This window comes from Delftia lacustris, from assembly GCF_040267515.1.
GTDB classification, from domain to species: Bacteria; Pseudomonadota; Gammaproteobacteria; order Burkholderiales; family Burkholderiaceae_C; genus Comamonas; species Comamonas tsuruhatensis.
Genome location: NZ_CP141274.1, coordinates 293,420 through 404,456 on the forward strand (window position 1 = coordinate 293,420; position 111,037 = coordinate 404,456).

Consider the following 111,037-nt stretch of genomic DNA (forward strand, 5'->3'; position numbering starts at 1 on the left):
GGTCCTGCGGACCCAGGCCGCGGGATGTGGCCGAGACGCGCGCGAACAGCGTCAGCGCGTCATGTCCCACCATCACGCCCTTGGGCGTGCCCGTGGTGCCCGAGGTGAAGATCAGCGCCGCCACCTCGTCCTGCAGCGCGCCGGATTCGGCCACCGCCTCAGCGCGCACGGGGCTGTGCTGCATGCCGGCCAGGGCCGAGTCGCCTGCGCCAAAGCGCCGCGCGTGGCCGCTGGCGCTGTCCGATGCGGCCGAGGTGAAATACACCACGCGCGCATCGGCCTTGGCCGCAAAGGCATCGATCTCGCCGGGCGCCATGCGTGCGTTCACGCCGCAGGACCAGGCGCCCACGCGGCTGCAGGCCAGGATCAGCGCCGCATGCTCGGGGCAGTTCTCGGCCACGACCAGCACGCGGTCGCCGGGCCGCACCTGCAGCGCGCGCAGCTCGGTCTCGGCCGTGTCCGCCAGCGCGCCCAGATCGGCAAAGCTCAGACTGCTGCCGTCGGGCAGGTGGATGAAGGGACGCTGCGGCGCTTCGGCCAGCCAGCGGTCCAGCAGATGGTGTATTCGTTGATTCATGCTCCGCGTATCCCTCAGTCCACCACAATGCCTTGCGTGACGGTGGCCCACATCGCGCGTTCTTTTGCACCGCGCTCGGCCAGTTTCTGGGGTGCGCCGGTCCACTCTTCGTAGCCCAGTTCCTTGAGGCGCTTGCGCAGCTCCGGCTGGGCCAGGGCGGCGTTGATGGACTTGTTCAGGCGGGCCACGAGTTCGGGCGACATGCCCTTGGGCCCATAGACGCCATACCAGCCGCCCACGTCAAAGCTCTTGAGGCCTTCGATGCCGGACTCGGCAAAGGTGGGCACATCGGGCAGGGACGCATTGCGCTGCGGCGAGGTGACGGCGATGGCCCGCACCTTGCCGCCCTGGATGTAGCTGCTGGCGGTGCTGATGATGTCCAGCATCATGCTCAGCTGGCCGCCGATCACGTCGGTCATGGCCGGTGCGTTGCCCTTGTAGGGGATGTGGTTCATCTCGATGCCGCTGCGCCGCGCGAACAGCAGCGCGCCCAGGTGGTTGGAGCCGCCCACGCCGGCCGAGCCGTAGTTGAGCTTTTGCGGATGGGCCTTGGCATAGGCCACAAGCTCGGCCGTGGTCCTGTAGGGCTCGTTGTTGTTGACCACCAGCACGTTGTAGTAACTGAGCACGGGCGCCACGGGCGTGAGGTCACGGGCCGGATCGAAGGACATCTTGCTCATCACGTTGGGGCTGATGGTGATGGTGGGGCTGGCCGCGAACCACAGCGTCAGCCCATCGGGCCTGGCGCGCACCACCTCGCTGCCGGCCATGGTGGCGTTGGCGCCGGGCTTGTTCTCCACCACCACCGAGGCGCCCAGCTCCTTGGTCAGCGCCACGCTGAGCAGGCGGGCGCCCTGGTCCACGGGGCCACCGGCCGAGTAGCCCACGATGAGGCGCACGGGCTGCGCGTCCTGCGCGGCGGCGGGGAGGGCGGTCAGGGTGGCTAGGGCGGTCACCAGGGACGCCAGAAGCGGGGCATGGGCCAGGGTGGCCAGGGCCTTGCGGCGGTGTTGGGCGGGCATGTGCATGTCTCCTGCAAAAGATGAATGAAGCGCTGCCGTGGCCTGCACGGCGGCGCGCCCGGTCTGCGCCGGACATGCAGGCAATGGTGCGCAGGCGGGCGCTTCTTGGGAATCTGCTTTTGCCAAAGCCAGGGTTTGCCGGCTGTTAGGGCAATCCTGGCGTCGGGGGCGCGGGCGGATTGAGGCGGGAAGCTCACACCCGCTCGAACACCGCCGCAATCCCCTGGCCGCCGCCTATGCACATGGTCTCCAGCCCATAGCGGCCCTTGCGGCGCTCCAGCTCGTGCAGCAGGGTGGCCAGGATGCGCACGCCGGTGGCGCCTATGGGGTGGCCCAGGGAGATGCCGGAGCCGTTGACGTTGAGCTTGTGGTCTATGGCGCCCTGGTCGTTCCACTCCCAGCCCTTGAGCACGGACAGCACCTGGCAGGCAAAGGCTTCGTTGAGTTCGACCAGGTCCATCTGGTCCAGCGTGAGGTTCAGGCGCGCCAGCAGTTTCTTGACGGCGGGCACGGGGCCTATGCCCATGTGCGAGGGCTCGCAGCCTGCGGCGGCCCAGCCCACCAGGGTGGCCATGGGGGTGAGGCCCAGTTCGGCCAGCCGGTCCTCGGCCACGATCAGGCAGGCGGCGCTGGCGTCGTTTTGCTGGCTGGCGTTGCCGGCCGTGACCGTTCCATTGGGCATGAGCACGCGCAGCTTGCCCATGCTGTCGGTGGTGGCGTCGGCGCGAAAGCCTTCGTCGCGCGTGAACAGCACGGGGTCGCCCTTGCGCTGGGGCACCTTGACGGGGACGATCTCGTCGGCGAAGCGGCCCGCCTCCCAGGCGGCGGCGGCGCGCTGGTGGCTGCGCACGGCATAGGCGTCGGCTGCCTCGCGGCTGATGCCGTAGTCGCGCGCCAGGTTCTCGGCGGTCTCGATCATTCCCGAGATCTTGCCGAAGCGCTCCACGGGCTGGGAGCGCTCGCGGCCGCGGTCCAGCCGGTCGTAGAAGCGCACATTGCCCGAGCGCGCGCCCCAGCGCATGTCGGTGCTGTAGTACTCGATGTTGCTCATGCTCTCCACACCGCCCGCGATCACCACGTCGGCGGCGCCGCTTTGCACCATCATGGCCGCCGTGGCCACGGCCTGCAGGCCGCCGCCGCAGCGCCGGTCCAGCTGCATGCCCGGCACCGTCACCGGCAGGCCGGCCTGCAGCGCGGCCCAGCGGCCCACGCAGGGCGTCTCGCTGCTGGCGTAGGACTGGGCGAAGACCACGTCGTCGATGCGTGCGGGGTCGATGCCGCTTTTCTCGACCACGGCGCGCACCGTGGTGGCGGCCAGCTCCTCGACCGATACCGGCCGCAGGCTGCCGCCGAAGGTGCCCACGGGCGTGCGAAGGGGGGTGACGATGGCGGCTCTGCGCATGGTGTTGTCTCCTTGGGAATCAGTGGATCAGGGGATCAGTGGATCAGGAAAAGGCTGCGCCGCATTGGCGCAGCAGGGTATGTGCCTGTTGTTCCAGGTCGGCGCGGTGCTCCGGTGCCGCGATGTCGATCAGCCGTTTCACGCGGCGCGACAGCGTCTGGCCGCGCAGGTCGGCCACGCCGTGTTCGGTGACGATGAGGCCGGCGTCGCTGCGCGGCGTGCTGACGGGGCCGGACAGCCGCGCGACGATGCGCGTGGCCCCCCTGGCCGTGGCGGGCAGGGCGATGATGGGCAGGCCGCCGCGGCTGCGTGCCGCGCCGCGCAGAAAGTCCACGGCGCCACCCACGGCGCCCACGTAGACGCCGCCCGCCACCTCGGAGTTGATCTGGCCCGTGAGGTCCACCTCCACCGCCGAATTGATGGCGGCCAGCCTGTGGCTGGCGGCCAGCACCTCGGGGTCGTGCGTGTAGCGCGTCTCGCGCAGTTGCAGGGCGGGGTTGCGGTGGGCCCAGCGCCTGAGCGATTCGCCTCCCATGAGGATGCCGCCGATGCCCACGCCGCGGTCCTGGCTCTTGCGCGCGTGGGTCAGCACGCCGGCTTCGGCCAGGGCTGCAATGCCGTCGCCCACGGCGCCGCTGTGCAGGCCCAGGTCGCGGTGGCCGTGCAGGGCGGCGAGCACGGCCTCGGGCAGGTTGCCCACGCCCACCTGCAGCGTGGCGCCGTCTTCGATGAGGGCGGCCACATGGCCTGCAATGGCTTGCTCGGCAGGGCCGGGTGCGCTGCGCGCCTGGTCCGGCGGAGGGTGTTCGGCATCGACCAGCAGGGCGAAGTCGCCGGCCTGCAGGTGCAGGCTGCCGTGCGTCCACGGAATGGCGGGGTTGACCTCGCCGATCAGCACGCGCGCCTTGCGTATGGCGGCCGGCAGGTACTCATGGACCAGGCCCAGGCTGTAGCGGCCTTGTGCATCGGGTGGCGAGACCTGGAGCAGCACCACGTCGGCAGGCAGCAGGCCCTCGTCGATCAGGCCGGGCAGGTGGGAGTAGTGGCTGGGCAGGATGTCCAGCACTCCGGCCTGCGCCAGCGCGCGGTGGGGGCCGCCGGCCGCGTAGCCGAAGAAGTCGATGGCGTCGGCATGCGCCGGCTGCAGCGTGTCCGATGCGCCCATGCCCACGAAGACGCGCAGCCGGCCCTGGCCACCGTGCCGGGCCAGTGCATGGCGCTGCGCGACCACGGCACGCGTGAGCGTCAGCGGCTCGGCCGTGGCCTGGCCCCACCACAGGGTGTCGCCGGGGTGGATCAGGGCCTGCAGCCTTTCTTGCAGGGCGTCCGGCGACAGCACGCTCATGGCGCGCGGTCCCAGTCGAAGCGCGTGGGCTGCTTGTCCTTGAAGCGCTGCACCGCCTCCTGGTGGTAGTCCGAGCCACGGCACATCGTCTGGGCATAGGCTTCCAGCTCGGCCATGGCGCGTGCGTCCAGCTCGAAGGCCTGGTTCATGGCCGTCTTGGCCATGCCGATGGCGGCCGTGGATGCCTCGCCGAAGCGCCGCGCCAGTGCCACGGCGGCGGCCTGCAGGGCCTCGCCGTCTTCCACGATCTCGTAGACCATGCCCAGCGACCTGGCTTCCTCGGCCTGCACGGTGCGCGCGGTGAAGACCAGCTCCTTGGCCTTTTGCAGGCCCACGATGCGCGGCAGCATGTGCATGGCGCCCAGGTCGGGCACCAGGCCGATGCGGCCGAACACGGCGCAGAACTTCGCGCGCCGCGTGCACAGCACGAAGTCGGCGGCCAGCGCCAGGCTCAGGCCCGCGCCGAAGGCCGGGCCGTCCACGGCGGCGATCACGGGTTTTTCGAGGTTGACCAGCTCGGGAAACCACTGGTGCAGGCTGCGCATGCGCTGGCGCCAGGGCAGGCCGGCCTGGCTGGCATCCATCATCTGGCTGATGTCGCCGCCCGAGCAGAATGCGCCGCCCGCGCCCGTGAGGATGACGGTGTGCACCTGCGCGTCATCGCGCATCTGCGCCACGGCGGCGGCCAGGGCCGGGCGCATGGCCTGGTTGAGCGCGTTGCGGGCCTCGGGCCGGTTCAGCGTGATCGTGCCTATGCCGTCCTGGACGGAGGTCAATACGGGGGAGGTGTTCATGGGAACTCCAGGGCAGGGGGAAGGAGCGGCCTCTTGCGAGGCCGCCGTGCATCAGGCGAGTTCGGCGTAGCCGTGGCTCAGCACGACTTTGTCGCGTTCGAGCACGCGGGCGCGCAACTGCAGCTGGCAGGGCTGGTCGGGCGTGCGCCAGATCTCGGTGACCAGGGTCTCCCCGGGATAGACGGGCGCGGTGAAGCGCACATCCAGCGCCTTCAGGCGCGCGGGATTGCGGTCGCCGCATTGGCGCAGCACGGCATGGGCCACCAGGCCATAGCTGGCCAGGCCATGCAGGATGGGCCGCTCGAAGCCGGCCTTGCGCGCCACGGCCGGGTCGGCATGCAGCGGGTTGTAGTCGCCCATCAGGCGGTACAGCAGCGCGGCCTCGGGGCGTATGGCCTGGGTGTCGGTGAAGTCGGGCGCGCGGTCCTCCGGCGTGGGGCGCAGCGGCGCCAGGGGCGCGTCGCTGGGCTGGCCGCCGTCCAGCAGGCTGTAGCCGCCATCGCCGCGCAGAAAGCTGACCTGCTGCACGGTGGCCAGCAGCTCGCCCCCGGCGGTCTCCAGGCGCCGCTCGGTGACCATGATGGCGCCCTTGCCCTCACCCTTGTCCGTCAGGTGCGTGATGCGGTTGTGGCCCACCACGTCGGCGCTGGCCGGCAGCGGGCGGTGCAGCCGCATGCGCTGCTCGCCATGCAGCAGCTTCACCCAGTCGATGCCCGTATCGGCCTCGCGCGCCCAGAAGCCCGGATAGCCCAGCACCACGGCCTGCGAGGGCAGGGCGCGCAGCCCCCCGGGCGCCCCTTCGTAGAAAAAGGGCAGGGCGTCGGCGCACAGCGGATCGCTGCCCAGGCCCAGGCTCAATGCATAGAGCATGGTGTCGCGCTCGCCATAGTGCTGGCGCACGGGCTCGAAGGGGCGCTGTTTCAGGTGCTGATAGCTGATGGCCATCACGGTTCCTCTCAGTGTTTGATTGCGCTGGCGCGCTTCAACCCTCGCAACTGGCGCGGCCCGACTCAGGGACACCGAGGAAGGGCCGCCCCGCACCGAGGGTGTCGTCCCCCTCCCTCGCGAAGCGAGTAGAGAGGGGGAAGGCGCGTAGCGCCTCAGGGGGTGTCGTTCAAACAGGATCCCAGCTGAAAACGTCGGCGGACCGGTCCAGCGGCACGAACGATGCCTTGAGCGCAGGCATGCCGTGCTCGGCAATGAACTGGGGCGACCAGCCTTCGCTGCGGTGCACCGAGCGCAGCGGGCGCGGCTGGCTCATGACGAAGATCTCGTTGTTGCGCACGGCGAAGACCTGGGCGTTCACGTCGCGGGCCGCGTCGGACAACAGGTAGACGGCCAGCGGGGCGATCTTGTTGGGCGTCATCTGCTGGATCTTGGCCACGCGCGCCTGCTGCTCGGGCGTGTCGGTGGGGATGGAGCCGATCATGCGGCTCCAGGCGAACGGCGCGATGCAGTTGGAACGCACGTTGAACTTCTGCATGTCCAGCGCGATGGACTTGGACAGGGCCGTCAGCCCCAGCTTGGCCGCGCTGTAGTTGGCCTGGCCCAGGTTGCCGATCAGGCCCGAGGTCGAGGTCATGTGCACGAAGGCGCCGCTTTCCTGCTCCTTGAAATGGTTGGCGGCCGCGCGGCTCATGTAGTAGCTGCCGTACAGGTGGACCTTGATGACGGCGTCCCACTCGTCCAGGCTCATCTTGTGGAAGAACCGGTCGCGCAGGATGCCGGCGTTGTTGACCACGCCGTCGATGCGGCCGAAGCTGTCCACGGCGCACTGCACGATGCGGCCCGCGCTGGCGGCCTCGGCCACGCTGTCGGTGTTGGCCACGGCCTGGCCGCCTGCGGCCTTGATCTCATCGACCACCTTCTGCGCCGGGCCGGCGTCCGTGCCCTCGCCCGTGGTGGAGGTGCCTATGTCGTTGACCACCACCTTGGCGCCCTCGGCCGCCATGGCCAGCGCCATGTCGCGCCCGATGCCGCCGCCGGCACCCGTCACCACCACTACCTTGTCCTGCATCATTTTCTGCGCCATGGCCTGTCGTCCCCGTTCAGTGTTCGTTGGAAAGAAGTCGGGACCAAGGATGCCGGCAAACGCCGGGCCGCGCCATTCGCCAATCACAAGGGCGGACTTCGCGGGAATGAAAGCAGCGGCGGACAGGCCGCGCCGGCCCAGCCTTCAGCGCGGCCAAAGGCTTGCTTAAGAAAACGCGGATTGCGGGCCGCCGCGCTTGCACCGACCATGGCGGCCATGACAGACAAGCAAGCTACCGACACCCTCGACGCCGCCGCGCTGGCGCATCTTCAGTCCTGGCAGGGCCGCAGCGAAACCCTGGCAGACAGCATCACGGCCGCGCCCGTGGCCGCGCTGTCGGCCACGCTGGACCGGGAAGACCCTGAGCCCGCCGACGGCACGGCGCTGCCGCCGCTGTGGCACTGGATGTACTTCCTGCCCCATGCACGCCAAAGCGAGCTGGGCCCCGACGGCCACCCGCGCCGTGGCGGCTTTCTGCCGCCCGTGCCGCTGCCGCGCCGCATGTGGGCCGGCGGGCGCCTGCGCTGGGAGGCCGGCAACGCGCTGCAGGTGGGCCAGAAGGTGCAGCGCCGCTCCACCATCGGCTCGGTCAGCCACAAGAGCGGCCGCTCGGGCGAGCTGCTGTTCGTGCTGGTCGAGCATGCCTACAGCAATGACCAGGGCCTGGCGCTGACCGAGGAGCACGACATCGTCTACCGCGCCGCTGCCCAGCCCGGCGATCCCGCGCCCACGCCGCAGAAGCCGCCGCTGGACGGCCAGCAAACCTGGTCGCGCACCATCGTTCCCGACGACGTGCTGCTGTTCCGCTACTCGGCCCTGACCTTCAACGGCCACCGCATCCACTACGACCGCCGCTACGTCACGGGCGTGGAGGGCTATCCGGGCCTGATCGTGCACGGCCCGCTGATCGCCACCCTGCTGCTGGACCTGCTGCGCCGCGAGCTGCCCCAGGCGCGCGTGCTGTCCTTCGAGTTCAAGGCCGTGCGTCCCACCTTCGACCTGCATGCCTTCAGCGTGCACGGCAAGCCTTCTGCAGACGGCAAGACCATTGAACTCTGGGCCCAGGACCACGAAGGCTGGCTGACCATGACCGGAAAAGCCACCCTGGCCTGAGACCCCTGAACACCGAGCCTTGAGACCACCATGATCGAACAAACGCTTTCCAACAATTTCCCCGAAATCCGCGACGCCATCCGTGCGCTGTGCGCCGAGTTCCCTGACGAGTATTTCCGCAAGATCGACGAGCAGCGCGCCTATCCCGAGACCTTCGTGGACGCGCTGACCAAGGCCGGCTGGCTGGCCGCGCTGATCCCGCAGGAGTACGGCGGCTCGGGCCTGGGCCTGACCGAGGCCAGCGTGATCATGGAAGAGATCAACCGCTGCGGCGGCAACTCCGGCGCCTGCCATGGCCAGATGTACAACATGGGCACGCTGCTGCGCCACGGCTCGCAGGCGCAAAAGGAGAAATACCTGCCGCGCATCGCCTCGGGCGAATGGCGCCTGCAGTCCATGGGCGTGACCGAGCCCACCACGGGCACGGACACCACCAAGATCAAGACCAGCGCCGTCAAGAAGGATGGCCGCTACGTGGTCAACGGCCAGAAGGTCTGGATCAGCCGCGTGCAGCACAGCGACTGGATGATCCTGCTGGCGCGTACCACGCCGCTGGCCGAGGTGAAGAAAAAGAGCGAGGGCATGTCCATCTTCATGGTGGACCTGGCCGAGGCGCAAAAGAGCGGCCTGACCGTGCGCCCCATCCCCAACATGGTCAACCACGAGACCAACGAGCTGTTCTTCGAGAACCTGGAAATCCCCGAGGAGAACCTGATCGGCGAGGAAGGCAAGGGCTTCAAGTACATCCTCGACGGCCTCAATGCCGAGCGCACGCTGATTGCGGCCGAATGCATTGGCGACGGCTACTGGTTCCTGGACCGCGTGACCAACTATGTGCGCGACCGCAACGTGTTCGGCCGCCCCATCGGCCAGAACCAGGGCGTGCAGTTCCCCATTGCAGATGCCTTCATCGAGGTCGAGGCCGCCAACCTCATGCGCTGGAAGGCCTGCGAGATGTTCGACGCCAACCAGGCCATGGGCGCCCAGGCCAACATGGCCAAGTACCTGGCGGCCAAGGCCAGCTGGGAGGCGGCCAATGCCTGCATCCAGTTCCACGGCGGCTTCGGCTTTGCCTGCGAATACGACGTGGAGCGCAAGTTCCGCGAGACGCGCCTGTACCAGGTGGCGCCGATCTCGACCAATCTCATTTACTCCTACGTGGCCGAGCACATCCTCGGTCTCCCGCGTTCTTTCTGAAGGCACTGCGCATGACACAGCAACGCCTGAGGCCCCTGGACGGCACCACCGTCGTCTCGCTGGAACATGCGGTGGCCGCACCGTTTTGCACGCGCCAGCTGGCCGACCTGGGCGCGCGCGTGATCAAGGTCGAGCGGCCGGGCAGCGGCGACTTTGCACGCGGCTATGACCAGCGCGTGCAGGGCCAGTCCTCGCACTTCACCTGGATCAACCGCAGCAAGCAGAGCCTGGCGCTGGACCTCAAGCAGGACGAGGCCATGCAGGCGCTGCTGCAGCTGCTGGAGGGTGCCGACGTGCTGGTGCAGAACCTGGCGCCCGGCGCTGCCGCGCGCATGGGCCTGTCCTATGCGGCGCTGCGAGAGCGCTTTCCGCGCCTCATCGTCTGCGACATCAGCGGCTACGGCGCTGACGGCCCCTACCGCGACAAGAAGGCCTACGACCTGCTGATCCAGAGCGAGGCGGGCTTTCTCTCGGTCACGGGCACGCCCGAGGTGCCGTCCAAGGCCGGCATCTCGGTGGCCGACATCGCGGCCGGAATGTACGCCTACACCAACATCCTGTCGGCCCTGCTGCTGCGCGGGCGCACGGGCGAGGGCAGCCACATCGACGTGTCCATGCTGGAGGCGCTGGGCGAGTGGATGGGTTACCCCATGTACTACGCCTTCGACGGCGCGCCGCCGCCGCCGCGCACCGGCGCCTCGCACGCCAGCATCTATCCCTACGGGCCGTTCGAGGCCGGTGACGGCGGGACGGTGATGCTGGGCCTGCAAAACGAACGCGAGTGGAAGCTCTTTTGCGAACAGGTGCTGCTGCAGCCCGCGCTGGCCACGGATGCGCGCTTTGACAGCAATGCGCGCCGCAACGCCAACCGCGAGGAGCTGCGCGCGCTGATCCTGGGCGTGTTCAACGCGCTGGATGCCGCCCAGGTCGTGCAGCGTCTGGATGCTGCCGGCATTGCCAATGCGCGCGTCAACGACATGGCCGGCCTGTGGGCCCATCCGCAGCTGGCCGCACGCCAGCGCTGGTGCAGTGTGGACACGCCGGCCGGTCCGGTGCAAGCGCTGCTGCCGCCCGGCGCCAACAGCGCCTTCGACTACCGCATGGAGGCCGTGCCCGCCGTGGGCGAGCACAGCGCCGCCATCCTGGCCGAGCTGGGCTGGAGCGCCGAACGCATCAGTGCCCTGTGCCCGCCCCCGGGAAAAACCGCCCCCTGAAACCAGGGCGCATGCCCAAGAATGCGCCGGAGACCCAACCCATGAAAAACGACACCCAAGTGAGCATCCATCCGCTGGCCCAGTTCGCCGCCACGCTGCGCTGGGACGACGTTCCCGCCGCCGTGCAGCAGCGCGCCGAAGACCTCTGGGTGGACTGGTTCGGCTCCGTGCTCGCAGGCCAGGGCGCGCGCCCCGTGCAGAGCATCACGCGCTTTGCGCTGTCCCAGGGACTGGCCGGCGGCCCCAGCGAGGTGCTGGGCCAGGACGCCGCCACTTCGCCCATGATGGCCGCCCTGGCCAATGCCGCGGCCTCGCATGTGGCCGAGCAGGACGATGTGCACAACGGCTCGGTCTTCCACCCCGCCGCCGTGGTCTTCCCGCCCGCGCTGGCGGTGGCGCAGAGCATCGGCGCCAGCGGCGCCGAACTCATGGCCGCCTGCGTGGCCGGCTACGAGGTCGGCATCCGCGTGGGCGAGTTCCTGGGCCGCAGCCACTACCGCATCTTCCACACCACGGCCACGGCCGGCACCCTGGCTGCAGCCGCTGCCGTGGGCCGGCTGCTGGGCCTCACGCCCGCGCAGATGCAGCATGCCTTCGGCTCGGCCGGCACGCAGTCGGCAGGGCTGTGGGAGTTCCTGCGCACGGGCGCCGACAGCAAGCAGCTGCACACGGCGCATGCGGCCGCTGCGGGCCTGATGTCGGCCTATCTGGCCCGGGACGGATTCACCGGTGCGCAGGACATCTTCACCGGGCCGCAGGGCCTGGCGGCAGGCATGTCCACGGACGCCGATCCCACGCGCCTCACGGATGGCATCGGCACGCGCTGGGCCACGGCCGAGACCTCGTTCAAATGGCATGCCTCCTGCCGCCACACGCACCCGGCCGCCGACGCGCTGCTGCAGGTCATGCAGGACCACGGCCTGGCCCCCGCCGACCTGGCGCAGGTCACCTGCCACGTGCACCAGGGCGCCATCGACGTGCTGGGCCCCGTGGTCGATCCCGGCACGGTGCACCAGAGCAAGTTCTCCATGGGCACGGTGCTGGCGCTGGCCGCGCGCCACGGCCATGCGGGCCTGGACGAGTTCGACAACGAATACCTGGCCGCCACCACGGTGGCCCTGCGCGAGAAGGTGGGCATGGTGCTGGACCCCGAGGTCGATGCCGCCTACCCGCAGCGCTGGATCGGCAAGGTCACCGTGCTCACCACCGATGGCCGCACGCTGCACGGCCGCGTGGAAGAACCCAAGGGCGATCCGGGCAACACGCTGTCGCGCGAGGAGATCACGGCCAAGGCGCTGCGACTGATCGCCTATGGCGGTGCCCTGCAGGACGACCCCGCCCAGGCCGCCGTAGCGCGGCTGTGGCGGATCGCGCACTGGCCGCGCGTGCAGCGCCTGCTTGACTGAGTTCTTGACTGAGTTTTCGCGCCGGCCCCGGCCGGCGAATCCATGGGAAAGGCGCCGCCACAGAGCGCCTCCCGCTTCCACCAAAGTGCACAGGAGACAAACCATGCAACGCACCACTTCTTTCCGCCGCCGCCTCGTTTACGCAGCGGCCGCCGCCTGCGCCCTTGCCGCCGGCGGGACGACCACCGGCGCCCTGGCAGCGGCCTGGCCCGAGAAGCCCGTCGTCCTCGTCGTGCCCTACAGCGCTGGCGGCCCCACCGACGTGGTGGCGCGCCTGCTGGCCGTGCCCATGGGCCAGGTGCTGGGCCAGAGCGTGCTGGTCGAGAACACCGTGGGAGCGGGCGGCACCATTGCGCCCAACCGCGTGGCCAAGGCCAAGGCAGACGGCTACACCATCCTCATCCACCACATGGGCATGGCCACGGCGCCTGCGCTGTACAAGAAGCTGCCCTATGACCCGCTCAAGGACTTCGAGTACATCGGCCAGGTGCTGGACGTGCCCATGACCCTGCTGTCGCGCAAGGACTTCCCGGCCAACAACTTCGCCGAGCTGCTGGACTACGTGAAGAAGAACCAGGACAAGGTCTCGCTGGCCAATGCCGGCATCGGCGCCGTCTCCCAGCTGTGCGGCATGCTGTTCATGCACCAGGCGGGCGTCAAGCTCACCACCGTGCCCTACAAGGGCGCAGGCCCGGCCATGAACGACCTCATGGGCGGCCAGGTGGACCTGCTGTGCGACCAGACCACGCAGACCGTGCCCGTGATCAAGGACGGCCAGCGCGCCAAGGTCTTCGGTGTGACCACGCCCAAGCGCCTGTCCTCGCTGCCCGACATCCCCACGCTGGACGAGCAGGGCCTCAAGGGCTTCGACGTCAAGGTCTGGCACGGCATGTACGCGCCCAAGGGCACGCCCAAGGAGGTGGTCATGGCCATCAACAAGGCGCTGAACGTGGCCATCAAGGACGAGAACGTCAAGAAACGCATCGCCGAACTCAGCTCCGACCTGGTCACGCCCGACAAGGCCACGCCGGAAGGCCTGCGCACCCACCTGCAGGCCGAGGTGGCGCGCTGGGACAAGGTCATCAAGGCCGCAGGCGTCTCGGCCGAATAAACCGCTCTCCCAAGGACATCCGCATGCACGATCTGGCGCGACAGGCCACTTCCTTTCTCTTCGTCCCCGCCACGCGGCCCGAGCGCCTGGGCAAGGCCCTGGACAGCGGCGCCGACATGGTCATCGCCGACTGGGAGGATGCCGTGGCCCCGGCCGACAAGGACGGCGCCCGCCAGGCGCTGGCCCAGGCCGTGGGTGCGCTGGAAGGCCCGGCCCGTGCCCGCCTGCTGGTGCGCATCAACGCCGAAGGCACGCCCTGGCATACGGATGACCTGCGCGCGCTGGCGCAGCTGGTGGATCAGGGCGTGGCCGGCGCCATGGTCTCCAAGGCCGAGCGCGCCCAGACCCTGCATGCGGTGGCCCAGGCCACGGGCGCACGGGCAGCCGTGCTGCCCCTCATCGAAAGCGTGGCCGGCCTGGACGCGGCCGACGCCCTGGCTGCCGCGCCCCAGGTGGTGCGCCTGGCCTTCGGCCACCTGGACTTCCAGGTCGATGCGGGCATGGCCTGCGAGCAGGGCGAGGAAGAGCTGCTGCCCATGCGCATGGCCCTGGTCCTGGCCTCGCGCCGCGCCGGCATCGGCGCGGCCGTGGACGGCGTGACGGTGGACACGCGCAACCCCGAGCGGCTGGCCCAGGACGCGGCACGCGCGCGGCGCATGGGCTTTGGCGGCAAGCTGTGCATCCACCCGGCCCAGGTGCAGCCCCTGCACGCCGTCTTCGACCCTGATGCAGCGGCCGTGGCCCACGCGCAGCGCCTGCGTCAGGCCCTGGCCGAGGCCGGAGGCGGCGTCTGCGTGCTGGACGGCCGCATGGTCGATGCGCCCGTGCTCAAGCAGGCCGAACAGGTGCTGCTGCGCCATGCCTGGGCGCAACAGAGATCTGCAGCACGATCTTGATAAAAATGAGACGAAAAGTCCGTTTTGCACTCGGAGTTTTCTGATTCTGATGCAAGCAGTCCAATGATTTCCCTGATGGTGAATCCATCTTCCTCGAATACGCTTGGCCAAATCGATTGATTTCGAGACGGCGGTTTCTTGATCCGGTGTCTCCACCCATGGGGGCACCCAGGCAAAGGAGCGTGTGATGGCAGTGATCTCGGGGACGGCATCGAACAGCGGATTCAACGGCCAATTGAATGACCGACTTGAAGACCGAATGGATGACCGACTGGATAACCGATTGAATCGGCGCCAGGCGCTGGCCCTGGCGGCCGGCGCCGTGGCGGCGGGGCCCGCCAGCGTGCTGGCGCAGGCCGGCTTTGCCACACGGCCCGTGCGCATCGTCGTGCCCTTTGCGGCGGGCGGCGCCACCGACGTGATTGCGCGCATCCTGGGCGAGCGCATGGCCCAGCAGCTGGGCCAGACCGTGGTGGTGGACAACAAGCCCGGTGCGGCCGGACTGATCGGCGGCGAAATGGTGGTCCGCTCCGCGCCCGACGGGCTCACCCTGCTGCTGGGCACCACCTCCACCATGCTCACCAACAAATACCTCTACAAGAAGACCGCCTACGACCCGCTGACCGACCTCACGCCCCTGTCGCGCGTGTGCATGGCGCCCATCGCCCTGGTGGTCACGGCCGACGTGCCCGCCACCAACCTGCGCGAATTCATGGCCTGGGCCCAGGCCAACGCGGGCAAGCTCTCTTATGGCTCCTACGGCATAGGCTCGCACGGCCACCTGGCCTGCGCCGTGCTCAGCGACATGGCCGGTGCCGGCATGACGCATGCAGCCTACCGGGGCGAGGCGCTGATGGTGCAGGACATGCTGGGCGGGCGCATCCCCATCGGCATGGGCAGCCTGCTCACGCTCAAGCCCCATATCGATGCAGGCAAGCTGCGCGCCCTGGCCGTTACCGGCACGCGCCGCGTGCCCCTGCTGCCCGAGGTACCCACCTTTGCCGAGGCCGGCTACCGCCACGAGGCCATGGAACTGTCCGGCTGGCTGGCCATCGCCGGCCCCAGGGGCCTGCCGGCCGACCTCACGCGGCAATGGGGCGAGATCTCCAACCGCGCCGTGGCCAGCCGCGAAGGCACGGCCCGCATCATCGCCGCCGGCTTCGTGCCCGTGGATGACGACACGCCCCAGCGCTTCGGCAAGGCCTGGGCGCAAGAGGCTCCGGTCTGGGGGCGGCTGCTGCAGTCGGCGGGGGTGCAACCCGGTTGATGGCGCACAGCGGCCCTGGTTGCCCAAGGCTGCACTCATGCCCTGTGCTGTAATCGCCCCTCCTCAGGCGGCCCCGGTGGTGCAATGCCATGACGGGACAGCCCGTGGTTTCTCAAACATTCAAGAGAGGGTATTACCGTGAGTGCATTGGTCATCAAGGCCTGGAAAGCCAGCGAGCAACCCATAGACGACAAGGGCAACCACATTGCCATCACAGGCCGCGAAGGCGGCCTGGTCGCCTGGATCCTGTCCAAGGTCAACATCGATCCCACCACCACCATCCGCGTGGGCAGCGAGCGCCTGGAGTTCAGCAGCGCCTCGCTGTCGGGCACCCAGTCGCGCCTGATCCCGCTGCAGGGCATCTGCTCCACCTACTACGGCTATCACAAGCCCTGGAAGACGGCGCTGGGCATCGGTGCCCTGTCCCTGTTCATGGGCGGGTCGATGATGGCCCAGAGCTTCTTTGCAGGCCTGGTGGTCATGCTGATCGGCTGGGGCATCGCCGCCGTCATCTACTTCCTGAACCGCACCCTGACGCTGGGCTTCATCGAGAACAGCGGCGCAGTCAACGGCATCCAGTTCAAGCGCTCGGTGATCGAGAACATCGACATCACCCAGGAGCAGGCCAGGCAGGTCTGCGAACTGATGCAAAAGCTGATCGAGGCCAAGGAAAAGCGGCTCTGACCGCTTGAGTGAAAAGGAAAGCGCGGCATGCGCTTTCCTTGTGCGCGCCGCGATCTGGGGGCAAGGCACGGCGGGCTATCGGGCAGCCCCTGCGCCAGTGCTGCGCCTGTCAGGCCGATGGTCAGCACCAAGCGCCGGATTTTCGGCCTCATGCGGGAGGGTTTCATTGAGGCCCAGCTTGGCAGGGAAACTGTTTGGCGAGAATGTCGGTGATGACGTGGGCAGCCCGAGTTGCGCGCTGTCTGGCATCCATGCTTCGCAAACTGCTGTGCAGCACCTCTGCCAGAGTAATGGTCTTGAGGTGCCGGTAGTCACACCAGGCCCGGCCTTCCGTGGCGTCGAGAACGCCGAGCAGGTACATCTCTGCATACCTTCTTTCCGGCACTTCCTTGCTCATGTAAGCCGAAAAGAATGCCTGCGCCGTCAGGTTGTTGTTCTCGATGATCAACCGCTGAGAGTCTGCCGTCGGGCGTGTCAACCGGGTGTCGGCGTGCGCACAGACCGATGTGCCGAGACCCCATGCCAAACAAAGCACGGAAATTGGCCGCAAGACCATGGCACGGATGCAGGTCATGGCCAAAACGCTCTGGTCAGGGACTGACACCTTGCGCCTCAGGCCTGAGCCCCGCCACGCGCCATCAGCTTGAAGGTGCCGGTGGCCAGGGCCACCAGGGTGCCGTCCTCGGAACGCACTTCGCCGCGCGCGAAGCTGATGGAGCGGCCGCGCCGCTCGCAGTGGGCGGTGGCGATGAGATCGCCCCTGCCGGCCGAGACGTAGTGCAGCGTGAGATCGATGGTGGCCACGCCGAAGGCCGTGGGGTCGTGCGAGCGGCAGGCCGAGGCCAGGGCGCAGTCCAGCAGCGAGGCGATGGCGCCGCCGTGCACGTCGCCGCGGCTGTTGGCCTGGTCCGGTTGAAAGCCCATGCGGATCTGGGCGCGGTCATCGCCGATGCGTTCACCGCTGAGCTTCATGGCGCGGGCCATGGGCATGGGCAGGCCGAAGAGGATGCCGGGCGCCTCGCCTTCGAAGGGGTTGGCCGGGTGGTCTTTGATGGGTGTATTCATGGACATGATCATCGCATTGGGCGCGGCGCTCGAGACTGGCGTGTACCGACTCCGGGGCACCGAGGAAGGGCCTACGCCGGCCGCGCCGCCCCGCACCGAGGGTGCCGCCGGTTGCCCGGATGCCCCCCTCCCGCGAAGCGAGAGAGGGCGCCGTGCACACGGGGGAAGCGGCGCAGCCGCTCAGGGGGTGACTTTCAATCCACCCGTGCACCTGTCGATTTGACGACAGTGGCCCAGCGCGTGATTTCCTTGTCGATATGCGCCTGCAGCGCCTCGGGCGTGGAGCCCACGGGCTCGTAGCCGCCGGCGGCCAGCTGGGCCTGCAGCGCGGGCTGGCGCAGGGCGGAGGCGATCTCGCGGCTCAGGCGCTGGGTGGCTTCGGCGGGCGTGCCGGCCGGCGCGATGACGGCGTACCAGCCGGTCACGTCGAAGCCTGCGATGCCCTGCTCCTGGATGGTGGCCACCTCGGGCGCCAGCGCCGAGCGCTGCGGGCTGGTGACGGCCAGCGCGTGCATGCGCCCGCTGCGGATGTGGGGCATGGAGGTGGAGATGCTGTCGAAGGTCAGGTCGATGTCGCCGGCCAGCATGGCGTTGACCACGCCCGCACTGCCCTTGTAGGGCACATGGGTCATGCGCACGCCTGCCATGGAGCCGAAGTACTCGGCCGCAAGATGCCCCGTGTTGCCGTTGCCCGCCGAGCCGAAGGTGAGCTTGCCGGGGTTGGCCTTGGCGGCCTGGATGAGTTCCTGGATGTTCTTTGCCGGCAGCTTGCTGCTGGCCGCAACCACCATGGGCAGGTTGGCCACCAAAGACACGGGCGCGAAGTCGCGGCGGGTGTCGTAGGGCAGCTTGGGATAGAGGCTGTCGTTGATGGCATGGGCGGCCAGCACCATGAGCACGGTGTAGCCATCGGGCCTGGCGCGCGCCACGTATTGCGAGGCCAGCGTGCCGCCCGCGCCGGGCTTGTATTCGAGCACCACGGGCTGGCCCAGCTGCTGCTGCAGCTGCACGGCCAGCGGGCGGCCCAGCAGGTCGGCACTGCCGCCGGGTGGATAGGGAATGACCAGCTGGATGGGCTTGGCAGGCCAGGCCTCGGCAGCATGGGCGAGATGGGTGGCCGGGGCCAGCAGGGCGCAGGTCGCCAGGGCCAGGCAGGACAGCAGGCGGCGGCGCGGGAGTGGGTGCATGGGCATGGGCATGGGGGGACTCCGTTTCATGAAGTGGACAGGGCGCCGGCCTGGTACTGCTCGCGCAGCGCGCGCTTGAGCACTTTGCCGATCTCGCTGCGCGGCAGGCTGGCGGCCAGCCGCAGCTCGGCCACGCGCTGGGTCTTGCCCACGCGGGCGTTGAGCCATTCGCGCAGCTCGGTGGCCGAGGGTGTGGCATCGGGGCGCGCCACGGCGTAGGCCACGGGGGTCTCGCCCCAAGCATCGGAGGGCACGCCGATCACCGCGCATTCGGCCACCTGCGGGTGCTGCAGCAGCACGGACTCGATGTCGCTCGGGTAGACGTTGAAGCCGCCCGTGATGATCATGTCCTTCTTGCGGTCGCCCAGCACGATGAAGCCGTCCTCGTCCAGACGGCCCACGTCGCCGCTGCGGATGAAGCGCAGGCCCTGGGCATCGAACCATTCGGCCTCCTGCGTCTTGTCGGGCAGGCGGTGGTAGCCGCTCATCATCCCGGCCGAGCGGCCCACGATCTCGCCCTGCTCGCCGGGCGGAAGTTCGCGGCCCTGCTCATCGATGAAGCGGATGTCGGCGCCCGGTCCCGGCCTGCCCACGGTGTGAAGCTTGTCTGGGAAGTCATGGCAGTGCAGCTCGCAGCGCACGCCGCCTTCGGTCATGCCGTAGTACTCGATGAGCCGTCCGGGCCAGCGGCGCAGCACCTCGGCCTTGAGCGCGGGATGGAACGGTGCGCTGGTGCAGAACTTGTGCTGCAGGCGGCTCAGGGCGGCGCCGTCGAACCCCGGGCACTGCATCAGCCGCTGGTACTGCACGGGCACGAGCATGGTGTGGGTGGCACGGTGGCGCTCGGCCAGTTCCAGGTAGTGCGCCGCGTCGAACTTGCGCATCAGCACCAGGGTGCCGCCCAGGCCCAGCGTGGGCAGGGCCGCGACCAGGGTGGTGTTGGAGTACAGCGGCGTGGCGCACAGCGAGACGGCATCGGGCCCGTAGCCGTTGTGGATGGCGCGCTGCACGTGGGCCCAGCGCATGGCCCAGGACTGGACGATGCCCTTGGGCACGCCCGTGGTGCCCGAGGAGTAGATGACGTTGAAGGGCCAGTCGGGCTGGGGGTGGATGGGCGTGGGTGCCGTGCCATGGTCCGCTTCGTCCGCAGCCAGCCATTGCGACCACGGCATGCCGGCCTCGGCAGCGCCGTCCAGGGCCACGCATTGCAGATCCTGTCCGGCCTGCAGCGGCCATTGCGCGGCGGTGTCCGCGTCGCGCAGTACCAGCCGGGCGCCGCAGTTGTCCAGCATGGCGCTCAGGTGGCCGGCGGTGGCCGACGGGGCCAGCGGCGCCACGGCCACGCCCGCGCGCAGCGCGCCCAGGAAGGCCAGCACGTACTCGGGCGAGCTGCCCGCGCAGATGGCCACCACGTCGCCGGGGCCCAGGCCCTGGCGTTGCAGGCGCAGGGCCACGCGGTCCATGCCCAGGCGCAGCGCGGCGTAGTCGAGGCTGCGGCCGTCCATGGCCAGGGCGGTGTGGCGGGGGCGCTGGCTGGCCTGCAGCGCGACGAGTTCGGGCAGCGAGCCAAAGGGCTGGCGCAGCAGGGAGGCGATGTCTTCTTGCATGGGAGGGACGGGAGGGACCACTATTCCAGCGACAGGCCTGCGGCCTTGACGATCTGGGCCCAGCTCTTGCGTTCCTGGGCGATGAAGGCGTCGTACTCGGCCGGTGTCTCGCCACCGGGCACGCCGCCCAGGTCGGCAAAGCGCTGGCGCACCTCGGCCGTCTGCATGGCGCGCCGGGCCGACTGCTGGATGCGCTCGACCACGGCATCGGGCGTGCCGGCAGGGGCCAGCAGGCCGAACCAGGCCGTGACCTGCATGGGTACGCCGGCCTCGGTCATGGTGGGCACCTCGGGCAACTGGGCCGAGCGCGTGGCGCTGGTGATGGCCAGCGCGCGGAACTTGCCGCTCCTGATGTGCGGCATGGAGCTGGGCAGGTTGTCGATCATGTAGTCCACCTGCTGGCCCAGCAGCGCCGTGACCGCAGGCGCGGCCCCGGGAAAGGGCACGAGCGTGACCTCGATGCCGGCCTTCTGGCGGAACATCTCAGAGGACATGTGCGGCGACTGGCCCACGCCCGACGTGGACACGTTCAGGCGCCGGGTCCTGGCCAGCTCCACCAGCTCGCGCACGCTGCGCACGGGCGAATCGGCATGGACCACGAGGATGTTGGGCACGGAGATCACATTGGTGATGCCGCGCAGATCGCTTTCCTTGTAGCTGAGCTGCTTGTACAGGCTGAAATTGATGGCCACCGGGCCGATGTTGCCCATGAGCAGCGTGTAGCCATCGGGCCTGGCGCGCGCCACCTGGGCCGTGCCGATGCTGCCGCCGCCCCCGCCCTTGTTCTCCACCACCACCGACGTGCCCAGGTCCTTGCCCATCTTCTCGGCCAGCACGCGCGCGGCAATGTCCGTGGTGCCGCCAGCGGCGGCCGGCACCACGATGGTGATGGGGCGTTCAGGCCAGGCCGCCGCCAGCGCGGCGGCAGGAGCCAGGGAGAAAAAAGGCAAAGCGGCCAGCAGGGCCAGCAGGCTGCGGCGGACGGTCATGGGCAGTCTCCAGTTCACTGCCCGCAACGATAGAAAACCCTGGGCCACAGGGCACCAGGGTTTGACTGGAGATCCGCTTCGCCATTCGGAAACCCGCGCTTAGGCCCACTGGAACGCGTGCTAACCCCTTGCCGAAAAGGCGGCCACAAGAAAAAAGGCGCCGAAGCGCCTTTCATTGACCGTGTGGTGCACAGCGCCAAAAACTGGCGCGTCCCAAGTCAGGGACACCGAGCAAGGGCCGCCCCGCCGCGAGGGTGTCGTCCCCCTCCCTTGCGAAGCAAGCAGAGAGGGGGAAGGCGCGTCAGCGCCTCAGGGGGTGATCAGGGATACAGTCCCCGCATTTCGCGGGCATGCAGGATGCGCTGGCAGGCCACGATGAAGGTGGCGGTGCGCAGCGTCACGCCGTGCTGCTGGGCCACCTGCCAGATGGCCGCGAAGGCGTCCTGCATGATGCGCACCAGGCGGGCGTTGATCTCGTCCTCGCTCCAGAAGAAGCTGGAGAAGTCCTGCACCCATTCGAAGTAGCTCACCGTCACGCCGCCGGCATTGGCCAGCACGTCGGGCAGCACCAGCACGCCCTTTTCGGTCAGGATGTCGTCGGCCTCGGTGGTGGTGGGGCCGTTGGCGCCCTCGATCACCATCTTGGCCTTGATCTTGCCGGCGTTGTCCTTGGTGATCTGGCCTTCCAGTGCGGCGGGGATCAGGATGTCGCAGTCCACGCCCCAGAAATCGGCAGCGTCCATGGCTTCGGCGCCGTCAAAGCCGCCCACGCCGCCCTTGGCGGCCACGTGGGCCAGCAGGGCCGTCACATCCAGGCCGTTGGCGTTGCGGATGGTGCCGGTGTGGTCCTGCACGGCCACGACCTTGGCGCCCGCGTCGGCGAACAGCTTGCCCGCCGTGCCGCCCACGTTGCCGAAGCCCTGCACAGCAATGCGCGCGCCCTGGACCGACAGGCCGGTCAGCTTGGCCGCTTCCACGCCCACGGTGAACACGCCGCGGCCGGTGGCCTCGACGCGGCCCAGCGAGCCGCCCAGGTCCACGGGCTTGCCCGTGACCACGCCGGTGGCGGTGGCGCCGGTGTTCATGGAGTAGGTGTCCATCATCCAGGACATGATCTGGCCGTTCGTGTTGACGTCAGGCGCTGGAATGTCCTTGGAGGGGCCGATCAGCAGGCCGATCTCGCTGGTGTAGCGGCGCGTCAGGCGCTCCAGCTCACCGCGCGACAGCGTCTTGGGATCGACACGGATGCCGCCCTTGGCGCCGCCGTAGGGCACGTTGACGGCCGCGTTCTTGACCGACATCCAGGCCGACAGGGCCATGACTTCGGACAGGGTCACGTCCTGGTGGAAACGCACGCCGCCCTTGCCGGGGCCGCGGCTCAGGTTGTGCTGCACGCGGTAGCCTTCGTAGTGGGCGATGGTGCCGTTGTCCAGCTCGATCGGCACATCGACGATCAGGATGCGCTTGGGGCGCTTGAGGGTTTCGACCCAGCGGGCGAGATGGCCCAGGTAGGGGGTGACGCGATCGACCTGCTGCAGGTAATTGCCCCAGGGGCCGAGGTGATCGGCCTGCAGGTAGGAAGGGATGGCGTGGTTGGTAACGCCGGCCGAAGCGGGTTGCTGCATGGTGGTTCCACACAAGAGTTGTCTGAGGGTTTTGAGCTTATTCCCGGGGCTATGCGCTGTCCAACGCCTTATGCGCGAGAGCCTTATGCATTTAATGCATAACCATGGGATCGCCTTGTCCAGCGGACAATCGGGGCCGCTTGCGACCCTCCGATGCACTCCAAGAAAGCCGCTCCATGACGAACAACCCCCGCACTCCCACAGACTTGGCCCATGCGCTGCTCCAGGCGCGCCACAGCGGCGAATTGCTGGATGCCGACGACTGGGCCGACGTGGTGCGCGCGCCCGCAGATGCGCAGGCCGTGCAGGCCGCCATGGCGCCCGCCCTGGGCTGGCGCGTGGCCGGCAGCCAGCAGGGACCGGGCCGCGTTCCGGGCTACTGGAAGTCTGGCGCGCCGCGCCGCGATGCCCCGCTGACCCATGCGCCGCTGCCCGAAGAAGGCGTCTGGGCCAGTCCTTCGGTGGCCGGTGGCGCGCCGCTGCACCTGCGCGGCATCGAAGCCGAGATCGCCCTGCGCCTGGGCCGCGAGGTGACGGCCGAGATGGCTTCCGCGCTGCAGCCCGGCGATGGGCTGGAGCTGATCGACGGCATCACCGCCGCCATCGAGGTGGTGGATACGCGCTGGCGCCAGCACCTGAAGGCGCCGCCGCTGCTGCTGGCCGCCGACGGCCTGTGCCATGGCGCCCTGGTGCTGGGGCCGTGGCAGGACGCTTCGCGGCTGCTGCCGCGCGAGTCGCCGCGGGACTGGTCTGCCCAGGTCTGCCGGCTGCGCGTGGGTGCGGCGCCGCTGCAGGCGTTCACCGGAACGCATCCGCTGGGCGATCCGCTGTGGCTGCTGGCCGGCTGGTTGCAGGAGTTGGTGCGCCGCTATGGCAGCGTGCCCGCAGGCACGGTGGTGACCACGGGCACATGGAATGGCCTGGCCTTTGCCCAGGCTGGCGACCTGGTGGTGGCCGAGCTGGACGGCATCGCTGAGGCCCGCCTGCAGCTGTGAGGCTTCAGGCAGGCCATCGAGTGATCAGGTGATCTTGTAGTCCTTGAGGGCCGGATCGCCGGGCGGAAAGCGCAGTTCCAGGTTGCGCAGCACCTCGCGCAGCAAGGTGGCGATCATGAGGTTGCGGTGCGTCTTGGAGTCGGCCGGCACGATGGTCCAGGGCGCCCAGGGCGTATGCGTGGCGCCCAGCAGCTGGCCGTAGGCCTGCTGGTAGTCCTTCCACTGCGTGCGCACCTTCATGTCGTTCTCGTCGAACTTCCAGTGCTTAGCCGGGTCGTCCAGGCGCTCCTGCAGGCGCATGCGCTGTTCGTCGGCGCTGATGTGCAGCAGGAACTTGACGACCACGGTGCCCGTCTCGCTGAGCATGCGCTCGAAGTCGTTGATGTGGGCAAAGCGCTGGCGCTGCTGCTCGGGTGTGATCCAGCCGTTGACCACGGGCACCAGCACGTCCTCGTAATGGCTGCGGTTGAAGACCGTGATTTCGCCAGCGGCAGGCACCTGCTGGTGGATGCGCCACAGGTAGTCATGGGCGCGCTCGGCCTCGGTGGGAGCTTTCCAGCCCACGGCGTGCACGCCCAGCGCACTCATGCGGCCGAAGACGCCACGGATGGTGCCGTCCTTGCCCGCCGTGTCCGTGCCCTGCAGCACGACCAGCAGCTTGTAGCGGCGGTCGGCGTACAGCAGGTTCTGCAGCGCATCCAGCTCCTCGGCCAGGGCCTCGACGGCGACCTTGTCCTCGGCCTTGCCGTTGCCATTGGAAAAGGGCTTGGCGCCCGGGTCGAAGTCGGCCAGGGCAATGGGTTTGTCCTTGTCCTTGTCGGACCTGGCGGAGCGCGGCTGCCATTGTTCCCAGAGCTTTTGCACGGCCGCATCGCGGCTGGAGAAAGGGTTGGAGGCGTCCATGGATAGAGCGGTGGATGAGGTGGAATGTCAGGGCCGGGCGCGAATGGATTGCACCTGCAGTTGCGGCTGCGCCATCGAAGGCGCGGCGCCAGCGGCGGGCCTGGGGCCGGGCTGGCCCCGGACTTCCACGTTCTGCCGCTGCCACTGCGTGATCTGCTCGGCGCTCAGGCCCTGGAGCTGCCAGGTCTCGCCGGAGGTGGTCTGCAGCACGGGCTGCTCATGGGGCGCATTGCCGCGCAGCACCAGGCGGCCTTGCAGGGTCAGGGGCTGGCTTGGTTCAGCCGCCGCACCCGAGGCCGGCGCAGCCGCGCTGGCGGCAGGCGAAGCCGGGGCCGAGCAGGCGCTCAGCAGGGCCAGGCCGCTGGCCAGCAGCAGCGGCAGACTGCGGCGCAGGCCGCGGGTGGAAGCAGTCGGGTGTGCGTGGTTCATGGCGTTCAGCGTACGACGGCTGTCAGCGTGCTGCCTGCCGGAACACGCAGCTGTTCCTGGTAGGTGCCTTGCGCATCAGGCTGACGCAGGAAGGGGAAATGGCCGCGCGCATTGAGGTTCACCGGTACCGTGGTGGGCAGGACCCGGGAAGACGCCAGGCTGCTGCCGTTGATCGCGGCCAGGGTGAAGCCCTGCTCCGTGCGCGCGGGCCAGCCATAGCCGCTGGGCACATCGCCGGGCAGCAGTGCGATGTTGGCGCCCCAGCGCTGGATGGCGACCGGCAGCGTGGGGCCGCCCGCTTGCTGTATGGCATTGCCCAGGACCTGCAGCGAATCGGTGGACGTGGTGTTGCTCAGCAGCTGCTTGTAGAAGCCCACGCCGTACTGGCGCACCAGATAGGCGCCCAGGCTGCCGTTGACGTCGTAGCCGAAGCAGGGCGCGGCGGTGTCGGCGCTCCAGGCGGCGGGGTCGCAGTTGAAGCCCGAGTGGGACAGCCAGGAAGGGACGCGTCCATTGGCGATGGAGTTGAAGCCGGGCGTGACGCGCTGGGCCACGATGTCTTCGCCCATCATGGCGCTCATTTCCTCCAGGAAGGTGTCGAACGCGTAGTCGGTTCCCGGCTTGGACAGCTGGACGCTGCGGCGGTAGAAGTTCGTCATGTGGACGAACTCATGGGACAGCGTGCTGATCTGGTTGGTCATGCCTTCGGCAGGATCCAGGTACAGCGTTTCCGTATCCATGTAGAACGACAGCGATTGATTGCTGTACTTGAGGTCGGGGTTCGCCGGGTCCTGCTTGAAGTTGTTCAGAGACCAGAAATAGCCCAGCAGCCCGTACGGAGTGCGGTCCGGAACGAAATTCACGAACACGATGTCCAGGGGCTGTTCGGGGTCGATGAGGTCGCTGTAGGAGTGAGCGCCCCAGGGCTCGCCCGACAGCCCCGTGATCAGGGGATAGACCGCGTCGGAGCCGCTGGTGAATCGCTGGAGCAGCGTGTCGAGCATCGCATCGCTGACCTTGGCAGCGTCGTACTCGCTGTCTTCCAGCCAGACGTTGATGGTGCGGGTGCCGGTGGGCGTGGGCACGCTGGCCTGGCGTCTGAGCGTGGCCTGGCGGGCTTCGATGCGGGAGTCGCCGGGTTGGACGAACCAGCTGCGCTGGCTGCCCACGGGCAGGATCGCCGCTGCCTGCGGCTTGATGGATTGCCGCGCCTGCATGTCCGCTGCCGTCAGGCGGGGCTTGAAGTTGCGGATGCGCTCGGGAATCCGGTTGACCGTTGCGGGTGCGGCGCTGAGGCTTTTCTGGGCCGTGGCGGTGGTCGCCGCAGGCGGAGTCAGCGTCAGGGCGGGCATGGGCACGCTGGCGTCGCCGTTGTTGGTGTAGATCAGCGTGACCTGCTTGCTGCCCAGGTTGGTCAGACCCACAGGGATCTGCTGCTCGGCCTGCGTGGTGTTGGTGTAGCTCCAGACGCCCACGCCCTGGCCCGAATAGGTGGTGGCATTGGCCGCGCCGCAGGCCGTGCCCGAGCAGGCGGCGGTCAACTGCGAAGACGGGCCGGACGGGCCGCCGCCTCCACCTCCGCCGCAACCGGCCAGAACGGCGCCCAGGGCCAGTGCGATGGCGGTCTTGCTGTGATGATGATCAAAGAACATGTTTTCCCTTCCTCTTGTGTGACCTGCTGCTGGAGATGTGGATTTTTGGTCCGATATGGCGAGAGATGCTACCCGATGCGATCCGCATCGCTGTCCGGCAACGGCCGCACCGGCACCTGCAACTGCTCCACGAACCGCCGCGCCGCCAGCCCCAGCGGGCGCTCCTTGGACCACACCCAGTCGACGAACAGCTGGGTGCCGTTGCTGATGTTGCACAGCGGAATGCGCAGCAGCGCGCCCGTCTGCAGCAGGGGCTCGGCGACGCTGAAGGGCAGCCACCCCCAGCCCAGGCCGGCCGAGACCAGGGACAGGGCCGCCAGGTGGCTGTCCGTGCGCCACAGCTGGTGCGAGAACACGAAGCGCGGATCGGTGTGGGCCAGGTCGCGGCTGGCCAGCAGGATCTGGCGCGCGCCGGCCAGCTGGCCCACGTCCAGGCGTTGCTGCCCGTCCACGCCCAGTTGCCGGGCCAGCGGGTGCCTGGCCGCCATCACGGCGACCATGGTTTCCTGGCCCATCTCCTGGAAATCCTCGCGGCCGTCGATGGCCGGGCGCTCGAAGACCAGGGCCAGATGCGCGCGGCCCGAATGCAGTTCCTTGAGCGCATCGACCTGGGCGGCCACCAGCACTTCCACCTCCAGACCCGGGAATTCCTCGACCAGCGGCTGCAGCGGCGCGGCCCAGGCCGTGGACAGCAGTTCGGGCGCGATCACCAGGGTCAGCCGCTCCTCCAGTCCCTGGTGCAGGGCCAGCGCCTGGTGGTTGAGCTGCTGCAGCTGGGCGGCCAGCAGCCGGGCCTGGGGTTCGAGTGCGCGTGCCGCCGCTGTGGGCCGGGGCTCGCGGCCGCTGCGGTCGAACAGCTGCAGGTCCAGTTCGGCCTCCAGCTGGGCGATGGCCATGCTCACGGCCGAGGGCACGCGGCCCAGCTGGCGCGCGGCGGCGGAAAACGAGCCGTGGTCCAGCACGGCAATGAACAGCGGCACCTGGTCGGCTGGAAAGGACATGGTGGGGACCTGTCAGATTTATTGAAAGAATCTGACTTTAACGTTCAATTGCCGGCATATAGACTGCGCTCCCTATGACCTTGCAGACACACAAAAAGGGCCTCCAGGGGCCCAAGCGCAAAGTGGTCTTCGTGACCCTGTATGAATTGATCGCCATCCTCGCCTCCAGCCTGCTGTTCATGGCCATCGGCCAGAGCGCCGGGCATTCGGGCGGCATGGCGATTGCCGCCTCCACGCTGGCCATCGTCTGGAACCTGACCTTCAACCACCTGTTCGAGCAGTGGGAGTCGCGCCAGAGCGTCAAGGGCCGCTCGGTGCTGCGCCGCGTGGTGCACGCCCTGGGCTTCGAGGGCGGGCTGGCCATGGTGCTGATCCCGCTGATGGCCTGGTGGTTCGGCGTCACGCTGTGGGAGGCCACGGTGATGGAGGCCGGCCTGCTGGTCTTCTTCCTGGTCTACACCTATGTCTTCAACTGGTGCTTCGACCATGTGTTCGGCCTGCCGGCCTCGGCCTCGGCATCCGCTGCGGTGGCACCCCGCGCTCAGGGCGAGCCGGCCTGCAGCAGCTGACCGGCCACGGCGGCGGCGGCCGTGCGGGTCTCCACGCCGAGTTTCTCGAAGATGTGCTCCAGGTGCTTGTTGACCGTGCGCGGGCTCATGCCCAGGATGTCGGCGATGTCGCGGTTGGTCTTGCCCTTGCTCAGCCATGACAGCACCTCGGTCTCGCGCGGGGTGAGCGCCACCTGCTGCAGCCGGCGCGCGGCGGGCGCCTGCGGCGCCTCGTGGCTGAGCAGCACCATCGACTCCCCCAGGCCGCTGGCGCCCATGTGGCGCGCCAGCAACTGGCGGCCATCGGCCAGGGCCAGCGCCAGATCCTGGTGACCGGCCTGGTCCGGCTGGCGGGCGCCGGCCAGCCAGTCCCCGGCCGCCTCCATGGGGAAGGGCTGGTCCGCAAAGGCCTCCTCCAGCCAGCGCGCTGCCTGGGGAGAGCGCCAGGCCACGCGGCCCTGGCCATCGAGCACCACCACGCCCAGCCCCGCCACGTCCACGGCTTCCTGCGCCTGGCGCGTGGCGCGGGCATTGCGCACATGGGTGGCCAGGCGCACCAGCACCTCGGGGATGCGCAGCGGCTTGACCACGTAGTCCACGCCGCCGCTGGCAAAGCCGCGGATGATCTGGTCCGTGTCCGACAGGCCGGTCATGAAGACCACGGGCACGTGGGCCCAGGCCGGCGTGTCCTTGAGCCGGCGGCACAGCGTGAAGCCGTCCATGCCGGGCATGACGGCGTCCAGCAGCACGCCATCGGGCACGGTCAGGGCAAAGCGCTGCAGCGCCTCGTCGGCATCGCGCGCGGCGAGCACCACGTAGCCTTCGGCGGCCAGGGCATCGCACAGCATGCGAAGGCTGTCCAGCGCGTCGTCCACCACGAGGATCACATGGGCGCCGTTGCCATGGCTGCTGCGGCTGGTGGCGGTGGTGGTGGCGGTCATTTCCTGCCCTCCTGGATGTTCATTCATCTGTCTCCTCCTGTTCCTGTTCGTCTTCTTCCCGGGGCTGCGGCAGCAGGCGCGCCAGCGCATCGAAGTCGAAGCGGTTCGCGCAGGCCTGCAGCGCATCGAGCAGCGCAGCATGCGCGGGCGCCTGCTGGCGCGCCTGGCGCAGGCGCTCGCGCAGGGCCGTGGCCTGGCCCGAGCGCGCCAGCCGGGCCAGGTCTTCGCGCAGGTCGGGCGGGAAGGGGGCGGCTGCCGGCGCCTGCGCTGCCTTTGCCTCTGCCTGCTCCGCGCGCGGCGCCGGCAGCAGCAACGGGCGGTTGTCATGCACCCATTCGATCCGCAGCACGCGCTCGAGCACCTGCAGCAGCTCGGACTCGATCACCGGCTTGGCGACAAAGCCCTGGCAATGCGCATCGGCCAGGCGCGGCGGGTCGTTGTCGAACAGGTTGGCCGAGACGAAGACCACGGGAAGCTGCTGCGCATCCCGGCGCGCGCGCAGCAGGGCGGCGGTCTGCCAGCCGTCCAGGTCGTCCATGCTGATGTCCAGCAGCACCAGGTCAGGCAGGCTTTGCTCCACGATCTCCAGGCACTCGCGGCCGCTGGCGGCCTCGCGGATCTCGAAGCCCAGCGGCAGCAGCAGGCCGGCCAGCAGCTGGCGCTGCAGCGGCTGGTCGTCCACCACCAGCAGGGTGCGCCGGGGCGGCAGATAGCCGATGACGGTGTGCAGCGTGGCGGCTGCGCCGGGGGGCACCCAGGACGCGTCGGGCGCCATCTCGGGCAGATACAGGCGCACGGTGAAGCAGCTGCCCTCGCCGGGCGTGCTGCTGAGCGTGAGCTGCCCGCCCATCAGCTCGGTCAGCAGGTGGGTGATGGTCAGCCCCAGGCCCGTGCCCGCCTCGCTGACGCGCCGGCCCGCGCTGCCGCGCTCGAAGGGCACGAAGATGCGCTCCATGTCCTGCGGTTCGATCCCGATGCCGGTATCGATGACCTCGATGCGCGAGACATGGGGCCGGAAATCCATGCGCAGCCGCACCTCGCCGCGCTGGGTGAAGCGCACGGCGTTGGACAGCAGGTTGATCAGGATCTGGCGCAGCCGCTTGGCGTCGGCCCGCACCCAGCGCGGCATGGTGCCCAGCGTCTCGACCGAGAACTGCAGCCCCCTGGCCTGGGCCTGGGGCCGCATCATGGCCTCGATGCCGTCGATCAGCGCGGGCAGGGGCAGGGGGGCGAGGTCCAGGCGCAGGCGGCCGGCCTCGATGCTGGCCAGCTCCAGCGATTCGTCGATCAGCGCGCGCAGGTGCTGGCCGCTGTGCTGCATGGTGGACAGGGTCTCGCGCACCCAGCCATCGACCTGCGGGCTCTTGAGCAGGATCTGCGTATAGCCCAGCAGGCTGTTGAGCGGCGAGCGCAGCTCGTGCGTCATGCCCGCCACATAGCGGGTCTTGGCCTGGCTGGCCTGCTCGGCATGGTCCTTGGCGGCCTGCAGCTCGGCATCGGTGCGCTTGTGGGCGGCGATCTCCTGCAGCAGCAGCTGGTTCTGGCGCTCGGACTCGTCCTGGGCCATGCGCCGGCTGTCCGTGCTCAGCACCACCCACCAGGCGGCCACGGCGCACAGCAGGGCCAGCAGCGCGAAGACCTTGAGGAAGGGGATGCGCAGCGCGCCGCCATCGACGCTGCCTGCCTGCAGGCTTTCCTGCATGTAGACCACGCCCACCATGAAGGCCGTCACCGCGCACAGAGACAGCATCACCACCAGGTACTGGCCCGCGCGGAAGTTCACCTTGGTGGCCCACCGCGGCGGCAGCATGGCCGAGGCCAGCGCGCGCAGCTGCTCGCCCGCGCGCGAGCCGGTCTTGCAGCGGTCATGGCAGCGCGACTCCAGCGAGCAGCACAGCGAGCAGATGGGCGCGCCGTAGGCCGGGCAGCGCGCCATGTCCTCGGACTCGAACTGGTTCTGGCAGACGGCGCAGCGCACCGTCTCGCCGGGCTTCCACAGATTGCCTGCGGGCCGTGCCAGGTAGTAGCGCCCGCCCGTCAGCCAGGCCAGCAGCGGCGACAGCAGCATGGACAGCGCCAGCGCGATGAAGGGCGAGAACGCGGCCGCCGTCTCGCCCAGCAGGCCCGCATAGGCGCAGCAGGCCACGGCGGCGGCCAGCAGCATGGCGACGGGTCCCACGGGATTGAAGTCGTACAGATGGGCGCGGCGGAATTCGATGCCCGGCGGGCTCAGCCCCAGCGGCTTGTTGATGACCAGGTCGGCCACCAGCGCGCCCACCCAGGCGATGGCCACGTTGCTGTAGATGGTCAGCACCTTCTCCAGCGCGCCGAACACGCCCAGCGTCATCAGCAAGGTGGCGATGACCACGTTGAACACCATCCAGACCACGCGCCCCGGATGGCTGCGCGTGATGCGCGCGAAGAAGTTGGACCAGGCAAGCGACCCCGCATAGGCATTGGTCACGTTGATCTTGACCTGCGAGATGACCACGAAGACCACGGTCACCGCCACGGCCAGCCCCGGCAGGCCCAGGGCCTGCAGCACCTGCTGGAAGCCTGCCAGGAACATCTGCGTGGGCTCGGCCGCGCGCGTGGCGTCCACCCCCTGCAGCTGCATGGCCGCGAACGCGAGAAAGGCGCCGCCCGCCATCTTGAGCATGCCCATCACGGCCCAGCCCGGGCCGGCCACCAGCACCGCGCCCCACCAGCGCAGCCGGTTGGCCTGGGTGCGCGGCGGCAGAAAGCGCAGGAAGTCCACCTGCTCGCCGATCTGCACCACCAGCGCGAAGATCACGGCTGCCGCCGCGCCGAACATCAGCGGATCGAACTGGCTGCTGCCCGAGCGCAGGCCGGTGAGGCTGGCGAAGTCGCGGTACAGCTGCGGCTGGGCCAGCGCCATCCACACGAAGGGCAGCACCAGCAGGAACAGCCACAGCGGCTGCGTCCAGGCCTGCAGGCGCGAGATCAGCGTGATGCCGCGCATGGCCAGCGGCAGCACCACCAGGGCCGACAGCGCATAGCACCACTGCAGCGGCCAGTCCACCACCAGCTGCAGGGCCAGCGCCATGATGGCCGCCTCCAGCGCGAAGAAGATGAAGGTGAAGACGGCGTAGATCAGCGAGGTGATGGTCGAGCCCAGGTAGCCGAAGCCCGCGCCGCGCGTCAGCAGGTCCATGTCAAGCCCGTAGCGTGCGGCGCAGACGGCGATGGGCAGCCCCGTCAGGAAGATCACCAGCCCCACGGTGACGATGGCCCACATGGCGTTGGCGAAGCCGTAGTTCAGCGCAATGGCGCCGCCGATGGCCTCCAGCGCCAGGAAGGACAGCGAGCCGAAGGCCGTGTTGGCCACACGGAACTCGCTCCAGCGCCGGAAGCTGCGCGGCGTGTAGCGCAGCGCGTAGTCCTCCATGGTCTCGTCGGCCACCCAGGCGTTGTACTCGCGCCGGAACCGGAAGATGGTCTGCGGCGCGGCTGCGGTGCCGGTGGGGCTGTCGGGCGGGGGGGCGGAGTGCATTCCCAGGTCTAGCAAGAAACGTGCGGGGCCAATGCTGGCGCGGCTTGCAAGAGGGGTAGCCGGGGTGCGTACGCAGGTGGCTACGTCAATTGACGTATGGGCGGCGGCAAGGGTTCTTCCTAATCTTGGACCCAGCGCGGAAACAAGCCGTAACCGCAACGCCAGTTTTCAGCCACTTGCAGATCACCCAACCGATCCTTACAGGAGAGTCACCATGAGCCACCCCTCCGACCCCCGCACACCTGGTTCCCCCGGCACGGAAATGGGCCGCCGCCGCGTCCTGCAGGCGCTTGGCGCCGCCTCGGTGGCCGGGCTGCCGGCCTGGTCCTTCGCCCAGGCCACGGCCCAGGTCAACACCACCAAGCTGGCCGTGACCGATACCGAAGTCGTCGTGGGCCAGCTGCACTCGGCCACGGGCACCATGGCGATCTCCGAGACCGGCTCCATCCAGGCCGAGCAACTGGCCATCGACCAGATCAACGCCATGGGCGGCATCCTGGGCCGCAAGATCCGCGTGATCAAGGAAGACGGTGCCTCCGACTGGCCCACCTTCGCCGAGAAGTCCAAGAAGCTGCTCATCAACGACCGCTGCGCCGCCGTCTTCGGCTGCTGGACCAGCGCCTCGCGCAAGGCCGTGCTGCCCGTGTTCGAGAAGGAAAACGGCCTGCTGTACTACCCCACCTTCTACGAAGGCCTGGAGCAGTCCAAGAACGTGATCTACACGGGCCAGGAAGCCACGCAGCAGATCCTGTACAGCCTGGACTGGGCCAAGGCCGAGAAAAAGGCCAAGACCTTCTTCCTGATCGGCTCGGACTACATCTGGCCGCGCACCTCCATGAAGATCGCGCGCAAGCACATCGAGAACTTCCAGAAGGGCAAGGTCGTCGGCGAGGAGTACTACCCGCTGGGCAGCACCAACTTCGGCTCGCTGGTCAACAAGATCAAGCTGCAAAAGCCGGACTGCATCTTCGTGGCCGTGGTGGGCGGCTCCAACGTGGCCTTCTACAAGGCGCTCAAGGCCGCGGGCATCACGGGTGACAAGCAACTGCTGGTCACGCTGTCGGTGACCGAGGACGAGATGACCGGCGTGGGCGGCGAGAACTTCACGGGCTTCTACTCCTCGATGAAGTACTTCCAGACGCTGGACAACGAGAACAACAAGAAGTTCGTGGCCGCCTTCAAGGCCAAGTACGGCCCCAACGCCGTCATCGGCGACGTCACCCAGGCCGGCTACCTGGGCCCCTGGCTGTGGAAGGCCGCCGTGGAAAAGGCCAAGAGCTTCGACGTGGACAAGGTGGTGGCCGCATCGCCGGGGCTGGAACTCAAGACCGCGCCCGAAGGCTACGTGAAGGTGGACGCCAACCACCACCTGTGGAGCAAGTCGCGCATTGCCGTGGGGCAGCCGGACGGCACGTTCAAGGTGGTCTCGGAATCTCCGGAATTGATCAAACCCGATCCCTTCCCCAAGGGTTACCAGTAAGCCCTGATCCGTTCAGGCAGGTGATGCGTGGCGGCCTGCGGCCTGGTGGGCGGGCCGCCGCGTGAACCGTTTCCCCCACTCCCGATTGGCTTGCGCGCAGGAGCAGCACCATGAGTTTTTCCGACATGATGAACATCGGCCTGATGCAGGGCTTCGCGGGGCTGAGCCTGTTCGCCGTGCTGCTGCTGATGGGCCTGGGCCTGGCCATCATCTTTGGCCAGATGGGCGTGATCAACATGGCGCATGGCGAGTTCATGACCATTGGCGCCTACACCATCTACCTGGGCTCCACGCTCACGGCGCAGCACGCGCCCGAGTTCATGCCCTACTACTTCCCGCTGGCCATCGTGGCCGCCTTCCTGTTCGCCTTCGCGGCCGGCTGGCTGGTGGAGTGGGGGCTGATCCGCCACCTCTACAAGCGGCCGCTGGACACGCTGCTGGCCACCTGGGGCGTGAGCCTGGCGCTGCAGCAGTGCTTTCGCACCTTCATCGGCCCCAAGGAAGTCAGCCCCACCCTGCCTGACTGGCTGATGGGCTCGTGGGCGCCGGCCGAGGGGCTGGACATTCCCATCAACGGCCTGTTCGTGCTGGCGCTGACCATGGCCGTCACGGCCGGCGTGCTGATCGCGCTGCACAAGAGCCGCTGGGGCCTGCGCGTGCGCGCCACGGTCAGCAACCGCGTGATGGCCAACGCCATCGGCATCGACACCAAGAAGACCGACCGCCTGACCTTTGCCATCGGCTGCGGCATCGCGGGCGTGGCGGGCGCGGCCTTCACCACCATCGGCTCCACCGGCCCCACCTCGGGCTCGCTGTACATCGTGGACGCCTTCCTGGTGGTCACCTTCGGCGGCGCGGCCAGCCTGCTGGGCACCGTGGTCTCGGCCTTCGGCATTGCGCAGACGCAGTCCATCACCGAGTTCTTCCTCGCGGGCTCCATGGCCAAGGTGATCACGCTGTCGCTGATCGTCTTCATCCTGATGCTGCGTCCCCAGGGCCTGTTCGCGTCCAAGGTGCGGCGCTGATCCCGGCGCCGGCCCTGTCCACGAATTCCCCCGCGTTCCCCCGATTTCCCCTGAGTTCACCGGAGTCATTCCATGCAAGCCCTCAAAGCCTGGATACAGCGCTACCAGCTCGCCAGCCTGGTGCTGCTCACCGTCCTGCTGGCGGTGGTGCTGCCCCTGGCGCTGGACATCTTCCGCCTCAACCTGGTCGGCAAGTACCTGACCTATGCCTTCGTCGCCATCGGCCTGGTCATGGTCTGGGGCTATGGCGGCGTGCTCAGCCTGGGCCAGGGCGTGTTCTTCGGCCTGGGCGGCTACGCCATGGCCATGTTCCTGAAGCTGGAGGCGTCCGACCCCATCAGCACCAAGATCCAGTCCACGCCCGGCATCCCCGACTTCATGGACTGGAACCAGCTGACCGAGCTGCCCTCGTTCTGGCTGCCCTTCAAGAGCCTGCCGTTCTCGCTGGCCGCCGTCATCGCCGTGCCCACGCTGCTGGCCTGGCTCATCAGCTTCGCCATGTTCAAGCGCCGCGTGGGCGGGGTGTACTTCGCCATCATCACGCAGGCCGTGGCGCTGATCGTCACCGTGCTCATCATCGGCCAGCAGGGCTACACGGGCGGCGTCAACGGCATGACCGACCTCAAGACCCTGTGGGGCTGGGACACGCGCACGGACAGCGCCAAGTACATCCTCTACTACGTCTGCGTGGCCCTGCTGATCGGCGCCATCGTGCTGTGCCGCTGGATTCAGACGGGCAAGGTGGGCACCCTGCTGCTGGCCATGCGCGACAAGGAAGACCGCGTGCGCTTTTCCGGCTACGACGTGGCCAACTTCAAGGTCTTCGTGTTCTGCCTGGCCGCTGCGCTGTCGGGCGTGGGCGGCGCGCTGTTCACGCTGCAGGTGGGCTTCATGTCGCCCAGCTTCGTGGGCATCGTTCCCTCCATCGAGATGGTCATCTACGCCGCCGTGGGCGGGCGCATGAGCCTGGTGGGCGCCGTGTACGGCACGCTGCTGGTCAACGCGGGCAAGACCTATTTCTCGGAGAGCTTCCCGGACCTGTGGCTGTTCCTCATGGCGGGCCTGTTCATCGGCGTGACCATGGCCTTCCCGATGGGGCTGGCCGGGCTGTGGGAAAGCCGCATCGTTCCCTGGTGGAACAGCCGCCGCAAGGGCGCGGCACCGGCCGCAGCGCCTGCCGCAGCGCAGGGAGCCCAGGCAGCACCTGCCCCGGCCGCCACCAAGCCCACGTCCGCCCTGTCCGAAGGCATGGGCCGCCAGGGCGCCTGAACCACAGCGGGAGCACACCATGAGCAATACCGACTTCACGCTGGCCGTGGAAGACCTGACGGTCTCCTTCGACGGCTTCAAGGCCATCGACGCGCTGAACCTGTACATCGACAGGAACGAGCTGCGCGTCATCATCGGCCCCAACGGCGCGGGCAAGACCACGCTGCTGGACCTGATCTGCGGCAAGACCCGCGCCACGGGCGGCAGCATCAAGTTCAAGAACGAGGAACTCACGCGCATGGCAGAGCACAAGCGCGTGCGCCTGGGGATCGGGCGCAAGTTCCAGACGCCGTCCATCTACGAGAACCTGTCGGTCTTCCAGAACCTGGAGGTCTCCTACCCCGAAGGCCGCTCGGTCTTCGGCGCGCTGGCCTTCAAGTGCACGGAGGCGGTGCGCGATCGCGTGCAGGCCGTGGCCGCCGACATCGGCCTGGACGAGCGCCTGGACACCGAGGCCGGCCTGCTCAGCCACGGCCAGAAGCAGTGGCTGGAGATCGGCATGCTGCTCATGCAGGAGCCCGAGCTGCTGATGCTGGACGAGCCCATCGCCGGCATGAGCGCCCGCGAGCGCGAACTGACGGCCGAGCTGCTGCAGCGCATCTGCAAGAACCGCTCCGTCATCGTCATCGAGCACGACATGGAGTTCGTGGCGCGCATCGCGCACAAGGTCACCGTCATGCACCAGGGAAAGATCCTCGCCGAGGGTCCCATGGACAAGGTGCAGGCCGATCCCAAGGTCATCGACGTCTACCTCGGCCACTGAGGCACGCACAAGGAATTCACATGCTGCAAGTCAAGGATCTGTACGTGGCCTATGGCCAGAGCGAGGCGCTGCACGGCATCAGCTTCGAGGGCCGCGAGAACGAAACCGTGGCCATCATGGGCCGCAACGGCATGGGCAAGACCACGCTGTTCAAAAGCCTGATGGGCGTCATGCCCGCCAAGAGCGGCCAGATCACCGTGGCCGGCCAGGACGTCACGAAGGACGAGAGCTTCCGGCGCGTGGCCAAGGGCATTGCCTACGTGCCCCAGGGCCGCATGATCTTCCCCACGCTGACCGTGGAAGAGAACATACAGACGGGCCTGGAGAACGCGAAGTCGCGCCAGGTGCCCGACGACATCTACGCCCTGTTCCCCGTGCTCTGGGACATGCGCCGGCGCAAGGGCGGCAACCTCTCGGGCGGGCAGCAGCAGCAGCTGGCCATTGCGCGCGCCCTGGTCACCGACCCCAAGGTGCTGCTGCTGGACGAGCCGACCGAGGGCATACAGCCTTCCATCATCAAGGACATCGCCAAGGCGCTCAACGAGATCCGCAAGCTGCGCCGCATCACCATCGTGGTCAGCGAGCAGGTGCTTTCCTTCGCCATGGATGTGGCCGACCGGCTGTTCGTCATCGAGGGCGGGAGATTGGTACATGAAACCGCGCGTGCCGATACCGACGAGCAGCGCATCAAGTCCTACCTCTCCGTCTGATCCGTTTTTTCCCCACTGCCATCGCAAGGAGCACACCATGGCCGAAACCCTGATCAAGGTCGATCTCAACCAGTCCCCCTACGACAACCCGCAGGTGCACAACCGCTGGCATCCCGACATCCCCATGGCGGTCTGGGTGGAGCCGGGCGCGGAGTTCAAGCTGGAGACCTATGACTGGACCGGCGGCGCCATCAAGAACGACGACAGCGCCGAAGACGTGCGCGACGTGGACCTGTCCACCGTCCACTTCCTGTCCGGCCCCGTGGGCGTCAAGGGCGCCGAGCCCGGCGACCTGCTGGTGGTGGACCTGCTGGACATCGGCGCGCGCGACGACAGCCTCTGGGGCTTCAACGGCTTTTTCTCCAAGCAAAACGGCGGCGGCTTCCTGGACGAGCATTTCCCGCTGGCCCAGAAGTCCATCTGGGACTTCCACGGCATGTTCACCAAGAGCCGCCACATCCCCGGCGTCAACTTCGCAGGCCTCATCCACCCGGGACTGATCGGCTGCCTGCCCGACCCCAAGATGCTGGCCAGCTGGAACGAGCGCGAGACCGGCCTCATCGCCACCGACCCCGACCGCATCCCCGGCCTGGCCAACCCGCCCAACGCCACCACCGCCCACATGGGCCAGATGCAGGGCGAGGCGCGCGACAAGGCCGCCGCCGAAGGCGCGCGCACCGTGCCGCCGCGCGAGCATGGCGGCAACTGCGACATCAAGGACCTCTCGCGCGGCTCGCGCGTGTTCTTCCCCGTCTACGTGGACGGCGCGGGCCTGAGCGTGGGCGACCTGCACTTCAGCCAGGGCGATGGCGAAATCACCTTCTGCGGCGCCATCGAGATGGCCGGATGGGTGCACATGAAGGTTTCGCTGATCAAGGGCGGCATGGCCAAGTACGGCATCAAGAACCCCATCTTCAAGCCCAGCCCCATGACGCCCAACTACAAGGACTACCTGATCTTCGAAGGCATCTCGGTGGACGAAAAGGGCAAGCAGCACTACCTGGACGTGACCGTGGCCTACCGCCAGGCCTGCCTGAACGCCATCGAGTACCTGAAGAAATTCGGCTACAGCGGTGCCCAGGCCTACTCGCTGCTGGGCACGGCGCCCGTGCAGGGCCACATCAGCGGCGTGGTGGACGTGCCCAATGCCTGCGCCACGCTGTGGCTGCCCACGGAGATCTTCGACTTCGACATCAATCCCACGGCCGAGGGACCACAGAAGATCATCACGGGCGGGGTGGACCTGCCCATCGCCCAGGACAAGTAAGCCCGGCATACGACACCCGCCATCCACCATCCGCCAGAGGCCGCCCATGCCCACCTATGACTACCACTGCGCCGCATGCGGCGGCTTCGACGCGCTGCGCAGCCTCTCGCAGCGCAACGAGCCCGCGCCCTGCCCCATCTGCGAGGCGGCATCGCCCCGCGTCTTCGTCAGCGCGCCGCGCCTGGCCTGCACCAGCCCCGAGCAGCGCCGCGCCCACGACACCAACGAGCGAGCCCGGCACGAGCCCAGGCGCTCACGCGATGTGGCCGAGGGCAGCTACGCGCGCATGCGCCACCCCTCGGGCTGCGGCTGCTGCAGCGGCGCCAGCAAGCGCGGCTCCACGGTCACGGCGCCCAACGGCGCCAAGACCTTCCCGACCAAGCGGCCCTGGATGATCAGCCACTGACCGCGGCCCCTGCGCCGCACCGATGCAAAAAAGGCCCGCGACGCGGGCCTTTGTCCTGCCTGGCCGTACCGCTCAGTGCACGGCGCCGATGAAGCCCGCCAGCTCCGGCGTCTGCGGGCTGGCGAACAGCTGCTTGGCCGGGCCGCTTTCGTGGATCAGGCCCTGGTGCATGAACACCAGCTGGTCGCCCACGTCGCGGGCAAAGCGCATCTCGTGCGTGACCATGATCAGCGTCATGCCCTCGGCGGCGAGCTGCTTGACCACGGCCAGCACCTCGTTGACCAGCTCCGGGTCCAGGGCCGAGGTGATCTCGTCGCACAGCAGCACCTTGGGCTGCATGGCCAGCGCGCGCGCAATGGCCACGCGCTGCTGCTGGCCGCCGCTGAGCTGGTCGGGGTAGCTGTCGTACTTGTCGCCCAGGCCGACCTTGGCCAGCATCTGGCGCGCCAGCGCCGCCGCCTCGGGCTTTTTCACGCCCTTGACCACGGTGGGCGACAGGGCCACGTTCTCGCCCGCCGTCAGGTGGGGGAACAGGTTGAACTGCTGGAAGACCATGCCCACGTTCAGGCGCAGCGCGCGCAGCTGGGCGGGCGAGGGCGCGCTGCCCTCCGAGCCCTTGAGCACGGCGTCGTCCACCACGATCTGGCCGGACTGGATGGCCTCCAGCCCGTTGATGGAGCGCAGCAGCGTGCTCTTGCCCGAGCCGCTGCGGCCGATGATGGCGACCACCTGGCCGCTGTCCACGCTCAGGTCCACGCCCTTGAGCACATGGTTGTTGCCGTAATGCTTGTGAACGGCGCGCACATCAACGAGCGGCATAGAGTTTCTTCTCCAGATGGGATGCGTAGAGGGACAGGGGCCAGCACAGCAGGAAGTAGCCTGCGGCGACCAGGCCGTAGATGAGGAAGGGCTGGAAGGTGGCGTTGGCCAGCATGGAGCCGAGCTTGGTCAGCTCGCTGAAGCCGATGATCGAGGCCACCGCCGTGCCCTTGATGATCTGCACCGAGAAGCCGACCGTGGGCGCTATCGACAGGCGCAGCGCCTGCGGCAGCACCACATGGCGCATCTGCTGCAGGTAGCCCATGGCCAGGCTGGACGAGGCTTCCCACTGGCCGCGGGGAATGGACTCCACGCAGCCGCGCCAGACCTCGGCCAGGTAGGCGCTGGTGTACAGCGTCAGGCCGATGGCGGCCGCCGTCCAGGGCGAGATGTCCAGGCCGGCCATGGACGAGCCGAAGAACACGATGAACATCTGCATCAGCAGCGGCGTGTTCTGGAAGGCCTGGATATAGGCCTTGGCCAGGCGGCGCAGGTTCAGGCTGCGGCCCACGCGGGCGAACAGCACCAGCAATCCGGTGGCGCCGCCCAGCACGAAGGCCAGCAGCGACAGCGCCAGCGTGGCCAGCAGGCCCTCGGCCAGCTTGGCCAGGATGGGCAGCAGGGGAATGTCGGCAATCATGCGGCGTCTCCGGCAGTGGTTGCAGGTGCAGCGGGTGCAGCGGGCCTGGCTGCACGCGGCGTGCGGCGGCCCACCACGAAGCGCTGGCCTATCCAGGCCAGCAACTGGCGCAGTGCCAGGGCCAGCACGAAGTACGCCGCCGTCACCACCAGGTAGGTCTCGAACGCGCGGAAGTTGCGCGACTGGATGAAGTTGGCCGCAAACGTCAGGTCCTGGGCCGCGATCTGCGAGACCACCGAGGTGCCCAGCATCACGATCACGATCTGGCTGCTCAGCGAGGGCCAGACCCGCTGCAGCGCAGGGCGCAGCACCACATGGCGGAAGATCGCCCAGCGGCCCATGCCCAGCGCGCCAGCGGCTTCCAGCTGGCCGCGCGGCGTCTCCTGGATGCCGGCGCGCACGATCTCGGTGATGTAGGCGCCCAGGTTGATCACCGTGGTCAGCAGGCAGGCCTGCCATTCGTTGATCTGCACGCCCAGCGAAGGCAGGCCGAAGAACACGAACATCAGCTGCACCAGGAAGGGCGTGTTGCGTATGCCCTCCACGTACACCTTGAACAGCCAGTGCAGCGGCGCAATGCGCCAGGCGCGGCTGACGCCGCCGGCCACGCCGATGGCGCCGCCCAGCACGGCGCCCGCCGCCGTCAGCGCCAGCGTGAAGCCCGCGCCCTGTGCCAGCAGGCCGCTGTAGTCGAACACGGCGCCGAAGTCGAATTGATAGGCCATGGAAGGATTTCCGGGAACAGGGGCGCAGCGGTTACAGGGTGGCGGGCAGCGGCATCTTCATCCAGCGCTGGGACAGGCTGGTCAGGCGGCCGTCGGCCTTGAGCTTGGTGATGATGGCGTCCACCTTCTGCAGCAGCGCCGGCTCGCCCTTGGCCACGCCGATGTAGCAGGGCGTGTCCTCGACCGCGAACTTCACGTCCAGCTGGCGCAGCCTGGTGCGCTCGTTGACGGCGTTGGCCACGATGTTGCCCAGCGTCACCAGCTGCACCTGGCCCGTCAGGTAGCTTTGCGCGGTGGCGTTGTTGTCCTCGTAGCGCTTGATGGTGGCCGAGGCCGGCGCCACCTGCGTGAGGGCCAGGTCCTCGGTGGAGCCGCGCGTCACGCCCACGGTCTTGCCGGCCAGGTCGGCAGGGGCCTTGATGCTCATGTCCTTGGGGCCGTAGACGCTCTTGGGGAAGGGGGCATAGGCCTGGGTGAAGTCGATCACCTTGGCGCGCTCGGCGTTCTTGCCCAGGCTGGAGATGACGATGTCGGCCTTGCCCGTGGTCAGGAAGGGGATGCGGTTGGTGCTGGTCACGGGCACCAGCTCCACCTTCACGCCCAGCTCCTGGGCCACCAGGGCCGCCATGTCGATGTCATAGCCCTGCAGCTTCAGGTCGGTGCCCAGCGAGCCGAAGGGCGGGAAGTCCTGCGGAATCGCCACGCGAAGCACGCCGGCCTTCTGGATGTTGGCCAGCATGTCGGCATGGGCGGCGCCGCCCAGGCCGGCAGTGGCCAGGGTGGCGGCCGCCAGGGCGGTGCGGATGAATGCGCGGCGGGGTGTCAGGGGGGAAGTCATGCGAAAGCTCCTTCAGAAGGTGGGATGAGGCGAAAGGAAAGCGGGTCAGGGTCGGGCGCAGATGTATCGGGCGCCGTTGCGTCGGGCGCTGTTGCGTCGAGTGCCGTCGCGTCGGGCGCCGCCGCGTCGTCCGGTGTGTCGAGATCGATGCCGCTGCGCCTGGCGGCCGACAGCAGGTGGGCGCGCATGGCGCCCGCGGCACCCGGCGCATCGCCTGCGCAGACGGCCTGCACGATGGCGTCGTGCTCGCGCACCGGCTGGTCGTCGGCGCCGCTCCAGGCAAAGGGCAGGCGCAGGCTGTGGCTGATGGCCAGCTCCAGCTGGCGCGCCATGGCCACCAGGCCCGGGTTGCCCGACAGCTGGGCCAGCAGCAGGTGGAACTGCAGATCGGCGTCGGCGGCGGCCAGCAGGTCGCTGCGGTCCAGGGCGTGGGCCAGCTGGGACTGGGTCCATTGCAGCTGGCGCAGGCCGCTGTCGTCGGCGCGCACGGCCGCCAGCGCGGCCCAGCCCGGCTCCAGCACCAGGCGCAGCTCGATCAGCTGGCGCGGCGACAGCGTGCCCAGCGCCGGGGTGGCATAGGCGCGGTGCATGCGTGCACGGCCGCTGTGCGGGCCGTTGATGCGCACGCCCTTGCCCGGCTGGATCTCGACCAGGCCCAGGGCCTCCAGCATGGACAGCGCCTCGCGCAGCGAAGCGCGGCTGATGCCCAGCTGCCGGGCCAGCTCGCGCTGCGGCGGCAGCTGGCTCCCGCCGGGATAGTGGCCGCTCAGGATGTGCTGCTGCAGCGTCTGGGCCATCGAGATCGGAATGCTTTGCATGGGCTGGCGCGGGTGGAGGGTTTTGGCCTGACTGGTCAGACCGCGTACCCAGCAGATAGCGAATTGCGTGCCAGATGCAAAAAAAGGAGCGTTTTCCTCAGGCATTGCAAAGAATCCGGGGCGATGGGACATCGACAATCCGCCCCGAAGGCGCCGCCGGCGGCCCGCGCTGCCGCGCTTTGGTGCAGTGCCGCATGGCTTTGTGCAGGCCTGCCCCGAATGCGGGCGTAAAACCCGCACTGCAGGCCGCCGCCAGCCGCCGTAGAATCCCGGGCTTTGGCCCGAGGAGCGTTGCAGCGCGGCACCCGCCCATCCGTACACCGGATCGCGTGCCGCGTCAGGCTTGGGCCAGGTGCAGGTTCCCGGCCGGACCGCGCCCACGGTGCCAACGACGCTCACCTGTTGCCATGCCGTTTTTGCAGGTGAGCTTGATGTCGTCCTCTTTCACTCCCCCTCCCATGAAGCTGTCCGGCCTGGAGCCGGTGACCATCGGCGAGGGCACGCTGTTCGTCAACGTGGGCGAGCGCACCAACGTCACGGGTTCCAAGGCCTTTGCGCGCATGATCCTCAACGAGCAGTACGAGGAAGCGCTGTCCGTGGCGCGCCAGCAGGTGGAAAACGGCGCCCAGGTCATCGACGTGAACATGGACGAGGCCATGCTCGACAGCAAGGCCGCCATGGTGCGCTTCCTGAACCTCATCGCCTCCGAGCCCGACATCGCCAAGGTGCCGGTCATGGTGGACAGCTCCAAGTGGGAGGTCATCGAGGCCGGCCTGCGCTGCCTGCAGGGCAAGGGCATCGTCAACTCCATCTCCATGAAGGAAGGCCTGGATGAATTCAAGCGCCAGGCCCGGCTGATCAAGCGCTACGGCGCGGCCGCCGTGGTCATGGCCTTCGACGAGAAGGGCCAGGCCGACACCTACCAGCGCAAGATCGAGATCTGCGAGCGCGCCTACCGCATCCTGGTGGACGAGGTGGGCTTCCCGCCCGAGGACATCGTCTTCGACCCCAACATCTTCGCCGTGGCCACCGGCATCGAGGAACACGACAACTACGCCGTGGACTTCATCGAGGCCGTGCGCTGGATCAAGCAGAACCTGCCCGGCGCCAAGGTCTCGGGCGGCGTCTCCAACGTGAGCTTCAGCTTCCGCGGCAACGACCCCGTGCGCGAGGCCATCCACACCGTGTTCCTCTACCACGCCATCTCGGCGGGCATGGACATGGGCATCGTCAACGCCGGCATGGTCGGCGTCTATGACGACCTGGAGCCCGAACTGCGCGAGCGCGTGGAAGACGTGGTGCTCAACCGCCGCCCTGACGCTGCGGAACGCCTGCTGGAGATTGCCGACGCCGCCAAGGGCGCCGCCAAGGACGACAGCAAGAAGCTCGAATGGCGCGGCACGCCCGAGAACCCGAAGACCGTGGGCGAGCGCCTGTCGCACGCCCTGGTGCACGGCATCACCGACTTCATCGTCGTCGACACCGAAGAGGCCTACCAGCAGATCGTGGTGCAGGGCGGCGGCCGCCCGCTGCACGTGATCGAAGGCCCGCTCATGGACGGCATGAACATCGTGGGCGACCTGTTCGGCGCCGGCAAGATGTTCCTGCCCCAGGTGGTCAAGTCGGCGCGCGTGATGAAGCAGGCCGTGGCCCACCTCGTGCCCTACATCGAAGAGGAAAAGCGCCAGCAGGAAGCGGCGGGCCTGGACGTGTCCAGCAAGGGCAAGATCGTCATCGCCACCGTCAAGGGCGACGTGCACGACATCGGCAAGAACATCGTCACCGTGGTCCTGCAGTGCAACAACTTCGAGGTCATCAACATGGGCGTGATGGTGCCCTGCCACGAGATCCTGGCCAAGGCCAAGGCCGAGGGCGCAGACATCATCGGCCTGTCGGGCCTGATCACGCCCAGCCTCGAAGAGATGCAGTACGTCGCCGGCGAGATGCACAAGGACGACTACTTCCGCATCAAGAAGATTCCGCTGCTGATCGGCGGCGCCACCTGCTCGCGCGTGCACACCGCCGTCAAGATCGCGCCCAAGTACGAAGGCCCCGTGGTCTACGTGCCCGATGCCTCGCGCAGCGTCAGCGTGGCCCAGAGCCTGCTGGGCGAGAACAAGGGCAACTACCTGGCCGAGATCCAGGCCGACTACGACAAGGTCCGCACCCAGCACGCCAACAAGAAGAAGACGCCGCTGTGGCCGCTGGACAAGGCCCGCGCCAACGCCACGCCCGTGGACTTTTCCCAGGCCCCCGTGGCGCCGCGCGCCCTGGGCCGGCGCGTGTTCCGCAACTTCGACCTGGCCGAGATCGCCGAATACATTGACTGGGGCCCGTTCTTCCAGACCTGGGACCTGGCCGGCCCCTATCCGGCCATCCTCGACGACGAGATCGTGGGCGTGCAGGCCCGCCAGGTGCTGGCCGACGGCCAGGCCATGCTCAGGAAGATCATCGAAGGCCGCTGGCTGCAGGCCAACGGCGCCATCGGCCTGTTCCCTGCCAACCGCGTGGGCGATGACATCGAGTTCTACGCCGACGAGTCCCGCAGCCAGGTGCTGATGACCTGGTACGGCATGCGCCAGCAGACCGAAAAGCAGATGGTGGAAGGCCCGGATGGCCAGCCCGTGATGCGCCCCAGCCGCTGCCTGTCCGACTTCGTGGCCACCAAGGAATCGGGCATCCAGGACTACGCGGGCCTGTTCGCCGTCACGGCCGGCATCGGCGCCGAGAAGAAGGACAAGGAGTTCCAGGACGCGCTGGACGACTACTCCGGCATCATGTTCAAGGCCCTGGCCGACCGCCTGGCCGAGGCCTTCGCCGAATGCCTGCACCAGCGCGTGCGCAAGGACCTGTGGGGCTATGCGCCCGACGAGGACCTCAGCAACGAAGCGCTGATCAAGGAACAGTACAAGGGCGTGCGCCCCGCGCCCGGCTACCCGGCCTGCCCCGACCACAGCGCCAAGACCGACCTGTTCGCCGTGCTCAAGGCCGACGAGATCGGCATGAGCCTGACCGAAAGCCTGGCCATGAACCCGGCCTCCAGCGTCAGCGGCTTCTACATCGGCCACCCCGACTCCGTCTACTTCAACGTCGGCGAGATCGGCGAGGACCAGCTCGCCGACATGGCCGCGCGCCGGGGCATGGACATCGAGGAACTGCGCAGGCTGCTGGCGCCGAATCTCGCCTGATATTGGGTTGACCGCTGGCTTGGCTACGCCGGTCAGGCGTGCGATTTTTCGCTATTTTGGACAAAGGCATTCATCTTTGACTGGAATAGCGGACAGGGCGCGCCAGCGGCGCAGGCAGTCGATCAGAAGTCGCGTTGACCAACCGTGCTTGCGCACATCCGCCGCCGCCCGCAGCACACGCCGTTGCCAGGCCAGTCCGAGGATGTGATCCGGCTGAGCGTTCACGCGCGCGCCGATGCTGCCGGGGCCAGGATGCCCTATAAGGGCCCGGTGCACGCCAGCCGAACCCGCACCTCCTTGTTGGCGACCAGGGCCGGATCGGTCGCAAGGACGAGTTTTCTCTCTCCCCCGCTGCCCAGGTCGATCAGGCCTTCCTGCAGTACCTGCCGGACGCCCCCTCGGTTCACGCTGCTCGTGTAGGTCGCCAGAGCCGAAAGGCATCCGCACTCGCCAATCGATTTGCGCAGTTGAACACGGGTGTTCGCCCACACCACGTTGGACTCTGTGGAAGTCTTCGTCGCCGTGATCGACACGCAGGCTGAAAGATCGTTCTGAAACGTTATCTGGTCGGCATGGGCAGCAAAGGCGGATCCGCCAAACAAGGCAGACCATATTAAAAATCGAGCCATGCTATGCACGTGTGCCTCCGTTTGTCACTCTTGCCGGGACGTAATTGACTTTCAGAATGAAATAGCTACGTGAACTGGACTTCGCCTTCGACCGAAGAATCGGGAAGAATCTATGCTCAACCTCAATACATCCGTGGCTGAAGCCTTTGGTTGAATCATGCAGATAAAAGCCGCTGCGAACGGGGTTGCAAGCGATGCGCGTTTGAGTGTCGGCGGGCTCCATCCGCGCCCGGTTCTGCCCCCAGTTTGCCCAATAGGCTTCGCAGCTTCCGGCGGCAGCTCCGCGTGGAATCGTCTGGACTCCCCATCCGGGAGACAGGTTGCATCTTCCCGCACCGTCATCCTTCGCCGCCCCACGATCGGTGACGAGCACCTTGTACACCCCCTCCGGAATTGGTCCGCTGTCTTTGATGCACTGATTTTCTGGCATCTGAAAACCTGGAAGTCCTGTCGTTGCCTTGAAGCTACCGGAGCCATTCCATGTCAGCTTCTGCCCATCAAACTCCATATCTGGTATCACAAACTGTCCCTCCAATTTTCTAAAGTCGCATCAATCGAGTTTCTCGGTAGCCACGGTTTGATGCCATCCAGATTCATAAGCTTCATCTGGATCAGAGATCGGGGCAGCTTAATGCGCTTATTGCCTCGAAGGCAAGTTGGAGGGAACGTGTTTTTGCGACATGCTGTAACGATCTTGTATACCAATTCGCTGCAATCGCATTCAGGTATACCTGATTGCCATGGATGAGATCGCCTGAATATGCCCACTGCCAGAGTCCAAAAAAACAAGGCGCACGAGGCGCCTTGTCATGGGTCAGCGGGATGGGAGTTTCAGAGCCCGATTTCCTTGTTGTACGCCTTGCGCGCCGCAACGGCCGTGTCCGTGAAGTCGGTGAACACGCCGTCGATGCCCAGGCGGTAGTAGGCCAGGTATTCCTGCACGGGGTCGCCCTTGTACAGGCCTGCCAGGCGGCCCGGCTCGTTGCGGAAGGTGAAGCTGTGCACGATCAGGCCGGCCTTGTGGGCGTCGCGGATCAGGCCCGTGTCCTTGACGGTGTTCACGTCCTTGAGGCCGGCGCCCTCCTTGTAGGGCACGACGGAGTGGGCCAGGACCTGGGGCTTCCAGGGGCCGATGCCGTCGGCATAGGTCTTGATCTCGGCCAGGCCTGCGGGCGTGAGCATGGTGGCGAAGGTGCGCGCGTCGCCGGCCAGGGTCCAGCTGTAGGGGCGGCCGCTGATGAAGGTCCACTCATCGTTGGTGATGTAGACCATGGAGCCGTCGCGCAGATTGAAGTCGTTGCCGTCGATCAGCTGCACGCCCTTGGCCTTCATGCCGGCCTGGCGCAGGTACTTGAGGCTGGCCGGGTCGAAGCTCTGGATGTAGATGGGCGAATCCTTGGCGTTGAGCTTGTTCTGGTCCAGCAGCTTGATCACCGCGTCTTCAAACGGGCGCGAGCCGGGCGCGCCGCAGCCGTTGGCGATCGCCTGCTGGTTGTTCCAGTACGGGTTCTTGGTCTCGGCGTAGACGGGGATGGTGCGGCCCAGGGCCTTGCCCTTGGCAGCGGCGATGTCCAGCACGTCCTGGGCGCTGATCAGGGGCAGCTTGCCGTTCCACTCGGTGGGGCGCTCGCTGCGGTTGTCCAGGATCGTGCCGCCCAGCCAGGTGCGCAGCTCCTGCATCGTGAAGTCGCTGATGGACCAGTCGTTGCGGTGGTCCTCGCCATCGACCACCAGGGCCTTGAGCACGGACTTGGGATCGTTGGCATCGAGCTGGTCGCTCAGGTATTGCGAGGGGCCGTTGGCAGGCACGGCGGGGTACTTCACGTTGACCAGCACGCCGGCCGCAGTGCGCTGGCGGCGCGCCACTTCGGCATTGGTCTTGGCCACGTCGGCCACGTTGGTGCTGTCGCTGAGCCAGGCGTTGTGGCGGGCGACCAGCTGGCAGTCCTTCGTCATGTGCATGTCGAGTTCGAGCATGTCCGCGCCCGCATCGGCGGCGGCCTCGTAGGCCATGCGCGTCTGCTCCGGGAACTTGCCCGAGAAGCCGCGGTGGGCGATCACCTGGGGCTGCTTTCCGTCGAGCGTGAGGTAGAACGAGCCGCCGTCGCCGCCGCAGGCCGTGAGGACTGCAGCCGCGCACAGGGACGCGAGCAGGGGAGTGCGGGAAAAGGACATAGGACGTTGGGTCATATCCGAAGCAGTGGTGGGTTGATGAACGGCGCGCAATGCGCCAGCTCAGCAGCGTATGCAGTCAGCCGTGTCGGCACCATGACAGTGCGCCCCGTAGGACCCGGATTGGCGTTTTAGCGACGGTCGGTGGAAATTTGCCGACCCACCGACACAGGGTTATCCCCCGAACAGGGGCGCCAGCGTGGCACGCAGGCGGTCGCCGGCGTCGGGCGCCTCGCTCGGGCGGATCTCCAGCGAACGCTCCACCGTGCCGATGTGCTCCAGCAGCAGGGCCTTGGCGCCCTCGGTGTCGCCGCGCTCCAGCGCCTCGACGATGCGCTCGTGCTCGGCGCAGGACTGGCTGGCGCTGTGGGTGGACTGGAACAATGTGGCCGCCAGCGTGGTGCGCGCCGTGAGGTCGCGCAGGGTGAGCGCCAGCAGCCGGTGGCCCATCTGCTCGGCCAGGCAGACGTGGAAGTCGGCCAGCAGGAAGGCGCGCGTGGCGGCGTCGGCGCCCGCAATGGCCTCCTGCTCCTGGGCGATGTGGCGGCGCAGCTGGCCGATCACGCTTTGCAGGGGGCGCCCGGCCTCGCCCAGGATGCCGGTCTCGATGATGCGGCGCGCCGCGAAGGCGTCCTGCGCCTCCTCGGCCGAGGGCTGGACCACGTACCAGCCGCGCCGGGGCTGCACCTGCACGAAGCCGCGCGCCTGCAGCTGCATCAGCGCCTCGCGCACCATGGTGCGGCTGACCTCGAAGTTGTCGGCCAGCTCCTGCTCCCCCAGCCGTTCACCGGGCGCCAGTTTCTGGGCCAGGATGGCTTCGACGACGCGCTCGGCGATGTGCTGGGGGCTTACAGGTGTCATTGCGTTGCAGGGTGGGCAGGAGTCACGGTTGCGGGGACGGCGGCGGCGCCGGAGGGCTCGGCGTCGGGCCCCTGATTGTCGGCCAGGCCGTTGAGCACGGCATGGGCGCGCTCGCGGTCGATGTCACCTTCCCAGGCCGCGATGGCCACCGTGGCCACGCAGTTGCCGATCAGGTTGCCCAGCGCGCGTGCAATGCCCATGAACCAGTCCACCGACAGCACCAGCACCAGGCCGATGGCGGGGATGGCCGGAATCGCATGCAGCGTGGCCGCCAGCACCACGATAGCCGAGCCCGGCACGCCGTGGGCGCCCTTGGAGGTCACCAGCGCAATCGCCAGGATGGTCAGCAGGTCGGCCATGCCGATGGGCGTGTTCGTGGCCTGGGCGATGAACACGGCCGCCAGCGTGATGTAGATGGAGAAGGCGTCCAGGTTGAACGAGTAGCCCGTGGGAATCACCAGACCCACGGTGGAGTCGCGCACGCCCAGGTTGCGCAGCTTGGCCATGATCTGGGGCAGCACGCTGTCCGAGGAGGTGGTGGCGAAGACCACCATCAGCTCCTCGCGCAGGTAGCGCAGCAGCTTGATCAGGCTGAAGCCCGAAAAGCGCATCACCAGGCCCAGCACCACGAAGACGAAGAAGATCACGGCCACGTAGAACAGCAGCACCAGCATGCCCAGCTGCTTGAGCGAGCCTATGCCGTACTGGCCCACGGTGAAGGCGATGGCGCCCAGCACGCCCAGCGGCGCCAGCTTGATGAGGATGCCCATGATCTTGAACAGCACGTTCGACAGCGTGTCGATCAGCGCATGCACGGGCGCGCCGCGCTCGCCCAGCATGGTCAGTGCGCAGCCGAACAGCACGGCGAACAGCAGCACCTGCAGCACGTCGCCCGTGGCAAAGGCCTGCACCACGGTGGTGGGGATGAGCTTCATCAGGAAGTCCACCGTGCCGCCGCTGGTCAGCTTGTCGGCGTTGCTGGCATAGGCGCTCATGGCCGAGGCGTCGAGCTTGCTCGGGTCCACGTTCATGCCCGCGCCGGGCTGGAACACGAAGGCCAGCACCAGGCCCAGCACCAGGGCGATGGTGGTCAGCACCTCGAAGTAGATCAGCGACTTGACGCCGACCCGGCCCACGCGCTTGAGGTCGCCCGCGCCCGCGATGCCGTGCACCACCACGCAGAACACCAGCACGGGAATGATCATCTTGATGAGCTTGATGAAGCCATCGCCCAGGGGCTTGAGTTTCACGGCCCATTCAGGGGCCAATATTCCGGCGAGCACACCCAGGATGAGTGCGATCACCACCTGTCCGAACAGTGATCTGGCAAAGCGGCGCATAGTCGTCTTTCGCAAGTTGTGGAATCTTGTATGCAAGTGGCTCTGCAACTTGCATGCAAGAATGTAGACAAGCGAAACGCGTGCCAGCAGAGGGTATTCCCTGCGGATTTGCGGCACTCCAGAGAAGTTCAGCCCTGACTTTTTCTGCATGAAATCGGCAGATGCGGGCGGGCCTCCCCGCCGTGGTGCAGGGCGGGGGCCGGCATGCCCGCGCATGGTGCGCGCGGCGTGCGGCAAGGCTGTGCAGGCCCCGTGCCGGGGCATGCGCGAGGGCGGCGCAGGGCGCGCCGCCCGGGGGGATCAGCGCAGGTTGCGCTCCATCGCGCGGTCCTTGATGAAGAAGGCCGCCAGCAGGCCCAGCGTCACGCCGAACATCACATAGAAGGCCGGCGCCATGGGCGAGCCCGTGGAGCGGATCAGCCAGGTCACGATGAACTGCGCGAAGCCGCCGAAGATCATCACGGCCACGTTGTAGGCCATGGACATGCCGGCCGAACGCACCTGGGGCGGGAACAGCTCGGCCATCACCGTGCTGAACACGCCGAAGAACACGGCCACGAACACGCAGACCACCAGCTGGGTGATCAGCAGCTTCTGCACCGTGGGGCCGTCGGTCAGCCAGGCATACAGCGGGTAGAGCACCACCAGGTAGCCGATCAGCGAGCCGATGGTCAGCATGCGGCGGCCCACGCGGTCCGACAGGGCGCCGAAGAACGGCATGATCACCACCATCAGCGCGGCACCGGCCATCTGCACCATGAAGGCATCGCGCATGGGCAGCTTCAGCGTCACCGTGGCATAGGTCACCAGATAGGTGAAGGTGATGTAGATGGACACCGTGGCCGTGACCACCAGGCCCATGCCCACCAGCGTCTCGCGCGCATGCGTGCGCAGCATCTCCATGATGCCGATCTGGCGCGCCTTGCCGCTGGCCTGCGCGGCCTGCATTTCCTTGAAGACCTCGGGCTCCTCCACATGGCGGCGGATGTACAGCGCCACGGGAACGATCAGCAGGCCCACGGCGAAGGGCACGCGCCAGGCCCAGGCCATCAGTTCCTCCTCGGTGAAGATCTCGGTGATCAGCGTGCCCGTGGCCGCGCCGATCAGCAGGGCCAGCATCTGGCCGGCCATCTGCCAGGAGCCATAGAAGCCGCGCTTGCCGGGCGGTGCCAGCTCGATCAGCAGTGCCGTGGACGTGCCGAACTCGCCGCCGGCCGCAAAGCCCTGCAGCAGCCGTGCCAGCACGATGAACAGCGGCGCCAGGATGCCCACGGCCGCATACGTGGGCGCCAGCGTGATCAGCGCGATGGCCACGGCCATCAGGCCGGTCACCATCACCATGGCCGCCTTGCGGCCCTTGCGGTCCCCGTACAGGCCCAGCAGGATGCCGCCCACGGGCCGCATGAAGAAGCCCACGCCGAACACGGCCGTGGTCATCAGGATGCGGTTGATGTTGTCGTCCGGATTGTCGGGATTGCTGGGGAAGAACAGCTTGGCGACGATGGGTGTCATGAAGGCGAACACCAGGAAGTCATACCACTCCAGCGCGTTGCCGATGACGGCAGCCACGATGTTGCGGGTCGAGACGGTTTGCTTGGTCAAAGCAGGGTCCATTTCCGAAAAGGGATTGAAAAGACGGCAGTCACGCCCGGGGCATGGGTCGGCGTGCCTGCCCGGGCCGCAACCCGGGCGTACACTGCTTCGCCATATGCAATGCCTATGCCATGGCCTGCGTCGTCCACGAAGGGCGGCGCAGGCCATGGCGCAGATGGAACCACATGACTACCTGGAAAAACACCCGCGACTGGCTGGAAACACTGGTCGCATTCGACACCACCAGCCGCAACTCCAACCTGGCGCTGATCGAGTGTGTACGCGATGAGTTGGCCACGCTGGGCGTGAGTGCCCGATTGTTCCACTCTCCGGACGGCGCCAAGGCCAATCTCTTCGCCACTTTGCCGGCCAGCAATGGCGAAACGCAGGGTGGCATCGTGCTGTCCGGCCATACCGACGTGGTGCCGGTCGATGGCCAGCAGTGGAGCACCAACCCCTTTGCGCTCACCGAAAAGGGCGGGCGCCTCTATGGTCGCGGCAGCTGCGACATGAAGGGCTTCATCGCCGCCTCGCTGGCGCTGGTGCCCGAATTCCTGGCCACGCAGCGCGCCAGGCCCGTGCACCTGGCCTTCTCGTACGACGAGGAAATCGGCTGCGCGGGCGCGCCCGTGATGATCAACCAGCTCAAGGCCGAGGGCGCGCGCTTCGACGGCTGCGTGGTCGGCGAGCCCACCAGCATGCAGGTCGTGGTGGCGCACAAGGGCATCAACCTCTACCGCTGCCGCGTGCACGGCAAGGCCGCGCATTCGTCGCTCACGCCGCGCGGCAGCAATGCCATCGAATACGCGGCGCGGCTGATCTGTCGCATCCGGGACATCGCCGACCACTTCAAGGCGCACGGCCCCTACGACGAATTCTTCGACGTGCCCTTCACCACCATGACCACCAACCAGATCCAGGGTGGCATCGCGGTCAACACCATCCCCGAGCTGTGCGAATTCGCCTATGAATTCCGCAACCTGCCCGGCATGTCGGTGGATGGCATCCAGGCCCAGGTCGAGTCCTATGTGCGCGACGAACTGCTGCCGCGCATGCGCGCCGAGTTCGCCGACGCGCGCATCGAGATCGAGACCGGCGCCAGCGCGCCTGCGCTGGAAGCCTCGGAAGAAGCCGCCATCACCCAGCTGGTGCGCGCGCTGACCGCCGACCAGGAAAAGCGCAAGGTGGCCTACGGCACCGAGGCCGGCCTGTTCCACAACGCCGGCATTCCCACCGTGGTCTGCGGCCCCGGCTCCATCGAGCAGGCGCACAAGCCCGACGAGTTCGTCGAGCTGGCCCAGCTCGACGCCTGCGAGCGCTTCCTCAGCAAAATGGGCACGAGTCTGTGATCACCCCCTGAGTCGCTTCGCGCCTTCCCCCTCTCTTCGGAGGGGGACGACACCCTTGCTGCGGGGCGGCCCTTGCTCGGTGTCCCTCGCCTTGGGGGCGCGGGAGTTTCGAGGTCAAGCTCAAGAAATCTCGTCTTGCCCCGCTCAGCGCACCGGGATGGCGATGGGCCGCAGCGGCGCGGCGTCGCCGCCGCGGATCTTGAGCGGGCCGCCGATGAAGGCGAACTCGTAGACCTTGTCGCGCGACAGGTCGTCCAGCGCCACCAGCTCCATGATGGGCACGCCCTTTTGCGCCAGCAGGTAGCTGTGCAGCGGTACGTAGTCATCGTCCACCTCGGACGGGAACGTCTCCAGGCTCAGGTTGTCGGCGCCCACGATCATGGCGCCGCCTTCCTCCACCAGGAAGCGCGCGGCATCCAGGCCCAGACCCGGCGGCTTGGCCATGTAGGCCTGGGGCTGGCCGTACAGCTTCATGCGGCCCGTGCGCACCAGCACGATGTCGCCCTCCTGCAGCGTCACCTTCTGGCGTGCCAGCGCATCCTTGAGGTCCTGGCGCGTGATGCGGTACTGGTCGGGCAGCATCTCCAGGCCCTTGGCGGCCGCCACGTCGATCAGCACGCCGCGCGCCACCAGCGGCGGGAATTTCTCTATGCCCGTGCGCTGCCAGCCCCGGTCGCCCAGGTGCTGGTCTGCGCTGAAGCCGTTCCAGATCCTGCCGCGGATGCCGAAGTGGTTGAGCGCATCGATGTGCGTGCCCGTGTGGCTGTACATGGAAAACGCCGTGCCCGTGTAGCTGCGCGTGGCGTTCATGTCCTTGCCCACGTTCATCGGGTCGTCCACCACGGTGCCGCGCGGCGTGTGCGTCATCCAGAACTGGTAGTGCGGATCGCCCGCGTCCTGCCAGCTGGGCATGCCCACGTAGTACTCGGTGGCCAGGTCATAGACCTGCCCGCCCGTGATGCGCTGCAGGATGGCCGCGCGCGAGGCCGGCGTGATCAGGTTCAGGCGGCCGATCTCGTCGGCCGGCCCCCAGGGGCTGGTGCCCACGTCCTGGCGTGCGCCGGCCGGGGGCTCGTGGCCGCCATGGGCCTGGGCCGCGGTGCCCGCGAAGGCGGCGGCCAGGGCGATCACGAGAGAGGGCAGCGCCATGCGGCGAGCGAAGCGTTGGAGAGTCATGCAAGAGTCCTTGGTCTGCTGAAAGAGGGCGCGCATGCCGCGCGCAAGGGAAGGCGGAAAACGCCGATGAAAAAAAGCAAAGACGGGGGCGCTCAGGCCGCCAGGAAGTGCAGCCGTTCGCGCAGCGCAGCCAGCGACTGGGTCTGCAGCGGCGGCAGGCCCGGCGCGATCAGCGTGGGAATGGAGCGCAGGCCCATGCGCTGCGCCAGAGCGCGGTCCTGGCGCACCTGCTCCAGCGCCTGGGCGCCTTCCATGCAGCCTGCGAAGGCGTTGCGCTCGAAGCCCGTGCGCGTGGCGATGTCCAGCAGCACTTCGGCGTCGCCGATGTTGCGGTGCTCGCTCATGTGGGCGTGCTGGATGGCGTCGAACAGATCCCAGTGCGCGTCATCGCCGCCCAGGATCTGGGCCGCCTGGCAGGCCAGTGCGCCGGCCATGCCGCTGGGGTACTCGAAGGCCTCGCGGCGCATGCCCTCGATGTCGATGCGGTCCTCGTCGTCATGCTGCGCGCAGGCCTGCCAGTGCTCCAGGATGACCTGCTTGGCGCGCTCCATGGAGCCGAAGGCCGCCACCATCTCGGCGCGCGAGGCCTGCAGCACGAAGCTGCGATGGCGCACGCGCAGGCCCAGCTCGCGCGCCACCTGGCGCAGGCGTGGCGACATCACGTAGCACCAGCCGCAGACCACGTCATGGAAGAAGTCGATGGCGGGGGCGACCGCGGGCGCCGCAGCAGGCGCCGCCTGCAGGGCCTGCTGCGGCGAGGCGGCCGCCGCATCCTGCGCGGGCAGGGCGCAGGAAAAATCATTGCATTGCGTCATGCTTGTGTCCTTCATGGCTGTGATGGACGGCAAGCGTAGGCCGCAGGCCCGGCGCGAAAAAGGGGCGTGCGCTTGAGGAACTCTTAACGCGGCGTCAACAATCCTCGCCCATGGCGGCGGGCAGCTCCTCGGCCAGGAAGTCCACGAAGGCGCGCACCTTGGGCAGCAGGTGGCGCTGCGTGGGATAGACCGCGTAGACATGGCGGGCCTGCGCGGCCTGGTCCGCAAGGTCCAGTGCGACCAGCTGGCCTGCCGCAATCGCCGGCCGCGCCAGGAACGAGGGCAGGGCGCCAATGCCCAGGCCCGCCACCAGCAGGTCGCGCAGCATCAGGCTGTTGTTGACGTTGGCGCGCGCCTCGGACGGCGCCTGGGGGCTCTCGCCCGCTTCGCGGGGCGCATGCGCCAGGCTGTAGTTCAGCAGCGCATGGCCGCGCAGCGCGGCGGCACTGGCCGGGCGGCCATGCGCCTGCAGATAGGACGGGGCCGCGCACAGCATCTGCGACAGCGAGGCCAGGCGCCGCGCGATCAGCGAGGAGTCCGCCAGCTCCGCGCTCAGGCGGATGGACACATCGAAGCCCTGGCCCACCGCGTCCACCAGCCGGTCTTCCATGGACAGGTCGATCTGCAGCTGCGGATGGCGCTGCATGAAGCGCGCCAGCAGCGGCGACAGAGTGCTCAGCGCAAACGACAGCGGCGCATTCACGCGCAGCCGGCCGGCCACCTGCTGCGACTGCGCGCGCACCGACTGCTCCAGCGCATCGAATTCATCGAGCAGGCGGCAGCACTCGGCGTAGTAGGCCTGGCCCGTGTCGGTCAGGCTCATGCGGCGCGTGGTGCGCTGCAGCAGCACGGCGCCCAGATGGGCTTCGAGCGCGCGCAGCTGCTTGCTCAGCGCGGCCGAGGACAGGTCCAGCGCGTCGGCCGCCTTGGCGATGGAGCCCAGTTCTACGATGCGCCGGAAGGCGCGCAAGGGGGTCAGCGTATCCATGGGGGAAAAGCAAAGAGTGGCGCGCAGCGTAGCAGGCCGCTCGGGTTTGCCGGGGCATGCCTGCGGGGGCAGGGGCGACAATCGCCAGGTACGGCGCGCCCGCCGCGCCCCTTTGTCTTTACCGAATCTGTTCAATCCCATGCCCCAGACCACTCCCGCCTGCCCCCAGTGCGGCCTTGAAAACACCTATCCCGACGCCGCCAGCTACATCTGCCCCGACTGCGCCTTCGAATGGCCCATGCAGGCCGAAGAAGAGGCCGGCGAAGCCGCCGCTGGCGACGGCATCGTGCGCGACGCCAACGGCAATGCGCTGGCCGACGGCGATGCCGTGATCCTGGTCAAGGACCTCAAGGTCAAGGGCTCGTCCACCGTGCTCAAGAAGGGCAGCAAGATCAAGGGCATCCGCCTGGTCGATGGCGCCGACGGCCACAACGTGGACTGCAAGACCGAACTGGGCTCCATGCTGCTCAAGTCGGAGTTCCTCAAGAAGGCCTGAGCATGCTGGCGCTGTCGCTTGCGGTATCGGCGGTCCTCGGGCTGCTGGCGCTGTGGGTGTTTGCGCCCTTGTTCATTGCGCTGACCGCTGGCGCGGTGGTGGCCCTGCTGCTGGCACTGGCCGGCCGTACGGGTCTCACGGGTCTCACGGGTCTCACGGGTCTCACTGGCCGCACCGCGCGCACCCTGCCCGTGGCGGGCTGGTGGGCCATCGCGCTGTGCGCCGGCGCGGCCTGCGTGGCCATGCTGGTGCTGCTGCCCGACCGGCTCGATGGCGCGCCCTTCCTCGCCTTCGGCATGGGCTTGCTGGCAGCCATCTGCGCCGGGGCGCTGGTCTGGTTGACGGGCTGGCTGATCGCCGGGCGGCAGCCTGTGCAGGTGTCCTGGTGGACCGGATCGGCCCTGGCCGGCCTGGGCGCCTTCCTCGCCCTGCTGCTGGGCGGCCCCGACACGGCGGGCTGGATGGCCTGGCGCGACCAGCTGCGCGGCTACGAGGCCGTGCCGCTGCGCATCACGCTGGCCGAAGCGCCTACGGCGCAGCGCGAGCAGGCCCTGGCCGAACTGCTGCTGCCCTTGCTGGAGCAGGGCAGTCGTGCCGTCCGCCATCGCCAGTCCACGCGCTTCGGCAACTCGGTAGAGCACGCCGTGGTGCCCGCCCGCTGGCGCATCGAGGGCGCTCTGCTGGAGGTCATGCTGGCCGAGAAACCACCCGCGCCCCTGCTCAGCGCCCATGTCGCTTTGCTGGAGCAGTTCGCCGCCAGCGGCCCCGCCCAGGCGGGCCAGGCACCGTCCTGGCTGATGCTGGCCAGCGCCCAATGCCTGCCGCCACCGCGCCTGCGCGAACTGTCGCGCCTGCTGGGCCAGGGCAGCGAGCTGCTGGCCCGCGCGCGGCGCTGCACGCAGCAGCGCTCGGCGCAATTGCAGCGCCTGTGGCCGCTGCTGGCCGGCAGCGTCGAGCGCGTGGAGGTGGGCGAGGCGCGGCGCTTTCATCCGTGGCTCGGCCTGCAGCGCTGGCAGGCTGTGGCACCTACCGACAATCCGGAACCCTAGGCGGGCTCCACGTCCTTCCACTGGCCGGGCTCCAGGCCGTCCAGCGTGTAGGGCCCGATGGCCGCGCGCACCAGCCGCAGCGTGGGGTGGCCAATGGCCGCCGTCATGCGGCGCACCTGGCGGTTGCGGCCTTCGCGGATGACCAGCTCGATCCAGCAGTCGGGAATGTTCTGGCGCACGCGGATGGGCGGGTCGCGCTGCCACAGCACGGGCGGCGGCTCCAGCCGGCGCGCCTGCGCGGGCAGCGTCATGCCGTCGTTGAGCTGCACGCCCTGGCGCAGGGCCTGCAGCGCGGCCGCGTCGGGCAGGCCCTCGACCTGTACCCAGTAGGTCTTCTCCATCTTGAAGCGCGGATCGGCGATGCGCGCCTGCAGCGGGCCGTCGTTGGTCAGCAGCAGCAGTCCTTCGCTGTCGGCGTCGAGCCGGCCTGCCGCATGCACGCCCGGCACGTCGATGTATTCCTTGAGGCCACGCCAGCGGCCCTCGGGGGTGAACTGGCTGAGTACGCCGTAGGGCTTGTTGAAGCACAGCAGGCGTGAGGGGCCGGTGTCGGGCCGGTCGGCGAAGGCGGTCTGCAGGCGCCGGGATGGGCCCGCAAAGGAGCGCGAGGGAGGGCGTTTTCTGGGTTGCATGGACTCAGCGATTGTCGTCGGGATAGACCGCACGCACGCACTCCAGCCAGGCCCTCGCCGCGCGTGACAGATAGCCGCTGCGCCACAGCTGCACCACGTCCCAGTGCAGTTCAGGCCCCACCAGCGGGCGGCTGGACACGCGCCGGGGGTCGAACCGCGCGATCACGTGCTCGAACATCACGGCCACGCCCACGCCTTCTGACACCAGGTCGCCGATGAAGTCCCAGTAGCGCGTCTGCAGCCGCACCTGTGGGTTGAAGCCTGCCGCCGCGCAATGTTCCAGCACGGCCTGGTGCAGGGCGAAGTCCGAGGTGTAGAACACAAAGGGCCGCCGGGCCAGCTCGCTCCAGTGCACGGGTGCGTCCGGGTCGGGCACCTCGTGCGCGGCAAAGGCTACGCGTGTCTTCTGGTGGGCGATGGTGCAGTACTCCAGGCCCTCTCCGGCCAGGTCACCACTCGCCTCGCCCGCGCCGTGCAGGCCCAGCGCCATGTCCAGCTTGCCGTCCAGCAGCAGCTGGCGCTGTGCGCGTGCGCCCTGCTCCTGCACATGCAGTTCCACGCCCGGATGCAGTTGCTGAAAGCGCGCGATCACGGGCGCCATGTAGTGCCCGGCCGTGGGCATGATGCCCACGCTCAGGCTGCCGCGCGCAATGCCGTCCACCTCGGCCACCTCCTGCAGCAGCTGGCGTGACTGCTCCAGCACCTGCAGGCCGCGCGCATGGACCACCTGGCCTGCGTCGGTCAGTTGCACACCGCGCCCCTCGCGCAGCAGCAGCGGGCCGCCCAGCTCCTCCTCCAGCGCCCGCACCATCTTGCTGATGGTGGGCTGGGTCACATGCAGCGCCTCGGCCGCACGCGTGAAGCTGTTGCAGCGCACCACCTCGACAAAGTAGCGCAGCGCGCGCAGGTCCATGAGGATTCCTTTTGTGCATGGGAAAAATGGAGATTATTCATTTTACGAATCTGAGTGCAAACCCTAGGATTGCCCCATGTCAAAGATTTCCGCCACGCCCGTCCTGCGGCCGCAGGTGTTTCAGGGCCTGCTGCACCGCTGCTGGCCGCTGCTGCGCGGCGTGCTGCAGGTGGGGCTGCTCAGTGCGCTGTGGGTGGCCATGGAGGCCGTGCGCGCCCATTTCGGCTGGGGCATGCCGGCCGGGCTGATCGGCTTCGCCCTGCTGGCCACGGGCCTGTTCAGCGGGCTGGTCAAGGCGCGCTGGCTGCAGGGTGGCACCAACTGGCTGCTGGCCGAGATGCTGCTGTTCTTCGTGCCCGCCATGCTGGTCGTCACCGAATACACCGACCTGATTCAGCACCAGGGCCTGCGCATCCTGGGCGTCATCGTGGCCAGCACGGCCTGCGTGATGGCCGCCACGGCGCTGGCCGTGGACCGCGTCTACCGGCTGGAGCTGTGGCTGGCCCGGCGCCGCTCCACGCGCGCCGGGCTGCACAGGGAGCAGGAATGAACGCCATGTCCGACCAGACGATAGGCCTGCTGTCGCTGCTGGCCACGCTGGCCTGCTATGCGGCCAACAAGCGCGTGTACCGCCGCCATCCGCATCCGCTGCTCATGCCCATCGTCGCCACGCCCATGGTGCTGATCGCGCTGGCGCTGCTGACCCATGTGCGCTACCCGCAGTACATCGCCCAGACTCACTGGCTGGTTTGGCTGCTGGGCCCCACCACGGTGGCCTTTGCGCTGCCCCTGCACGAAAACCGCCACTTGCTGCGCAAGCACTGGATGTCGATCGCCACCGGCGTGCTCGTGGCCAGTGGCGTGTCCATTGCCACCACCATCTGGTTCGCACAGGCCTTCGGACTGCCCGTGGACCTGCAAAAGGGCCTGGCCGTGCGCTCGGTGACCACCCCCTTCGCCATCGAGGCCGAGCGCGTGCTGGGCGGGCCCACCGACCTGGCCGCGCTGTTCGTGCTGCTCACGGGCGTCAGCGGCATGCTCATGGGCGAGACCATCCTGCGGCTGCTGCCGCACGTGCGCAGCAAGCTGGCTGCGGGCGCCATTCTGGGTGGTGCCGCGCATGGCAGCGGGGTGGCGAAGGCGCGGCAGTTTGGGGATGTGCAGGCGGTGGTTGCTTCGTTGGTGATGATGATTGCGGGGGCGTTGAATGTGGTGGTGGCGCCTTGGGTGAGGGTGCTGTTTTTCTGAAGTGATTTGCTGAAGTGATGCGGGAGCTACTATCCGTGACCGGGGTTTGATGGCTGGGGTTTTGGGGACCCGGCTGTCTTTGGGTTTGGGGCGGGATGGGGCTACCCGTAAGGGCGTCCGCATGCCTTGCACATGTTCTTAACTCCCGCCCACCTTGTTTGTGCCTCGATTGCTTTTGGCTTAGGTGCAATCTTTTGCCCCTGCCGGGTGGTTGTTTTTCGAGGCCGGGTCTCGGCCCGGCAGCCGACTGCCCTTTCTTGATTCGCCAAGAAAGGTCAGATCAAAGAAGGCGACCCGGATGTCCGCGACCCCTTCGCTGCGCTGCGGGGCCACCTGCGCCGTGGCGGTTGCGGGGTTCGCCGTGAAACTCACTTCGCTCTGCGAGCTACGTTCAAACAATCACGGCGAGTCAGATGACGAAGCAGTCCTGTCCTTCGGCAGGACTGCAACCCCGCAACCGCCACGGCGCAGGCGCGGACATACGGGGAGTGGGTGCGGGCCTTCGCTGCGCTCGGCCTGGAGTGCTGGGGCGCTTGCCATCTTGAAAGCCTCTATCATCGCGGCAGCCCCCTGTTCCGGGGCCGGTGCGTAAGAACACCCAAAACGAAGCGGTGCGGCCTCGCCGTCAAGGAGGCCTTGTCACGTCTGATTTCCGGAGCGTGGGCGCAAGCCTGCGTTCCTGCGGTTACGGACGGGATGGGGCTACCCGCAAGGGCGTCCGCACGGCTTCGTTCGTGTTCTTAACATCCCGTCCACCTGTCTGTGCGTAAGAACACGGGCCGGTGGTTTTTGTTCTCACGAAGGAGTACGAAACCATGCACGGCATTTCTTATTTTGCATTCCCCTCTGCCACCCAAGCGCCTCACTCTCGCGCATCTGCCGTGGCAAGGGTGGCGCCATGAGTACCGCTTCCCCAACCCTGACCCAGCCCACGCCGCAGCAGTTGAGCCATGCCGTGACCGAAATCGGCCGGCTGACGCTGCAAGGCAGCAGCGAGGTGTACTCGCTGGGCCAGCTGGCGCTGGCCTGGCTGGAGCGGCCCGAGGGCCATCGCAATCTGGAGGTGGTGGCCAATGCGCTGCAGGCCATTTGCGGGGCCGCGCAGCGGATGGAGGAGCTGGTGGAGGACGAGGTCAACCACGTGCATTGCCTGCAGGAAGACCCGGCGTATCTGCGGCGGATAGCGGCTGCTGCGGCGGCGTTTCAGCGCTGATTCGCTGGTCCGCTTGCCAGGGCGCCCCGGGCTGCTGACTCCCGGAATCCGCCCAATGAAAAAGCACCTCGAAAGGTGCTTTTTTCTCGTCAGCCGGATGCTGTTCAGGCCAGCGTGTAGGCGGTCTTCACCGTCGTATAGAACTCCTGCGCATAGCGGCCCTGTTCGCGCGGGCCGTAGCTGCTGCCCTTGCGGCCGCCGAAGGGCACGTGGTAGTCCACGCCGGCCGTGGGCAGGTTGACCATGACCATGCCGGCCTGGCTGTGGCGCTTGAAGTGGGTGGCGTGCTTGAGGCTGGTGGTGGCAATGCCTGCGGCCAGGCCGAAGGGCGTGTCGTTGGCCACGGCCAGGGCTTCCTCGTAGTCCTTCACGCGGATGACGCTGGCCACGGGGCCGAAGACTTCCTCGCGGTTGATGCGCATGGCGGCCTGGGTGTCCACGAACAGGGTGGGCGCCATGTAGTAGCCCTGGTTGCCGCTGCCGGTGTGGCAGGCGGCGGCTGCGCCGCCCGCAGCCAGCACGGCGCCTTCGGCCTTGGCGATTTCCACGTAGCTCAGGTCCTGCTCCAGCTGGGCCTGGCTGACCACGGGGCCCATGTCGGTGCCTGCGGCGCGGGCGTCGCCCACCTTGATCCTGGCCATGCGGGCCTGCAGGGCCTCGATGAAGGCGGGGTAGATCCTGTCGGTGACGATGAGGCGGCTCGATGCCGTGCAGCGCTGGCCGGTGGAGTAGAAGCCGCTTTGCGCGGACAGCTCCACGGCCTGGGTGAGGTCGGCGTCGTCCAGCACGATCTGCGGGTTCTTGCCGCCCATCTCCAGCTGCACCTTCTTGCCGCTTTCCACGCAGGCGCGGGCAATGCCGCGGCCCACGCCGACGGAGCCGGTGAAGCTGATGGCGGCCACGTCGCTGTGGCGCACCAGGGCATCACCGATGACGCGGCCCGGGCCCATGACGAGGTTGAAGACACCGGCCGGAATGCCCGAGCGGTGAATGATGTCGGCCAGCGCCCAGGCGCTGCCGGGCACGAGGTCGGCAGGCTTCAGGACCACGCAGTTGCCGAAGGCCAGGGCCGGGGCGATCTTCCAGGCGGGAATGGCGATGGGGAAGTTCCACGGCGTGATCAGGCCCACCACGCCGACGGGCTCGCGCGTGATTTCCACGCCGATGCCGGGGCGCACGGAGGGCAGGGTTTCGCCGGCCAGGCGCAGGCATTCACCCGCGAAGAACTTGAAGATCTGGCCTGCGCGGCCGACTTCGCCAATGGCTTCGGGGCGGGTCTTGCCTTCCTCGCGCGCCAGCAGGTCGCCCAGCTCTTCCTTGCGGGCCAGGATTTCGTTGCCGATCCTGTCCAGGGCGTCGTGGCGGGCCTGGATGCCCGAGGTGCTCCAGGCGGGAAAGGCCGCGGCCGCCGCGGCGATGGCGGCTTCCACATCGGCGGCATTGCCCTGGGCGTACTCGCCGATCACATCGGACAGGTCGCTGGGGTTGGTGTTGGCGCTGTAGCCGTCGGCGGCCTTCCATTGGCCGTTGATGAGGTTGTCGTAGCGGGACATGAGGTGCTCCGGGAAAGGGGTAACGGAAGGAAGGGGTCAGCGGACCATGCAGGGGCGCTTGTTGTCGAAGGTCCAGCCCGGGATCAGGTACTGCATGGCCATGGCGTCATTGCGGGCGCCCAGGCCGTGCTCCAGGTACAGGGCGTTGGCGCGCTGCAGCGCGGCGCGGTCCACGGTGACGCCCAGGCCCGGGGTCTTGGGCACTTCGACGAAGCCGCCCTTGATCTGCAGCGGGTTCTGGGTGAGGTACTGGCCGTCCTGCCAGATCCAGTGCGTGTCGATGGCCGTGACCTTGCCGGGCACGGCGGCGGCCACGTGGGTGAACATGGCCAGCGAGATGTCGAAGTGGTTGTTGGAGTGCGAGCCCCAGGTCAGGCCCCAGTCGCGGCAGGTCTGGCCCACGCGCACGGAGCCCGCCATGGTCCAGAAATGCGGGTCGGCCAGCGGGATGTCCACGGACTGCAGCGACAGCGCATGCACCATCTGGCGCCAGTCGGTGGCGATCATGTTGGTGGCCGTGGGCAGGCCGGTGGCGCGGCGGAATTCGGCCATGACTTCGCGGCCCGAGAAGCCGTTCTCGGCGCCGCAGGGGTCTTCGGCATAGGCGAGCACGCCGTGCATGTCGCGCATGAGGCGGATGGCGTCCTTGAGCAGCCAGCCGCCGTTGGGGTCCAGCGTGACGCGCGCCTGCGGAAAGCGCCTGGCCAGCGCGGTGACGGCCTCCACCTCCTGCTCGCCGGCCAGCACGCCGCCCTTGAGCTTGAAGTCGTTGAAGCCGTAGCGCGCATGCGCCGCCTCGGCCTGGCGCACGATGGCGGCCGGGTCCATGGCGGTCATGTGGCGCACCTGCGTCCAGTCGTCGCTGCCGCTTTGGTCTTCGCCGGGCTGGACGTAGGGCAGGTCGGTCCTGTCGGTGGGGCCGGTGAAGAACAGGTAGCCCAGCATCTCCACGCGGTCGCGCTGCTGGCCTTCGCCCAGCAGGGCCGCCACGGGCACGCCCAGGTGCTGGCCCAGCAGGTCCAGCAGGGCCGACTCCACGGCGGTGACGGCATGCACGGCAATGCGCAGATCGAAGGTCTGCAGGCCGCGCCCGCCCGTGTCGCGGCCGGCCAGGGCCTGCTGCACGTTTTGCAGCAGCTTGAGGTGGTTGCCCACGGACTGGCCGATGAGCAGCGCCTTGCTGTCCTCCAGCGCCTTGCGTATGCCTTCGCCGCCAGGCACTTCGCCCACACCGGTGTGGCCCGCGCTGTCGTGGATGAGCACGATGTTGCGCGTGAAGTAGGGCGCATGCGCGCCGCTGAGGTTCATGAGCATGCCGTCGCGGCCGGCGACGGGAATGACTTCGATCTCGGTGATGGTCGGGGTGGAGGACATGGCGTGCTCTTGGATCGTTGGATCGGTCTCTGGGAAAAAAAGGGCTATGCGGTGGTGGCGGTGGCCGGCTGCTGCGCGGCCGACCAGGGCACTTCGGCCTCGGGCCGGCCCGTGGCGATGAATTGCGCCAGGTTGCGCAGCACGAGGTCGGCCATGGCGCGGCGGGTTTCATGCGTGCCGCTGGCGATGTGGGGCGCAAGCACCACGTTGTCCTGCGACAGCAGCTCGGCATGGGGGCGGGGCTCGTCCTCGAACACATCCAGGCCCGCGCCCGCGATGCGGCCCTGCTGCAGGGCCTGGACCAGTGCGGCCTCGTCGACCACGCTGCCGCGCGCCACGTTGATCAGAAAGCCCTGCGGGCCCAGCGCGTCCAGCACCTCGGCGTTGACCAGGTGCTGCGTGCCGTCGCCGCCTGCGGCGGTGATGACGAGGAAGTCGGCCCAGCGCGCCAGCTCCAGCAGCGAGGGCTGGTAGAGGTGGGGCGATCCCTCGACCAGGCGGCGGTTGTGATAGGCCACCTCCATGTCGAAGCCGGCCGCGCGGCGCGCCACGGTGGAGCCGATGCGGCCCATGCCGAAGATGCCCAGGCGCTTGCCGCTGGCGCGCGTGCGGATGCCGAAGCGGCCCTGCCTCCAGTCGCCCCGGCGCACGAAGCGGTCGGACTCGCTCAGGCCACGCGCGGCGTCCAGCAGCAGGGCAAAGGCCATGTCGGCCACGCAGTCGTCCAGCACGCCGGGCGTGTAGCCCACGCGGACGCCCTGGCGCAGCAGGGACTCGCGGTCCAGCGCGTCAAAGCCCACGCCGAAGCTGCTCACGAAGCGCAGCTTGGGCAGGGCCTGCACCACGCTCGCGGGCACGCCCATGGCGGCCGAGGTGACCAGGTATTCGAACTGCGCGCCGTGCTCGGCGAGAAAGCGCTCGCGGTCGGGCTGCTCGGACAGCAGCGTCACCTCATAGGCCTGGGCCAGCTCGGCATCGAGCTGGGGCAGCGGCATCTTGCCGAACTGGAGAACGCGTGGACGGGAGGTCGCCATGCCTTGGAATCCTTGGAACTTGCAGGGGCTGGAAGCCCCAGTGAAAAGGGCCTGCGGTGCGCAGGCCAGCGGTGCGCAGGCCAGCGGGCAAAGGCCAGCGGGCAAAGGCCGGCGGGCAAAGGCCCCGGGGCCGGCCCGTTGTTTCCAGCTCAATCAGCGGTGATCTTTCTTGTCTGGATGAGCTGCTTCCAGCGCTCCGACTCCTGGGCCTGGTAGCGCGTGAATTCCTCGGGCGTGTTGCCCACGATCTCCAGGCCCTGCTCCACGAAGCGCTTGCGGATGTCGGGCTGCTGCACGGAGGCGATGGCGGCCTTGGCCAGCTTGGCCTTCACATCGGCGGGCAGGCCCTTGGGTGCGGCCAGGCCTTGCCAGGAGTAGACCTCGGCGCCCTTGACGCCGGCCTCGGCCAGCGTGGGCACATCGGGCAGCACGGGCGAGCGCTGGCTGCCGGTCACGGCAATCGCATGCAGCTTGCCGCTGCGCAGATGGGGCAGCACGGCGTTGACGTTCTGGAACGAGAAGTCCACCTGGCCGCCGATCAGGTCGGTGATGGCCGGGGCGCCGCCCTTGTAGGGAACGTGCATGCCTTCGGTGCCGCTTTGCTGCCAGAACAGCTCGGCCGACAGATGGTCCGAGGAGCCGTTGCCCGAGCTCGCGAAACTGATCTTGCCGGGGTTGGCCTTGAGCGCGGCGATGACCTCGGCCACGGTGCGGGCCTTCTGCGCGGGGCTGGCCACGAGCACGTTGGGCGCCTGCACGGGGATGGTGATGTAGTCGAAGTCCTTGCCTGCGTCATAGGGCACGTTCTTGACCAGGTGCGGCGTGACCACGAAGGGGCCCAGCGAGGCCACCAGCAGGGTGTAGCCATCGGCCGGTGCGCGCTTGACGGCGCCTGCGCCGATGGTGCCCGTGGCGCCGGGGCGGTTTTCCACCACGAAGGGCTTGCCCAGCTGCTCGGCCATGCTCAGGGCCATGGCGCGCGCCACGGTGTCGGTGGAGCCTCCGGCCGGGAAGGGCACGATGATGTTGACGGCCTTGTCCGGAAAGCTGCCGGCCGCCTGCGCCGTGAGGGCCAGTGCGGCACCCAGCGCGATCAGAATCTTCTTCATGTTCTTGTCTCCTGGGGGGCGCAAGGGCCGGACTGGCCCCTGCGCCCGGTCTTGTGGCTTATTGGGGGCCGAGCTTGTCGATCAGGGCCTTGAGCTCTTCCAGCTCGGAGGGCTTGAGGTCCGTCAGCGGGGCGCGCACGGGGCCGGCGTCGTGGCCCACCAGCTTGGCGCCGGCCTTGATGATGCTCACGCCGTAGCCTTCGACGCGGTTGCGGATCTTCAGGTAGGGCATGAAGAATTCCTTGAGCAGCTTGTGCTGCGTGGCCATGTCGTCGGTGCGCACGGCTTCGTAGAACGCCATCGCCGTCCTGGGGATGAAGTTGAAGACGGCCGAGGAGTACACCGGCGTGCCCAGGGCCTTGTAGGCGGCCGCATAGACCTCGGCCGTGGGCAGGCCGCCCAGGTAGGCGAAGCGGTCGCCCATCGTCATGAAGATGGAGGACATGGTCTCGATGTTGCCCATGCCGTCCTTGAAGCCCACCAGGTTGGGGCAGCGCTCGGCCAGGATGGCCAGCGATTCGGGCGTGAAGCGGGTGCGGTCGCGGTTGTAGACGATGACGCCGAACTTCACGCTCTTGCAGACCTGCTCCACATGGGCGATCAGGCCTTCCTGGCCGGCTTCGGTCAGGTAGTGGGGCAGCAGCAGGACGCCGTGGGCGCCCAGGCGCTCGGCCTCCTGGGCGTGTGCGATGGCCGTGCGCGTGGGGCCGCCGGCGCCCGCGATGATGGGCACCTTGCCGCGGCAGGTGCCCACGGCGGTCTTGATGATCTGGCCGTATTCCTCGCCGTACAGCGAGAAGTACTCGCCCGTGCCGCCGGCCGCGAACAGCGCGCTGGCGCCGTAGGGGGCCAGCCATTCGAGGCGGGCCGCATAGCCCTTGGCATTGAAGTTGCCGTTGCTGTCGAAGTCCGTCACGGGGAAGGACAGCAGGCCGGAACTCATCACGTCTTTGAGGTCTTGGGGGGTCATGGTGCTCTCGGGAACAAGGATGGGGAAGAAAGAAAAAGGGGTGGAATCAGTCGAGCTTCAAACCGGCTGTCTGAACCACTTTTTGCCAGCGCTGGCGTTCGGTGGCCAGGAAGCGCGCGGTCTCGGCGGGGTTCATGGTCACGACCTCGGCGCCCTGGCCCGTGAGGCGGGCGCGCACCTCGGGCGAGCGGATGGCGGTGATCAGGGCCTCATGCAGGCGCTGGACCACGGCCTCGGGCGTCTTGGCCGGAACGACCACGCCTTGCCAGGTGCCGGTCTCGAAGCCGGGTACGCCCTGCTCGGCGATGGTGGGCACGTTGGCGGCCAGCGGCATGCGCGTGCCCTTGGACAGTCCCAGCAGCTTGAGCTTGCCGCTTTGCACATGGGGATAGGTGGCCAGCATGCCGTTCATCAGCACCTGGGTCTGGCCTGCCACCGTGTCCTGGATGGACTGCACGCCGCCCTTGTAGGGCACGTATTCCCAGCGGGCGCCCGTGGCGCGCGCCAGTTCCACGCCGGCCAGGTGCGGGGCGCTGCCCGTGGCGGTGACGGCAAAGCTCAGGTCTTCCTTCTTGGACAGGGCCACCAGCTCCTGCAGGTTGTTGGCCGGCACCGAAGGATGGACCACCAGCAGGTGGGGCGAGTAGGCCAGCATGGCCGCGCCGCGCAGGTCCCGGGACAGGTCGAAGGACAGCTTGGTGTAGAGCGAGGGCGAGATGGCCAGCGCACCCAGGTCGCACAGCATCAGCGTGTGGCCGTCGGGCTGGGCCTTGGCCACCATGTCGGCGCCCAGGTTGCCGTTGGCGCCAGGCTTGTTCTCGATGACCACGGGCTGCTTGAGTTCCGCCGACAGCAGCGGGCCGATGGCGCGCGCAATGATGTCCGAGCTGCCGCCCGGCGGGTAGGGCACCACCAGGCGCAGCGGCCGCGTGGGCCAGTTGCTCTGGGCCAGCGCACCGGCGCCGGTGGCCACGAGGGCGGTGGCGCCAGCGGCGCGCAGGAATTGCTTTCGGCTCAGGGTCATGCTCTTGTCTCCGGGTTTTGTGTTGTCAGTTGTCGTACAACTAGAGCGAATTTTCAACCGAGACATGCATGCCGTGATAAAGGGTTTTCCCTTGGTTGTCTGAATTCCTGTGCCGGCGCCAACGGTCCCGCAGGGCGCAGGGCGGTCCAGGATGCCCAGAAGGCGTCAGAAGGCGTCAGGCGGCGCTGGTCTTTTGCGCCAGGCGCAGGCGTTCGCGGCTGTTGGTCAGGTGGATGCGCATGGCCGCGCGGGCCGAGTCGGCGTCCTGGCGCTCGATGGCGGCGAGGATTTCCTCATGCTCGCGGTTGACGCGGCGCAGGTAGTCGGGGTCGCGCTGGGGCTGGTGGATGGAGGCGATGCGCGTGCGCGGAATCAGCTGGGCGCCGAAGTGGCGCAGGATGTCGCCGAAGTAGCGGTTGCCCGTGGCCTCGGCGATCTGGGTGTGGAAGGCCAGGTCATGGGCCACCGTGTCCTCGCCGCGCGCAAAGGCGATCTCGAAGGCCTGCAGCGCCGTGCGTATGCCCTGCAGCTGCTCGGGGCTGCGGCGCAGCGCGGCCAGGCCGGCGCTTTCGGTCTCCAGGCTGATGCGCAGCTCCAGCACGGCCATCACGTCCACGGCGGCCGTCAGCTCGTCGGCATTGAGCATCAGCGTGGACGCGGGCTGGGCGGCGCGCACGAAGGTGCCTATGCCATGGCGCGTCTCCACCAGGCCCGAGGCCTGCAGGCGCGACAGCGCCTCGCGCACCACGGTGCGGCTGACTTCGTAGGTCTGCACCAGCGACGATTCCGTGGGCAGCTTCTCGCCTTCGGCCAGCAGGCCGTTGCGGATCTTGCTCGCGAACTCGTCGAACAGCAGGGCGGCCAGATTGCGGCCGCTGCGACCGGACTTTCCTCGCAGGGGAAGCTCGATCGTTGGGGGTGATGCGGGAAATCCCTTTGCCGAACTTTCCATGGTGCTGATCATAATCGCTCCAAGTTGTACGACAACGTATCACAAGACGTCAACGCTTTCGCAGATTTTTCCGATTTTCCGACCCCGTCCGCAGTCCAGATGAGCACCTCCCAAGCGACCCACGCGATCCGCCACGTCCGCATCACGCCCATTGCCTTCCGTGATCCGCCGCTGCTCAATGCGGCCGGCATCCACGAGCCCTGGGCGCTGCGCTCCATCATCGAGATCGAGACGGCCTCGGGCCTGGTCGGCATCAACGAAAGCTACGGCGACCAGCCCATGCTCGATGCGCTGGCCAAGGCCGCGCCCGCGCTGGTGGGGCTGTCGCCCTGGGCGCTCAACGAGATGGAGGCCCGCGTCGCGGCCCTGGTGGCGCCGCCTGCGCTGACGGCGTCGGAGTTCCTGGGCCAGCAGGTGTCGCTGGCGCCGGGCACGCATGTGTCCAAGACCGTGGCCAAGGTGGTCAGCGCCTTCGAGGTCGCCATGCTGGACCTGCAGGGCCAGATGGCCGGGGCGCCCATCGTGGACCTGCTGGGCGGGGCGGCGCGCGACAGCGTGCCGTTCTCGGCTTACCTGTTCTACAAGTACGCCGAGCACATCGACAGGCCCTATGGGCCAGATTCTTCGCCCGACGCCTGGGGCGAGGCCCTGGCGCCGCAGCAGCTGGTGGAGCAGGCGCGGCGCATGATTGCGCAGTACGGCTTCCAGAGCATCAAGCTCAAGGCCGGCGCGCTGCCGCCCGGGCAGGAGGCGGCCGGCATCCTGGCGCTGGCCGATGCCTTTCCGGGCACGCCGCTGCGCATCGATCCCAATGGCAACTGGACGGTGGAGACCAGCCTGAAGATCGTGCAGCAGCTGCAGGGCGTGCTCGAGTACTACGAGGACCCGGCGCCCGGCCTGGACGGCATGGCGGCCGTGGCACGCGAGTGCGATGTGCCGCTGGCCACCAACATGGTGGTCACGGACTTTGCCGAGTTCCGCCGCAATGCCGAGATGGGCTGCCCCGTGAAGATCGTGCTCAGCGACCACCATTACTGGGGCGGGCTGCGCGCCACGCAGCGCCTGTCCACGCTGTGCCGCACCTTCGACCTGGGCCTGTCCATGCACAGCAATTCCCACCTGGGCATCAGCCTGGTGGCCATGACGCACCTGTGCGCCAGCGTGCCCCTGCTGACCTATGCCTGCGACACGCACTACCCCTGGCAGGACGAGGAAGTGGTCGAGGGCGGCCGGCTGCAGTTCGAGCAGGGCAGCCTGCGCGTGCCCACGGCGCCGGGCCTGGGTGTGCGGCTGGACCGCGAGGCCCTGGCCCGCCTGCACGACAACTACCTGCACTGCGGCATCCGCAACCGCGACGACCTGGGGCAGATGCGCAAGTACGACCCCGCGTTCACCGGCCACCAGCCGCGCTTCTGAACCCGCTTTCACACGATTCCAACGACGCATACCCGGAGACAAGCACCATGCAACGCCGCACACTCATCCAACATTCCCTCGCCAGCGCCCTGCTGCTGGGCACGGTCCTGGCCGCCATGCCCGCCGCCGCGCAGGGCAACTGGCCCACGGGCAAGCCCATCACCTACCTGGTGCCGTTCCCGCCTGGCGGCAATACCGATACGCTGGCACGCGTGATCGCCCAGCCGCTGAGCAAGGCCCTGGGCACGCCCGTGGTGATCGAGAACAAGGGCGGCGCGGGCGGCAGCGTGGGCTCGGCCATTGCGGCGCGCGCACCGGCCGATGGCTACACCATCCTGGGCGGCACCATCAGCTCGCACGCCATCAATGTGAGCCTGTACGCCAAGCTGGACTACGACCCGGTCAAGTCCTTCACGCCGGTGGCCATGCTGGGCTCGGGCCCGCTGGTGCTGGTGGTGCCGGCCTCCAGCCCCTACAGGACGCTGGCCGACGTGCTGGCCGCCAGCAAGGCCAAGGCAGCGGCGGGCGGCCTGACCTCGGCCTCGCCGGGCAGCGGCACCTCCAACCACATGGCGCTGGAGCTGCTGGGCTACCAGACGGGCGTGAAGTTCACCCACGTGCCCTACAAGGGCAGCGGCCCGGCCGTGCAGGACGTGATCGGCGGGCAGGTGGACATGATGTTCGACACCGCCCTGGTCGTCGGCCCCCATGTGCAGGCCGGCAAGCTGCGCCCCATCGCCGTGACCAGCTCCAAGCGCCTGGAATCCCTGCCCGATGTGCCCACCATTGCCGAGGCCGGCGAGAAGGGCTTCGACATGGGCTCCTGGCAGGCCGTGTTCGCGCCCGCAGGCACGCCGGGCCCCATCGTGGAGCGGCTGCATGCGGAGATCATGAAGATCGTCGCCACGCCCGAGGTGCAGGCGCGCCTGAAGAACTTCGGCATGCTGCCTTCGCAGATGACACCGGCCGAGCTGGGCGAGTTCCAGAAGGCCGAGGTGGTCAAGTGGGGGAAGGTGATCAAGGCTGCTGGAATTAAAGCAGAGTGACCCCCTGAGGCGCTTCGCGCCTTCCCCCTTCTCGCTTCGCGGAGGGGGACAACGCCTTCGGCTGGGCGCCCCCGCCGCGAGGCGGCTCTTGCTCGGCGTTCCTGAGTTGGGACGTGACGGTTGCGAGGGCCGCACTCCGATTGCGACAGGCCCCTAGAAAATTGAGACATTGCCATGAGTACCCCACTTCCTCTTTCCATCCGCATGCATCCGGCCGACAACGTGGCCATCGTGGCCAATGACGGGGGTTTGCCTGCGGGCACGGTGATGCCCGGGGGGCTGGTGCTGGTCGACAAGGTGCCGCAGGCGCACAAGGTGGCGCTGGTGGACATTGCCGAGGGCGGCGAGGTGCGCCGCTACAACGTGGTGATCGGCTATGCGCTGCAGGCCATTGCCGCGGGCAGCTGGGTGCATGAGCGGCTGCTGCGCATGCCGGGGGCGCTGTCTCTCGAGGGGTTGCCGATCGCCACGGTGCAGCCGCCCGAGCTGCCGCCGCTGACGGGCTACACCTTCGAGGGCTACCGCAATGCCGATGGCACGGTGGGCACGCGCAACATCCTGGCCATCACCACCACGGTGCAGTGCGTGGCCGGGGTGCTGGATTTCGCGGTGGGCCGCATCAAGGCCGAGCTGCTGCCGCGCTATCCGAATGTGGACGATGTGGTGGGCCTGGAGCACAGCTATGGCTGCGGCGTGGCCATCGATGCCGTGGGCGCCGAGATTCCGCAGCGCACGCTGCGCAACATCAGCCACAACCCGAATTTCGGCGGCGAGGTGATGGTGGTGAGCCTGGGCTGCGAGAAGCTGCAGCCCGAGCGGCTGCTGCCGCCGGGGTCCTTCCCCATCGTCGATGAGCGAGAGCCCGCGCTGGACGTGGTCTGCCTGCAGGACGAGGCGCATGTGGGCTTCATGTCCATGGTGGACTCCATCATGGGCAGCGCCAGGGTGCATCTGGAGCGGCTGAACGCGCGCCGGCGCGAGACCGTGCCGGCCAGCGCCCTGGTGGTGGGCGTGCAGTGCGGCGGCAGCGATGCGTTCAGCGGCGTCACGGCCAATCCGGCCGTGGGCTTTTGCACCGATTTGCTGGTGCGCGCAGGCGCCACCGTGATGTTCAGCGAGGTGACCGAGGTGCGCGACGGCATCGACCAGCTCACCTCGCGCGCCTCCAGCCCCGAGGTGGCCCAGGCCATGATCGAGGAGATGGCCTGGTACGACGCCTACCTGGACAAGGGCCGCGTGGACCGCAGCGCCAACACCACGCCGGGCAACAAGAAGGGCGGCCTGTCCAACATCGTCGAGAAGGCCATGGGCTCCATCATCAAGAGCGGCACGGCGCCCATCACCGGCGTGCTGTCGCCGGGCCAGCGTCTGGCCGACCGGGGCATCCAAAGCGGCCTGGTCTACGCGGCCACGCCGGCCAGCGACTTCATCTGCGGCACGCTGCAGCTGGCCGCCGGCATGAACCTGCATGTGTTCACCACGGGCCGGGGCACGCCCTACGGCCTGGCCCAGGTGCCCGTGATCAAGGTGGCCACGCGCAGTGACCTGGCGCGGCGCTGGCATGACCTGATGGATGTGAACGCGGGCCGCATCGCCGAGGGCCAGGCCAGCATCGAGGACGTGGGCTGGGAGATGTTCCGCCTGATGCTGGACGTGGCCAGCGGCCGCAGGAAGACCTGGGCCGAGCAGTGGAAGCTGCACAACGCCCTGGTGCTGTTCAATCCAGCGCCCGTGACCTGAGCCGCGCGCACAGGCCCCTGTCGGCACAGGCTGACAGGGCGCCGGTGCGCCGCTGCGCACAATGGGGGCCATGCCCTCAGATACCCCGGAAACTCCCCCCGCCTCGTCCTGGTCCGCACGCCTGGACCGGCTGCTGGAACTGAACCCGCTGCGCGCCATGTGGAACGCCGTGCAGCTGTGGCTGGACGCCGATGGCCTGCGCATGAGCGCCGCCATGTCCTTCTACGGCATCCTGAGCCTGGCGCCGCTGCTGCTGCTGCTGGTCGGCGTGCTGGGCTGGTGGGTGGACCGCAGCTATGTGGAGCACCAGCTCATCGACCAGGTGCAGGACGTGATCGGCGAGCGCGGCGCCCAGGTGGTGCGCGGCGCGCTGGAAAGCGCCCAGCGGCCCGACGAGGGGCGGCTGGCTTCGCTGTTCGGCTTCATCCTGCTGATGTCGGGCGCCACCGGTGTCTTCGTGGAGCTGCAGTCCGCGCTGGAAAGGCTCTGGACCTCCAACGGCGAGCCGCCGCCGCCCAAGGCCGTGTGGTGGCGCATGGCCGCGCTGCGGCTGCGCGGCCTGACCTATGTGCTGGCGCTGGGCTTCTTGCTGCTGGTGTCCATGGCCCTGTCCACGGCCATCCAGTTGATCACCAACTGGGCCGGCACCAAGCTGCAGATGCAGCCGCTGGGGCCGCTGGTCAGCCTGATCAACGAGTGCGTGTCCTTCGGCATCACCGTGCTGCTCTTCGTGGGGCTGATGCGCATAGGCGGCGGCCCCAAGCCCCGGCTGCGCTATCTGATCTTCGGTGCCATCATCGGCGCCCTGCTGTTCACGCTGGGCAAGCAGGCCCTGGCCTGGTACCTGGCCACGGCGGCCGTGGTCTCGGCCTATGGCGCGGCGGGCTCGCTGGTGGTGCTGCTGATGTGGATCTACTTTTCCTCGGCCATCCTGCTGCTGTCGGCCGCCACGGCCAAGGCCTTCAGCGATGCCGGCGTGCGCTTCACCCACCCCATCCGCTGGGCGCCGCCCGCCGAGGCGGCCAGCGCCGGGGACACTCCGGGCGGCACGGGCTGAGTTCCCGCATTTCGACGAAGATGAACGCCTGCGCCGCGGCCCGCAAAGCCGCGGCGCAGGCGTTTGGGCAATGGAACAATGCAGCAAAGTCCCCTGGCACCAAGGCCGGGGGCCAAGGACAAGATGGACCGATTGCAGACCATGCGGGTATTCCAGACCGTGGCCGACGAGGCCGGGTTTTCGGCGGCGGCGCGGCGCCTGGACATGTCCGTGCCCACGGTCACGCGCCTGGTGGCCGACCTGGAGCAGCACCTGGGCACGCGGCTGCTGCAGCGCACCACGCGAAGCGTCTCGCTGACCGAGGCTGGCGAGGCCTACCTGGAGCGCGTGCGCGGCATCCTGGCCGATGTGGAGGACGCCTTCAGCCTGGCCCAGGCGCACACGCTGGAGCTGTCTGGCGCCGTGCGCGTGCTCACGCCGCCCGTGTTCGCCGAGCATGTGCTGGCGCCGCTGGTGGCGGACTTCCACCGCCTGCATCCGCGCATCTGCATCGAGGTCTTCGTGGAGTCGGCCAGCGAGGCGGCCGTGGGCGAATACGACATCACCTTCGTCAATGCCGAGGAGGGCTACGACGGCAACGTGGTGGCCCGGCCCATCGTCACCACCTGCGGCCTGGCCTGCGCCGCGCCCGAGTACCTGGACGCCCATGGCGTGCCTGTCGTGCCCGAGGACCTGGCCGGCCACCAGTGCCTGCTGCGCCGGCGCATCCAGGGCCGCTCCGACATGCTGCGCATGCGCCGGCTCGACGGCAACGCGGGCGAGGTCGAGGTGGCCGTGCGCCCCGTGCTGGTGGCCAACCACACGGGCACGCTGCTGCGCGCCACGCTGGACGGCGCGGGCATCAGCACCCAGCCGCTGGACCTGATCGCGCGCCACCTGCGCTCGGGCCGGCTGCGCCATGTGCTGCCCGAATGGACCACGGGCCGATTCACGCTCTACGCCACCCTGCCCACGCGCAAGTTCATGCCGGCGCGCGTGCGCAGCTTCCTTGACTTCGTGGCCGAGCACACGCAGCGCTCCATGCAGGGCCTGCCCGAGAACCTGCCGGCGCTGTCCATCTAGCGTTCCCCGCTCCTGCCGGCCTGAGCCTGTCATCTAGGTTACTGCCGCAGCGGTGTGCGCCTCGGGGTTTCCCAGGTGAATTCCGCTGTGCGGAATCTTCGGGTTGATGGTGCACGGCACCGCCTCCTAAGCTGGTTCACAGCAAACAAGGAGGCAAGGCAATGCGAGAACAGACCCTGGTCCGGTGGCGGCCACCGGCGGCGGCAGGCGGGAGGCGGTGATGGACGTCTTCCTGCAGCAAGTGCTCAACGGACTGACCCTGGGCGGCATCTATGGCCTCGTGGCCCTGGGCCTGACCCTGGTCTACGGCATCCTGCACGTGCCCAACTTCGCGCACGGGGGCTTCTACATGATCGGCGCCTTCGTGGCCTTCCAGGCCATGGTGGCCTGGAGCTGGGGCTACTGGGCGGCCATGCTGGTGGCGGCGGTGGCGGTGGCGGTGCTGGGCATCGTCAGCGAGCGGCTGATCTTCCATCCGCTGCGCAAGGCCTCGCCCCTGCATCCCAAGATCGCCTCCATCGGCCTGCTGCTGTTTCTGGAAGCGGGCGCCCAGGCGCTGTGGGGCGCGGACTTCCAGCGCATGCCCACGCCCTATACCTCCATCGTCGAGATGGGCGGCATCACGGCGCCTGCGCAGCGCCTGCTGATCATAGTCGCGGCCTTTGCGCTGATGGTGGCGCTGCACCTGTTCCTGACGCGCACCACCACGGGCTCGACCATCATCGCCATGGCCCAGAACCGCGAGGGCGCATCGATGGTGGGCATCGATGCCAACCGCGTGTCCATGCTGACCTTTGCCATCTCGGGCGTGCTCGCGGCCGTGGCGGCCACGCTGTATGCGCCCATCAACCTGGTCTATCCGGCCATGGGTCACCTGGTCATCACCAAGGCCTTCGTGATCATCATCCTGGGCGGCATGGGCAGCATCCCGGGCGCCGTGCTGGGCGGGCTGATCATCGGCTTCGCCGAGAGCTTCGGCGCCTACTACATCTCCACCGACTACAAGGACATCATCGCCTTCGTGCTGCTGGTGGTGATCCTGTCGCTGCGCCCTCAGGGCCTGTTCGCCAAGAGGAGTCATTGAATGAACGGATTCATCGACTCCCGCATCGCCTGGGGCCTGCTGCTGGCCGCCGGCATCGCCTTTCCCTGGCTGGCGGGCAACGACTACCACCTCACGGTGATGAGCACGGCCTACATCTTCGCCATCGCCACGCTGGGCCTGAACCTGATCACGGGCTACACGGGCCAGCTCAATCTGGCGCATGCGGGCTTCATGGCCGCGGGCGCCTATACCGTGGGCATCCTCACGGTGGACCATGGCTGGCCGTTCTGGGGCGGGCTGGTGATGTCGGGCGTGGTGTGCGCGGTGCTGGGCTACCTGATCGGCATCGTCTCGCTGCGGCTCAAGGGCCACTACTTCTCCATCTTCACGCTGTGCGTGGGCTACATCATGTTCCTCGTCATCGAGAAGTGGGAGGGCCTGACCCACGGCACGGTGGGCATCATGGGCATCCCCGCGCCCGAGGCCCTGGGCGCGCTGAGCTTCGAGTCGCCGCTGGCGCTGTACTACCTGGTGCTGGCCTTCCTCGTGGCCTCGGTCTGGGTGATGCGGCGCATCGTCCGGTCGCTGCTGGGCCGCACCTTCGTGGCCATCCGCAACAGCGACGAGCTGGCCGAGGCCCTGGGCATCAACCTCATGCGCAACAAGGTGCTGGCCTTCATGCTGAGCGTGGTCTACGCGGGCGTGGCGGGCGGCCTGTATGCGGGCTTCGTGCGCTTCATCGGGCCGGACATGGCGGGCGTGCACCACACCTTCGACATGATGATCTTCGCCATGGTCGGCGGCATGGGCACGGTGCTGGGCCCGCTGCTGGGCGCCATCGGCATGCCCTGGATCACGCAGTACCTGCAGTTCCTGCAGGAGTACCGCTTCATCGTCTTCGGCCCCATTCTCGTGATGCTGGTGATCTTCATGCCCTACGGCGTGGTGGGCAGCGTCACCGCCTGGCGCGCGCGCCGCAATGCCAAGGAGGGCAAGCCGCATGCTCAAGATTGACCACCTGACCAAGCGGTTCGGCGGACTGGCCGCCGTGAGCGATGTCAGCACCGTGATCGAGGAAGGCCGCATCAACGCCATCATCGGCCCTAACGGCGCCGGCAAGACCACGTTCTTCAACCTGATCAGCTGCGTGCACAAGCCCACCTCGGGCACCATCACCTTCAATGGCCAGGACGTGACCTCGCTGCGCACCGACCAGGTGGCGAAACTGGGCGTGGCGCGCACCTTCCAGACCACGGCGCTGTTCGACCGCGCCACGGTGCTGGACAACCTCATCGTGGGCCACCGGCTGCGCACGCGCTCAGGGCTATGGGATGTGCTGCGCGGCTCCAGCCGCCTGCGCGAGGAAGAGCGCGTGTGCCGCGAAAAGGCACGCGACGCGCTGGACTTCGTGGGCCTGTCGCATGTGGCCGGCCGCATCGCGGGCGACATCACGCAGGAGGAGCGCAAGCGCGTGGCCTTCGCGCTGGCCCTGGCCACCGACCCCAAGCTGATGCTGCTCGACGAGCCCGCCGGCGGCGTCAACCCCGAGGAGACCGAGGGCCTGGCCGAGCTGATCCGCAAGCTGGTGCGCCACGGCATCACGGTGGCGCTGATCGAGCACAAGATGGGCATGATCATGAGCCTGGCCGACAAGATCCTGGTGCTCAGCTACGGCGAGAAGATCGCCGAGGGCACGCCCGAGGAGATACGCCGCAACCCCGCCGTCATCGATGCCTACCTGGGGAGCGAGCATGCTGAAGTTTGAGAACGTGTCGCTGCGCTACGGCAGCTTCCTGGCGCTGGACGGCGTGAGCCTGCATGCCGACCGGGGCGAGCTGGTGGTGCTGCTGGGCGCCAACGGCGCAGGCAAGAGTTCGCTGTTCCTCACGGCCAGCGGCATCCACAAGGCTGCGGGCGGCTCCATCGTCTGGAATGGCAAGGAGCTGGCCGGCAGCAAGCCATCGGCCATCGTGCAGTCCGGCGTGGTGCAGTGCCCCGAGGGGCGCAAGCTGTTTCCCCAGATGTCGGTGCTGCGCAACCTGCAACTGGGCGCCTACGTGCACCGCCGCGACCCCGGCCCCAGCCAGAAGACGCTGCAGGAGGTGATGGAGCTGTTTCCCATCCTGCGCGAGAAGCAGCACGACCCGGCCGGCTCGCTGTCGGGCGGCCAGCAGCAGATGGTGGCCATCGGCCGCGCCATGATGGGCCGACCCCAGGCCCTGCTGCTGGACGAGCCCTCGCTGGGCCTGGCGCCCCTGGTCATCAAGCAGATGTTCGAGGCCATACAGCGCATCAACGCGGCCGGCACCACCGTGCTGCTGGCCGAGCAGAACGCCTATGCGGCGCTGAAGATCGCGCACCGCGCCTATGTGATGGAAAGCGGCCGCATCGTGCGCGAGGGCAGGCCCGCCGAATTGCTGGCCGACGACTCCATCCGAAAAGCCTACATCGGCGCATGACGCCGCCTCTTGCCTCTACCCAAGCCACCACCACCAACGATCCAAGGAGACAGACATGACAGCATTCGCACCATTGACCCGCCGCAGGGTGGGCACGCTGGCCCTGGCCTGCGCCGCCGTGGCCGCCGCCGGCCCTGCGCTGGCCCAGGAAGTCGTCAAGATCGGCTACTCCGGCCCGCTGTCGGGCGGCGCTGCCCAGTACGGCAAGAACGTGCTCGACGGCATGCAGATGGCCGTCTCCGAGATCAATGCCGCAGCGCCCGAGATCGGTGGCAAGAAGGTCAAGATCGAGATCGTTCCGCTGGACGACAAGTACAACCCGTCCGAGACCGCGATCAACGCCCAGCGCCTGGTGCAGCAGCACAAGACGGCGGCCATCCTGGTGCCGCATTCGGGCGGCATCTTCGCGCTGCAGACCACCAACGAGCGCAGCAACTTCATCGTGCTGGCCTACAGCTCGGTGCCGCAGATCACCAACCGGGGCAACAAGCTGACCCTGCGCATCCCGCCCGAGTTCACCTCGTACATCGACCCGTTCTCCAAGTACGTGATGGGCCGCTTCGGCAAGAAGGTGGCCCTGGTGGGCGCCGACCACGACTACGCCAAGGCCTGGGTCGCTGCCTTCAAGCCCGGCTGGGAAAAGCTGGGCGGCACCGTGGTGGCCGAGAACGCCATGAGCTACAACCGCGCCACCGATTTCTACAGCGGCGTGAGCAAGGCCCTGGCCGAAAAGCCCGATGTGCTCTTCGTGGGCGGAGCCTCCGAGCCCACGGCCCTGGTCGTCAAGCAGGCGCGCGAGCTGGGTTTCAAGGGCGGCTTCGTGGTCATGGACCAGGCCAAGCTCGACGAAATGGCCCGCGTGGTCGGCGGCTATGCGCCGCTGGAAGGCGCCATCGGCGTCATGCCCGTCTCCGAGGACACCAAGCCCGAGAACAAGGCCTTCGTCGAACGCTTCGGCAAGGTCTACCCGGGCCGCATCCCGGGCTCGGAGGCGCAGTGGAACTACACGGCCGTGCACGCCACCGTCAAGGCCATGCAGCTGGCCGGCTCTGCCTCGGACACCAAGGCCATCCACGCCAAGCTCGACGAGGCCTACAAATCCCTGCGCCCCGACGTGAACCCCGGCGGCGTCAAGGGCGTGGATGAGCGCGGCGGCACGTTGACCACGGAACGCGGCGCCGCTGTGCGCGACGGCAAGATTGAGGCGGTGATGACGGTGGGGAGCAGGTAAAGCTATTGAGCGCGGCCGTGCCTTCGTGTCCGGCCGCGCCTCAGAGGCTGCGCTTGAGGCGCCCGGATTCGATGTCCGCACGCAGCAGTTCGTTGACGCGTGTTTGCCAGCCCTGGCCGGTGGCCTTGAGCGCTTGCAGTACGTCGGGGTCGAAGCGAATGTTGGTGGCGATCTTGGCATCTGCCTTGACCGAGCCTTGCGGGCGGCCCCGTTTGCGCGCGGCAATCTGCTCGGGCGTGTGCACGGCGGCAAACTGGCCTGCCTTGGCCTCTTGCAGCGCCTGACGCAGGCCGGGAACCGCCTCGCCCGCGTCGGCCTCGATGGCCTGGGCCAGCTTTTCCGTGTCCATGGCCTGCAGGGCCTTCAGGGACTTCACCATGGTCAACTCCTTCGGATGTCCTTGGGTAGGAGTTTGTTTGCTCGGCCTTGGCATACAAAGGCTTTTATTGAAACAAAAAGGAGCGCCTCGGCGCTCCTCTGTGGTCAGCGCGATGCGCCTTACAACAAGCTCGCTCCACCATCCAGCACCAACGCCTGCCCCGTCATGTGCCGAGACGCATCGGACGCCAGGTAGACCACGGCGCCCTTGAGGTCCTCCTCGCCGCCGATGCGGCGCAGCGGGGCGCGGGCGATGAGCTGGTCGCCGAGCTTGTCGATGAGGCCGTTGGCCAGCTTGCTGGGGAAAAAGCCCGGGCAGATGGAGTTGACGCGGATGCCGTAGTGGCCCCATTCCGAGGCCAGGGTGCGCGCCAGGTGCACGGCGGCCGCCTTGGAGGTGTTGTAGGCCACGGTGTTCATGCCGGGCGGCGTGCCCTTGAAGGCCGCGACCGAGGCCGTGATGATCACGTTGCCCCGGCCCTTGGGGATCATCACGCGCCTGGCCACTTCGCGGGTGAGGAAGAAGGGCGCGGAGACGTTGAGGTTCATGACCTTGTTCCAGGCCTCGTCCGGGTATTCCTCGGCCTTGGCGCCCCAGGTGGCGCCCGCGTTGTTGACGAGGATGTCGATGTCGCCGCAGCGCGCCAGCACGTCCTCGACCAGGGCGGGGATGGTGTCGAACTTCTGCAGGTCGTTGGTGAAGGTCTCGACCTGGTAGCCAAGGCCCTGCAGGTGGGCCTTGGCTTCGGCCAGCTCGTCGGACTTGCGCGCCGTGATGGCGAGCCGGGCGCCCATCTCGCCCAGCGCCTCGGCCATCTGCAGGCCCAGGCCGCGCGAGCCTCCGGTGATCAGGGCGGTCTTGCCCGTGAGGTCGAACAATGCTTTCACGCTCATGCTGTATGTCTCCTGGCTTGGGTTTCTGGTGGTTGAGCAACACCTGCATGCTAGGGCGCCGGCACCGTGCACGCTGTCGTCTTGGCTACTTTGCCGTGCTGAGCGGTACCGCGCGGGCACCTGCGGGACAGGCGTTCAGGCCCTGTCGATGTCCTGCTGCAGCCGCCGCACCATGCGCTGCAGCGCGGGCACGCCGTCCTGGCGCAGCGCGTCGGCCGTGACGAAGCGCGAGGGCCCGCCCAGGCTGACGGCCATCAGCGGCAGGCCGCGCCCCGGCGAGAAGGCCAGGGCGATGGCGTTGACCTCGGGCTGCCAGTCGCCGAACGAACGCGACAGCCAGGGCTGGGGCTGGTTGCCTGCCTCCGGCCACAGCGGCAGCTGGGCCTGTGCGGCGGCCCATTGCTCGGGCGCGTGAGACTGCAGATAGTCCAGCGCGCGCTGGCGCTCGGACGCGGGGCTGGCGGCCAGCCAGGCACGGCCCACGGCCGTGGTGGCCAGGGGAATGCGCGAGCCCATGTCCAGGTCGCGGTGCATGAAGCGCGCGCTGGGGCAGTGCTCGATGTAGACCATGTTGTGCCGGTCGCGCGTGGCCAGGGCCACCTCGGCATCGGTGGCGGCCGCCAGCTTGCGCATCAGCGGGCGCGCGATCTGGCGCACGTCCAGGCGCGAGAGCATGGCGCTGCCCAGCGCCAGCGTGGCCGTGCCCAGGCGGTATTTGCCCTCTTCGGGCACATGGATGAGGTAACCCAGCGTGGTCAGCGTGTGCGTCAGGCGCGAGACCGTGGACTTGGGCAGTCCGCAGCGCCTGGCGATGTCCTGGTTGCCCAGCAGCTTCTCGCCGGAGCGAAAGCACGACAGCACGTCCAGCCCGCGCGCCAGTGCGACGATGAAGTTGCGGTCTTCGTCGCCTGGCGGGGCTGAAGGAAGGGAGGAGGGCGGCATGCGCCGATTATCGGCAGCCGCCCCGCCACGGGGTGTCGTGGGCTTTACTTCTCGACGAAGGCGCGCTCGACCACGAAGTCGCCGGGCGTGGTGGTGTTGCCTTCCTTGAAGCCGCGGTGCTCCAGCAGCTCCTTGAGTTCGTTCAGCATGGCGGGGCTGCCGCACAGCATGACGCGGTCGGTCTCGGGGTTGAGCTCGGGCAGGCCGATGTTCTGCGGGAAGGTTCCGGCCGTGATCTGGTTGGAGATGCGGCCCTGGTTGCGGAAGGGCTCGCGCGTCACCGTGGGGTAGTAGATGAGCTTGTCCTTGACGATCTCGCCGAGGAATTCGTGCTCGGGCAGTTCCTTCTCGAACAGCTCCTGGTAGGCCAGCTCGTTGGCATGGCGCACGCCGTGCACCACGACCACCTTCTCGTAGCGCTCGTAGGTCTCGGGGTCGCGCGCCACGGCCAGCCAGGGGGCCAGGCCCGTGCCGGTGCCGATCAGGTACAGGTTCTTGCCGGGCAGCAGGTAGTCGATCAGCAGCGTGCCCGTGGGCTTCTTGCCGACGATGATGGTGTCGCCCACCTTGATGTTCTGCAGGCGCGAGGTCAGCGGGCCGTCGGGCACCTTGATGGACAGGAACTCCAGGTGCTCCTCGTAATTGGGGCTGGCAATGGAGTAGGCGCGCAGCAGGTTCTTGCCGTCGACCTTCAGGCCGATCATCGTGAAATGGCCGTTGGAAAAGCGCAGCGCAGTGTCACGGGTGGTGGTGAAGGAGAAAAGGCGGTCGGTCCAGTGGTGGACGGACAGCACGCGTTCTTCAAGAAAAGCACTCATGTTGGCAATACGGTGAATTCGGGGCGGACAGTGCCCGCCGGGACGTTGCAATGAGAGGTCAGTGCCATTCAGGCACGCGGTGGCGGGAAGCACAGGGGGCAGGCGCGGTGTGCGCGTTGCCGCTGCTTCGTGGCGGCCGGTGACCGGGGCAAGGTCGCTATTGTCCGGTAAATGGCGTCAAAAGGGGCAGGCGCGAACCTTTGTCTTGATACGGATTAGTGATAAGCAAAATGACGCTGGCCGAGTCCATCGGGCCATCGCCTATTGCTTTTCGGGCAGGCCAGCGTCGAGTGTCCAGGGCTGTATGGCCTGTGCCAGCCAGTCCATAAGCACGCGCACGCGGCGTGGCAATTGGCGGCGGTGGGCATAGACCAGGTGCAAGGGCATGGGCGGGGGCGGATGGCGGGGCAGCACCTCGACCAGTTCCCCTGCGTCTAGCAGCGGCTGCACGGCCAGGCGCGGGACCTGGATCAGGCCCAGGCCGGCCTGGCAGGCCGAGAGATAGGCCTCGGCGTTGTTCACGGTGAGCGCGCCCGCCATGGGCAGGCTGAGTGCCTGGCCGTCCTCCTCGTACTCGAAGCCCAGCGGCCGCGCGCCCAGCGTGCGCTGGTAGTGCACCAGCCGGTGACCTCCCAGATCCTGCAGCGTGGCGGGCAGCCCGTGGGCCTGGACATAGCCGGGGCTGGCGCAGGTGGCCAGCGCCACCAGGCCCAGCGGGCGGGCGACCAGCCCGGGCTCGTCCACGGGGCCCAGGCGCAGCACGCAGTCGAAGCCTTCGCGCACCAGGTCCACGCGGCGCTCGGTGCAGCTCAGTTCCAGCTCCAACGCAGGATGCCTTTGCAGCAAGGACGGCAGCAGCGGCATGACCACATGGCGCGCCAAGCCGGTGGTCATGTCCAGCCGCACCTTGCCTTGCAGCGGTGCGTCGCCGGCCTGCTGGAACTGGCCCTGGAACTCGTCCACGTCGGCCAGCAGGTCCTGGCAGCGTTCGTAGCAGGCCTGGCCGTCCTGGGTGAGCTGCACGCGCCGCGTGGTCCGGTGCAGCAGCCGCGTGCCCAGCCGCGCCTCCAGTTGCTGCACGGCCTGGGAGACGCTGGCCTTGGGCAAACCCATGCTGTCGGCCGCACGCGTGAAGCTGGCCATCTCGGCCACGCGGCTGAAGATCTGCATCTGCTCCAGAAGCTTGATTGTTTGCATGATGCGAACAAATAAATCAGAAACAGCCAATTTATCCAAAAATAGACCTTCAATACAGTCGCTGTCATTGCAAACCACCTAACGAGGTCCGCCATGACAGCTTCTCCTTCGACCGCTTCTTCCCCTGCCGCCCGCCGCATCGTCCTCGTCACGGGCGGCAGCCGCGGCCTGGGCCGCAATACGGCTGAGCACCTGGCGCGCCAGGGCCTGGACGTGGTGCTGACCTACCGTGAGCGTGCCGACGAGGCCCAGGCCGCCGTGGCCGCCATCGAGGCGCTGGGCGGGCGGGCCGCCGCCCTGCAGCTGGACGTGGCGCGCAGCGCGGGCTTTGCGGACTTTGCGGCCCGCGTGCGCCGGGCCCTGGCCGAGACCTGGCAGGCCGACCGCCTCGATGCGCTGGTGCACAACGCCGGCATCGGCATCAACGCGCCATTCGCCACCACCACCGAGGCGCAGTTCGACGAATTGGTCGCCATCCACCTGAAGGCGCCGTTCTTCCTGAGCCAGCACCTGCTGCCCCTGCTGCGCGACGGCGGCAGCATCATCCATCTGTCCAGCGGCCTCACGCGCTTCACCCAGCCGGGCTATGCGGCCTATGCATCCATGAAGGGCGGGGTGGAGGTGCTGACGCGCTACCTGGCGCGCGAGCTGGGGGCGCGCGGCATTCGCGTCAACACGGTGGCGCCGGGCGCGATTGCCACGGATTTTGGCGGCGGCCGTGTGCGCGACGATGCACAGGTAGGCGCGGCCCTGGCCAGCCAGACGGCGCTGGGCCGCGTGGGTCAGCCCGACGACATCGGCCCCGTGATGGCCGCCCTGCTGCAGCCCGGCATGGGCTGGGTGCAGGGTCAGCGCATCGAGGCCTCGGGCGGCATGTTTCTCTGAAGGCGCCAGGAGGGGCGTCAGCGCAGCCGCTCGCGCGCCACCATGGACAGCAGCACGATGGCGGCGGCTGCGCTGATGTGGCCGAACCAGGCCACCAGCCCCAGCGACCAGGGCTCCACCTGCAGCGCCGCCCACAGCGACAGCGCCAGCAGCACCCAGCCGGCCGCGCGCAGGCGCCGTGTGCGGGCGGGTGGCAGTTCCTTGCCGAACAGGTCGCTCTGGTGGCGGTCCATGGCCAGGGCCAGGCAGGCGAAGGCGCCCAGGGCCAGCAGCTGACAGAACAGATGGGCCATGCTCATGCGCTGGTCTCCGCTGCGGCGGCTGCTGCTGTGGCGGCTGACTTGGGCGCGGGCCGGGAGGCGCGCACCGGTTTGGCCTTGGGCTGGTGGCGCTGGGTGCGCAGGGCCAGATGGGCATGCAGTGCGGCCAGGGCCAGCAGCATGAGGTCCATGCCCGCGAATACCCAGTCGCCCGCGCGCAGGCTGGCCAAGAGGCCGCGATCCGTGGTCAGCGCGTTGACCACGGGCAGCAGGGCCAGAACGGCGGCGCCGGCCCACAGCAACTCGATCCAGGCCCGCTTGGCGGGCCGGCCCATCGCCCAGAACAGGGTGGCCCCCCAGGCGATGAACATGGCGTGCACCTCCCACTCGGCGCGCTGCGCCATCTCCACCGGCAGCAGGCGATTGGCCCAGAGCATGCCGGCCATGCCGATGGACAGGCCGGCGATGGTGGCGATGTTCAGCCGTTCCACGAGCCGGAAGCCGAAATGCGGCCTTTCCGGGTCGGGCAGCTTGCTGCGCCGCTTCACGTTCCACAGCACCAGTCCTGTTCCCACCATGGCCGTGCCCGCAAGGCTGACGATGAAGTACAGCCAGCGCGTGGGCAGGTCGCCGAAGCGGCCCATGTGCAGCGCATAGAGCACGCCGCGCGTCTCGGCGGCGGCGCCCACGCTGTCCTGGGCCTGCAGCAGCTGGCCGCTGACGCCGTCGAACGTCATGAACTGCGGGCTGATGGAGACGCGGCCGTTGTCGCCGCGCACCACGACCACGCTGGCCTTGGCATCGCCGGGCAGGTTGACGTTCAGGCGCTCCACCTGGCCCGCGCCCCAGCGCTGCTCGGCCTGGCGCACCATGTCGGCCAGCGGTGCCAGGGGCGCGGCCTGCCCCGAGGGCTTGCCAGCCGGAACGAAGGCGCTGAGCTGCTGGCCTGCCACCACGCGCTGCTCGGGCGTCATGGTCGTGGCCAGATTGGCCCAGGGCATGTACATCAGGGCCAGGGTCACCAGGCCGGTGTACGTGATCATCAGGTGGAAGGGCAGGCCCAGCACGGACAGCGCGTTGTGCGCGTCCAGCCAGGAGCGCTGGCCCTTGCCCCAGCGGAAGGTGAAGAAGTCGGCAAAGATCTTCTTGTGCGTGATCACCCCGCTGACGATGGCCACCAGCATGAACATGGCGCACAGCCCCGCCAGATAGCGGCCCCAGAGCACGGGCATGTAGTGGAACTGGAAGTGGAAGCGGTAGAAGAACTCGCCGCCGCGCGTCTCGCGCACCGGGCCTTCGAGGCGCGTGCCGGTGGCCGGGTCGAAGCGGCCGTTCTCGAAGCGGCGCCTGGCGCCCTTTTCGGTCTGCGGCGGGCTCCAGAACACCGTGGCCACCGTGCTGCGCGCATCGGGCAGGTTGATCAGCCATTGCGGGCTTTGCGGCGCCACATGCGCCATGGCGTCGCCGATCCGCTGGGCCACGAGCGCGGGCTCGCTCGCCTGGCTCTGGTGCGGTTGCTCGGGCTGCATCCACTGCGTGATCTCGTTCCTGAAATAGCTCACCGTGCCCGTGAGGAACATGGCGTAGAGGAACCAGCCCAGCAGCAGGCCGACCCAGGTGTGCAGGTCGGACATGGTCTGGCGGATGCCGGGTGCCTTGGCGGCTTTCGCGGGCTTGGCGGGCTTGCCGGCCGTGTTCGTGGTGTCCGTGGTGTTCGTGCTCATGCGCCCAGCCCCTTGCCCCAGGTCCACCACGCGGCAGGCGCCAGCACCAGGGCGGCGACCAGCAGGCCGGCCCAGGCGCGCGTGGCGCTGCGCACGGCAAACACCCAGATCACCGCGCCCGCGTAGACGGCAAAGCTCAGCAAGGTGCCCGAGATCGCCGCCTGCGTGCGGTCTGCGGGCAGGGCCACAACGGCCACGCTGGCCAGGGCGGCCACGGCATAGCCGCCGAACAGCGCAGCGAGGATGCGGGAGATCAGCGGCCCGTAGTCACGGAACCAGTCACGGAACCAGTCATGGGTGCGGGCAAGAGTGGGAGATGGCATGGCGCAGTGCCTGGAAAGGCTCGAAAAACACCGGCAGAGGAGGCGGCGGTGGCGCGGATGTTATTTGAGAATAAGTCCCATTACAAGCAGCGCTGGCAAGCTGCACGCCTGCCGTCCCTCCGCCTCCCCAACGCTGTCCCTCAGCCGGCCGGCAGCCGCATGCGTGCCTGCAGGTTCTCGAAGATCTGGCGCGTGACGGGGCTGATCACATGGCTGCGGATGTACAGGCGGTAGACCAGGTCCGGCAGCGGCGGCATGCCGTCGCCCGCACCCAGCACGCGCAGGCCCGGGTCCAGTTGCTCCACGCCGCGCGCCGTCACGCCCAGGCCCGCGCGCAGCGCTGCGCGTATGCCGACCAGGCTGGTGCAGGTGTGGCGCGGTGTCCAGGTGATGCCTGCCGCATCCAGCGCGTCGCAGCCCAGGCGGCGGAAGATGCTGGGCCCATCGGCCATGACCAGGGGCACGGGCTTGCCCGGGTCATGGGCATAGCCCGCGCCGCACAGCCACACCGTGGGTGTGGAGCGCAGGGCAAAGCCCTCGAAGCCTTCGTCCTCGCGGTTGGAGATGGCCAGGTCCAGCTCGCCCTGCTTGAGCGACTCCATCAGGAACGGGCTGCGCCCCACATGGATGTCGATCTGCATGCCCGGAAAGTTCAGCGCGATCTCCTGCAGCACGGGCGGCAGCATGTTGTCGGCCGCGTCGTGCGGTGCGCCAATGCGCACCAGGCCCTGCACCTGGCGGTGCTGCAGGTTGCGCAGCGCCTCGTCGTGGATGGCCAGCATGTGGCGCGCATAGCCCAGCAGGCGCTGGCCGTGGTCGGTGAGGCGTTTTTGCCGGCCCTGCTTCTCGAACAGCGCGTGGCCGATCTTCTCCTCCAGCCGCTGCATCTGCTGGGTGATGGCCGATTGCGTGCGGCCCATCTGCACGGCGGCGGCGGCAAAGCTGTCGTGGCTGGCAATGGCGGCCAGGGTGCGCAGCAGGTCCAGGTCAAGCGTCTCCATACTTCAATTTTATTGAAGTATTTGTTGAGGGTGCGTGGATTGTTGCGGGCCGGACGCCTCACTACAGTGGGCTTCAACGACGACAAGGAGTCCCCTTTGAACACCACCACCACCACCACCACCACCACCACCACCACCATCACCGAACAGCGCAGCGCCGCCGTGGCAGCGGCCATCGACCACATGAAGCAGGCCATTGGCGAAGGCGCTGCCACGCGCGCCAGCCTGGACGCCGTGCTCCAGCAGCTGCTGGGCCTGGCCGCGCGCCGAGACTTCTGGCAGCAGGCCGACTACGCCGCGCCCGAAGAGGGCGAGCACCAGGCGCGCTACCTGATCGCCGAGGACGCCGACCAGAGCTATGCGCTGTACCTCAACGTCATGCGCCCGGGCAAGCGCATCGTGCCGCACAACCACACGACCTGGGCCTGCATTGCCGCCGTGGAAGGCACGGAGCACAACCGCGTCTACGAGCGCACCGACGACGGCTCCGTCCCCGGCAAGGCCACGCTGCGTGAGACGGATCTCGTGGTGGTGGCGCCAGGCCAGGGCATCGCCCTCATGCCCGAGGACATCCACTCCGTGGAGATCCAGGGCGAGCAGGTCATCCGCCACCTGCACATGTACGGCCGCGCGCTGGAGACGCTCAACGAGCGCACCAGCTACGACCTGGCCGCCGGCACCTGCCAGACCATGGCCATCGGCGTGCAGACGCGCCGCTGAGCCCCGGCCTTCCGGCCGCTACCTCCCGCTTCCTGCCTTTTCCCTGTCCATGCCGCAGCGCGCCCCACGGGGCGCGCGTGGCAGGGCTTTGCCCGAAATTCCTTGCCGATCTTTTTCCCGGACCGCATGCAATGACCGCATCCATTGACGCCCACACCCTCAAATCCTGGCTGCACGACGGCCAGGAGATCGCGCTGCTCGACGTGCGCGAGCACGGCCAGTACGGCGAGTCGCACCTGTTCTACGCCACGCCCCTGCCCTACAGCCGGCTGGAGCTGGATGTGCCCCGCCTGGTGCCGCGCAGGCAGGTGCGCGTCGTCACCTACGACGGTGGCGAGGGCGATGCCGACGCGGGCGTGGCCGGGCGCGCCGCGCGCCGCCTCGAAGCCCTGGGCTACACCCAGGTGTCTGTGCTGGAAGGCGGCACCCAGGCCTGGAGCGCGGCAGGCTACACGCTGTTCGCCGGCGTGAACCTGCCCTCCAAGACCTTTGGCGAACTGGCCGAGCACGCCTACGGCACGCCGCGCATCACGGCCCAGCAGCTGGCGGCGCGCCAGGCGGCGGGCCTGCCCCTGGTGGTGCTGGACGGCCGGCCCGTCTCCGAGTTCCACAAGATGAACATCCCCGGCGCCATCTGCTGCCCCAATGGCGAGCTGGCGCTGCGCGTGAGCCGCCTGGTGCCCGATGCGGCCACGCCCATCGTGGTCAATTGCGCGGGCCGCACGCGCTCCATCATCGGCGCGCAGACCTTGATCAACCTGGGCATTCCCAACCCCGTCTACGCGCTGGAAAACGGCACCCAGGGCTGGTACCTGGCCGACCTGCCGCTGGAGCATGGCGGCACGCAGCGCTATGGCGACGACTCGGCCAGCAGCGCGCTGCAAGCACAGGCCCGCGCCCTGGCCGAACGCTTCGACGTGCCCGAGGTCGATGCCGACACCGTGCGCGCCTGGAGCCAGGATGCTGCGCGCACGCTGTTCCTGTGCGATGTGCGCACGCCCGAGGAATTCAAGGCCGGTTCGCTGCCCGGCGCCCAGCACACGCCCGGTGGCCAGCTCATGCAGGCCGGCGACCAGTACGTGGGCGTGCGCGGTGCGCGCCTGGTGCTGTTCGACAGCGATGGCGTGCGCGCTCCTGTGGTGGCCAGCTGGCTGCGCCAGCTCGGCCATGACGCCTGCGTGCTGCGGGGCGGCCTGCAAAGCGGCCTGGACCTGGCACCGGCCCAGCTGCCCCAGGCCCCCGCACTGGCAGGCATCGCGGTGCAGGCCCTGCACGAACGCATGCGCCAGGGCGAGGTGGCCGTGGTCGATCTGCGCGCGGGCATGAAGTACCGCGCAGGCCACATCGCCGGGGCCCGCTGGTCCATCCGCCCGTGCTTGGCCAGCGATCTGGCCGGCGAGACGCGCCAGATCGTGCTGGTGGCCGACGAGCCCGGCATGGCGCAATGGGCCGCGCTGGAGCTGCAGGGCGCCGCGCCGCTGCTGCTCGAAGGCGGCCTGGCCGCATGGCAGCAGGCCGGCCTGCCCGTCGAGGCCACGCCCGACAGCCCCACCGACGCCGAATGCATCGACTACCTGTTCTTCGTGCACGACCGCCACGACGGCAACAAGGAAGCGGCACGCCGCTACCTGGCCTGGGAGACGGGCCTGGTGCCGCAGCTCGATGCCCAGGAACTGGCCGCCTTCCGCCTGCCGAGTGCATGAAGCTTCCCCTGAGCGGCTTCGCCGCTTCCCCCTCTCTCGCTGCGCGGGAGGGGGACGGCACCCTCGCTGCGGGGGCGGCCCTTGCTTGGTGCCCCTGGCCAAAGTCACGTCAGTTGCAAAGGCAGCGCCATATATCGCTGACTTGCCGTAGAGCGACATAAATCAGATCACATAACGACAGGAGACAAGACATGTTCGCAATCCCCACCCTGGCCAGGATGCTGGCCGCCAGCCTCGCGGCCCTGGCCATGCTCTCGCAGGCCACGGCCGAGCCGCTGGCCGCACGCAACGGCTATCCGGCCCAGCCGATCCGCTTCATCTCGCCCTTCCCGCCGGGCGGCGGCAACGACGCCAGCACGCGCTGGGTCACCACGCGGCTGACCGAGGCCACGGGCCAGCCCTCCGTGGTGGAAAACCGGGGCGGCGCGGGCGGCAACATCGGCGCCAAGGCCGTGGCCGAGGCCAAGCCCGATGGCTACACCGTGCTCACGGGCCAGGTCTCGCTGATGGCGGTGAACCCCGCGCTCTACAGCGCGCCGGGCTTTGATCCGCTCAAGAACTTCGTGCCCATCACGCAGATCAACGCGGCGCCGCTGGCCATCGTGGTCGCCTCGGCCTCGCCCCTCAAGAGCTTTGCCGACCTGGTGGCGCGCAGCAAGGGCGAGCCGGGCCGCGTCACCTATGCCACGCCCGGCAACGGCACGCTGTCGCACCTGGTGGGCGTGGTGCTGTCCAAGGAAAACGGCGTGCCCATGACCCATGTGCCCTACAAGGGCGCGGGGCCGGCCATCAACGATCTGCTGGGCCAGCAGGTCGATGTGCTGATCACCTCCACCTCGTCCGTGGCCGGCATGATCCAGGCGGGCCAGGTGCGTGCGCTGGCCGTCACCAGCCCGCGCCGCATCGGCGTGTTCGGCAAGGTGCCCACGCTGGAGGAACTGGGCCTGCGCAATGCGCGCTTCGAGGACTGGTACGGCTTCTTCGCTCCCGCCGGCACGCCGCCCGAGCGCGTGGCCTTCTTGCACGACGCCATCGTGCGCACCCTGCAACTGCCGGAAGTGACCAAGCTGGTCGTCGATGGCGGCAGCGAAGTCGTGGCCAATACGCCCGAAGCCTTTGCCGCCCAGCTGCGCCAGGACATGGAGCGCTGGTCGCGCGTGGTCAAGCTCTCGGGCGCGAAGATCGACTGATGGCTGCCGAACACGCCCCCGTGCCTGGCTCATCGGCCCCTGGCGCCCCCGCGCTGGACCTGCAGACCCGGCTGCTGCATGCGGGCAAGCGCCCGGCCTATGCGGGCGGCACGGCCGTCAACCCGCCCCTGGTGCGCGCCAGCACCGTGCTGTTCGAGAGCACGGCACAGCAGCGCGAGATGCGCGAGCGCCGCGCCGGCGAGCGCATCTTCAGCTACGGCGCGCGCGGAACACCCACCGGCTTTGCGCTGGAAGACGCCGTCAGCGAGCTGGAAGGCGCCCACCGCACGCGGCTGCTGCCCACCGGCCTGGCGGCCATCGGCATGGCCCTGCTCAGCTACCTGCGCCCCGGCGACCATGTGCTGCTGACCGACAGCGCCTACCAGCCTGTGCGCCACCTGGCCGGGCAATGGCTGCAGCCCTACGGCATCGAGTACGACTTCTTCGCGGCCGATGGCAGCGACGCCCAGGCGCGCATGCGCCCCAACACCCGCATGGTCTATGCCGAATGCCCGGGATCGCTGGTCTACGAAATGTGCGACTTGCCCGCGCTGGCCGCCATGGCCCATGCGCGCGGCGCCCTGGTCGTGGCCGACAACACCTGGGGATCGGGCTGCCAGTACCGGCCGCTGGCGCTGGGGGCCGATGTCTCGGTGATGGCAGCCACCAAGTACCTGGCTGGCCACTCCGACGTGATGATGGGCACCGTGGCCACCACCGAGGCCGCCTGGGAGCCGCTGGCCGCGCGCTGCGATGCCTTCGGCATGGCGGTCAGCCCCGACGATGCCTGGCTGGTGCTGCGCGGCATGCGCTCGCTGGCCGCACGGCTGCAGATGCACGAGGCGCATGCGCTGGAGGTGGCGCACTGGCTGCAGCAGCACCCGGCCGTGGCCACCGTGTTCTGCCCCGCGCTGCCCACGCACCCCGGCCATGCGCTGTGGCTGCGCGACTGCCAGGGCACGAACGGCCTGGTTTCGCTGGAGCTGCAGCCCGGCACCGCCGAGGCCGCCGTGGACCGCTTCATCGACGGCCTGCGGCTCTTCGGCATCGGCGCCTCCTGGGGCGGCTACGAGAGCCTGGCGACGGCCGCGCACATGGCGCAGGCGCGCAGCGTCACCGACTGGAGTGCGCGCGGGCCCGTGGTGCGCCTGCACATCGGCCTGGAGTCGCCGCGCGACCTCATCGCCGACCTGGAGCAGGGGCTGGCGGCACTTTAGTGGATAACACGCTCTAGCGGCCTGCCTGAGCGCTCGCCAGTTCGCCGGCCAGCGTCTGCACCAGCGCAGCGGCCGGCATCTCGCGCGCTAGCGGCGCACCCTGGCCGGCCCAGTGGGCTGCGTAGTCGGAGCTGCCTTGGGCGGACGCCGCCTGGTGCAGCGCCTTGCCCGCGTCGTAGACGCGCGGGTAGTCGGGCAGGGGCTGGCCATGGCTGGCGCCCAGCGCATGCAGTCGGTTGACCATGCCGCGCGCCGGCCGGCCCGAGATGGCGGCGGTGATGCCTGTGTGGTGGGCGCGTTCGCTGCGCAGCTCGGCACGGTAGGCCGGGCTGGCGGACGATTCAGGGCAGAGGATGAAGGCCGTGCCCAGCTGGGCCGCACAGGCGCCCAGGCCCAGCGCGGCCGCAATGCCTTCGCCATCCATGATGCCGCCGGCCGCGATCACCGGCAGGGCCGTGTTGCGGGCCAGTACGCGCACCAGGGCGAAGGTGCCCATCATGCGGTCCTGCGTGGGATCGAACGTGCCGCGGTGTCCCCCGGCCTCCACGCCCTGGGCCACGATGGCATCGACACCGGCCTGCTCCACCTGGCGCGCCTCGTCCAGCGACGTGGCGCTGGCCAGGGTCACGACGCCGGCCGCGCGCAGCGCGTCGATGAAGCCCTGCTCAGGCAGCCCGAAATGAAAGCTCACCACGGCGGGCCGCTCCTGCAGCAGCATGGCCTGCAGCGCGGCGTTGCCGACGGCGGTGGCGTAGATCTCGTTGAGCGTGGCAGGCGGCGCGGCGCCGAAGCGCGCGAACTCGGGCGCCAGATGGGCCAGCCAGGCGGCCTCGCGCTGCGCATCGGCCCGGGCCGGCCGGTGGCAGAACAGGTTGACGTTGAAGGCGCCCGATGTCAGCGCGCGCGTCTGCACGATCTGCTGGCGCGCCTGCTCCGTGCCGCTGGCGCCAATGCCCAGCGAGCCCAGGCCCCCGGCCTCGGTGACGGCAGCCGCCAGCGCGGGCGTGGACGTGCCGGCCATGGGGGCCTGGATGATGGGGTGGCGCATGCCCAGTCGGGCCATCCACGCGGTCTTTGCGGTGCTCATACGACTCCTTGTTTCCTGTCTCGAATCCGCGCACTCATGCGGCGGCCTGCCGGCGCGCGCTGGCGCGGCTGGCGGCGATCATCAGCGTGCCCAGCAGCAGCGACACGCTGCCGATGACGAACAGGCGCTGGTACGAGCCCAGGCCCGCATAGCTCCAGGCCATGAAATATCCCGACACGGCCTGCATCAGCGCAAAGGCCGCCGTCGCATAGCCCCACATGCGCTTGTGCTGCACGGGGCCGATCAGCTGCATCAGGTAGCCCGAGGTGATGGCCGCCATGCCCGGCGACAGCGCGCCCACCAGGAAGGACGAGGTCGCATGCCCCGCAAATCCCACCCAGAACAGCGGCATGGCAATGGCCAGGGTCTTGACCGCATAGGCGCCCGTGGTCGTGCCCCACCAGCCAAAGCGCGTGGCGCACAGCGAGGCCACCAGCGGCCCGGCAATGGCGCCCAGGCCGAACACGGCCCACTGCGTGGAGGCGTAGGCATCGCCCAACTGCAGCTCGCGCGCCAGGTAGTCCACCCAGAACACCGTGTGCGGCACAAAGCCGAAGGCGTCCGTCATATAGGCCAGCATCACCAGCACCACGGGCAGCGTCCACAGGGGCGCGGCGGGAACGGGCCGGGCATGGGGCGTGATGGCAATGGGCGCAGGCACCGGCAGCCGCCGCACATGGCGCCAGCCCAGCCAGCCGGCCCAGGCGCAGACCGCCGCCAGCGCCCACCAGACTGCGCCCAGGCTCTGGCGTGCCAGCAGCGGTATCAGCGTGGCCGACAGCAGGGCGCCGGCGCCTATGCCGCAAAACATCAGCGGCCCCAGGGCCGCACGCCGCTGCAGGGGGGTGGCCGCCAGGGCCACCGAGGGGCCCAGCACCATCAGGATGGCGCCGCCAATGCCCGAGATGCAGCGCCAGGCAAAGAACCAGGGCATGGGCAGCGGCCAGGCGCAGGCCGCAAAGCTCAGCGCCAGGGCCACCCAGCACCACAGCAGCACGCGCAGCGCGCCCAGGCGTTCGGCCAGCGGCGCGGCGGCCAGCGCCCCGATCAGATAGCCCAGCAGGTTGGCCGCGCCCAGATAGGCCACCTGCTCGCCGCTGAACCAGCCGGCATGCACCATCTGCGGCATCAGCGCCGTGTAGGCAAAGCGCGCCAGGCCGACGCCGCTGAGCGTGGCCATGAAGCCGGTCAGCAGCAGGGAAGTTTCGTTGCGTTGGATCACGGGAGTGGGCGCCATGCGGGGAGGATGGGCATACCTTAAGCCGCCGGAGTCATCATGTCCAATGATTCAAAATGATGGCGTCGATCTCGATTGAAGATGAATGCCACTGGAGCCGCGATGCAATTGAAGTCCCTGCGCATGTTCCTGGCCGTCTGCGACAGCGGCAGCTTCGGCGCCGCCGCGCAGCAACTGCACACCGTGCAGTCCAACGTGACGGCCCATGTGAAAAAGCTCGAGGACGAGGCCGGCGTGCAATTGCTGGAGCGCAGCGCGCCCGTGCACGCAACGCCTGCCGGCCGCCTGCTGGAGCAATACGCGCGGCGCATGCTGGCCGACCACGACGAGGCGCTGGCCCTGCTGCAGGGCAGCGCCCGGGCCGCAGGCGCGCTGCGCATAGGCTCCATGGAAACCACGGCCGCGCTGCGCCTGCCGCCGCTGCTGGCGCGCCTGCACCAGGCCCGGCCCGGCCTGGACCTGGAACTGCGCACGGCCACCACGGCCGAGCTGCTGGCCGACCTGCTGGCAGGGCGGCTGGACTGCGCCTTCGTCTCGGGCATGCCGCCCCAGTCGCGGCTGCAGGGCTGGAAGGTTTTCGAGGAGGAACTGGTGCTGGTCACCGCATTCGCGCTGCCGCGCTTTCCCGATGCCGCCCAGCTCAGCGCCGTGCCCTTCCTGGCCTTCCGCCAGGGCTGCAGCTACCGCCAGCGCATCGAACTGCTGCTGGCCGCGCGCGGCGTGGCCGCACGCATCATGGAAATGGGATCGCTGGACGCCATCCTCGGCTGCGTGGCCGCCGGCATGGGCTACGGCCTGCTGCCGCGCAGCGTGGTCCAGGCCCAGCAGCACCGCTTCGGCGTGCACATCACGGCCCTGCCCGGCGCACTCGCCCAGGAAGTCGCCCGCGTGGAAACCTGGTTCGTCGTGCCCGCGCGCCAGGGCTGGTCGCCTGCGCTGCATGCGTGCGTGGAGGTGTTGGGGATCGAGGGTGTGCAGGGCGAAGAGGCCCTGGGCATGGAAGCCGTCCCGGCAGCGTCTGCCTGAAACTCAGAACAGGTCGGAAGGCAAGGCTGCTGCCTTCTGGGCGACGTCCACCAGTCTTTGGGCCTGGGTGGTCGCATAGGCGGCGATGCGCTGGGCGAAGGCGTGTTCTTCTGGCGTGTAAGGCGATTCGCCCAGAACCTTGGCCGCCGCACCAGGGGCTGCCTTGGCCATGCGCTGGGCTTCACGTGTGAGCAGCCTGCGGTCTATCGCACACAGGTGCGCGAAATGCGCAAACTCGAAGGGTGTGAGTTCCTCCAGCGCAAAGCAGTCGCCGAAGGCCATGGCCAGTTCCTGGGATACATCGGGATACTGGGCCACGCTGACGAGGTCGTACCAGGGTGCGGTCGCCAGGCCCTGCGGCAGCACGTGGAAGGAGAAGTTCTTGCCATGTGCGTCGCCATTGCCGATCAGTATCTGGAACAACGCCCATCGGATCATTGCCAGCTTGTCCGCAGCCTTCGCCACCGAGTGCTCCAGTAGACCGAACAGCCGGGGAAAGCTCATGCCGTCGCGGTATAGCCGGGCATCGCCCACGCTGCCGATGTGGTGCTCGTACTTGTAGCTGACGGGCAGATCGCCCGCTTGGCATGCATCGATGATGTGGGTGCGCAGGACCCGCCTTTGCGGCGCCTGCCGCACACGGTCAAAGCGCCTGACTGCCAGCACCGGCTGTGGCACGTGCAGCATCTGCACCTCGGCTGCAGGCAAGCGCATGGCCGCTGCCAGGCGCATGCAGAAATGCTCGTTCACCACCATGTGCGGCACCGCGCTGTCGCGCGGCTGGGGTTTGAGGATGTGGGTGGACGGAACGTTGTCGGGAAGGAAGATGGTGCCTTCCTGCACGCTCTCGCCTTCCACGTGCACGGGCAGCTTGTCCTGGTAGCCAGCCACCGACATGCGCACTTTGCCATCCCACTCGATGAAAGGGCGTGTCTCTCGGTCTGCAATGCGTTGGGCGAGTTCGGCTGTCGATATGGGGCGAGCGGCATTGGCGGCCTGAGGATCGGGCTTGCTGCCGTCGGCCTGAAACCGGAAGGCCCCGGTGGTCTCGGCGCCGAGGGCGCGTATCAGACCGAAGATGTTGCCCTTGCCTATGCCCTGACTTCTGGCCACCACATCCAGCGCCGCGCCTTCAGGCAGCAGGTTCTCGATGAAACGCCGGATGGAGCGCGAGTCGTAGCCCCCTTCGGGAGCGGCCAGCGGCAGGCAGGGCGCCAAGTAGAAAGGCCGTTCATGCTCCAGCCATGCAGGCGCATACCGCAGTCCCCAAAGATCGTTGTGCGGGTCATGGGTCACATCGGCCACGTGCGTGCCGACATCGTTCCACAGCGAAAGCGAAAGCGACGGCGGCGTGGCCATGTGCGCTTCAGGCCCGTGGAAGTCGTGCCATCAGGGCGTCCTGCTTGGGCGCGATGACCATGGCGAGACCCAGCCCGTCGAGTACGGCCAGCAGCTTGTCGGAGCCCACGCCGCCCTTGCCGTTCTCCAGACGGGAGAGCAGATCCAGCGACACGCCGCACAGGGCTGCCGTGTCATCGATGCGCAGGTGCTGGGCCTTGCGCATGGCACGGATCTGGGCGCCGAGCCTGGACAGGTCAGCGATGACCACGGCCCCGGGCTGCAGGGGATCCTGCTGCGGGCCGTTCATGGGCGTGGAAGACGGCATGGATGAATTGGCTTTATTTCTGATATTCCGAAATTCTAGGATTTCTTAGGGAATTTTCAAAACAATTTCCAATATTCCGAAATTCAGGAGTACTTCGTTTCATTCAGGAGGAAATTTCGGAATATCAGAAATAATTCCGACAACCATGCAACCGCGTCCAATGCAGATCCTCATGAAGGCAACCGCAACACCCTCCGATACTGCATGGCCTCGGCCACATGCCCGGTCTCCACAGCCGCGCTGCCGGCCAAGTCGGCAATGGTGCGCGCCACCTTGAGCGCGCGGTGGGTGCTGCGGGCCGACCAGCCCAGGCGTGCGGCGGCCTTGTGGGCGAAGGCCAGGGCCTCGGGCGACAGGCCCAGGTGGTCGTCCAGGGCCTGGCCCTGGAGCTGGTGGTTGGCACTGCCCTGGCGCTGCAGGGCCAGCGCGCGGGCCTGGACCACGCGCTCGCGCACGGCCTCGCTGGTTTCGCCCGAGCGCGCGGCCAGCAGCTCCTGCGGGGGCAGGGCGCCGACTTCCACATGCAGGTCGATGCGATCCAGCAGCGGGCCGCTGATGCGCGCCTGGTAGCGCGCCACCTTGTCGGGCGTGCAGCGGCAGCGCTGCACCGTCGACCCCCAATGGCCGCAGGGGCAGGGATTCATGGCCGCGACGAGCTGGAAGCGCGCGGGGAATTCGCAGCGCTGGGCGGCTCTGGCGATGGTGATCTGGCCGGTCTCCAGCGGCTCGCGCAGCGCCTCCAGCGCGCTGCGTGCGAACTCGGGGAATTCGTCCAGAAACAGTACTCCGTGATGGGACTGCGAGATCTCGCCAGGTGGGCACGAACATAGTTACCGCCACATTCCACCAAATTTGCAAGCAACTATGATGAATTTGCGTCAATTACAACAAAAATGCAGCCATTGGGCTGCTGCCGGTCTCGTTGACACCGACCTAAGCTTCTTGAGCTTGCTCGAACTGTACGGGACTGAGATATCCGAGCGTCGAATGCCGACGCGTCGGGTTGTAGAAGCACTCGATGTAATCGAACACATCTGAGCGGGCCTGGCCTCGTGTCCTGTACACCTTACGGGCCGTGCGCTCGGTCTTCAGAGAACTGAAGAAGCTCTCCATGGCCGAGTTGTCCCAGACCTCGCCAGCCCGACTCATGCTGCAAGTGATGCCCTGTTCGTCCAGCAGCCTCTGGAAGTGCTCGCTTGTGTATTGGCTACCCTGGTCCGAGTGGTGCAGCAGTGCCACTGGCCTGCCCCGGCGCCACACAGCCATCATCAGCGCGTCCACCACGAGCTGCGAGGTCATGCTCTCCTGCATCGACCAGCCCACGATTCGACGGGAGTACAGGTCCAGTACCGCAGCTACGTAAAGCCAGCCTTCTGCCGTCCAGATATAGGTGAAGTCGGCCACCCATTTCTGGTTCGGACCATCTGCCTGGAACTGACGGTCCAGCACGTTGTCAGCCACAGCACCACGCGCGCCACGGTCCTTGGGTAGTCCACGCCTTCGCGGTCTCGCACGCAGCGCCTGCTCCCGCATGAGCCGCTCAATACGATGCAGCCCACAGGTCTGGCCTTGCTCCAGCACGTCGTGCCACACACGGCGTGCGCCGTAGGTGCGGTCGCTGCGTACAAAGCTCTGATGCACTTGCGCACCCAGCACCTCGTCGCTGAGGCTACGCCGGCTCCTGGGTCGTGTGAGCCAGGCGTAGAAGCCGCCTCGCGAGACACCGAGCGCCTCGCACATCAGATTGACCGGCCAGGCCCCTCGGTGTTTCGCCACGAAGCCGAACTTCACATCGACTCCTTCGCGAAGTAGGCCGCGGCTTTTTTCAATATGTCGCGCTCCATCTTGAGCTTGGCCACTTCCTTGTGCAGCCGTGCTATCTCAGCATCCTGCGCCTTTTGTTTGCCGTTGCCAGGGAACGCCTCCTGAGGCTCCTGCCTCAGCTCACGCACCCACTTGCGCAGCACGTTCTCGTGAACGTCCAAGTCTTTGGCTGCCTGGGCCACAGACACGCCACGCTCAACGACCAGTTTGACCGCCTCGAGTTTGAACTCGCGACTGAATGTCCTTCTTCTCTCCATTAACCACCTCCGGTTTCATCTGCCACCTTAACAAGGTGTCATCGAAACCGGCAGCAGCCCAATCAATGTGTCGCATCGGCCGGTTGAATCCGCCGCCCAAAGCTGACATAGCCAGACCTGAACGGAATCTAACGCCGGTCGGGCCAAGCCATCACGCGGCTGCAGCTTTAGAAGCGGCAATATTTCCCGCCCGTCTGCTAAAGCCGCATAGTGCGGCGCTTGGGAGCCCAGAAGCTTGTCGTCCAGTTCGAACAGAAAGAGCTTATGCTTCATGGGCCGGATGACTCTATGCCGGAGCCACTACATCGCCGCCGTCACGGCGAGCTACCGGCACAGGCAACAACGAAGTCGATGAAGGCGCGGGTCTTGGGCGGCAGGTGGGCGCGGGTAGGATAGAGCGCATGCAGCGGGAAGCGTTCCTTCGACCAGGCCGGAAAAAGGTCGACCAACCGGCCGTCCGCAAATAGGGGCTCCGTTCCCAGCGCCATTAGCTGGGCGATGCCATAGCCGGCGCAACAGACACTTTGCAGCGTTGCGGCATCGTTGACCGTCAGCTGCCCGCTCAGGTCCAGCACAAGTTTGCGGCGCGGCCCGTGAAACTCCCAGGGAAAGGTCCTGCCGCTGCGCGGGTCCCGGTACTGGATGCAGCGGTGCCGGCCGCCGCTCAGGTCCTTCGGCGCCGCAGGGTAGCCGAAGCGCGCCAGGTAGGTGGGTGAAGCCGCCGTGATGATACGGGTCTCGAGCAGCTTGCGCGAGACTAGGCCGGACTCAGTCGGCTCCCCGAAGCGGATGGCAACATCGAATCCCTCCGTCACCATGTCACCCAAAAGGTCACGCACTACCAGTTCGACCTGGAGCTCGGGATGCGCCTCCAGGAAGTCACCCAGCCGAGGACCCAGCACCTGGTGCGCAAAGAACGGGTTCACATTCACGCGTAGCCGGCCGCGCACGGTCGCAGCGCCCTGTGCCGTATCGCGGGCCAGCTCTTCCAGGCCCGTCAGCAGCGGCAGGGCCTGCTCGTAGAAGCGGCGGCCCTCATCCGTCAGGCGGACCGAACGGGTGCTGCGGTCGAGGAGCCGGATGCCCAGCGCCTGCTCCAAGCGCGCCACCGCGCGGCTCACGCCGGACTGGGTCATGTCCAGCACCTCACCAGCGCGGGCGAAAGACCTGGCATCCACGATGGCCGCAACTACACGCATGCCGTCCAGCATACGAACGTCAAAACCTGGCATGCCTGGCAGTCATCAATCTCATGCCTTTCATGCTATCGCATAGAGCGGGAGTATTCGCCAGAATTCGTTCCATCGTGCCAGTCAGGCACCAACTCAAAGGACTCAACATGGAACGGATTGCGACGCAGGGCATAGCGATGGAGCGGCTGGGGTTCGGCACTTTCCGCATGCCGGGAAACGAATGCCAGCCGGTGGTGGAAAGCGCCCTGGCGGCCGGCTACCGCCATATCGACACCGCGGCGATGTACGAGAACGAGGCATCGGTCGGCGCTGCACTGGCGACCTCCGGACTGGCGCGAGAAGCGTTCTTTGTCACGACTAAGATCTGGCATGACCAGTTGAGCTCCGCAGACGCCATCCGACGCGCCTTCGATGCCAGCATGGCCAAGTTGCAGCTGGACGTGCTGGACCTGTACATGGTGCATTGGCCCTCCGCAGGCATGGACATGCGCTTGGTTCTGTCCACGCTCGAGGCCTTGCAGGCCGAAGGCCGCATCCGGGCGTTGGGCGTCTGCAATTTCAATCTGCCGATGCTGCGACAAGCCCTGGAGGACCTGCACGCGCCCATCGCCACGGTCCAGGTCGAGTACCACCCCTTCCTCGACCAGTCGCGCCTTCTGGCCTATCTGCGATCCTGGGGCATTCCTCTCACGGCCTACGCGCCGCTGGCGCAGGGCAGGGCTGCATCGGACGAAACGCTGGTGGCCATAGGCCGCAAGCACGGCGCCTCTGCGGCGCAGGTCTCCATCGCGTGGTTGCTGGATCAGGACGGCGTCATCGCCATCCCCAAGGCTCGGCGCGCGGAAAGCCAGGCGGCGAATCTGGAAGCGCTGGCGGTGCAACTGGATGACGAGGACCGCCAGGCCATCGCGGCTTTGCCGAAAGACCAACGCTACGTGCGGCCGCCGTTCGCGCCGGACTGGGACGCCATCGTCTGATACCGTAGGGAGGGTCGATAAGCCAAGGCGCAGGCCCGATGTCAGCTTCTGGCCGACTTCTGCCGTAGAAGAGCGCCTGTACAGAGCTGCTGGTCACCTGTCATTGGTGCCGGCGGAATTTTCAGATCGAAATAGACTCAGTGTTCAGGTGCGCCCGACATACGCACCCAGAGTAAGCCGGATAATTCGTGGCGCGGCGCAAGATGGCGCTCGCACACCAACCAAGGTACGACCATGAATTTGACTGAGCTGCTCGCCACCAAGGCCGCCCTCGAAGTAGAGATCGCCAAAGCAAAAAAATCCGAAGCAACTGTCGCATTGCGTCGAGTGCAAGAACTGGTCAATGAGTTCGGTTTCACCTCTCAACAGATCTTCCCCTTGCTGCCCCTCAAAGAAAAAGAACAAGGTGTTGCCAAGTATCGGGATCACCGGACAGGCGCCACCTGGACGGGGCGAGGCAAGCCGCCTACTTGGATTTTGGACAAGAATCGCGACGAGTTTCTTATCGAGAGCAGCTCTGCATCAGACGGCCCGTTTCTGGCTGAAATGGCAGCAGCAGCAAATCGCAACGGTCGCTGAGGCGCGACCCCCAACCGCGAAGAACAAGGCTCATAGCACCTGCCGCGTTTGTTCCGGAACTGATTTCGCTAAGCTGGGCAGACTATTACCCTCTGAATTAGACCAACCAGCCCATTTGAACATGGTGATGTTGCCTCCGTATTCCCGGCCCCCGCCCTATTCGCAAAAAAGCGCCTGCTCAGCCCCTGCAGCCTGTTGCCGCCTGAGCTCCCGAAGCGAACGCATTTTCAGCGAAAAATGTGGATGCACCTCGTTGAAGTGCTCGAAGGCCGCTGGCAGTTGCGCCAGTAAGCGATAGGACGGGGCCGGATCAGGGGGCTATCTCAATGGAACGGGTCAGCTCGCATCCAACTTAGGCAGTCAGTCTAAGCATAGAAGTGCTCCAGTTGTGAACACTTCACAGCAACAGAGGATTGGTCTATCCAAGGCAATCTCTGGCCTTCATATGTACGGAGACCCTCCTCACGGAAGGACTTCCAGCACGAGCTGGACCACCCCGCGGAACGCGCCACCATTTTCTCGGTCGCGCGCCGGCTTTCTGCTCCAAATTTCGTCTGACTGACGAGCTGGAACGTCAAATGCAGATCTCCATCGCAACCGAATCGATGCCATTTTCATGGCATTAAAGTCTCAAACAGAATAGCTTTTGGTCACGTATCACGTCGATTATATATACCTCCCTGATACCCGCCAATCTTCAAGTCCTCAAGGAGTGCCATGATTTTCCCCATCAGTCCCATTCGGACAAATCCGGTGTTCAAAAAAAGCATTAAGGCGTCAGCAGTTGCCCTCTTGGCCATGGGCGCGGCTATATGGCTCCGCTCACCCTGGGGCAAACCGTTGCGGCATCTCGTAGGGCCGGATCTCACGGCTGCCGTGGAGCACCTCTTGGCAGGGTTTTCATACACGCTGCTCGCGGCCTCCGCTTTCTATCTGGGCACAATGATTCTCTTGGGGTTGGTCCTTCGCTTAGGTCTTGCATTGGACCCAGACCCGGAGGCGCATCTTCCCTTTTCATCCATCGTGACACTGGCATGTGTGATTGGGTTTGGGTATCTGGTGTACCAAGGGATTTGGGAAACCAGACAAGCATTCGTGAGCGTCTATGGAGGCCCAGCCCGGGGGTATGTCCAGCACGACCAACTTTTTTGTGACTTCGCCGGAGTAGGGCTCGCTATCGCGTGGGTACAAGCTATCGCCAGGGGGGGCAGCGTTCGCCGGCAAGGTGACTGAATTTACGGTTGACAACCGTTGGACGATCACTGGTTTGATTCTCCAAAAATCTGCGGTGCTTCGCCGGAGTACGGTGAGTCGTACTTGCAGGCAGTGAATCGTGTCGGCTGGTTCCTTTGACAGTTCAGGGGTGAGAGGTAGTCCTGCCCACTGTGATCGCAAACGGTACTGGTCGATCGCCGGGCCTCCAGATCAGCGCGGGAGCCAAACGCAAGAGGGTCAACGAAAGGTACCAAACGGTGTGACTGGTGACAGTTGTGCGCCGGACCGCCGTGCCGTCCGATGTTGGCTGCAACATGCCGTAGTCCTAGAGCAGTCCACGGCTCTTGCATTACAAGCAGGTGAGCAGGCAAGCACATCCTCTGCCCTGCCGTTGCAGGGCTCCTGCCCGACTACGACTGCTCGACGGCAGGACCGCCGACAGAATCGGTAGCACTATTCGTTGAGGTCAATTGGCTCATCGCGTGCTCATTCTGGTACCGCGCTTGAACCCGCCCCATAAAGCAGCTCAGAGGCAGTTCCAGCGCCTCCGAGAGGCGGTACAAAACGCTCAAGGTGGGCTGCTTGCGCGCCACCTCGATCAGGCTGATGTACGGGCGGTCGAGGTTGCATCGCCCAGCCAAATCCTCCTGCGTCAACCCCAGTTCACGGCGACGAACCTTCAACTCTAAGGCGAGTGCCTCCATGAGTGGTTGGTTCGTGCTGGGGCGCATTGCACAACTGTCTCAGCAATGTATACTTTAGACACGTGTCTATAGACAGCAAAATCTATTTTGCTGCATTAACCATAATTAGCGACGGTTTCACGTACATAAGCGCAATGGCCAGGGTCTTTCTTGTCTTGAGCATGAACCGTTCAACGGTATTTCATTTTTAGGAGTATGGAGATGATAATTGGGGCGTGGAAGGAGCGAGTCTTAGAGGACAGGTTATTGGAAATTGGGCCTTCACGTAGCAATCAAGATTTCAAAAGATTTTCTTATCTTGATTTTCAGAATGCGGGAAGAATACATAATGTATCTGTTATAAATGATCTTGAGAGCAAATTAATAAAATCCATCGGCACAGATAATTTCACAGCTCATTTTATTGGTGGAAATGATTTTTCCAATGAAACTGCGGAAAACCTATTGTTTGCAATAGGTCACACAGATGGGATAACTTATGCCGCCGACCCTTATCGCATTGGCATTGAAGAAGAAATCAGAGAGTCCCGTGCGATATATAAATCAGGAACGGTTCAGAAATACCTTGGTCTATTCATTGGATTGATTGGAATACCACTGACCTTGGCAATTGTGGGCAGCGTAATGATCGTAGCTGGCTTCTTTATGTGGCGTTCAGGCAATCGAACTCGGAATCTACAAGCATCGAAGATCGAGTTATTGGAATTGCAGCAACGCCTAACGAAAAATATTTCTAAAGTGCACTTGTTATAGCGTCAAAAAAACATAAAACTTCAATATTTAAATAGCCACCTAATTTAGGCCTAAATCTAACTGCCGTTTATGGATCGAGAATGGAAAATAAGCATATTGCTATATCTTCGAAATTCTTGAGGGCATGGCTATCAACATCACAGCTCGAGGAAGAGTTTGAATATTTGTGTGCGTATATTCAAAAAAATCCCGTAAGCGATTCGTGGTGTCTTCGCATTAGTACTGCCCCAGTACTTTTGCGAATTTGCATAATTCATTCAAGGCTAAGAATCTCTTTGGTTGATGAGATTGCTGAAAAAATGAATCTATCCGCAAAAATATTAATCAGCGATTTGGGGATTTTTACTACCAAAAAAGATAAAAAAAGTAGCTTTCTTTCGAAGTCCGATGCAGAGAAAATATTAAAACTTTGCACCTTAATTGGTCGAGCTAAGCTAATAATTGAAGAATCCGGTAGCAGCAAAGAATTCAACGCAACAACTTGGTTAGCAAGTTGGCTATATTCGTCATGCCCTGCACTTGGAGGCGAATCACCTGCAAAGCTCTTGGACACTTTAGAAGGAATTGATTACTTGCATCTGCAAATTGAAGGCATGCAAAGCTCCACTTATTTATAGATAGATTTATTTTGATAAATAGCAAAACATGATATATGGCCCGCATGACAAGCAAGACCATCAAAGCCTACTATTGCACTTTGAGGCGATAAAAATGATTGAAGCGGACCCCGCTTTGGCGATCAGAGCCTTGGCAACAATCGAGCGTTGGAATAAACACGCGTCTAACCGATCCAAGCCATTACGTGATCGCTGGATGCAAATTATAAAAGAGAGGGACTGGGCTCTTGCTCTAGAGCAATCAGAACGGGGAAATCAACTCCGCCAAGCTTCACCTCTAGCGACGCTTTTACCGAAAGATGTTCGTGCAGCCATCCTAAAATCGATCAGATCTGACGAAGTATCTAGCTGAACCTCCGGGTATAGAAAATCGTTAATCTCTTGATCTCCGATTTTTGCCTATCTCCGAATATCTTTTAAAGGAGAATTAAACTAGCCTGCCCCTTCACAGCGCAGACGTGGCTTAACTAGGTCAACTCTAGATGTATTGACCCCGCATAGATCATCGCCCGAGGCCGCGTCCCACCTGGCCAAGCCACCCTGCGAGAGTGGCCCTTCGTCGCGCCATGATGATGGAGCTTTTGAACCTCTGACCCAATAGAAACCGCCGGCCGAGGCTACGCTCCTCATCCGCGCCCGCTCTAGTCCAGTCATCCTGCACGGATTTTCTAGCATGGGCGCTCGACCCTAAGACCTAGGATGCGCTCGATGCGACGTGAAGAAATAGGCCGGAGGGATACTCTTGGTGATTCCGCTCAAAACTGTCACCGCAAGTTGTATGTGCGCCTGGTGTCACGCGTCGCGCGCTGTTCAGCTTGGCTGCGCCCTCGTCGGCATCGTGATGCGAATTTACAGGGCTATCGCTGAGGATTCAGTGCTGTACGTCAAAACCGACAGCAATGTCGAGATTGAGCAAGGAGCCATTCATCGAAATGTCTGGCACTCGAACGACACACCGCGCGACCCGTCTTGGCCAGGAAGGCAGTTCGATCAACGGCACAAACTTTGAGGACCACAGCGTTTGTGCCCTCGAGCTCGCGCGCTCCTGACCGCCAGTCAGATCTCGAAAGAGGTTCGATCAGCAGCATCCTTGATCCAGTTTGGCGGCTTGCCACGCCCTGTCCACGTAGCGCCGGTAGCAGGATCGCGGTACTTGGGCGCGCCTGCCGAAGCTTTACGTTTGGAGCCTCCAAACACGTCGTCTGAAGTCAGGTGGAATTCCGCGATCAGGCTGCGCACGCGGGCGACCACGCCAGACTTTTCTACGGCCAGGGCCTGGGCAATCTTGGCCTCAAGTTCAGCCTTTTGCTGAAGAAGTGTCTTGTAATCGGATGTCATGGTTTTCCTTAAATTTGCATGCTAGCAAATTTTAAATTTTAAGCGTTTCTAGCGAAGGATGCTTTAATTTCAGTGGCGAAAGAGAGCGAAATTTTGCTGCTACCGCTTCACGATCAAGCACACCTCACACAAGAGAGTCATACGCCCAATTTGAGCAAGACAAAATGTCATGCATGACGACCATGCTCGCTCATGGACCCATGCGGGGCGAGGCCTCCGTCAACGGAAATGGAAGCTTCGGAGCAATCCATTGATAGTCTTCAGACAAGATATTTAATTTACTAATTTTTCCCTCCCACTGCAGCGAAAGTAAATCAGCAACTGTCCAGGAGGCCCAGTCAGACCTAAATCCTCTTTCACCAAGATTATCCGGACTATCACTTTCAATTCTATTACGCCAAATTATGGTCGGAATACGATAACCAGACTCAGTTGAAGGGCTGTGACCAACCTTATTTAGTAGATGTCCAACCTCTTGACCATGGTCAGATAGGTACATCCAGGCCTGATAATCTGAATTATTTTCTGAATTTTTCACCAGATCCAGTGTTTTGGAAATCACTGAGTCATGATATAAGAGTGCGGCGTCATACTGCTCCCTGAAACCACGCACCCAAAAGGATCTATTCTTAGCCTGCATTTCCCGATCTACGTCATCAGTTGTATTATCAAACGGGTTCTCATTTTTCGGGTAACGAAGATTATAATGAGGATGTGCACCAAGCAAATGCACAATAATAAATTTATTCTTCGCCTTATCTTTTAGAGCTTCTTCCAAAATATTCAGAATCTCGCCATCCAATGAAGATGACGAGCGACCAGGCGTGCGGTTGATTAGTTCGACTATGTCTGCATAGCTTGCATGCCGCGATTCAATTGCAACATCATCATGATTGCTTACCCACCACGTCTTATAGCCCGCGGATCGAGCCATGGCCAAAAGGTGCAATGAATTATCAGGAGCAGCCTGCAACGAAAACATCCGTTCAAACGCAGGTATTGTGCTTGCATCCAACGACCAAGAATTGCGGAATATGACCATATTCTTACCCGCATCCCTCCTCTTTAGCGATAACATCGGCGTGGTATTTCGTGGGTAGCCATATATTCCCAAATTATCTCTATTAATACTATCCGCAATTACAAGAACAATTGTGGAATTTCCTTTGCGCTCAACTTTTGGCGCCATAGCCTTCGCTCTCGTGAACTGCTCTTCACGGATGGCAACTTGGTTTGCCCATTCTGCCTGAACAAGTGAAATCGACTCCATCCAGTTTTTCCAGAAAATTATTGGATGTAACT

105 protein-coding genes, 2 pseudogenes and 1 riboswitch (2 of these 108 cut by a window edge) are annotated in these 111,037 nt (G+C 67.0%); of the genes and pseudogenes, 44 read left to right on the forward strand and 63 right to left on the reverse strand.

Annotated elements, in window-relative coordinates; translation table 11 throughout:
- The 7 genes from U6958_RS02770 to U6958_RS02800 form a co-directional block, all read right to left on the reverse strand.
- Positions 1–577, reverse strand: the start of a protein-coding gene (locus U6958_RS02770; protein WP_074921218.1) for a class I adenylate-forming enzyme family protein. The gene continues 932 nt to the left of window position 1, outside the view; 577 of the gene's 1,509 nt are visible here — the first part of the coding sequence; its start codon is at positions 575–577; the stop codon falls past the left edge of the window.
- A gap of 14 nt (positions 578–591) precedes the next feature.
- Entirely contained in the window at positions 592–1,599 is a 1,008-nt protein-coding gene (locus U6958_RS02775; protein WP_074921258.1) for a tripartite tricarboxylate transporter substrate binding protein, read from the reverse strand.
- Between the two features lie 193 nt (positions 1,600–1,792).
- Positions 1,793–3,001, reverse strand: coding sequence for an acetyl-CoA C-acetyltransferase (locus U6958_RS02780; protein ID WP_013800084.1), 1,209 nt, complete (start codon positions 2,999–3,001; stop codon positions 1,793–1,795).
- Between the two features lie 43 nt (positions 3,002–3,044).
- Positions 3,045–4,346 carry an acetyl-CoA hydrolase/transferase family protein gene (locus U6958_RS02785; RefSeq protein ID WP_074921219.1) on the reverse strand — a complete coding sequence of 434 codons (1,302 nt, stop codon included), beginning with the start codon at positions 4,344–4,346 and terminating at the stop codon, positions 3,045–3,047.
- Positions 4,343–5,140: an enoyl-CoA hydratase/isomerase family protein gene (locus tag U6958_RS02790; RefSeq protein ID WP_012202133.1), complete on the reverse strand. Its 798-nt coding sequence runs from the start codon at positions 5,138–5,140 to the stop codon at positions 4,343–4,345. Before U6958_RS02790 ends, U6958_RS02785 begins: the two co-directional genes overlap by 4 nt.
- A 51-nt stretch (positions 5,141–5,191) precedes the next feature.
- Positions 5,192–6,085, reverse strand: a complete 894-nt coding sequence (locus U6958_RS02795) for a MaoC family dehydratase (protein ID WP_016450245.1) — start codon at positions 6,083–6,085, stop codon at positions 5,192–5,194.
- Positions 6,086–6,254: 169 nt separating this feature from the next.
- The gene (locus U6958_RS02800) at positions 6,255–7,172 is read right to left on the reverse strand and encodes an SDR family NAD(P)-dependent oxidoreductase (protein ID WP_016452187.1); all 918 of its coding nucleotides are present in this window, start codon (positions 7,170–7,172) and stop codon (positions 6,255–6,257) included.
- A gap of 207 nt (positions 7,173–7,379) precedes the next feature.
- Between U6958_RS02800 and U6958_RS02805 the strand changes: the two genes are divergently transcribed.
- From U6958_RS02805 to U6958_RS02840, 8 genes are all read left to right on the forward strand, one after another.
- Positions 7,380–8,285 carry a MaoC family dehydratase N-terminal domain-containing protein gene (locus U6958_RS02805; RefSeq protein WP_016450243.1) on the forward strand — a complete coding sequence of 302 codons (906 nt, stop codon included), beginning with the start codon at positions 7,380–7,382 and terminating at the stop codon, positions 8,283–8,285.
- 30 nt (positions 8,286–8,315) lie between these two features.
- Positions 8,316–9,482, forward strand: a complete 1,167-nt coding sequence (locus tag U6958_RS02810) for an acyl-CoA dehydrogenase family protein (RefSeq protein ID WP_016450242.1) — start codon at positions 8,316–8,318, stop codon at positions 9,480–9,482.
- 11 nt (positions 9,483–9,493) lie between these two features.
- Positions 9,494–10,696 (forward strand): CaiB/BaiF CoA-transferase family protein, encoded by a 1,203-nt coding sequence (locus tag U6958_RS02815; protein WP_013800090.1) that lies wholly within the window; start codon positions 9,494–9,496, stop codon positions 10,694–10,696.
- 41 nt (positions 10,697–10,737) lie between these two features.
- Positions 10,738–12,102 carry an MmgE/PrpD family protein gene (locus U6958_RS02820; RefSeq protein WP_074921259.1) on the forward strand — a complete coding sequence of 455 codons (1,365 nt, stop codon included), beginning with the start codon at positions 10,738–10,740 and terminating at the stop codon, positions 12,100–12,102.
- Positions 12,103–12,205: 103 nt separating this feature from the next.
- Entirely contained in the window at positions 12,206–13,213 is a 1,008-nt protein-coding gene (locus U6958_RS02825) for a tripartite tricarboxylate transporter substrate binding protein BugD (RefSeq protein ID WP_074921220.1), read from the forward strand.
- Between the two features lie 23 nt (positions 13,214–13,236).
- Complete coding sequence (locus U6958_RS02830) at positions 13,237–14,109, forward strand: CoA ester lyase (RefSeq protein WP_074921221.1); 873 nt, start codon at positions 13,237–13,239, stop codon at positions 14,107–14,109.
- 187 nt (positions 14,110–14,296) lie between these two features.
- Positions 14,297–15,376, forward strand: coding sequence for a tripartite tricarboxylate transporter substrate binding protein (locus U6958_RS02835; RefSeq protein ID WP_074921222.1), 1,080 nt, complete (start codon positions 14,297–14,299; stop codon positions 15,374–15,376).
- Between the two features lie 138 nt (positions 15,377–15,514).
- The gene (locus U6958_RS02840) at positions 15,515–16,060 is read left to right on the forward strand and encodes a hypothetical protein (protein WP_012202143.1); all 546 of its coding nucleotides are present in this window, start codon (positions 15,515–15,517) and stop codon (positions 16,058–16,060) included.
- A gap of 163 nt (positions 16,061–16,223) precedes the next feature.
- Here U6958_RS02840 and U6958_RS02845 read toward each other — a convergent pair whose 3' ends face one another.
- From U6958_RS02845 to U6958_RS02870, 6 genes are all read right to left on the reverse strand, one after another.
- The gene (locus U6958_RS02845; RefSeq protein ID WP_012202145.1) at positions 16,224–16,634 is read right to left on the reverse strand and encodes a Rap1a/Tai family immunity protein; all 411 of its coding nucleotides are present in this window, start codon (positions 16,632–16,634) and stop codon (positions 16,224–16,226) included.
- A gap of 38 nt (positions 16,635–16,672) precedes the next feature.
- Complete coding sequence (locus tag U6958_RS02850) at positions 16,673–17,125, reverse strand: PaaI family thioesterase (protein ID WP_074921260.1); 453 nt, start codon at positions 17,123–17,125, stop codon at positions 16,673–16,675.
- A 194-nt stretch (positions 17,126–17,319) separates the two neighbouring features.
- The gene (locus U6958_RS02855; RefSeq protein WP_065345467.1) at positions 17,320–18,318 is read right to left on the reverse strand and encodes a tripartite tricarboxylate transporter substrate binding protein; all 999 of its coding nucleotides are present in this window, start codon (positions 18,316–18,318) and stop codon (positions 17,320–17,322) included.
- A gap of 20 nt (positions 18,319–18,338) precedes the next feature.
- Positions 18,339–19,919 (reverse strand): class I adenylate-forming enzyme family protein, encoded by a 1,581-nt coding sequence (locus tag U6958_RS02860; protein ID WP_074921223.1) that lies wholly within the window; start codon positions 19,917–19,919, stop codon positions 18,339–18,341.
- A 20-nt stretch (positions 19,920–19,939) separates the two neighbouring features.
- Positions 19,940–20,908: a tripartite tricarboxylate transporter substrate binding protein gene (locus U6958_RS02865; RefSeq protein ID WP_012202149.1), complete on the reverse strand. Its 969-nt coding sequence runs from the start codon at positions 20,906–20,908 to the stop codon at positions 19,940–19,942.
- A 320-nt stretch (positions 20,909–21,228) separates the two neighbouring features.
- A complete protein-coding gene (locus U6958_RS02870) occupies positions 21,229–22,533 on the reverse strand; it encodes a Glu/Leu/Phe/Val dehydrogenase (RefSeq protein ID WP_016450234.1) in 1,305 nt (434 codons plus the stop codon).
- Positions 22,534–22,709: 176 nt separating this feature from the next.
- Here U6958_RS02870 and U6958_RS02875 point away from each other — a divergent pair, with 176 nt between their 5' ends.
- Positions 22,710–23,528 (forward strand): fumarylacetoacetate hydrolase family protein, encoded by an 819-nt coding sequence (locus U6958_RS02875; protein ID WP_074921224.1) that lies wholly within the window; start codon positions 22,710–22,712, stop codon positions 23,526–23,528.
- A 24-nt stretch (positions 23,529–23,552) separates the two neighbouring features.
- Here U6958_RS02875 and U6958_RS02880 read toward each other — a convergent pair whose 3' ends face one another.
- The 4 genes from U6958_RS02880 to U6958_RS02895 form a co-directional block, all read right to left on the reverse strand.
- Positions 23,553–24,431 carry a PPK2 family polyphosphate kinase gene (locus U6958_RS02880; RefSeq protein ID WP_017404944.1) on the reverse strand — a complete coding sequence of 293 codons (879 nt, stop codon included), beginning with the start codon at positions 24,429–24,431 and terminating at the stop codon, positions 23,553–23,555.
- A gap of 27 nt (positions 24,432–24,458) precedes the next feature.
- Positions 24,459–24,860 carry a hypothetical protein gene (locus U6958_RS02885; RefSeq protein WP_016450231.1) on the reverse strand — a complete coding sequence of 134 codons (402 nt, stop codon included), beginning with the start codon at positions 24,858–24,860 and terminating at the stop codon, positions 24,459–24,461.
- A gap of 5 nt (positions 24,861–24,865) precedes the next feature.
- Positions 24,866–26,512: a M30 family zinc metallopeptidase gene (locus U6958_RS02890; protein WP_074921225.1), complete on the reverse strand. Its 1,647-nt coding sequence runs from the start codon at positions 26,510–26,512 to the stop codon at positions 24,866–24,868.
- Between the two features lie 68 nt (positions 26,513–26,580).
- Positions 26,581–27,513: a LysR family transcriptional regulator gene (locus U6958_RS02895; protein WP_016450229.1), complete on the reverse strand. Its 933-nt coding sequence runs from the start codon at positions 27,511–27,513 to the stop codon at positions 26,581–26,583.
- A gap of 74 nt (positions 27,514–27,587) precedes the next feature.
- Between U6958_RS02895 and U6958_RS02900 the strand changes: the two genes are divergently transcribed.
- Positions 27,588–28,082 (forward strand): PACE efflux transporter, encoded by a 495-nt coding sequence (locus U6958_RS02900; protein WP_016452173.1) that lies wholly within the window; start codon positions 27,588–27,590, stop codon positions 28,080–28,082.
- Here U6958_RS02900 and U6958_RS02905 read toward each other — a convergent pair.
- Together U6958_RS02905 and U6958_RS02910 are read right to left on the reverse strand one after the other, a co-directional pair.
- A complete protein-coding gene (locus U6958_RS02905; RefSeq protein WP_074921226.1) occupies positions 28,055–29,002 on the reverse strand; it encodes a response regulator in 948 nt (315 codons plus the stop codon). The genes U6958_RS02900 and U6958_RS02905 overlap by 28 nt on opposite strands.
- Before the next feature lie 19 nt (positions 29,003–29,021).
- Positions 29,022–32,516, reverse strand: coding sequence for an ATP-binding protein (locus U6958_RS02910; RefSeq protein WP_016452171.1), 3,495 nt, complete (start codon positions 32,514–32,516; stop codon positions 29,022–29,024).
- Positions 32,517–32,730: 214 nt separating this feature from the next.
- On the opposite strand from U6958_RS02910, the gene urtA reads away from it, so the two are divergent.
- The 7 genes from urtA (at position 32,731) to U6958_RS02945 (ending at position 39,436) form a co-directional block, all read left to right on the forward strand.
- Positions 32,731–33,996, forward strand: a complete 1,266-nt coding sequence (gene urtA / locus U6958_RS02915; RefSeq protein ID WP_016450225.1) for an urea ABC transporter substrate-binding protein — start codon at positions 32,731–32,733, stop codon at positions 33,994–33,996.
- A 110-nt stretch (positions 33,997–34,106) separates the two neighbouring features.
- Entirely contained in the window at positions 34,107–35,021 is a 915-nt protein-coding gene (gene urtB / locus U6958_RS02920; RefSeq protein WP_043789397.1) for an urea ABC transporter permease subunit UrtB, read from the forward strand.
- Between the two features lie 72 nt (positions 35,022–35,093).
- The gene (urtC, locus tag U6958_RS02925) at positions 35,094–36,290 is read left to right on the forward strand and encodes an urea ABC transporter permease subunit UrtC (RefSeq protein WP_017407726.1); all 1,197 of its coding nucleotides are present in this window, start codon (positions 35,094–35,096) and stop codon (positions 36,288–36,290) included.
- Positions 36,291–36,309: 19 nt separating this feature from the next.
- Positions 36,310–37,053 carry an urea ABC transporter ATP-binding protein UrtD gene (urtD, locus tag U6958_RS02930; RefSeq protein ID WP_043789395.1) on the forward strand — a complete coding sequence of 248 codons (744 nt, stop codon included), beginning with the start codon at positions 36,310–36,312 and terminating at the stop codon, positions 37,051–37,053.
- Positions 37,054–37,073: 20 nt separating this feature from the next.
- The gene (gene urtE / locus U6958_RS02935) at positions 37,074–37,763 is read left to right on the forward strand and encodes an urea ABC transporter ATP-binding subunit UrtE (protein ID WP_016450221.1); all 690 of its coding nucleotides are present in this window, start codon (positions 37,074–37,076) and stop codon (positions 37,761–37,763) included.
- A gap of 37 nt (positions 37,764–37,800) precedes the next feature.
- A complete protein-coding gene (fmdA, locus tag U6958_RS02940) occupies positions 37,801–39,030 on the forward strand; it encodes a formamidase (protein WP_012202164.1) in 1,230 nt (409 codons plus the stop codon).
- A gap of 46 nt (positions 39,031–39,076) precedes the next feature.
- Complete coding sequence (locus tag U6958_RS02945; RefSeq protein WP_016452169.1) at positions 39,077–39,436, forward strand: zinc ribbon domain-containing protein; 360 nt, start codon at positions 39,077–39,079, stop codon at positions 39,434–39,436.
- A gap of 72 nt (positions 39,437–39,508) precedes the next feature.
- Here the strand turns inward: U6958_RS02945 and U6958_RS02950 are convergent, their stop codons facing one another.
- Genes U6958_RS02950 through U6958_RS02970 form a run of 5 tightly spaced genes read right to left on the reverse strand, consistent with a single transcriptional unit; the run spans position 39,509 to position 43,276 of the window.
- The gene (locus tag U6958_RS02950; protein WP_016448706.1) at positions 39,509–40,255 is read right to left on the reverse strand and encodes an amino acid ABC transporter ATP-binding protein; all 747 of its coding nucleotides are present in this window, start codon (positions 40,253–40,255) and stop codon (positions 39,509–39,511) included.
- The gene (locus tag U6958_RS02955) at positions 40,242–40,895 is read right to left on the reverse strand and encodes an amino acid ABC transporter permease (protein WP_017406331.1); all 654 of its coding nucleotides are present in this window, start codon (positions 40,893–40,895) and stop codon (positions 40,242–40,244) included. The genes U6958_RS02950 and U6958_RS02955 overlap by 14 nt, the downstream gene beginning before the upstream one ends.
- The gene (locus U6958_RS02960; protein ID WP_070080794.1) at positions 40,892–41,620 is read right to left on the reverse strand and encodes an amino acid ABC transporter permease; all 729 of its coding nucleotides are present in this window, start codon (positions 41,618–41,620) and stop codon (positions 40,892–40,894) included. The genes U6958_RS02955 and U6958_RS02960 overlap by 4 nt, the downstream gene beginning before the upstream one ends.
- Positions 41,621–41,651: 31 nt before the next feature.
- Positions 41,652–42,458, reverse strand: a complete 807-nt coding sequence (locus U6958_RS02965) for a transporter substrate-binding domain-containing protein (protein WP_074921227.1) — start codon at positions 42,456–42,458, stop codon at positions 41,652–41,654.
- Entirely contained in the window at positions 42,455–43,276 is an 822-nt protein-coding gene (locus tag U6958_RS02970) for a FadR/GntR family transcriptional regulator (protein ID WP_074921228.1), read from the reverse strand. The genes U6958_RS02965 and U6958_RS02970 overlap by 4 nt, the downstream gene beginning before the upstream one ends.
- A 277-nt stretch (positions 43,277–43,553) precedes the next feature.
- Positions 43,554–43,680, forward strand: a riboswitch (S-adenosyl-L-homocysteine riboswitch).
- A gap of 27 nt (positions 43,681–43,707) precedes the next feature.
- Here U6958_RS02970 and metH point away from each other — a divergent pair.
- A complete protein-coding gene (gene metH / locus U6958_RS02975; protein ID WP_208607042.1) occupies positions 43,708–46,464 on the forward strand; it encodes a methionine synthase in 2,757 nt (918 codons plus the stop codon).
- Positions 46,465–46,721: 257 nt separating this feature from the next.
- Here metH and U6958_RS02980 read toward each other — a convergent pair whose 3' ends face one another.
- The 6 genes from U6958_RS02980 to U6958_RS03005 all read right to left on the reverse strand — a co-directional run bounded on the left by U6958_RS02980 (position 46,722) and on the right by U6958_RS03005 (position 53,080).
- Positions 46,722–47,093, reverse strand: coding sequence for a DUF2195 family protein (locus tag U6958_RS02980; RefSeq protein ID WP_026062624.1), 372 nt, complete (start codon positions 47,091–47,093; stop codon positions 46,722–46,724).
- Between the two features lies 1 nt (position 47,094).
- Positions 47,095–47,601 (reverse strand): tlde1 domain-containing protein, encoded by a 507-nt coding sequence (locus tag U6958_RS02985; protein ID WP_012202173.1) that lies wholly within the window; start codon positions 47,599–47,601, stop codon positions 47,095–47,097.
- A 323-nt stretch (positions 47,602–47,924) separates the two neighbouring features.
- Entirely contained in the window at positions 47,925–49,268 is a 1,344-nt protein-coding gene (locus U6958_RS02990; protein ID WP_074921230.1) for a glycerophosphodiester phosphodiesterase family protein, read from the reverse strand.
- A gap of 171 nt (positions 49,269–49,439) precedes the next feature.
- On the reverse strand, positions 49,440–50,126 hold the full coding sequence (locus U6958_RS02995) for a GntR family transcriptional regulator (protein ID WP_016448699.1): 687 nt from the start codon (positions 50,124–50,126) through the stop codon (positions 49,440–49,442).
- Positions 50,123–51,466 (reverse strand): C4-dicarboxylate transporter DctA, encoded by a 1,344-nt coding sequence (locus U6958_RS03000; protein ID WP_016448698.1) that lies wholly within the window; start codon positions 51,464–51,466, stop codon positions 50,123–50,125. The genes U6958_RS02995 and U6958_RS03000 overlap by 4 nt, the downstream gene beginning before the upstream one ends.
- Before the next feature lie 300 nt (positions 51,467–51,766).
- A complete protein-coding gene (locus U6958_RS03005) occupies positions 51,767–53,080 on the reverse strand; it encodes an MFS transporter (protein ID WP_016448697.1) in 1,314 nt (437 codons plus the stop codon).
- Positions 53,081–53,244: 164 nt separating this feature from the next.
- Here U6958_RS03005 and argE point away from each other — a divergent pair, with 164 nt between their 5' ends.
- Positions 53,245–54,408 (forward strand): acetylornithine deacetylase, encoded by a 1,164-nt coding sequence (argE, locus tag U6958_RS03010; protein WP_046984422.1) that lies wholly within the window; start codon positions 53,245–53,247, stop codon positions 54,406–54,408.
- A 144-nt stretch (positions 54,409–54,552) separates the two neighbouring features.
- Here the strand turns inward: argE and U6958_RS03015 are convergent, their stop codons facing one another.
- From U6958_RS03015 to U6958_RS03025, 3 genes are all read right to left on the reverse strand, one after another.
- The gene (locus tag U6958_RS03015; RefSeq protein ID WP_016448695.1) at positions 54,553–55,584 is read right to left on the reverse strand and encodes a cyclase family protein; all 1,032 of its coding nucleotides are present in this window, start codon (positions 55,582–55,584) and stop codon (positions 54,553–54,555) included.
- Positions 55,585–55,676: 92 nt separating this feature from the next.
- Complete coding sequence (locus tag U6958_RS03020) at positions 55,677–56,399, reverse strand: DsbA family protein (RefSeq protein WP_016448694.1); 723 nt, start codon at positions 56,397–56,399, stop codon at positions 55,677–55,679.
- A 94-nt stretch (positions 56,400–56,493) separates the two neighbouring features.
- Complete coding sequence (locus tag U6958_RS03025; protein ID WP_013800119.1) at positions 56,494–57,387, reverse strand: LysR family transcriptional regulator; 894 nt, start codon at positions 57,385–57,387, stop codon at positions 56,494–56,496.
- 139 nt (positions 57,388–57,526) lie between these two features.
- On the opposite strand from U6958_RS03025, the gene U6958_RS03030 reads away from it, so the two are divergent.
- Together U6958_RS03030 and U6958_RS03035 are read left to right on the forward strand one after the other, a co-directional pair.
- Positions 57,527–57,883 carry a zinc ribbon domain-containing protein YjdM gene (locus U6958_RS03030; protein ID WP_016452161.1) on the forward strand — a complete coding sequence of 119 codons (357 nt, stop codon included), beginning with the start codon at positions 57,527–57,529 and terminating at the stop codon, positions 57,881–57,883.
- 2 nt (positions 57,884–57,885) lie between these two features.
- Entirely contained in the window at positions 57,886–58,932 is a 1,047-nt protein-coding gene (locus U6958_RS03035; RefSeq protein WP_074921231.1) for a hypothetical protein, read from the forward strand.
- On the opposite strand, the gene U6958_RS03040 is transcribed toward U6958_RS03035, so the two are convergent.
- Both U6958_RS03040 and U6958_RS03045 read right to left on the reverse strand, forming a co-directional pair.
- A complete protein-coding gene (locus U6958_RS03040; RefSeq protein WP_074921232.1) occupies positions 58,929–59,564 on the reverse strand; it encodes a pseudouridine synthase in 636 nt (211 codons plus the stop codon). The genes U6958_RS03035 and U6958_RS03040 overlap by 4 nt on opposite strands.
- A 4-nt stretch (positions 59,565–59,568) precedes the next feature.
- The gene (locus U6958_RS03045) at positions 59,569–60,477 is read right to left on the reverse strand and encodes a LysR family transcriptional regulator (RefSeq protein WP_074921233.1); all 909 of its coding nucleotides are present in this window, start codon (positions 60,475–60,477) and stop codon (positions 59,569–59,571) included.
- Between the two features lie 76 nt (positions 60,478–60,553).
- Between U6958_RS03045 and U6958_RS03050 the strand changes: the two genes are divergently transcribed.
- The 3 genes from U6958_RS03050 to U6958_RS03060 all read left to right on the forward strand — a co-directional run bounded on the left by U6958_RS03050 (position 60,554) and on the right by U6958_RS03060 (position 62,938).
- Positions 60,554–61,027: a CidA/LrgA family protein gene (locus tag U6958_RS03050; protein ID WP_074921234.1), complete on the forward strand. Its 474-nt coding sequence runs from the start codon at positions 60,554–60,556 to the stop codon at positions 61,025–61,027.
- A gap of 5 nt (positions 61,028–61,032) precedes the next feature.
- Positions 61,033–61,725, forward strand: coding sequence for an LrgB family protein (locus U6958_RS03055; protein WP_061287476.1), 693 nt, complete (start codon positions 61,033–61,035; stop codon positions 61,723–61,725).
- A gap of 898 nt (positions 61,726–62,623) precedes the next feature.
- Positions 62,624–62,938, forward strand: coding sequence for a hypothetical protein (locus tag U6958_RS03060; RefSeq protein ID WP_074921235.1), 315 nt, complete (start codon positions 62,624–62,626; stop codon positions 62,936–62,938).
- 104 nt (positions 62,939–63,042) lie between these two features.
- On the opposite strand, the gene U6958_RS03065 is transcribed toward U6958_RS03060, so the two are convergent.
- The 7 genes from U6958_RS03065 to U6958_RS03095 all read right to left on the reverse strand — a co-directional run bounded on the left by U6958_RS03065 (position 63,043) and on the right by U6958_RS03095 (position 70,966).
- Positions 63,043–64,491, reverse strand: coding sequence for an aldehyde dehydrogenase family protein (locus U6958_RS03065; protein WP_016448686.1), 1,449 nt, complete (start codon positions 64,489–64,491; stop codon positions 63,043–63,045).
- A 36-nt stretch (positions 64,492–64,527) separates the two neighbouring features.
- Positions 64,528–65,865, reverse strand: a complete 1,338-nt coding sequence (locus U6958_RS03070) for an enolase C-terminal domain-like protein (RefSeq protein ID WP_074921236.1) — start codon at positions 65,863–65,865, stop codon at positions 64,528–64,530.
- A 44-nt stretch (positions 65,866–65,909) separates the two neighbouring features.
- On the reverse strand, positions 65,910–66,899 hold the full coding sequence (locus tag U6958_RS03075; RefSeq protein ID WP_074921237.1) for a 2-hydroxyacid dehydrogenase: 990 nt from the start codon (positions 66,897–66,899) through the stop codon (positions 65,910–65,912).
- A 149-nt stretch (positions 66,900–67,048) separates the two neighbouring features.
- The gene (locus U6958_RS03080; RefSeq protein ID WP_074921238.1) at positions 67,049–68,008 is read right to left on the reverse strand and encodes a tripartite tricarboxylate transporter substrate binding protein; all 960 of its coding nucleotides are present in this window, start codon (positions 68,006–68,008) and stop codon (positions 67,049–67,051) included.
- A 58-nt stretch (positions 68,009–68,066) separates the two neighbouring features.
- Positions 68,067–68,978 carry a 5-dehydro-4-deoxyglucarate dehydratase gene (gene kdgD / locus U6958_RS03085; RefSeq protein ID WP_016452153.1) on the reverse strand — a complete coding sequence of 304 codons (912 nt, stop codon included), beginning with the start codon at positions 68,976–68,978 and terminating at the stop codon, positions 68,067–68,069.
- A gap of 46 nt (positions 68,979–69,024) precedes the next feature.
- Complete coding sequence (locus tag U6958_RS03090) at positions 69,025–70,002, reverse strand: tripartite tricarboxylate transporter substrate binding protein (RefSeq protein ID WP_070080798.1); 978 nt, start codon at positions 70,000–70,002, stop codon at positions 69,025–69,027.
- 175 nt (positions 70,003–70,177) lie between these two features.
- The gene (locus U6958_RS03095) at positions 70,178–70,966 is read right to left on the reverse strand and encodes a FadR/GntR family transcriptional regulator (protein ID WP_034366548.1); all 789 of its coding nucleotides are present in this window, start codon (positions 70,964–70,966) and stop codon (positions 70,178–70,180) included.
- An 87-nt stretch (positions 70,967–71,053) separates the two neighbouring features.
- On the opposite strand from U6958_RS03095, the gene U6958_RS03100 reads away from it, so the two are divergent.
- The 10 genes from U6958_RS03100 to U6958_RS03145 all read left to right on the forward strand — a co-directional run bounded on the left by U6958_RS03100 (position 71,054) and on the right by U6958_RS03145 (position 82,010).
- A complete protein-coding gene (locus tag U6958_RS03100) occupies positions 71,054–72,370 on the forward strand; it encodes a glucarate dehydratase family protein (RefSeq protein WP_074921239.1) in 1,317 nt (438 codons plus the stop codon).
- Between the two features lie 47 nt (positions 72,371–72,417).
- Positions 72,418–73,416 carry a tripartite tricarboxylate transporter substrate binding protein gene (locus U6958_RS03105; RefSeq protein ID WP_074921240.1) on the forward strand — a complete coding sequence of 333 codons (999 nt, stop codon included), beginning with the start codon at positions 72,418–72,420 and terminating at the stop codon, positions 73,414–73,416.
- 174 nt (positions 73,417–73,590) lie between these two features.
- On the forward strand, positions 73,591–75,156 hold the full coding sequence (garD, locus tag U6958_RS03110; protein WP_047474984.1) for a galactarate dehydratase: 1,566 nt from the start codon (positions 73,591–73,593) through the stop codon (positions 75,154–75,156).
- A gap of 70 nt (positions 75,157–75,226) precedes the next feature.
- Entirely contained in the window at positions 75,227–76,213 is a 987-nt protein-coding gene (locus U6958_RS03115; protein ID WP_034366599.1) for a YihY/virulence factor BrkB family protein, read from the forward strand.
- A 123-nt stretch (positions 76,214–76,336) separates the two neighbouring features.
- Positions 76,337–77,275 (forward strand): LysR family transcriptional regulator, encoded by a 939-nt coding sequence (locus U6958_RS03120; protein ID WP_016448675.1) that lies wholly within the window; start codon positions 76,337–76,339, stop codon positions 77,273–77,275.
- Between the two features lie 220 nt (positions 77,276–77,495).
- Positions 77,496–78,359 carry a branched-chain amino acid ABC transporter permease gene (locus tag U6958_RS03125; RefSeq protein WP_016448674.1) on the forward strand — a complete coding sequence of 288 codons (864 nt, stop codon included), beginning with the start codon at positions 77,496–77,498 and terminating at the stop codon, positions 78,357–78,359.
- Complete coding sequence (locus U6958_RS03130) at positions 78,360–79,334, forward strand: branched-chain amino acid ABC transporter permease (RefSeq protein WP_047474980.1); 975 nt, start codon at positions 78,360–78,362, stop codon at positions 79,332–79,334. It abuts the gene before it with no gap.
- On the forward strand, positions 79,321–80,085 hold the full coding sequence (locus U6958_RS03135) for an ABC transporter ATP-binding protein (protein WP_016452146.1): 765 nt from the start codon (positions 79,321–79,323) through the stop codon (positions 80,083–80,085). The genes U6958_RS03130 and U6958_RS03135 overlap by 14 nt, the downstream gene beginning before the upstream one ends.
- Positions 80,072–80,779 (forward strand): ABC transporter ATP-binding protein, encoded by a 708-nt coding sequence (locus U6958_RS03140; RefSeq protein ID WP_013800138.1) that lies wholly within the window; start codon positions 80,072–80,074, stop codon positions 80,777–80,779. Before U6958_RS03135 ends, U6958_RS03140 begins: the two co-directional genes overlap by 14 nt.
- A gap of 55 nt (positions 80,780–80,834) precedes the next feature.
- A complete protein-coding gene (locus tag U6958_RS03145; protein WP_012202203.1) occupies positions 80,835–82,010 on the forward strand; it encodes an ABC transporter substrate-binding protein in 1,176 nt (391 codons plus the stop codon).
- Positions 82,011–82,050: 40 nt separating this feature from the next.
- On the opposite strand, the gene U6958_RS03150 is transcribed toward U6958_RS03145, so the two are convergent.
- The 5 genes from U6958_RS03150 to U6958_RS03170 form a co-directional block, all read right to left on the reverse strand.
- Complete coding sequence (locus tag U6958_RS03150; RefSeq protein ID WP_052155364.1) at positions 82,051–82,389, reverse strand: BrnA antitoxin family protein; 339 nt, start codon at positions 82,387–82,389, stop codon at positions 82,051–82,053.
- A 119-nt stretch (positions 82,390–82,508) separates the two neighbouring features.
- Positions 82,509–83,282 (reverse strand): SDR family oxidoreductase, encoded by a 774-nt coding sequence (locus U6958_RS03155; RefSeq protein ID WP_016448669.1) that lies wholly within the window; start codon positions 83,280–83,282, stop codon positions 82,509–82,511.
- 135 nt (positions 83,283–83,417) lie between these two features.
- Positions 83,418–84,224: an IclR family transcriptional regulator gene (locus U6958_RS03160; RefSeq protein ID WP_016448668.1), complete on the reverse strand. Its 807-nt coding sequence runs from the start codon at positions 84,222–84,224 to the stop codon at positions 83,418–83,420.
- A 44-nt stretch (positions 84,225–84,268) separates the two neighbouring features.
- The gene (locus tag U6958_RS03165) at positions 84,269–85,042 is read right to left on the reverse strand and encodes a ferredoxin--NADP reductase (protein WP_016448667.1); all 774 of its coding nucleotides are present in this window, start codon (positions 85,040–85,042) and stop codon (positions 84,269–84,271) included.
- A 261-nt stretch (positions 85,043–85,303) separates the two neighbouring features.
- Positions 85,304–86,239, reverse strand: coding sequence for a LysR family transcriptional regulator (locus U6958_RS03170; RefSeq protein ID WP_074921241.1), 936 nt, complete (start codon positions 86,237–86,239; stop codon positions 85,304–85,306).
- Between the two features lie 93 nt (positions 86,240–86,332).
- On the opposite strand from U6958_RS03170, the gene U6958_RS03175 reads away from it, so the two are divergent.
- A complete protein-coding gene (locus tag U6958_RS03175) occupies positions 86,333–87,124 on the forward strand; it encodes an SDR family NAD(P)-dependent oxidoreductase (protein ID WP_074921242.1) in 792 nt (263 codons plus the stop codon).
- A 17-nt stretch (positions 87,125–87,141) separates the two neighbouring features.
- Here the strand turns inward: U6958_RS03175 and U6958_RS03180 are convergent, their stop codons facing one another.
- The 4 genes from U6958_RS03180 to U6958_RS03195 form a co-directional block, all read right to left on the reverse strand.
- Entirely contained in the window at positions 87,142–87,423 is a 282-nt protein-coding gene (locus U6958_RS03180; protein ID WP_016452140.1) for a DUF3325 domain-containing protein, read from the reverse strand.
- Positions 87,420–89,108, reverse strand: coding sequence for a PepSY domain-containing protein (locus tag U6958_RS03185; protein WP_074921243.1), 1,689 nt, complete (start codon positions 89,106–89,108; stop codon positions 87,420–87,422). Before U6958_RS03185 ends, U6958_RS03180 begins: the two co-directional genes overlap by 4 nt.
- A complete protein-coding gene (locus U6958_RS03190; RefSeq protein WP_016452138.1) occupies positions 89,105–89,431 on the reverse strand; it encodes a DUF3649 domain-containing protein in 327 nt (108 codons plus the stop codon). Before U6958_RS03190 ends, U6958_RS03185 begins: the two co-directional genes overlap by 4 nt.
- 140 nt (positions 89,432–89,571) lie before the next feature.
- Positions 89,572–90,432 carry a LysR substrate-binding domain-containing protein gene (locus U6958_RS03195; RefSeq protein WP_074921244.1) on the reverse strand — a complete coding sequence of 287 codons (861 nt, stop codon included), beginning with the start codon at positions 90,430–90,432 and terminating at the stop codon, positions 89,572–89,574.
- A gap of 183 nt (positions 90,433–90,615) precedes the next feature.
- On the opposite strand from U6958_RS03195, the gene U6958_RS03200 reads away from it, so the two are divergent.
- The 4 genes from U6958_RS03200 (at position 90,616) to metC (ending at position 95,262) form a co-directional block, all read left to right on the forward strand.
- Positions 90,616–91,152, forward strand: a complete 537-nt coding sequence (locus U6958_RS03200) for a cysteine dioxygenase family protein (RefSeq protein ID WP_046986944.1) — start codon at positions 90,616–90,618, stop codon at positions 91,150–91,152.
- A 131-nt stretch (positions 91,153–91,283) separates the two neighbouring features.
- Positions 91,284–92,855 (forward strand): rhodanese-like domain-containing protein, encoded by a 1,572-nt coding sequence (locus tag U6958_RS03205; RefSeq protein ID WP_074921245.1) that lies wholly within the window; start codon positions 91,284–91,286, stop codon positions 92,853–92,855.
- A gap of 191 nt (positions 92,856–93,046) precedes the next feature.
- Positions 93,047–94,045, forward strand: coding sequence for a tripartite tricarboxylate transporter substrate binding protein (locus U6958_RS03210; RefSeq protein WP_016448659.1), 999 nt, complete (start codon positions 93,047–93,049; stop codon positions 94,043–94,045).
- Positions 94,045–95,262, forward strand: a complete 1,218-nt coding sequence (metC, locus tag U6958_RS03215) for a cystathionine beta-lyase (RefSeq protein WP_074921246.1) — start codon at positions 94,045–94,047, stop codon at positions 95,260–95,262. Before U6958_RS03210 ends, metC begins: the two co-directional genes overlap by 1 nt.
- Positions 95,263–95,275: 13 nt before the next feature.
- Here metC and U6958_RS03220 read toward each other — a convergent pair whose 3' ends face one another.
- Both U6958_RS03220 and U6958_RS03225 read right to left on the reverse strand, forming a co-directional pair.
- The gene (locus U6958_RS03220; RefSeq protein WP_074921247.1) at positions 95,276–96,349 is read right to left on the reverse strand and encodes a nitronate monooxygenase family protein; all 1,074 of its coding nucleotides are present in this window, start codon (positions 96,347–96,349) and stop codon (positions 95,276–95,278) included.
- Between the two features lie 34 nt (positions 96,350–96,383).
- Positions 96,384–97,586, reverse strand: coding sequence for a YbfB/YjiJ family MFS transporter (locus tag U6958_RS03225; RefSeq protein ID WP_016448656.1), 1,203 nt, complete (start codon positions 97,584–97,586; stop codon positions 96,384–96,386).
- 102 nt (positions 97,587–97,688) lie between these two features.
- On the opposite strand from U6958_RS03225, the gene U6958_RS03230 reads away from it, so the two are divergent.
- Positions 97,689–98,612, forward strand: a complete 924-nt coding sequence (locus U6958_RS03230; protein ID WP_074921248.1) for a LysR family transcriptional regulator — start codon at positions 97,689–97,691, stop codon at positions 98,610–98,612.
- A gap of 3 nt (positions 98,613–98,615) precedes the next feature.
- Here the strand turns inward: U6958_RS03230 and U6958_RS03235 are convergent, their stop codons facing one another.
- From U6958_RS03235 to U6958_RS03260, 6 genes and pseudogenes are all read right to left on the reverse strand, one after another.
- Entirely contained in the window at positions 98,616–99,971 is a 1,356-nt protein-coding gene (locus U6958_RS03235) for a HipA domain-containing protein (protein WP_074921249.1), read from the reverse strand.
- Between the two features lie 7 nt (positions 99,972–99,978).
- Positions 99,979–100,278: a helix-turn-helix domain-containing protein gene (locus U6958_RS03240; protein WP_016448653.1), complete on the reverse strand. Its 300-nt coding sequence runs from the start codon at positions 100,276–100,278 to the stop codon at positions 99,979–99,981.
- 170 nt (positions 100,279–100,448) lie between these two features.
- Positions 100,449–101,093: pseudogene (locus tag U6958_RS03245) on the reverse strand (ATP-binding protein); the annotation flags it as partial.
- A 118-nt stretch (positions 101,094–101,211) separates the two neighbouring features.
- Positions 101,212–102,359, reverse strand: a protein-coding gene (locus U6958_RS03250; RefSeq protein ID WP_089577556.1) for an IS3 family transposase whose coding sequence is annotated in 2 segments (ribosomal slippage) — positions 101,212–102,098 and positions 102,098–102,359 — 1,149 coding nt in all. Because the reading frame shifts where the segments join, the coding sequence is not laid out codon by codon here.
- A gap of 27 nt (positions 102,360–102,386) precedes the next feature.
- Positions 102,387–102,632 carry a hypothetical protein gene (locus tag U6958_RS03255; protein ID WP_143044703.1) on the reverse strand — a complete coding sequence of 82 codons (246 nt, stop codon included), beginning with the start codon at positions 102,630–102,632 and terminating at the stop codon, positions 102,387–102,389.
- A 41-nt stretch (positions 102,633–102,673) separates the two neighbouring features.
- Positions 102,674–103,591 carry a LysR family transcriptional regulator gene (locus tag U6958_RS03260; RefSeq protein WP_034399526.1) on the reverse strand — a complete coding sequence of 306 codons (918 nt, stop codon included), beginning with the start codon at positions 103,589–103,591 and terminating at the stop codon, positions 102,674–102,676.
- Positions 103,592–103,698: 107 nt separating this feature from the next.
- On the opposite strand from U6958_RS03260, the gene U6958_RS03265 reads away from it, so the two are divergent.
- Positions 103,699–104,529, forward strand: coding sequence for an aldo/keto reductase (locus tag U6958_RS03265; protein ID WP_016448642.1), 831 nt, complete (start codon positions 103,699–103,701; stop codon positions 104,527–104,529).
- Positions 104,530–104,763: 234 nt separating this feature from the next.
- The gene (locus tag U6958_RS03270; protein WP_016448641.1) at positions 104,764–105,108 is read left to right on the forward strand and encodes an H-NS family nucleoid-associated regulatory protein; all 345 of its coding nucleotides are present in this window, start codon (positions 104,764–104,766) and stop codon (positions 105,106–105,108) included.
- Between the two features lie 156 nt (positions 105,109–105,264).
- On the opposite strand, the pseudogene U6958_RS03275 reads toward U6958_RS03270, so the two are convergent.
- Both U6958_RS03275 and U6958_RS03280 read right to left on the reverse strand, forming a co-directional pair.
- Positions 105,265–105,399 (reverse strand): annotated as a pseudogene (locus tag U6958_RS03275) (IS3 family transposase); the annotation flags it as partial.
- A gap of 1,334 nt (positions 105,400–106,733) precedes the next feature.
- Positions 106,734–107,027: a helix-turn-helix domain-containing protein gene (locus U6958_RS03280; RefSeq protein WP_227468481.1), complete on the reverse strand. Its 294-nt coding sequence runs from the start codon at positions 107,025–107,027 to the stop codon at positions 106,734–106,736.
- Between the two features lie 246 nt (positions 107,028–107,273).
- Between U6958_RS03280 and U6958_RS03285 the strand changes: the two genes are divergently transcribed.
- Together U6958_RS03285 and U6958_RS03290 are read left to right on the forward strand one after the other, a co-directional pair.
- The gene (locus tag U6958_RS03285; protein WP_155524709.1) at positions 107,274–107,780 is read left to right on the forward strand and encodes a hypothetical protein; all 507 of its coding nucleotides are present in this window, start codon (positions 107,274–107,276) and stop codon (positions 107,778–107,780) included.
- 80 nt (positions 107,781–107,860) lie between these two features.
- Positions 107,861–108,397 (forward strand): antitoxin Xre/MbcA/ParS toxin-binding domain-containing protein, encoded by a 537-nt coding sequence (locus tag U6958_RS03290; RefSeq protein ID WP_080650055.1) that lies wholly within the window; start codon positions 107,861–107,863, stop codon positions 108,395–108,397.
- Between the two features lie 1,056 nt (positions 108,398–109,453).
- Here the strand turns inward: U6958_RS03290 and U6958_RS03295 are convergent.
- Together U6958_RS03295 and U6958_RS03300 are read right to left on the reverse strand one after the other, a co-directional pair.
- Positions 109,454–109,735 (reverse strand): H-NS family nucleoid-associated regulatory protein, encoded by a 282-nt coding sequence (locus U6958_RS03295; RefSeq protein WP_016448639.1) that lies wholly within the window; start codon positions 109,733–109,735, stop codon positions 109,454–109,456.
- A gap of 190 nt (positions 109,736–109,925) precedes the next feature.
- Positions 109,926–111,037: the 3' portion of a phosphoethanolamine transferase gene (locus tag U6958_RS03300; RefSeq protein ID WP_016448638.1), read on the reverse strand. Its footprint extends 532 nt past the window's final position; the window shows 1,112 of its 1,644 coding nt (coding positions 533–1,644); its start codon lies off the right edge, out of view; it ends in the stop codon at positions 109,926–109,928.

Bases quoted from the DNA above. Each gene is read 5' to 3' on its own strand.
- U6958_RS02775 (WP_074921258.1), bottom strand. From the start codon at position 1,599: ATGCCCGCCCAACACCGCCGCAAGGCCCTGGCCACCCTGGCCCATGCC.
- U6958_RS02780 (WP_013800084.1), bottom strand. From the start codon at position 3,001: ATGCGCAGAGCCGCCATCGTCACCCCCCTTCGCACGCCCGTGGGCACC.
- U6958_RS02785 (WP_074921219.1), bottom strand. From the start codon at position 4,346: ATGAGCGTGCTGTCGCCGGACGCCCTGCAAGAAAGGCTGCAGGCCCTG.
- U6958_RS02790 (WP_012202133.1), bottom strand. From the start codon at position 5,140: ATGAACACCTCCCCCGTATTGACCTCCGTCCAGGACGGCATAGGCACG.
- U6958_RS02795 (WP_016450245.1), bottom strand. From the start codon at position 6,085: ATGGCCATCAGCTATCAGCACCTGAAACAGCGCCCCTTCGAGCCCGTG.
- U6958_RS02800 (WP_016452187.1), bottom strand. From the start codon at position 7,172: ATGGCGCAGAAAATGATGCAGGACAAGGTAGTGGTGGTGACGGGTGCC.
- U6958_RS02805 (WP_016450243.1), top strand. From the start codon at position 7,380: ATGGCGGCCATGACAGACAAGCAAGCTACCGACACCCTCGACGCCGCC.
- U6958_RS02810 (WP_016450242.1), top strand. From the start codon at position 8,316: ATGATCGAACAAACGCTTTCCAACAATTTCCCCGAAATCCGCGACGCC.
- U6958_RS02815 (WP_013800090.1), top strand. From the start codon at position 9,494: ATGACACAGCAACGCCTGAGGCCCCTGGACGGCACCACCGTCGTCTCG.
- U6958_RS02820 (WP_074921259.1), top strand. From the start codon at position 10,738: ATGAAAAACGACACCCAAGTGAGCATCCATCCGCTGGCCCAGTTCGCC.
- U6958_RS02825 (WP_074921220.1), top strand. From the start codon at position 12,206: ATGCAACGCACCACTTCTTTCCGCCGCCGCCTCGTTTACGCAGCGGCC.
- U6958_RS02830 (WP_074921221.1), top strand. From the start codon at position 13,237: ATGCACGATCTGGCGCGACAGGCCACTTCCTTTCTCTTCGTCCCCGCC.
- U6958_RS02835 (WP_074921222.1), top strand. From the start codon at position 14,297: ATGGCAGTGATCTCGGGGACGGCATCGAACAGCGGATTCAACGGCCAA.
- U6958_RS02845 (WP_012202145.1), bottom strand. From the start codon at position 16,634: ATGACCTGCATCCGTGCCATGGTCTTGCGGCCAATTTCCGTGCTTTGT.
- U6958_RS02850 (WP_074921260.1), bottom strand. From the start codon at position 17,125: ATGAATACACCCATCAAAGACCACCCGGCCAACCCCTTCGAAGGCGAG.
- U6958_RS02855 (WP_065345467.1), bottom strand. From the start codon at position 18,318: ATGCCCATGCACCCACTCCCGCGCCGCCGCCTGCTGTCCTGCCTGGCC.
- U6958_RS02860 (WP_074921223.1), bottom strand. From the start codon at position 19,919: ATGCAAGAAGACATCGCCTCCCTGCTGCGCCAGCCCTTTGGCTCGCTG.
- U6958_RS02865 (WP_012202149.1), bottom strand. From the start codon at position 20,908: ATGACCGTCCGCCGCAGCCTGCTGGCCCTGCTGGCCGCTTTGCCTTTT.
- U6958_RS02870 (WP_016450234.1), bottom strand. From the start codon at position 22,533: ATGCAGCAACCCGCTTCGGCCGGCGTTACCAACCACGCCATCCCTTCC.
- U6958_RS02875 (WP_074921224.1), top strand. From the start codon at position 22,710: ATGACGAACAACCCCCGCACTCCCACAGACTTGGCCCATGCGCTGCTC.
- U6958_RS02880 (WP_017404944.1), bottom strand. From the start codon at position 24,431: ATGGACGCCTCCAACCCTTTCTCCAGCCGCGATGCGGCCGTGCAAAAG.
- U6958_RS02885 (WP_016450231.1), bottom strand. From the start codon at position 24,860: ATGAACCACGCACACCCGACTGCTTCCACCCGCGGCCTGCGCCGCAGT.
- U6958_RS02890 (WP_074921225.1), bottom strand. From the start codon at position 26,512: ATGTTCTTTGATCATCATCACAGCAAGACCGCCATCGCACTGGCCCTG.
- U6958_RS02895 (WP_016450229.1), bottom strand. From the start codon at position 27,513: ATGTCCTTTCCAGCCGACCAGGTGCCGCTGTTCATTGCCGTGCTGGAC.
- U6958_RS02900 (WP_016452173.1), top strand. From the start codon at position 27,588: ATGACCTTGCAGACACACAAAAAGGGCCTCCAGGGGCCCAAGCGCAAA.
- U6958_RS02905 (WP_074921226.1), bottom strand. From the start codon at position 29,002: ATGACCGCCACCACCACCGCCACCAGCCGCAGCAGCCATGGCAACGGC.
- U6958_RS02910 (WP_016452171.1), bottom strand. From the start codon at position 32,516: ATGCACTCCGCCCCCCCGCCCGACAGCCCCACCGGCACCGCAGCCGCG.
- urtA (WP_016450225.1), top strand. From the start codon at position 32,731: ATGAGCCACCCCTCCGACCCCCGCACACCTGGTTCCCCCGGCACGGAA.
- urtB (WP_043789397.1), top strand. From the start codon at position 34,107: ATGAGTTTTTCCGACATGATGAACATCGGCCTGATGCAGGGCTTCGCG.
- urtC (WP_017407726.1), top strand. From the start codon at position 35,094: ATGCAAGCCCTCAAAGCCTGGATACAGCGCTACCAGCTCGCCAGCCTG.
- urtD (WP_043789395.1), top strand. From the start codon at position 36,310: ATGAGCAATACCGACTTCACGCTGGCCGTGGAAGACCTGACGGTCTCC.
- urtE (WP_016450221.1), top strand. From the start codon at position 37,074: ATGCTGCAAGTCAAGGATCTGTACGTGGCCTATGGCCAGAGCGAGGCG.
- fmdA (WP_012202164.1), top strand. From the start codon at position 37,801: ATGGCCGAAACCCTGATCAAGGTCGATCTCAACCAGTCCCCCTACGAC.
- U6958_RS02945 (WP_016452169.1), top strand. From the start codon at position 39,077: ATGCCCACCTATGACTACCACTGCGCCGCATGCGGCGGCTTCGACGCG.
- U6958_RS02950 (WP_016448706.1), bottom strand. From the start codon at position 40,255: ATGCCGCTCGTTGATGTGCGCGCCGTTCACAAGCATTACGGCAACAAC.
- U6958_RS02955 (WP_017406331.1), bottom strand. From the start codon at position 40,895: ATGATTGCCGACATTCCCCTGCTGCCCATCCTGGCCAAGCTGGCCGAG.
- U6958_RS02960 (WP_070080794.1), bottom strand. From the start codon at position 41,620: ATGGCCTATCAATTCGACTTCGGCGCCGTGTTCGACTACAGCGGCCTG.
- U6958_RS02965 (WP_074921227.1), bottom strand. From the start codon at position 42,458: ATGACTTCCCCCCTGACACCCCGCCGCGCATTCATCCGCACCGCCCTG.
- U6958_RS02970 (WP_074921228.1), bottom strand. From the start codon at position 43,276: ATGCAAAGCATTCCGATCTCGATGGCCCAGACGCTGCAGCAGCACATC.
- metH (WP_208607042.1), top strand. From the start codon at position 43,708: ATGTCGTCCTCTTTCACTCCCCCTCCCATGAAGCTGTCCGGCCTGGAG.
- U6958_RS02980 (WP_026062624.1), bottom strand. From the start codon at position 47,093: ATGGCTCGATTTTTAATATGGTCTGCCTTGTTTGGCGGATCCGCCTTT.
- U6958_RS02985 (WP_012202173.1), bottom strand. From the start codon at position 47,601: ATGGAGTTTGATGGGCAGAAGCTGACATGGAATGGCTCCGGTAGCTTC.
- U6958_RS02990 (WP_074921230.1), bottom strand. From the start codon at position 49,268: ATGTCCTTTTCCCGCACTCCCCTGCTCGCGTCCCTGTGCGCGGCTGCA.
- U6958_RS02995 (WP_016448699.1), bottom strand. From the start codon at position 50,126: ATGACACCTGTAAGCCCCCAGCACATCGCCGAGCGCGTCGTCGAAGCC.
- U6958_RS03000 (WP_016448698.1), bottom strand. From the start codon at position 51,466: ATGCGCCGCTTTGCCAGATCACTGTTCGGACAGGTGGTGATCGCACTC.
- U6958_RS03005 (WP_016448697.1), bottom strand. From the start codon at position 53,080: ATGGACCCTGCTTTGACCAAGCAAACCGTCTCGACCCGCAACATCGTG.
- argE (WP_046984422.1), top strand. From the start codon at position 53,245: ATGACTACCTGGAAAAACACCCGCGACTGGCTGGAAACACTGGTCGCA.
- U6958_RS03015 (WP_016448695.1), bottom strand. From the start codon at position 55,584: ATGACTCTCCAACGCTTCGCTCGCCGCATGGCGCTGCCCTCTCTCGTG.
- U6958_RS03020 (WP_016448694.1), bottom strand. From the start codon at position 56,399: ATGACGCAATGCAATGATTTTTCCTGCGCCCTGCCCGCGCAGGATGCG.
- U6958_RS03025 (WP_013800119.1), bottom strand. From the start codon at position 57,387: ATGGATACGCTGACCCCCTTGCGCGCCTTCCGGCGCATCGTAGAACTG.
- U6958_RS03030 (WP_016452161.1), top strand. From the start codon at position 57,527: ATGCCCCAGACCACTCCCGCCTGCCCCCAGTGCGGCCTTGAAAACACC.
- U6958_RS03035 (WP_074921231.1), top strand. From the start codon at position 57,886: ATGCTGGCGCTGTCGCTTGCGGTATCGGCGGTCCTCGGGCTGCTGGCG.
- U6958_RS03040 (WP_074921232.1), bottom strand. From the start codon at position 59,564: ATGCAACCCAGAAAACGCCCTCCCTCGCGCTCCTTTGCGGGCCCATCC.
- U6958_RS03045 (WP_074921233.1), bottom strand. From the start codon at position 60,477: ATGGACCTGCGCGCGCTGCGCTACTTTGTCGAGGTGGTGCGCTGCAAC.
- U6958_RS03050 (WP_074921234.1), top strand. From the start codon at position 60,554: ATGTCAAAGATTTCCGCCACGCCCGTCCTGCGGCCGCAGGTGTTTCAG.
- U6958_RS03055 (WP_061287476.1), top strand. From the start codon at position 61,033: ATGTCCGACCAGACGATAGGCCTGCTGTCGCTGCTGGCCACGCTGGCC.
- U6958_RS03060 (WP_074921235.1), top strand. From the start codon at position 62,624: ATGAGTACCGCTTCCCCAACCCTGACCCAGCCCACGCCGCAGCAGTTG.
- U6958_RS03065 (WP_016448686.1), bottom strand. From the start codon at position 64,491: ATGTCCCGCTACGACAACCTCATCAACGGCCAATGGAAGGCCGCCGAC.
- U6958_RS03070 (WP_074921236.1), bottom strand. From the start codon at position 65,865: ATGTCCTCCACCCCGACCATCACCGAGATCGAAGTCATTCCCGTCGCC.
- U6958_RS03075 (WP_074921237.1), bottom strand. From the start codon at position 66,899: ATGGCGACCTCCCGTCCACGCGTTCTCCAGTTCGGCAAGATGCCGCTG.
- U6958_RS03080 (WP_074921238.1), bottom strand. From the start codon at position 68,008: ATGAAGAAGATTCTGATCGCGCTGGGTGCCGCACTGGCCCTCACGGCG.
- kdgD (WP_016452153.1), bottom strand. From the start codon at position 68,978: ATGACCCCCCAAGACCTCAAAGACGTGATGAGTTCCGGCCTGCTGTCC.
- U6958_RS03090 (WP_070080798.1), bottom strand. From the start codon at position 70,002: ATGACCCTGAGCCGAAAGCAATTCCTGCGCGCCGCTGGCGCCACCGCC.
- U6958_RS03095 (WP_034366548.1), bottom strand. From the start codon at position 70,966: ATGATCAGCACCATGGAAAGTTCGGCAAAGGGATTTCCCGCATCACCC.
- U6958_RS03100 (WP_074921239.1), top strand. From the start codon at position 71,054: ATGAGCACCTCCCAAGCGACCCACGCGATCCGCCACGTCCGCATCACG.
- U6958_RS03105 (WP_074921240.1), top strand. From the start codon at position 72,418: ATGCAACGCCGCACACTCATCCAACATTCCCTCGCCAGCGCCCTGCTG.
- garD (WP_047474984.1), top strand. From the start codon at position 73,591: ATGAGTACCCCACTTCCTCTTTCCATCCGCATGCATCCGGCCGACAAC.
- U6958_RS03115 (WP_034366599.1), top strand. From the start codon at position 75,227: ATGCCCTCAGATACCCCGGAAACTCCCCCCGCCTCGTCCTGGTCCGCA.
- U6958_RS03120 (WP_016448675.1), top strand. From the start codon at position 76,337: ATGGACCGATTGCAGACCATGCGGGTATTCCAGACCGTGGCCGACGAG.
- U6958_RS03125 (WP_016448674.1), top strand. From the start codon at position 77,496: ATGGACGTCTTCCTGCAGCAAGTGCTCAACGGACTGACCCTGGGCGGC.
- U6958_RS03130 (WP_047474980.1), top strand. From the start codon at position 78,360: ATGAACGGATTCATCGACTCCCGCATCGCCTGGGGCCTGCTGCTGGCC.
- U6958_RS03135 (WP_016452146.1), top strand. From the start codon at position 79,321: ATGCTCAAGATTGACCACCTGACCAAGCGGTTCGGCGGACTGGCCGCC.
- U6958_RS03140 (WP_013800138.1), top strand. From the start codon at position 80,072: ATGCTGAAGTTTGAGAACGTGTCGCTGCGCTACGGCAGCTTCCTGGCG.
- U6958_RS03145 (WP_012202203.1), top strand. From the start codon at position 80,835: ATGACAGCATTCGCACCATTGACCCGCCGCAGGGTGGGCACGCTGGCC.
- U6958_RS03150 (WP_052155364.1), bottom strand. From the start codon at position 82,389: ATGGTGAAGTCCCTGAAGGCCCTGCAGGCCATGGACACGGAAAAGCTG.
- U6958_RS03155 (WP_016448669.1), bottom strand. From the start codon at position 83,282: ATGAGCGTGAAAGCATTGTTCGACCTCACGGGCAAGACCGCCCTGATC.
- U6958_RS03160 (WP_016448668.1), bottom strand. From the start codon at position 84,224: ATGCCGCCCTCCTCCCTTCCTTCAGCCCCGCCAGGCGACGAAGACCGC.
- U6958_RS03165 (WP_016448667.1), bottom strand. From the start codon at position 85,042: ATGAGTGCTTTTCTTGAAGAACGCGTGCTGTCCGTCCACCACTGGACC.
- U6958_RS03170 (WP_074921241.1), bottom strand. From the start codon at position 86,239: ATGCAAACAATCAAGCTTCTGGAGCAGATGCAGATCTTCAGCCGCGTG.
- U6958_RS03175 (WP_074921242.1), top strand. From the start codon at position 86,333: ATGACAGCTTCTCCTTCGACCGCTTCTTCCCCTGCCGCCCGCCGCATC.
- U6958_RS03180 (WP_016452140.1), bottom strand. From the start codon at position 87,423: ATGAGCATGGCCCATCTGTTCTGTCAGCTGCTGGCCCTGGGCGCCTTC.
- U6958_RS03185 (WP_074921243.1), bottom strand. From the start codon at position 89,108: ATGAGCACGAACACCACGGACACCACGAACACGGCCGGCAAGCCCGCC.
- U6958_RS03190 (WP_016452138.1), bottom strand. From the start codon at position 89,431: ATGCCATCTCCCACTCTTGCCCGCACCCATGACTGGTTCCGTGACTGG.
- U6958_RS03195 (WP_074921244.1), bottom strand. From the start codon at position 90,432: ATGGAGACGCTTGACCTGGACCTGCTGCGCACCCTGGCCGCCATTGCC.
- U6958_RS03200 (WP_046986944.1), top strand. From the start codon at position 90,616: ATGAAGCAGGCCATTGGCGAAGGCGCTGCCACGCGCGCCAGCCTGGAC.
- U6958_RS03205 (WP_074921245.1), top strand. From the start codon at position 91,284: ATGACCGCATCCATTGACGCCCACACCCTCAAATCCTGGCTGCACGAC.
- U6958_RS03210 (WP_016448659.1), top strand. From the start codon at position 93,047: ATGTTCGCAATCCCCACCCTGGCCAGGATGCTGGCCGCCAGCCTCGCG.
- metC (WP_074921246.1), top strand. From the start codon at position 94,045: ATGGCTGCCGAACACGCCCCCGTGCCTGGCTCATCGGCCCCTGGCGCC.
- U6958_RS03220 (WP_074921247.1), bottom strand. From the start codon at position 96,349: ATGAGCACCGCAAAGACCGCGTGGATGGCCCGACTGGGCATGCGCCAC.
- U6958_RS03225 (WP_016448656.1), bottom strand. From the start codon at position 97,586: ATGGCGCCCACTCCCGTGATCCAACGCAACGAAACTTCCCTGCTGCTG.
- U6958_RS03230 (WP_074921248.1), top strand. From the start codon at position 97,689: ATGCAATTGAAGTCCCTGCGCATGTTCCTGGCCGTCTGCGACAGCGGC.
- U6958_RS03235 (WP_074921249.1), bottom strand. From the start codon at position 99,971: ATGGCCACGCCGCCGTCGCTTTCGCTTTCGCTGTGGAACGATGTCGGC.
- U6958_RS03240 (WP_016448653.1), bottom strand. From the start codon at position 100,278: ATGCCGTCTTCCACGCCCATGAACGGCCCGCAGCAGGATCCCCTGCAG.
- U6958_RS03255 (WP_143044703.1), bottom strand. From the start codon at position 102,632: ATGAAGCATAAGCTCTTTCTGTTCGAACTGGACGACAAGCTTCTGGGC.
- U6958_RS03260 (WP_034399526.1), bottom strand. From the start codon at position 103,591: ATGCCAGGTTTTGACGTTCGTATGCTGGACGGCATGCGTGTAGTTGCG.
- U6958_RS03265 (WP_016448642.1), top strand. From the start codon at position 103,699: ATGGAACGGATTGCGACGCAGGGCATAGCGATGGAGCGGCTGGGGTTC.
- U6958_RS03270 (WP_016448641.1), top strand. From the start codon at position 104,764: ATGAATTTGACTGAGCTGCTCGCCACCAAGGCCGCCCTCGAAGTAGAG.
- U6958_RS03280 (WP_227468481.1), bottom strand. From the start codon at position 107,027: ATGGAGGCACTCGCCTTAGAGTTGAAGGTTCGTCGCCGTGAACTGGGG.
- U6958_RS03290 (WP_080650055.1), top strand. From the start codon at position 107,861: ATGGAAAATAAGCATATTGCTATATCTTCGAAATTCTTGAGGGCATGG.
- U6958_RS03295 (WP_016448639.1), bottom strand. From the start codon at position 109,735: ATGACATCCGATTACAAGACACTTCTTCAGCAAAAGGCTGAACTTGAG.